The following is a 115,343-nucleotide window of genomic DNA, read 5'->3' as shown; positions in this document are numbered from 1 at the left end:
GCATCAAGGATAAAGCGATAGTCCCCAGCTTTGATTTCTATACAACTGGTGTTGCCTCCATATGCGATATGATCAGGCGATGGGCATGCAATAGACCCACGCACACCCCAAAATTTTACAGCAAACGACATTTTATACTCCGGCTCATTTGGCCTCGGCGATTATTCTTGTTCATTTCATTCTTACAAATTAAACAAGAATGCGATAGTTCAAATATACTCTTAAGCTCTATTAATTTGGCTACCAACATCAAGTTTCAGCTCTTTACTGGCACTTCCTTGGTTTATGGCAATTTCAACAAAGCCTGAGGAGTTATAATACCAAAAGGCTCCTCCCTCTTCTGTGTCGCAGAACACATCAGCATATTTCACCTTTTCATTACCAATAATAAAGCATGTTTCCATGCCGCATTGAGATTGTTTTATGCCCGTCCAACAGTTTCCATAGACATCTATATAAATAACCTTACAATTTTTATGTATATTTTCAAAAATTGTGAGATTATTTCGATCTATAGCCTGTTTTTTAAATTCAATATTTTGAGAAATCATTGCCACAACTGGCGCAAAAAGATCGCGCCCATGAAATGATTTTGACAGCACCTCAGGACGCCATAATATCTCGTAAGACTCAATTTCTTGTGCATTGCTGATGATCTGACTGAATAATCCATTATCCGGCCCGACAAACCAACTCCCATCACATTTAAGACAAATGGCTTTTCTTGTCCCACCAACGCCTGGGTCAACAACACAAAGATAGACATGGCCCTGCCCCATATTTGTCAGCAGACCGGACAAAAGCTGTGCAGATGCTTCTATATTAAAGGCTGGTGCATCAACCATCAGGTCGATGACCTTCTCCTCTGGTGCCACGTTTAAGACCGCCGCCTTCATTTGCCCCAGATATGGCCCCAAAACACCAAAATCAGTAAATGTGAAAATCATACGTTATCTCCGAAATGGCATGATCAACAATTCAATGAGCTTGAGATATTTCGCCTCTCTATACTCATTTAAACCGATCTCCATAGCTTCATGGCCCTTTGAAGGTTGGTCACGGTATGTTTTAAACAAACGATCCCAAAAACTGACGCAAAAGCCATAATTGCTATCTGTCTCACACTTGATTTGGGAATGATGCACACGGTGCATATCCGGTGTGACAAAAACAAGCCTAAGCATCCGATCAAACCCTAAAGGTAGCTTCAGGTTCGCATGATTAAACATGGCCATTGCGTTCAAGGACATCTCAAAGATAATCACAGCTAAAGGATCAATCCCAAATACAACAACCAAGGCTATTTTATATAAAAGTGAAAGAACGATTTCTGCGGGGTGAAAACGCAACCCCGTCGTCACATCAAAATCAAGATCAGTGTGATGCACTTTGTGTAGGCGCCAAAGGATCGGCACTTTATGCATGACCACATGCTGAAAATAGATACAGAGATCGAGAAGGATAATGCCAAGGAAAATTAGATAAGGCCCCTGCCCGGTATTTAACGAAATAAGGCTGCCGCCTTGTTCCTGTACATAATAAGCAACAGCCACAGGTACAAAGGGCAAGAATATACGAACGATTAAACCGCCACAGGCCATCAGGCTCAGGTTTGCAAACCATCTTTGCGTTCGGTTATATTTTCTTTTAAGGCGTGGGAATAAAGCTTCCCCCACAGCAAAAAGTACAAACAGACCCATAAAGACACTTAAACGCAAGATAGCTTCATTTTCCTGAATGAAATCACTCATGCCTGTTTTGCCTTTTTGATCTGCCTAAATTGAATAATGGCTACCCCTGTTAATGTAAGGATGCCACCAGCCATTTTATAGAGCGTAAATTCTTCACCCAAAATAAATACACCGGCCCCCACCCCAATCATGGGGGCAAGCAAGGTAAAGGGCACGACCTGATTAACATCAAGCCTTTTAATAAGACTGTACCATAAATGATAAGCAAGAACGGAAGAGGCCAAGATCGTATAGCTTAACAACAACCAGATATGTATTGGTGCATCTGTAATTGCTTCAATCTGGTTGCTTTCCCACATGTAGGACATCATGAGCAAAACCGGAATGGCAAAAAGGCTCATCCAGCCCATAATGGCAAGGGGTGGGATATCATTGGCTTTTTTAATCAGGATATTTGCCCAAGCCCAGCTAAAGGCACAGGCAATCACGCAAATGATTGAAATAACGGTACCGCCTTGGGGCTCACCTGCTAAAAAGGCTGCCCCGCAAAAAGCAAGCGACATGCCTATACTGCGTTTCCAGCCCAGCTTATCTGCAAAGAAAACAGCCGCGAGGATAGAGCTAAACGGCACACCAAGCTGTAACAACAAGGCTACGGTTGCCGCATCTGCGCCTTGAAAGCCAACAAAGAACAAGCCAAAATGGCCCACACCCAAAACAAGCGCAATGGGTATGGTCTTCTTGATTTGATCAAGACTTAACCTGAAAAAGGGCAGGAGAAGGAGTGCTGTTATAGCAAAACGTATAATCGTTAGCGTCAGGGGTGGAACGGATGTAACTGACACCTTAATAGCAGCAAAGTTGAACCCCCAGATAATCACCACGCATAAGGCCTGTAATGTATCACGGAAGTTCATCTTCATCGCCTTATCTGCACGGTTTTGCAGACTATGGCATAGTTTAAACGCTAGAGTCTAACGAATAACCTGCTGCGCGCACCGTGCGGATAAAGTCTGGTTTGTCATCAATGCTTAAGGCTTTGCGCAAACGCCGGATATGAACATCAACCGTGCGCACTTCCACATGAATGTCGCGTCCCCATACTTTATCAAGCAGTTGCTCGCGCGAAAATACACGGCCTGGGCGTTCCATCAACACACGAAGAAGGCGGTATTCAGTCGGCCCTAAATGGATTGATGTTGTCTCTCGCATGACTTTATGCTCAGACAGATCCATCAGGATATCTTCATAAGTCAGCTTATCGTCTGTCAATGTCGGGCTCGCACGTCTTAAGACAGCCTTGGCGCGCGCCACCAACTCATTGGGAGAAAACGGTTTTACGATATAGTCATCAGCTCCATTATCTAACCCACGGATACGATCGCTTTCTTCACCCCGTGCGGTCAGCATAATGATGGGAAGGGGTTTTGTCTCTTTGCGTTCGCGCAGGCGGCGGCAAACTTCAATCCCGCTTAAGCCCGGAAGCATCCAATCCAGAATAATCAGATCGGGTTCTTCTTCTTCCACCAGCAACATGGCTTCTTCACCATCAGCCACACAAAGGGCGCGAAAGCCTTGTTTTTCGATATTATATCGAACAAGTTCAGCCAACGGCGGTTCATCTTCAACGATTAAAACCAAGGGATCCATGATCGTTTACTCTTCTTCCAGTCCAGTAAAACTTGTCTCATCATCTTTTGGGCGATCATCTTCGGGGTGAACGCCTGTCACCAAGAAATGTACATTTTCTGCAATATTGGTGGCATGGTCGCCTGCACGTTCCACATTTTTGGCAATAAACAGCAAATGGGTACAGGGCGTAATGTTGCGCGGGTCTTCCATCATGTATGTGAGCAATTCACGAAACAGGCTGGTGTGAAGCTGATCAACAACTTCATCTTGTGCCCGAATATCAAGGGCCTTGCGCTCATCACGCTCAAGGTAGGCATCCAGCACATTATGAACCATGGACTGTACCAGTGAGGCCATACGCGCAATGGTATGAACCGCACCAATTGGCGCAGCACTGGAAAGTGTAATGGTACGTTTGGCAATATTTTTGGATAGATCACCAATACGTTCAAGGTCAGACGATGTCTTAAGCGCTGAAATCACCATGCGCAAATCATCTGCCATAGGCTGGCGCAAAGCCAAGATGCGCGTGACTTCGGTGTTAATTTCCATTTCCAACTCGTCAATTTTCAAGTCGTCATGGATGACATTACCTGCCAATGTGGTGTCACGCTTGACCAATGCCTCACTGGCACGGCCTAACAAGGCTTCAGATAACCCGCCCATACGCGCAATGGCGTTATCAAGATGAGTAAGTTCGTTATCGTAGGATTTAACTGTATGATCTGTCGTATTCATAATTTTTTACCCGAAACGGCCTGTGATGTAGCCCTTAGTGCGCTCATCAATGGGTGACGTAAAGATTTGTTCTGTCTCGCCATATTCAACGAGGTTTCCAAGGTGGAAAAATGCGGTATGTTGAGAAACACGTGCGGCTTGTTGCATGGAGTGGGTTACAATCACGATGGTGTATGATCCACGCAGCTCATCAATCAGCTCCTCAATCCTTGCTGTGGCAATAGGATCAAGGGCCGAACATGGCTCATCCATTAGCAAGATTTCAGGATCAACCGCAATGGCGCGTGCAATACATAAACGTTGCTGCTGCCCCCCAGAAAGCCCTGTGCCCGGCTCTAACAGGCGATCTTTGACTTCTTTTAAAAGGCCAACCTTTTCAAGGCTTGTTTCTACGATTTCATCCATCTCTTCTTTAGAAGAGCCAATCCCATGTAAGCGCGGGCCATAAGCCACGTTGTCATAAATGGATTTTGGAAACGGGTTTGGCTTTTGGAAAACCATGCCGATCTTGGCGCGAAGAAGAACCGTATCCACTTGATTAGATAAGATGTTCATATCATCAACCATGATCTCACCCGTGACCGAGCAGGTATCAATGGTGTCATTCATACGGTTAAGACAGCGCAAGAAAGTCGATTTACCACAACCGGATGGCCCGATAAAGGAAGTCACTTTACCTTTAGGCATATCAAGATTGATGCCAAATAAAGCTTCTTTTTGACCATATTTCACACGCACATCACGTGCTGAGATTTTCACATCTTCTGGTGAAAGTTCAACGGAGTTCACACCTTGAGATGTGGTTCCATTACTGGCATTGATCTTATTTTCAATTTCGACAGCATTTTCTTTTGTCATTGGTTTCATAGCTTTCGTTTCCATTTTTACCAACGTCGTTCCAGCTTTTTACGCAGAAGAACGGCTAAAGCATTCATTGTGATGAGGAATGCCAGTAAGACCATAATAGCAGCAGATGTTTTCTCAACAAAGGCTCTCTCTGGGCTATCGGCCCATAGATAGACTTGAACGGGAAGAACGGTCGCTGGATCAAAAGGTGTTCCCGGTACGTCTGCGATAAAGGCAACCATACCAATCATAAGTAAAGGCGCTGTCTCACCAAGGGCTTGCGCCATACCGATGATTGTACCTGTTAAGATACCCGGCAGTGCAAGGGGAAGCTGATGGTGAAAAACAGCCTGCATTTTTGAAGCCCCAACGCCAATGGCAGCTTCCATAATGGACGGCGGGATTGATTTTAGTGCAGCACGTGACGCAATAATAATTGTCGGCAATGTCATCAGGGCTAAAACCACACCCCCTGCAACCGGGGCTGAGCGCGGCATACCAAACACATTCAAGAAAATTGCAAGGCCGAGCAAACCAAACACGATGGAAGGCACTGCTGCTAAATTGTTGATATTGACTTCAACCAGATAGGTGAATTTGTTTTTCGGGGCAAACTCTTCAAGATAGATCGCCGCCATTACACCTAATGGGAAAGACAAGGCCAATGTAACCAGCATGGTCAAGGCAGAACCGACCAAAGCACCGCGTATACCGGCTTGTTCAGGCTCGCGTGAGTCCCCTGCTGCAAAGAAGTTGGTGTTAAAACGCTTTTCAACAGCACCTTCTTTTTCATACACTTCAACCCATGCAATTTCTTTATCTGTAATCGGGCGTGTGCTTTCATCTTGTGTGCGGTCAAACACATCTTTGATCAGCATATCCACTTCATCAGAAGCCATCACCCAGACCGATTGCGTTGTGCCAATCAGACTTGGATTTGCAACAACCATATCACGCAAATTATAGCCTGCACTTGAACTCACAAGCCCATAAAGCTTTCGTTTATCGCGGCGTTTTTTCACTTCAGGGAATTTAGCGCGCAAAGATTGCTTCACCACCCCAGCGTAATTGGCAAACTGAAGTGTTTCAGCCTTGCGCGATCCCTCTGGATCAATGATTGCCTCATCAAGCATGACATCGATCTTCATATAGGTTTGATGAAAACCCGTGTAGCCATTTGAAATAATGCTGGAAAACAGCATCAAAACACACAGGAACGCAAAGGCAAGCGCGCCAATACCCATCATTTTGAAGCGAGTTTCGGCTGCATGGCGTTTTTTCAAACGTCCATGCGCCTTTTGCATAGATACTTTTAACTCAGTCATATTTTTCTCGGTACTTTGCAACAACGCGTAGCGCAATAACATTTAAACATAAGGTTACGCAGAAAAGGACCAGCCCCAATGCAAAGGCCGCCAGTGTTTTAGGACTATCAAACTCTTGGTCCCCCACAAGCAACGTTACCATTTGCACAGTCGCTGTGGTCACCGCATGAAGCGGGTTTGCAGTAAGGTTTGCAGAAAGCCCTGCCGCCATCACCACAATCATGGTTTCCCCAATCGCACGCGAAATCGCCAGCATGATGCCGCCAACAATCCCGGGAAGAGCGGCTGGTAAAACAACCTGTAAAACCGTTTCTGATTTCGTCCCACCAAGGGCGTAAGAACCATCGCGCAAAGACTGCGGCACAGCACGGATCACATCATCAGAAAGAGACGAGACAAAAGGAATAATCATAATGCCCATGACAAGGCCTGCTGCCAAGGCACTTTCAGAAGCAACCTCAAGCCCCCAGCCTTCACCAATATTTCGAATGGTCGGTGCGACCACAAGGGCAGCAAAGAAGCCATAAACAACAGTTGGGATACCGGCAAGGATTTCCAAAACAGGTTTGCCAATGCCACGAATTTTAGGTGAGGCATATTCAGACATATACACAGCTGACATCAAACCAACAGGCACCGCCACACACATGGCGATAAAGGAGATCAACATGGTCCCTGCAAAAATTGGCACCGCACCAAAGGCCCCTTCAGAGGCGACCTGATCTTTGCGCATGGCGATCTGCGGGCTCCATTCCACACCGAACAGGAAGTCGGTCAGAGGAATTTTACCAAAAAAGCGAATAGCTTCAAATAAGAGGGAGGAGACAATTCCGATTGTCGTCAAAATAGCGACAATTGAACTTGCCAGTAATACATAACGAATAACGCGTTCAACCTGATCGCGCGCCTGAAGTTTGGCGCCAACAGATTTTTTACCGATAAGCAAACCGATAATGGCAATAGAGACAAGCGCGATTGCAAGGGCGGTTGAACCAATTTGTTTTAATTCGAGATAATGCTCCGCCGCGACAATAAGCTCAGGTGTTGCTTTTGAAACCCCTGACCCATTGGCAGCAATAAACTTAATATCGCTTAAAATGCGTGCGACCATTGCGCTTGATGTTTCAGGTGTTATTGATGAAACACCGCTGAGCACAACGGAATTGACAATTTGCGGCTCAAAAAGAAGCCAGGCAATACAAATAAATAAGGCAGGTAACCCGCACCACATTCCAACATAATAGCCGTAATGTCTGGGCAGGGAATGTAACTCTCTTATGTTGCCATCTACTGAAGAGACCGCACGAGAACGCCCCATATAATATCCAATTAAGGATAGAATGAGGACCGTTACTGTAAAAATCGTGGCTTGCATATCGCTGCGTTCACAATCCGAATGTAATTAAAAACATGAAAAAACGGCAGCCTTAAAAAAAGCCACCGTTTTTCTCACAAGTCGTCTTTTAGCTACCAGCACCGAGTGCTTTAACGTTAGCTTTGTATTTAGCGCGTTCTTCAACAGGCATTGGGATCAAGCCTTTGTCTGTCAAGTAACCTTCGTCACCCCACGCTTTGTCTGCTGTGAACTCAGCAAGATACTCAAGAATACCCGGTACAGAACCGATGTGAGCATTTTTCACATAGAAGAACAATGGGCGTGAAACAGGGTAAGAACCGTTTGCAATCAACTCAAACTCTGGCAATTTACCATCGATAACTGAGCCTTGAACTGAGTCAGAGTTTTGATCAAGGAAAGAGAAACCAAATACGCCATAGGCTTTAGGGTTTGCGTTCAGCTTTTGAATGATCAGGTTGTCATTTTCGCCGGCATCGATATAGGCGCCGTCTTCACGAACAGAGTGACAAATGGCTTTATATTTCTTTTTGTCTTTTTTGATACCCATTTTCTCATCGCCTTTTTTCATGGCTTTGATCATTGGGAATTTCTTACAACCACCTTCAAGGGCAAGCTCTGCAAATGCATCGCGTGTACCTGATGTTGGTGGTGGGCCAAGCACTTCGATTTTAGTTGCTGGCAGGGAAGAATCGATTTCAGACCATTTCTTATATGGGTTTGGAACCAATTTACCTTCAGCGTTAGGAACGTCTTTAGCAAGAGCTAGGAAGATTTGCTTACGCGTGATCTTAAGCTGATCACCTTTTTTAGAGTTTGCTAGAACGATACCGTCATAACCAACTTTAACTTCAGTGATTTTATCTACGCCGTTTTTCGCACAACGTTCAATCTCAGATGATTTTACAGCGCGAGAAGCATTTGTGATGTCTGGGTGTTCTTCACCAACACCAGCACAGAACAGTTTGAAACCGCCGCCTGAACCAGTTGATTCGATAACGGGTGTTTTAAAGCTTGTGCTTTTACCGAATGTTTCTGCAACAGATGTAGCAAATGGGTAAACTGTAGAAGAACCAACGATACGGATTTGATCGCGTGCTTCAGCAGCACCAGCAGCAACAACAGAAGCAAACGCTGCGATAGCAAAAGTCTTCTTAAATGACATTTGAAACTCTCCAAAAGAATAATTAGCGATACCGCGTTTTGGCGCGGTTAACAGTAAGTGAGGCAAACCTAGTTTTCGTTCACTTCTCTTTTATGACATCAATGTTACACTTTGATGACACTGGCTTATTTTAAGCTTTAAGCGGCAATAAAACTGTAAAACAAGACCCCTCACCTGCTTTACTCTCAATCTGAATACGACCTCTATGACGCATAATAATATGTTTTACAATTGCAAGGCCGAGCCCTGTGCCACCCATTGTGCGTGAGCGCGCTTTATCTATGCGATAAAAACGCTCGGTCAAGCGTGGTAGATGTTCTTCATCAATTCCATCCCCATGGTCACACACAGCAACCTGTACACCCGGTGCGCTTTTGTGAGGGAGTTGCTCTATATAGCGACAATTGATTTCAACAGACGTGCCAACTTTGCTGTATTTAATGGCATTATCAATCAGGTTTTGAAAAACCTGTGTCATTTGATCCTGATCACCAGAAATAATGCAATCACTTGCCTCACAGTTTAAAATGAGCTCCATCTGACGGTTTTCAGCCTTAAGGGATAAGATATCAACGACATTTTTTAACACCGTCGTCATATTGACAGGCTCTTCCGGTGCCACATGCTCTTGAATTTGCACACGTGATAATGACAATAGATCATCAATCAAGCGCGCCATACGATTGGCTTCCTGGATCATAATACCCAGAAAACGCTCTCTGGCTTCTGGATCATCATTTGCTGGACCTTGCAGTGTTTCAATAAAGCCAACCAATGCTGATAAGGGGGAGCGCAATTCATGGCTGACATTGGCAACAAAGTCCGAATGCATTTCTTCTGTGCGTTTTTCACGTGTCGTATCGCGCACAGTAATAGAAACACCTTCGCGCTCACCAATCATTGTAACCCGTAAGGAAAGATGACGCTCAACGGGGGCTGGAAACTTCACCTCCCCATCCCATGTTTCTTTGGTTTTAAAAACATGCTCAACGGCATCTATGACATGGGGTTGGCGAATACATTGCACGATATTGCGCCCAACAAGCATCCGCCCAAACAGGTCCATTGCAGCCTGATTGGCATGTTTAACCACACGCTGACTATCCAGAACCAAAATAGGATCGGCTAGTGAAGCAAGTATGGCATTGGCATCATCGGTTGCTGACACAGTGACTGTTTCAGCAACCCTCTTATGAACAGGCGACTTTTTTTTGCGAAAAAGCACATCAACCTCGTTGAGTGTGTTTTATGAGAATTAAGGTGACGCCCAATATATGTATTTTATATTACACTTTTGTGACAGTACGTTTTATTCGGCAAATTCACGGATGACATGTTCCCAAACAAGGGGTAATTCCCCTCCCGCACATGGTTTAGCATATAGATAGCCCTGCACATGATAACAACCGATTTCTTTGAGATATTGTGACTGCTCAATATTTTCCACCCCTTCAGCAACAATACTCACCCCGAGTTTTTGTGCCATGGAAACAATGGCTGAGACAATGGCAGCATCATCACTATCAAGGGTTAATTCATTAATAAAGGATCGATCGATTTTAAGCGTATCGACAGGGAAACGCTTTAAATAGCTCAAAGAGGAATAGCCTGTGCCAAAATCATCAATTGAGATTTTAAGTCCCATGTCTTTCAGGTTAGACAGAATCTGAATGGCATCTTCAACATCATCCATCATCGTATTTTCCGTCACTTCGACTTCAAGATGTTTGGGGTCAATCTTGTTATCTTCTATGGCTTCACGAATATCAGATAATAAGTTCGGGTCACGAAACTGTTGTGCGGACAGGTTAAAGGCCACACTGCCAAATTCAAAATTCATATCCTGCCACATTCTAATCTGCACGCAGACCTGTTGAAGAATAGAACTTCCCACACGGGCGATTAGGCCATGTTCTTCTGCAATGGGGATGAATTTTGCGGGTGAGACGGGCTTGCCATTTTCATCATTCCAACGGGCTAAGGCCTCAAGACCAATGGGTTTTCCGGTACGAATATCGACTTTAAGCTGGTAATGAGGGTGAATAACATTGCGGTTCAAGGCAATGCGCAGCTTATTTGCCATAGACAATTGTGATTGTGCATGTTCGTTCATGCGCACATCAAAGAATTGATAGTTATTACGCCCTTTTTCCTTGGCATGATACATAGCAACATCAGCATTGCGCAAAAGATCAGTCGTTGTTTCCCCATCCATTGGGTAAAGCGAAATCCCCACACTGGCAGAAACAAAAAGCTCATGGCCTTCAAAGAAATATGGCGCGCCAAGGGACTGAACAATACGCGAGGCAATCAACTCCACCGCATCCACTGAAGCAATATCAGTTAAAATGACAGTAAATTCATCACCAGAAAGGCGGGCAACCGTATCAATTTCGCGAATGCTATAAAGCAGGCGTTTAGAGACTTCTACAAGGAGAAGGTCACCAACACGATGGCCTAGGGAATCATTGATTTGCTTGAAACGATCCAGATCAACAAACAAAATCGCCATATGTTCTTTATCCCGGCGCGAACGTGCCAGTGCCGTTTGCAGCCTGTCTTGGAAAAGAACGCGGTTTGGCAAGCCTGTTAAGTGATCAAAATGGGCGAGCTGTTCAAGCTTATGTTCATCTTCTTTCTTATCGGTAATATCAGAAAAGACCGCCACATAATGGGTCAAACGCCCACTATCATTTTTACAGGCACTGATGGACACCCATTTTGGGTATTCTTCACCGCTTTTGCGTTTATCCCAAATCTCACCGCGCCAGATGCCTTTATTATGTAAATCGCCCCACATGGCTTCATAAAACTCTTGGGAATGGCGACCTGATTTCATGATCCGGGGGTTTTGCCCCATCACATCTTCGCGTGAATAGCCTGTAATATCTGTAAAGGCGGTATTTACATCAATGATATTGCCTTTTTCATCCGTAATCATGATGCCTTCAGCGGTATTTTCAAATACGGTTGAAGAAAGACGCAAGCTACCCTCTGCATGGCGTCTTTGTGTAACATCTTGGCCCTGTGCAATCACCCCAGTAACAGCATTATGCATATCGCGCAAAGGCGTCACGCTCCAAATCACATAACGGGTTGAGCCATAGAGGTTAAATTTAGTTTCAAGTGAGCGCGTAGCTTTACCTCGTAAGGCTTCTTCACAGGCAAGCTTGCCCATTGGGTCATTAAAGCGATCAAAAAAGTCTGTAATATTTTTAAAATCATCCAGATTATCAATATCAAAAAGCGTCTGAATAGCCTTGTTGATAATTGTGATATTACCGTCTTTATCCCATGCCAGAATTGGTGAGTTCGCCGCCTCAACCATATCGGAAATATATTTACCTTTTTCCGACATATCATCGACCATGGTTTCAATAACACGGCCAACTTCATTAAATTCTATGATTGAGCCAGCTTGATAATGAATATCCTCATCACCATCACACACACCTTGTGCATACTCAAGCAAGCCTTTAAGGGAACGATGCACCAGAACACGCAAAACAAACGTAACCAAAAGGGTTAGGATAACCACAAACACGAAACCAATAACAATCGTCTGTTTAAATGTCTCTTTCCAGTTTTCCGCACCTTGTGTGGTGGTAACGCTCAACAGAAAAAGACCTCGGTTCCCCTTTTCAATGCGAATGGGTTTGATATCACCACTAAAGGGAGAATCAAGCGTTGAAAATATCGGGCCGAATTCTTTAAAGCTGGCTTGTGCAACATCTTCAACACCGTCTTCAAGAGACACAGAAGACACAAGCTTTTCGTTATCATAGACAAGAATATGGGCAAAGGCACGACTGGCAGTTCTAACCGCATTGATGAGAGGGAAATTATCTGTGAGGTAGAAACCGCCCTTAAAAATGCGTGTCCCTTGCTGGTTTATGGATTTATCGTATGTGATTTCAAGCTGATAGCTTAAGGCAAGGCCATTACTTGTTTTCTCAATAAACCAGCGATCATTTTTCATCAATATATTGCGCGCATCTACGACAATATCGCCATATTCTTCTACGATTTTTGCATCTTCATTATAAGACTTTTCATAACGGATAACAAAATCAAACAGGGTTTTCTTCAAAGCATTATGAGAAAGAAGATTACCAAATTCATCTTCACGAAAAGAGGCGTGAGTTTCTAGAGTGCGGCGTGCCTCAGTCAAGCGAAAGTTCAGGAACTGCTGTGCAAGTTCATGTGTTCGTGAAATCTGGTCTAACTGTTCAAAATGAAGCGCGTCTTGAGCATTCTTATAGGATGTGGACAGCAGAAAACCACTCACACCAAGAACTGCGCTTAAAAAGAAAAGCAAAACAACCGGAGTAAACCGGAATTTCATGAAACCGCCCCTTTATCCTTATCTTTCTATAAGTTACACTGTGCATCATAAATCACCAAGATACAGTTGGTTGTATTTTTCATTTATTTTACATTTGGGTGACATATTGAGCACAAACAAGAATAATATTCATTTATCCCCGACTGATAACACACTTATTTCTCGCGAAGTCGAGCTGAGAAACCAGATTGAAGAATGCGCTGAGATTGGTGGGCTTGAGTGGAATATTGAAACAGGTGACTTCTGGTGGTCTGAAAACATCAATCATATTTTACAGATCAAAGATCACCCGCCTTTGCCCTCCTTGCAAAGCCTAATCGGTTTTATTCACCCAAGTGATCAGCAAAAAGTCCAGACTCTCTTTGCCCGTGTTGCTGATGAGGGCGGGCATTTTCGTCTGCATACCCATGCATTGACGCGCAATGGTAAAGAAATCCCCATTCTCCTAATGGTGAAATCGAATACGAACTCCCAAAAACTCATCGGTTATATTCAAGATATCAGCGAAGATTTTACCGAACGTGCTTCACTATTAGAAACCTTGGCAAAATATCGTGGGGTCATGTCAGGTGCAGGTGATGCGATTATCCTGCTTTCCCATGAAGGAAATATTATTGAAGGTAACCAAAAAGCAGCTGAACTGCTTGAGGTTACAGAGGAAGAGCTCCCAAACCTTACTGTTGATGATATCCACCTTGAAGAAGACCTTGATATTATGATGGGCCATTATCAGTCCTTCTTATGGGGACAGAATGAAAAGGCGAAAAGTACCATCGTTGGTAAACAAGGCGGGTTAGCAACCGTAGAAATTTCTGGGCGACCTGTCGATATCTCTTCAGAACAAATGCTTGTTGTTATTTTTCATGACATCACATTGCAACAAAAGGCACAAAATGCCCTAAAGCGCAGTGAACAAAGATACCGAAGCCTTGTGGATGAGGCACGTGAAGGCATCCTATTACTTGATTCAGATGGTAAAATCATTGCAACCAACCCGAAGCTCTGTGAAAGTACGGGATTAAAACGCTCTAGCCTTCTGGAAAGTAACTTTCTTGAAGTTACGGACTTTGATATGGAAGTCAGTCCAACTGAGCTACTTAAAGAAACAGGTACGCGCCCATCCATTCACATGGAAGGCAACCTTAAAACCAAAGATGGGAAACTTTTGCCAACCGGTTTTAATGTCGCGCGCTATCAAGAACAAGGCGAAGTTCAGTTTATCGTCACTGCTTATGACCTGACCTCAGTTCGCTCCGGCGAAGAAGATCGACTGGAACTTCAAAAACAGCTTTTTCAAGCGCAAAAGCAAGAGCTCCTTGGTCAGCTTGCGGGAAGCCTTGCGCATGATTTCAACAACCTTCTCTCCCCCATCCTTCTCGTCAGTGAAATGTTGATGGAAGATGCAGAAGATGAATTTTACGAAAAAAACCTTTCTAACATCAATCAGGCAGCGCAGCGTGCACGCCGTCTGGTGCGGCGTATTTTAACCTATACACGCCCTGAAGAAAGTGAACCGACCGAGATTGATATTGCACATGAGCTTAAAGAAACACTTGCCCTGCTGCGTTCATCAATTCCCCAAACCATAATGATTGATGATCAATCAGAAGAAGATGAATTTAAGTGTTTTGCCGATCTGGACCAAATTCATCAAATCATTATGAATATTGGCACCAACGCTGCCCAAGCAATTGGTGAAAAACACGGTACTGTAACGTTTGAGCTCAAGAAAATTCATATTGATGAAAACTCTGAACTGATCAGCCGTTTTGAAATCCCTGAAGGTGACTATGCAACCTTATGCGTAACCGATACGGGGCCGGGCATTCCAGATGAGATTATCAACCAGATTTTTGAGCCCTTTTTTACAACAAAAACACAAACTGATGGTTCGGGCCTTGGCCTATCCGTTGTCCAGCGCCTTGTCGAAATCCATGGGGGTGCGGTTGAAGCAAGACATGCTGAAAATGGCGGTGCCTGTGTGTGTGTCTATTTACCATTACTCTGAGCGGAGATACTCATATGTCAAACCAATATGAAGTCCTCATTGTCGATGATGACGATATGGTAAGAGACTCAATAGCTATGGTGTTAGCGAGAAACCATTGCAACACCGCAACAGCAAGTTCTGCACAAGCAGGTTTAGAATTATGCGATCAAAAGACGTTTGATGTGATCCTAACAGACCTTGTCATGCCTGAGATGGACGGTGTTGAATTTATTACAGCACTCAGAAAAAAAGGGATAGGCACCCCAATTGTCACCCTAACGGGTGGCGTGCGTGTGGGCTCACAAAACCTGTCCGCAGCCGCTATTGAAGCCGGAGCCTCAATAGCGCTTAAAAAACCTGTGAATAAACAGCAGCTTCTTGATGCAATCGAAAAGGCTTTAACTTAACCGCTAAAGCCACTTCTCAATGCCAAGCCAACGGCTTGTGTGCGGCTTGATACGCCGAGTTTGCGAAACACACCTTTCAAATGCGCACGCACAGTTACTTCCTGCAATTCAAGAATGCTTGCAATAACCTTGTTTGAATGACCTTCAACCAGATATTTCAGAACTTCGCGCTCACGCGTTGTGAGCTCTTCAAAGATTTTGCTATCGGTTTCATCTTCAGCCATCTCTTCATCCGTTGAACAGATAACAGATGGAATGAATTTTTCACCATGTAAGACGAGGTTAATCGCATTGATCATGGCCTGACCACCCAAAGTCTTTGGAATGAAGCCTGCCGCACCTTTATCAATGCAAGAAAGTACATCAGCACGACGATAAGCACCCGACATAACAACGACGGGCTGCTCTTCCGCAAGGCTTACGATTTTTTGAACACTGTCCAAACCGGATACACCCGGCATTTTCAAATCCAGTAGAATAAGATCGTACTTGCTACCATTATTCAGAAGGGATTCCGTTTCAGGTAATGTTTCAGCTTCCACAACCTCGATATCTGGCTGTAGCTTATTGAAGATAAGTTTTATACCTTCCCTGAAAAGACCGTGGTCATCTGCCAACAGAAATTTCATTTATTGCATCCCTCTTTTTATAGATACTTGAAGTATCTCATTTTTTTGAACTTAAATCAAAAACTGGTTTTTCAAGTGATGAAAAGTCCATATCTTCGATAAAAGGTATTTCCCCTAGAATACGCACATCACCAAATTGTTCAATGGCATTTTTATTACCTTGGTTTAATGGCCCATTCAAAACAACACCTTTGACGGGTATATCGTACTGCTTCAGAGCATTCAACGTTAATAACGTATGATTGATAGTCCCCAAACCACTGCGGGCTACGATTATTGCCTCACATTCCATCTTTCTAATAAGATCAATCATCATAAAATCATTATTAAGTGGCACAAACACACCACCAGCGCCTTCAATGACTAAACTTGATGTAACTTTAGGTTTTACAATTTTATTAAAGTCAATTTCAACATTGTCGAGTCGGGCTGCTTCATGGGGAGATAACGGCTCTGATAATTCATAAGCACAGGGCAGAATTTTCTCTTTGGGAATGTCACAAATACGTTGCACATCTTCTTTGTCATGAGCTTCATTTGTGCCCGACTGAACAGGTTTCCAATAAAAGGCATCCAGTTGCTTTGTCAGTAATGCAGATACGACAGTCTTTCCGATATCCGTATCCGTACCCGTTACAAAATATGTTGTCATGAATTCCCTGTTTTTTTGATATCACCTATGATGATCTCATAAGTCATTGAACAATCACCTGATGCTTCGAGTGATTTTAACACCTTTCGCATCTCTCCCCCATTCAATGGGCGATAGCCTTTTTGCGGTGCCTGTGCACCAATCGCTTTAAGGGCGCGCAAAAAAGTTAAACCAGTTTCATAATATTGGGTGCGTATTTCATTTTTAAAGGTGTAATCGCAATTAGTTAGTTCTAATTGCTGAATTTTTTCAAGTGCCGGATATAAATGAATGCCTGCTGGCATATCCAGTTTTTCAAGATTATCGCGCCATTGCTGAAAGGTTGATTGCCCCAATGTGGTAAAGACCAACCGACCATTTGGGTTTAATAAACTTACGAGTTTCTGACAACTTGCTTCAAAATCATGAAACCATTGAAACGCAAGGCTACTCACAATCAGATCAAAGCCACCCTCTACATCGGGATTTTCCCCATCCATGACGTAATAGCTTGGCCCCTCCCCATTAAGAGCTTGGCACTGTTGTAACATCTTATCTGATAGATCAGTGATGACCCAATCAGCTTTAGGATATTGCGCCAACATCAACTGGGTTAGAAAACCCGTTCCACATCCGATTTCAAGGCAGCGCGCGGGGTGATTAATCCCAAGCCCGTCAATATAGCTACTGAGGTAATTTGCCGTCCATTTTTGTACAGGCGCCTCACTCTCATAGGTGGAGGAAGCTTTACCAAAAGACCGCGCGATATGTTTTTTATTCACTTACACTCTGTCCAGAAATCGTTGGATATGTTCAGCCAGTGACTTTGTTTCAAACATTGGCAGAAGGTGGTTTCCCTCTTTATACCAGATTACATCCTCACCGAAAGAGGCTCTGGTCAAATTTTCTGGCACGATACGGTCTTTCTGTGCAGCAATTGCCAGAAACGGTGCATCAAAACCTTCTAATTTTTCACGCACGTCACAGCTCTCTAGATACTGTAATCCCTCTAGTAACAACTGCTCATTTGCTGTGTCTCTTAATATTGGCTCAGCATGTCCGCAATTCACCATAAAATCAGTCCAGACCTTTTCAGGCGTTTTTTCAAACTGTCTGATCATGCGGCTTAACATACGCGGGGCCACGCCATTTGCCCAATTCTCATCTGCACAGAACTTGCTAAAGCCATTAATGGCTATCAGCCCTTTGCAAGACTTCACAGTCTCCAACACCCATGCCATGCCCATAGAATGGGTAATATAAACCGCATCAGGATCAAGCATCTCTTCTGGCTGATTAAAAAAGCCGAGATCAACACATGCGGTATCAAAATCGGGAAGTTCTGCGCGCAAACCATCCCAGAAGCTTGCATCAAAGCCCCAGCCATGAACAAAGATAAGCTTCGTCATTGTTTAAAACTCGCGACCACTTGGCACAGGCGTTCAATATCTTCACGACGGTGGATCGCACTTAGGGCCAAACGGATACGGCTTGTCCCCTTAGGCACCGTTGGTGGGCGAATGGCAATGCCCAGGATATTCTCAGCCTCTAGCGCTTTTGCCATGGCGAGTGTCTTTTCTTCATCCCCAATGATCAAAGGAATGATCTGTGTGGAAGAATCCCCCACATCAAAACCACAGCTTACAAAATGATCACGTACATACTGTGCATTCTCCAATAACGTCTCGCGCTCTTTATCCAGTTGAGGAACAAGCTCAAGCGCTGCATCCATAGCCCCAAGCACGGCAGGGGGCAGTGATGTTGAATAAATCAGCCCACTACAACGATTAACCAAAAAGTCTTTAGCTTTTTGTGAACAAACCAGATAAGCCCCAAAGCCACCAAGCGCTTTTGAAAAGGTCCCCATCTTAAAAGCAACATTTTTGCCCGCACACAGGCCATAACCCCTTTGGCCCAACACCCCTGTTGCATGGGCTTCATCCAGATAAAGCTGCGCATTATATTTTTCAGCCAAGGCGATCAGCGCATCAACATCGCTTTGATCCCCATCCATACTGAAAACACTTTCACTAAGGATAAAGCGGTCTCCTTGTTTATTCTCGTGCTTTTTCAACAACTCCTCAAGATGATTGAGATCATTATGGCGGTATCTGATTTGGCGAATGCCAGCAGCCTTTAAGCCATGGTGCATACTGGCATGATTTAACCGGTCGCAAAAAACAAGCGGCTCTGCCCCTAAGACCTCTTTATCCAACAAGGCCGTTAAAATGGCAGAATTGGCCTGAAAGCCTGAATTAAAGATCAAGGCAGCTTCCCCACCCTTTGCTTCAACAAGGCGGGCCTCTACACGCTCATGCAGCTCCATCGTGCCACATACAAGGCGTGAGGCCATAGAACCTGTTCCCCAGCCCTGTGCCCACTCACAGGCGCGTTCAATCAATAAGGGATGTTGTGCCAGCCCCATATAGTTGTTGGATGAAAAGTTGATAATCTCCTCACCCTCAAGGTATGTTCGCCCCTCATGGCTTTTACCCACCACACGCAGGCTGCGGCGCAAGCCTTGCTTTTCAAGGCCAGTGACATAATCGCCGTATATATCGTCTAGATAAGAGCTCATGGCAGAAAATCATTCAGCGCTGCCATAAAATCATGGGGCTTTTCCGCATGAACCCAATGACCAGCATCCGCAATGCTATGGAATTGGACATTGGGGAAAAGATGACGGATCAATTGATGATGGCTTGATTGGATATAATCAGAGCTCGCCCCATCAATAAACAGGGTCTCACCGTCATACTTCGCATCCATTCGAATGGCAGGCACGCCGCCGATGCTATCCATTTCACGGCCCAACGTCTCAAGATTGACCATCCAGCGAAGCCCGTCTTTTGTGCTTTGAAGGTTTCCGAGTAAGAATGCCCGCACAGCCGAGCTTTCAATCACATCTGAAATCAACGGATCAACCTCACTTCGGCGCGATACAGTGCTTAAATCCACAGACTGGAGCTTTTCCACATAAGACTTAAACGCCATACGTGGATATTTAACAGGTGCGATATCTGCAACCACTAAACGCTCCACACGTTCAGGCGATTTTAAGGCCATGGTCATGGCAACCTTGCCCCCCATGGAATGGCCTACGATTGACGCCTTATCCAGACCGCGCTGGTCTAAAAACTCAACAAGGTCTTGAGCCATCTCCACATAAGACATGGTATCTGTCCATGGGCTGGCCCCATGATTGCGCAAATCAACGGTTAAAATACGGTATTTGCGTGCCATTTGTTTTGCTATGGAATTCCAGTTTTTTGCAGCCCCAAACAGACCGTGTAAAATAACAACCGGATGGCCTTCGCCAATATCCTGATATGACAGTTCCATGTGTGAATTTACCTTGTCTCAATCACGTTGTTGTCCTATTAGAACAGATAACACCCTTTCGCCAACCCTTCTTTTAAAAAGGTGACATGCTATGTGTTCAAAGACTGACACACCTGATGATATCGTTGAAGCCCTAAAATACAATAGTGACGGCCTAATCCCTGCGATTTCCCAACAGCATGATACGGGCGAAATCCTCATGATGGCATGGATGAATAAAGAAGCGGTGGCTGAAACCCTTAAAACGGGTCGTGTATGTTACTACTCACGCTCACGCCAAAAACTTTGGCGCAAGGGCGAAAGCTCCGGTCAGCAACAAGAGCTTCTAGATTTTCGCACAGACTGCGATATGGACACCGTGCTTGTTAGCGTTAACCAAACAGGCGTTGCTTGCCACACCGGGCGTCGCAGCTGTTTTTCATGGGCAGCGCGTGAAGGCAAAGTCGAAGTGGTCGAGGACGTTGTTGTCTCCCCTGATGAGCTTTACGGCAAAAAGTAAGCCGATTATAAACGTCTCAAACGTTTTACAGCGGGCTCAATCGTTAAATAAAAGGCACGCTCCTGTGTTTTGCGCGCAAGCCATTCCACAGGGGCCTCATAGCCTTGCCCACGAAACAAGGCGACCCCATAAGGGCTGAAGCTTCGCTCATCCTTGTCTTTGGGCTGCCTAAAGGTCACATCCAGCCCACTATAGGTGATGATCATCTTAAGCGCACCGCTATCTGCGCTAAAGTCCGTCGGTAGTTCCGTACAAAGACGAAAGAGATAATCACGTGATCTTGATTGCGCGATTAAGACACGTACCCAATTGGTAATGTCATTGACCAGAAACTTGCGGCGTAGCTCTTCTTCATCACTATTTAAAACCAGATGCTTATTCAGCTCACTGCGCAAACGGCTTTGGGCGCAGGTAAACTCACATGGCGCAAAGTTTTCATCCTGAGTTTCTGATAAAAAGGTTTCAATGGCGCGAATGGGGCGGCGACGCATCACCACGCCATTGACCGCTGGTTCATGAATGGCGCGCCACTGCATATCATTTTTACAATCAATCACCATTCTTTTTTGAATTTGCCCGTCTTTGCGCGGGCGCAAGTTCTTCATAGAGGCTGGTGAAACAACAGTGGGGCGTAAAGTCATGGTTTTGCCTTTTTAATCTCGCGCATTAAAGAGCGCGCTGGGTGCAACATCTCGCGATATCTATTTTCAACGGGACAATGCGTCCCCGCAATATAAGAGGATAATACATCTGCCAGCAAGGGCGCTGTCTGCATACCGCGCGCGCCCAGCCCACATATAACATACAATCCCTCGACATATTCAGCTGGTGCAAAGTTTTTGGCCCGTGGTCCATGCATAAAGGCGCTATATTCTTTCACATACCAGTCTTTAGAATAAATCGGCCCGACAATAGGGTTATGATCCGGTGTCATGGCCCGCATGGAGGCCCGCCCGCAGATAAATTCAAATTCCATATCAGGGAAGAAGGTTTTCAGCTTCTCCCGGTTCTTCTCATGGCTTACTTCAGTAACCTCAGTGTAACTTTTCTCAAAGAAGTCTTTCCAATGCTCAAACGTCGCCCCGATGATATGTTCCCCCTCAACACAGGGCAGCAAGTATCCCCCACCTGTAAGTGGGTATTTCAGCTTTTCACTTTGCTTGGTCGCTTTTACATAACTCACCTGACCACGGCGCGCACGCATCGCCAGATCGCAATAGTCATTTAGGGCAGCATTTTCCCCTGCTGTCGCCATCACAACGGCGTCCCCTTCAAAGACGATGTCCTCACCGCTTAAAAGCTGCCATTGATCATCCTGCTTTGAAATCTTGGTAATCGTCACCCCGGTGCGAATATCCATCTTGCTGGTAAGCGCCTGACAGAGATTTGACGGTTCAACATAACCAGCATTTGGGAACCACAAACCGCCGCCTTGCATCTCAGTTCCCATCATCTCAGAGGCTTCTTCTTTAGATAAATGACGGATTTCTGAAGAAGGCAAAATGTTCTTTTCCATGACCATTTTATGGCGCAACACATCTGCGCTATCTTTTGCCAGCTCGAAAATGCCGCGCGGTCCTTTCCAGACGTCAATATCCAGATTATCGTAAAATGAAACAGCACTTAAATAGGCCTTGATGTTAAACCCGCGATCTAATGAAACACGCGGTTTAATCAACCCCATACGGTTGCCGGAACCTTCTAGACCTGCCTGATCATTGCGCTCAAAAATCACAACCTCATGACCATCTTGCAGTAATCTGCGTGCGGTTAAAGCACCTGCAATCCCACCACCAATTACGGCTATTTTTTGCTTAACAAATGACTTTAACGGTTTAAAATACCATTTATTTTTCAATTGTTTATTTGATACTTTTAAAGCGCCAATTAAACTTTCTCTTTTACGTCCATAACCGTTGCGCTTGCGCATTTCAAACCCAACCGCCTGAAGGCCGCGCTTTACAAAACCTGCTGCAGTGAAGGTGGAAATGATCGCACCTTCTTTAGACAATCGACCCAATTGTTCAAACACTTCTGCGCGCCACATCTCAGGGTTTTTAGAAGGGGCAAAACCATCCAGATACCAAGCATCAACTTCGCCTTCAACTTGGGCAAACATCTCTGCGGCTTCCCCAAACATGAGGGTTAATTTCACCCTTCCCTCATCTAAAACGATGTGGTGAAAGCCCGCTGCATTGACGGGATAATGCTTTAAAAATTCCTCGCCATATTCATCTAACCCCTCAAATGTTTGATAGGCTTGCGCGAGTTCTTCTTTGCTTAAAGGAAAAGCTTCGACCGAGATATAATGAAGCTGGCAATCCGTTTTTGCCTCCCTCCATTCCTTCCACGTGAGCAAGAAATTAAGCCCGGTGCCAAAGCCCGTTTCACCGACCGTAAAAGCATTTTTACCCTCAAATGCTTCTGGCATACCGCACCCATGTATGAACACATAAAGTGATTCCGCAATGCCATCATCTGCGCTGAAATACACATCGTCAAAACGATCAGATACAGGTGTTTTATTTTCTTTCCAGCTGAGCTGGGGTGAAGCAAGTTCACTCATGGCTATCTCACTCAAAATATGTTGCTTTTCACATCTCAACCCCCATATCCTATGATAGGGGAACGATCTTAGGGGATGCGCCGTATGAACCATTACAGCCCGCCAAAGATAAATCGAAAAACATATGCGTGGTCTGTGCGCGCCTTTTCAACGGTGAAACGTCTGTTAGGCGTGAACATCAAACTACACGCGGATAACAATCAAGTCCAACAAGGGCATATTTTTCTCTTCAATCACTTTGCCCGTTTCGAAACGTTTATTCCTCAATACCTGATTTATCAAGAGCAAAAAGCCTATTGCCGCTCTGTTGCGGCCAGTGAATTCTTTCAAGGTGACGATCGTTTCACAAATTATCTCCATGCGGTTGGGGCTGTGCCCAACGATATGCCCAATCTTTTAAGCTTTCTGGCACGCGATATTTTATGCGGTAAAAAGATCATTATCTTTCCAGAAGGCGGTATGATTAAAGATCGGCGTACCATGTCTTCCTCAGGCGATTTTTCCGTCTTTTCCCCCACCTCTGAAGAAAGGCGCAAACATCACAGTGGTGCTTCACGCCTCGCCCTCGTTTTGGATATTTATAAACGGGTCGTTCTGGAAGCTCATAACAATGATGATATGCACAGCCTCAAGCTCTGGGCAGAGGAGTTGGGCATAGCCAATGTTGAAACCCTTATCGCGCGCTGTCAGGAACCCACGCGCATTGTACCAAGCAACATCACATTTTATCCCATTCGCATCAGTGATAACTTCCTAAAAGATAGTGTGGAGCGTTTTACAGGGGACCTACCCAGAAAATTTTCTGAAGAGCTTCTTATTGAAGGCAACCTTGTTCTGAAACATACCGATATGGATATTCGCATGGGCAAGGCCATTGAAAGTACCTTAATGTGGCCATGGTGGGACCAGCTTATCCTTAAAAAAGCCATTGAGGGTATGTCTGGTCTTAACGACCTATTTGCCATGGGCAGTCAGGCCGATAGCTTTTTAGAGCGCATAGCCGCCCAACGTTTAAGAAACAAGACCGAAGAGCTACGCGACCAAGTCATGCAGGATATGTATTCCCTTGTGACACTTAATCTCTCTCATCTGGCCTCCGCCTTAATCCTCAAGCTCATTGATGATGGGGTAGATGAGCTCACACAATCGACCTTTCTGCATATTCTCTATCTTGCTGCACGCTATATCAGCCATGAAGAGGGTGTTTATCTTCATCGCTCTTTACTCAATGCTGAAACTTATCGTGATTTGCGCGACGGATCGTGCGCCGAAATCCAACAATTCTTTAAATCTGCACAGGCTGCTGATTTAATCGCTATTGAGAATAACAGCCTCAGTTTCTTGCCAAAGCTAAAAGATGAGCATGATTTCCACGATATCCGCATGGAAAACCCCATTTGCGTTTATGCCAATGAATGTACCCCCATTACAGGGGTTGAGCGTGCCATTGAGCGCGCTATGGATAATCACTTAAACATCCCCGGTAAACAATGGGCACAGTATTTTTATGAGGATGAGCTGCATTCTTTTGAACAATCACGCCAGCAATTTACCCATGAAGATTACAGTGAGATCAATGCCCAACAAACCGCGACGAAAGACGCAGCCCCTTTCTACCTCAGCCCCAATGGCGATAAGGAACATAAGGTTGGTGTCTTACTCGTTCATGGCTTCTTGGCGTCACCCGCTGAAATGCGGGGCCTTGGCGAAGAATTAGCCGATGAAGGCTACTCGGTTTATGGCGCACGCCTTGAAGGGCATGGCACTTCACCGTGTGATTTGCGTGAACGTAGCTGGCATGAATGGATGAGCTCGCTTGAACTTGGCTATGAAGTTCTTTCCTCGCGTTGTAAAGAAGTCGTTGTTGTTGGCTTTTCAACGGGTGGTGCCTTGGCTTTGCGCTTTGCCGCAGAACGGCCTAACAAACTTGCGGGGATCTGTGCAGTTTCAACACCCCTTAAGTTTGCAAACCCAAACCTTGTGTTTGTCCCTCTTATTCATCATGCAAATCGTCTTGCAAAATGGCTCGCTGCCCAAGAAGGTGTCTTACCATACATTATCAATGAGTCTGAGCACCCTGATATCAATTACAAACATATCCCCGTGCGCGCCCTTCATGAATTGCGCCAGCTTGTTGATGAAATGGAAAATAACCTGCAACGCATCAATTGCCCTACCCGCCTGATCCAAGGGGATGCAGAAAAAGTGGTCAAACCTGAAAGTGCAGGCTTGATCCGTGATCAAATGGTGGGAACAACGCCTGAAGTCATTATGGTGCCTGCAACACGTCACGGTATTATCACTGAAGATATTGGCGCAACACGCAAACATATCATCGATTTTGTCGATAAGATTGATGCTAAGTAAAAACGCCAGACATTAAAAAAGCCCCCATGAATAACATGAGGGCTTTTTCTTTTCGCTTGCTTACTTACTTAAGGTCCAAAGAAATAGACCCGTAAATAAACACCGACGTAGAATGTCAAAGCAACGCCAGCCAATATCAGGCCGATTTTACCTTTAGAAGGAAGTTTTGGTTTTTCATTCATCACTTCACTCATAATCATTCTGCCGGTTTAGCATCAGTCGGATAACCCGGGTCTGTTGTTGCTGCCATATTGGCCTCACGGTCATCATAACCATAAGGTGTCCATTCTGGCTGAACAGATGGTGGGTTCGGGAAGTTACCCGCTTGTGGGCAGTTTGGCGCATGGGTCCATTCCATAGAACATGACTTCCATGGGTTTTCCGGTGCAACCTTGCCTTTAAAGGCACTGTGAACCCAGTTTAAGATCGTAATCGCCATACCAGTGGCAACCATAAAGGCACCCACTGTTGCGACTTGGTGATACGGTTCAAACTGCGGGAACATTTGGTAATCCCAGTAACGTCGTGGCATGCCTTCTACACCAACGATGAACAACGGAATAAAGGTCACGTGCACACCGATAATGTTGAAGATAAAGCCCGTTGTTGCCCATTTACCATCAGCGTAACGTCCAAACATTTTCGGGAACCAGTAATAAATACCGGCAAACATCGCAAATGCAGAGAACATCGCCATAATAAAGTGGAAGTGAGCGTGAACAAAGGACGTTTCAGACAGGTGAACTGTAATGGCTGTCAAAGCCAGCGGAATACCTGTTAGACCGCCTGAAAGCACCAAGAACAAACAGGAAATTGCATAAAGCATCCCCGTGTTAAAGGTAATCGCCGCGCGATAAAGGGTCCCCCACATGGACATAACCATCAGCCCCACAGGGACCGAGATCAACAGCGTTGTCACCATCTGACCGATACGTAACCAATCTGGCATACCAGATACATACAAGTGGTGGATCCATACGAAACCAGAGATACCAACGATACCCCAGATGCCACCATACACACATGCCTTATAGTTAAAGACACGGTTTTTACACATGGTTGCAAAAATTTCGAACAAGATACCACAAGCCGGTAAGAAGATTACATATACCGCAGGGTGAGAGTAGAACCAGAACAAGTTCTGATACAGCAACACATCGCCACCAGCTTCTGGGTTAAAGAAGCTCGTACCCAAATACTTATCAAACAAAAGCATGGTTACAGCAGAAGCCAATACCGGAATGAAGATCAACTGCAAAACAAAAGCAGCAACCGTTGTCCAAGTAAAGATGTTCAGCTGGTTCCAACCCATGCCCGGCGCGCGCATGTAAATCACCGTCACCAAGAAGTTTACAGCCCCAAGTACGGAACTAAAACCAAGTAAGTGAACGGTAAAGACATAAAAGGCCGTGTTCGTGGTTGTGGTCACAGAATAAGGCGGATAGCCCGTCCACATGACATCTGGTGCATCAGGGATAACAAAGCTCAACAGTGCAAGAATAATCGCACCGTAGAACAACCAGATTGAAAAGGCATTAATCCGCGGGAAGGCCACATCCTGCGCACCGATCATCAGTGGTAGGAAGTAGTTCGCAAAGAACCCTGTGAGCCCCGGGATCAAAAAGGCCAGAACCATGGCAGCACCATGGAAATAAAGCCAAGAGTTATATTCATTAGGGTTATCCGTAATGGTCGGGCCCAAATTGGACTGTTCCAAACGGATCAACAACGCCATAAGGCCCGCGACAACAAATGCTGCCATGGACCCAACGAGATACATGATCCCGATACGCTTATGGTCTGTTGTAAAAAACCACTCTTTAAAAGCTTGTGAAGTCATACTGTTTCCAACCTCCCCTTAGCTTTGTGGGTTCTGTGCTTTAGAATCGGCTTTTGCCTCTTCTTTAAGCTGATTAATAAATTGATCGTATTCAGCTTCTTCAACAACACGAACATTTGTATACATCTCGGCATGTGCCGTCCCACAGTACTCCGTACATGTATGGACGAATTCACCCGTTTCTTTTGGGTTGAACCAGACATACGTCACACGACCCGGCATTACATCCTCTTTCACACGGAATTCAGGAATGTAAAGTGAATGCAACACATCTTCAGATGTCATACGAAGAACAATAGGTTGTCCTTTTTTCACAACAAGTTCTTCAGCAACCAACTCATCACCGTAATCAAATTCCCAATACCATTGATACGCTGTTACGCGAATTTCTTGGGCTTCATCAGGAATACGACGATAGTCATTCCAAAGTGTCCAACCTTTTGCAGATAAGAAGAAATCATCTGCCATGAACAAAGATGCAGGGATCAAAACCCATGCAATTGCAGCAGCTTTGGATAATTTTGGTGCTGTACCAACCTCATCTTCGCTTTTTGCACGGTATTTCCACACCATGTAAATCGCTGCGATACTAAAAATTACACCGATTACGGTGATATCTATGATGATTTCTGTCCATAGATGATCCCAACCGGCAGCAGGGTCACGCTCGTAACCCCCCTCTTCTGCGAACGCAGGTAGGGCCAATAACATTGCACTTAAGGCAATAACGGCTTTCCCGAAATACGTTCTCATAGGCTATCCCTCCTTTTTACGTTGTCTGCGCTTATAGGCCAGAACGGACGTTCCCAACGCACTTACCCCAAGGATAAGTGAACCAAAAGCAACAAACATGGGGATGTTAAAAACATATTTGCCGTCTTTGTAGCTATAGCTATAGCACAGGGAAACGGCATAATTGATGATCTCACTGGGTTTGAAATTCCCTTCATGGGATTCCAAAACCGCCAGCTCAATATCACTGACTTCAATATCGTGGGCGTATAAAACACGGCTCAATCGCATATCTTTTGACAGAACCATATAAACGGTTGGGTGATAAAAAGTGCGATCATAAGAAGACCAGAAAAAACGGTAATCATAATGATCCGTAAATTCTTTAATTCTTTCACGATCAGCGTCACTGGCAACGGCAAATGTCCAGCCGTCTGCCACGTCTTTATCTAATCCAACATGTTTGCGAAACTTATTGAGTGTTTCCAAAGTATCATTCTTATCAAACGATACGGTCACAACGTCAAAATCCTTACCCGGTTTGATCCGCCCTGTATTTTCAAGCTCAAGCAAACGTTCGCCCAGTTCAATATTAACTGAGGAACAAACGCCATCGCAAGTGTAATAGGACATAACCAAAACCAACGGCTTACCCACACGATCTCTAAAAGTGAAGGCATTGCCATCCTGATCTAGAAACGAAAATCCTTTCTTCGGTTTTAAACCGAGGATTTTTGCTTCATTGATCCTCAAGGCTTCAGGATCGATTTCAGACTCCGGCACTTTGAACGTTTGCGCTGCCAAGGCCTCAACTGAGAGACCTAACACAAAAACAAAACCCAGAAATGCTAAAACCATATTTCGCATCATACGCACAGCCCCTGCCTTACCAGAAATAAATCTGTGAAACGACAAAGAACCAAACCACATCCACAAAGTGCCAGTAAACAGACGCACAAGTGATAAATGTCTTGTTTGTCATACCCTTAAAGGCAGGGATCAACACACAGATAAATATCCCAAGTCCACCGATTACGTGACTTGCGTGGAAACCGGTCAGGCTAAAGAAGACTGTACCGAACGCATTCGTGTCCGGGTAGAAATCAACGCTGAATAGGTGATTATATTCATAGAAAGTCATTCCTACGAAAATTACACCCAGTCCAATGGTGATCATCAACCACTTACGGAAACCCGCTTGGTCGTCATGCTCGTATTTTTCTTCCGCAACGTGAATTGTCACAGAAGATGCCACAAGAATGACAGTCATAATTAGCGGTAATGCTACCGGAAAATCCGGTGTACCTTCTGGCGGCCAGGATTCTGAGCCAAGGCGCATCATCCAATAGGTCGCAAAGAAAGATAAGAAAATAAAAATTTCCGATACGATAAAGATCGGAAGTCCGACCCCGGCAACGTCTGCAATCAACGGCTTAACCGTCAAACCTTCGTTAACCCACATTGCAATACCTGCGAGTAACATCGGTGTACCAATCCCAGCAAAAATCGCTGCAAGCAGCGGGTTTTCATACTGGAAATAGGCCGCAAATGTTAGCGGAACCAGAAAGAAGATGCCTGTCACCACCCAGAATGGTGCTTGTGACCACTCCCAATGATGCTCGTGAGCATGTGAACTGTCTGCCGACATTCAGTTCCCCTCCCTCATGTCGTTATTAAAAAAAAATACTAAAAGGCGTATGTCGTCTTATTTATTCGCCACTCACCTAAATTGGCAGGTGAACATCCATTATGACGACGACAAAAAGCCCCCCTAAATACTTCATCGATGCAAAGAAATTGGTCATGGCCGTCTGTTCATCAGACGACTTAATCAGATCAATGTTACATTTCAAAAGGTAGGCCCCAAGGACAACAGCCCCGACACCATAGATATTGCCCAGTTCCCCCAAGAACCATGGCAACAGTGATGACCCGACCAACAAAATACTATTGATCAGGATGTAACGTGCGGTAACCACATTTCCGACAACAACCGGAAGCATGGGCACACCTGCGGCGGCATATTGGTCTTTAAGACGCATCGCAAGTGCCCAGAAATGGGACGGCGTCCAGAAAAACAAAACGATTGCCAATAACATCGGCAAGAGCCACTGATCAGGATTAACAGCCGCAGCCCCTGCCAAAACGGCAAAGCTACCGGCTAAACCACCGATCACAATATTCAGCCAGTTGCGACGCTTAAGCCATATTGTATACACAACACCATAAAAGAAGGCGCCGAGGAACAAATGTGTCGCAACGATTGGGTTAAACACGTACGTTGCGATGCCACAGCCAACAATCAAAAGCGAAGCCGCAACCCATAAAACGAGTTGAGGGCTACCCACTTGACGCTTGGCAAAAGGACGCGAGCTTGTACGTGTCATTAAACGATCGATATCTCGATCATAAAAATGATTAAAAATACTGGAAGAAGCAGACCCCATCATCATTGCAAGAGCAAGCAATAAAAGATGTGTAAGATCAACTTCGCCTTGTTGCGCTGTTGCCAGATATCCGGTCACAGCGGTTAGGGCTATCATTACGCCAATACGAGGTTTGGCGAGCTGAATGTAACCTCCCATAATATTCCCTTTATTTTAACGGGTTATATTAGTTTTTGTAGTTATTACGGGAATGATAGCCTTAAATTAGAATAAGTCCAAAGGAAATCTTCTCATTTGTATCAATTATTTAAGTACAATCAATTTTCCACGCATCTTGTTGTGTTCAATTCCACAATATTGCGTGCAGCCGATGGCATAGACCCCAGCTGTAAGATTATTTAATGAAACAACATATTCGCGCCCCGGTTGGAGAAGAATATCGATTGAGTGACCCGTTGCTTTCTTTTCAAGATGAAATGCATGTTGAATATCCCCAGAAGCTATATGTAGCTTATAATTTTTGCCTTCTTTCAAGGTCAGCTCAGTGGACCATTCCCATTGACGCGCCAGCAGATAGATATCTTCGCCGGACTGGATTTGTGCCTCTATGCGTTTTTCAAATGCGGATAAATCAGTAAGGGGCTGGTCTATAAAACCGATCTGGGTTTGACCAAGACTATCAATTAACTTTCCCCCTAAAAGAAAAGCCACGAGCCCAATCAGGGTGATAAAGATAAAATCAAGTCGTTTCATAGATTTTACCTCCTTTAATAATCCATTTCATGGTCATAATCACAAACAGAACACCACCGATAACCGCAATTAATCCCCCAATCCCCATGAGCCCCATGGAAAGGATTTTTTCTATATTATCAAGACTTTGTGCATCCCCTGCAGTTTTGCGTGGTACACCTTGGCTACCCGCGAGGAACATGCCACTGGCATGCATAATTTGGCCTAAACCATAAAGCCAATATTGGGCTGTAAAGAGCTTACCTTCGCGCACCTGAACGCTGATGAAAGGCAGTATCACACGGTGATAAAAAACCATAAAGGCAAGGTTTATCCCACCAATAACCGCATGGTAATGCGCAGGCACCCGCGTATCAGTCCCATCCAGCATTAAGCCATAAAGCCCACCCAGATTATAGGTAAAGAGTGATAGCCATAAGGCCAAACGGCTAATTTTATCAAGCTCTCGTGAAGCCCGTGAGAGTAGGAAGATAAGCAGAAAAGCAGAAACAATGATGGACGGTAAAGGCAGCCCATATCGCAGCATCTCTGTATAGAAATCCCGATGTGTTTGACTAAGGATATCAAACAAAAAATAAATCGCCGGGGCAGGCAGGCAAAAGATAACAAGCAGGCCAAACACCACATAGACGTATTTACGTGGCATCAGCTCTAAACCAGTAGCGGTTTTAACGATTACCATCCATGCAAGAAACAATAGGGCCGTATTCACAAACTGTAAAACATGCCCCCCACCCCAAAAAAGCTGTTCATTAAAGGTTGGGTCTGGCAAGCCCTCTGGCATATAGAAAAAGGCCAGCCCCATACATAAAACGGCAATAAGATAAATGATCCCAGTGGTTTGAGTGCCTGAAAGCTGGTTCGTCTTTTGCCAAGACAGTGTGAATTGACGCAAAGTCACAAGCACCAAACCAGCCAAGAGTAAAACCAGCCCACCATAATAGATCGGGTGGTTCATCACAGGGATATAGTTGTTAAGCTCAGCAGTGCCCAAATCAAATAAGGCCGGAATGATCAAGCCTAAACAGCCGAGCATGGCAAGGCCAACTGCGCCTTTTCCCCATTGGCTTTCTTGGTCTATCCCGACTTGTTTTGCATAAGACAGGCACATAATCGCGCCCATTGTTGCCAAAAACCAGACAACAAATGAAAACACAACATGTGTCACAAGCCCTTTATGGAAAAAGCTTTTCCACGGCCATGGCAAAATATCTTGAACGCCCGGCGTGCGCGAAAGCACCAAAAGCAGGGCAAAGATACCCGCAATTGCCAGTGCACCAACGGAGATTAACGTCCAGGCTTTACATTCTTGGCGTAAGGTCATGCGCTACCCGTATAAATGTGGAACGCCATGACATAAACAACGATGCCAGAGGCACAGACAAAGGCCCAGATAGGGAATGTAAAACGCGCGACTTTCTTATGGCTGGTATAATCCTGTTTTATCAAGGCACGCCAAACAGCCATGATAATCAAGACCAAAGCGATCGCTGCCATCAAAATATGGGTAAATAAGATGGTGAAATAGACCGTTCTTATCCCCCCCTCACCTTTAAAGGGAACATGACCGATATGGGCATGATAATAAAGATAAGACACTAAAAACACGGATGAGACAGCAAGGGCGGCGATCATCAGTTTTTTGTGACGCTCTTTATCGCCGGATTTAACCGCAATAAAGGCCAAGCAGATGAGAATGAGCGAGACCGCATTCAAAATTGCCTGAAAGTGGGGAAGAATGGGTAAAATTTCCATATTTAAGATCGCACTTCAAAATTTAACCATGTAAAGGCTGTAAAGACCAATAAGCCGCCAGCCTGATGCAACGAGGCCAAGCTGATCGGCACGACCATCAACAATGTCGCAATACCGATAACAGCCTGAAGGCAGACAACTAAGGCACATATTTTCACAATCGGTATCTCTTTATTCTTTAAATAGAAAACAATCGACAATACCAATAACGCAATGGCCAAGACCCGGTGTTGAAACTGAACGGTGGTGATATTTTCAAAATGATTTAAATACCAAGGTCCCTGATCATATAAACCAGTTGGGATAAGCTCCCCATCCATAAGCGGGAATGTATTATAAGTTAAGCCTGCATCAAGCCCTGCAACGAGTGCACCAGCAAAAATAGTCACGTAACTTAAGCCCAAAAGCAGAAGTGACTTTTTTGAGCAAACAAGACCAGAGAGACTCCCCTTGCCCTTATAAAATTTCAAACCCGTCCAGATCAATGCCGCATATAAAACAAAGGCAAAACCAAGATGGGCTGCCAAGCGATACTGGCTGACCTCAGGGATATCCACGAGACCGCTTTTAACCATATACCAGCCCAGAACGCCTTGTGCGCCGCCTAAAACAAACAAGCCACATAAGGGCAAAATCATTTGTTTGGAGACCCAACCGCGCAAAATGAAAAAGACCAGAGGAAGACCAAAGGCAAGGCCAATAATACGCCCCCACAGGCGATGAAGAAATTCTAACCAGAAGATATTTCTGAATTCTTCAAGGCTCATGCCGAAGTTTACTTTTTCATACTGAGGCGATTGTTTATAGAGCTCAAAAACACGTTGCCATTCTTCAAGGCTTAGGGGCGGCAACCAACCTGTCACAGGCTTCCAATCCACCATGGAAAGGCCTGAGCCTGTCAGGCGGGTTAACCCACCTAACACAACCATGAAAAAAACCATCATAGCCACACCAAAGAGCCAGAGCCCAATGATGCGCTCACGTTTTAAACGCATCGTTTCTTGCATAGGTTTAGATTATTCGGCGGGGACGAGGTCGCGATAAGCATGCCAGCTGGCATAGCCCAAAACAGGCATGGCGATAATCAGGCCGATAAAAAATGTGGCAATGGCAAACCAAGAGATGATGCCGATTGTAAAGGCCCAGCTCCACATCACATGACTGTTCTTCATCACAGTCTTGAAACTAAATGCCATGGCTTCAAATGCGCCAGTATCGCGGTCCAAAATCATGGGAACAGAAACAGCTGTGAGCAAAAAAACGATTGAGGCAAAGACGAGACCAACAATAGACCCAACAGCCAAGAATACAAGGCCGTCCGTGCGTGCAAAAATATCAACACCCATATTTTCAAGGGAAAGCGAGGCATCCCCCATCATCAAGGCATAAAGAACAACGGCAACCTGTGTCCAAACCAACATGAAAATGAGCAGGACAAAGGCCATGATCCCAAGTCTGCGCGGACTTTGGCGCCACGCATTACAGGTACTTGCAAAAGTAGGCGTTTGTCCTTTTTCGCGTTGTCTTGAAACTTCGTAAAGACCAAGGGCCAACCATGGGGCAAAGAGCATAAAGCTACCTGATAGAGGCAAGATAAAATAGCTTAATCCCAATGCCTCAAGACCCCAAAACAATCCATAACCGGCAAAAACGAAAATCGCACCATAGGTCAGGCCAACAGCTGGAGCCTGTTTAAAATCAGTCCATCCTTGTTTTAACCATTGTGCTGGCGCTTCAAGATGCACTTTATTTGATTCAATTATTTCGATTGTATCCGGTGTGGTTGCTTCAGACATCGAAAGTCCCTCTAATTCGCAATTATGCCGACTTCTGGCAGATTTTAGAGTTATGCTAACATATAAAAAGAAATAGATGATATGTTTTTTAGTGTTTTGTAATACCAGTTATCAAATAATCCAATTTGACTTTTCCCCCTCACACTCAATAATAGAAAAAATACTTTTCCTATAGGATGTTAAAATGACTGACCAAAGTGAAATGCTGGAAAAACTCAAGCTCTTGCGTGAGCGCTTTACACAGCGTTTAAAGGATACGCATACAGAGATATCTACTTGGTCTGGCAATAGCCACATCACCGCATTGATTGAAATATGTCATAAACTGGCTGGAACAGCGGGCACCTATGGCTATGGCGAGCTTAGTGTCGAGATGAAAACATTGGAATTGCAGTTAATTGATATAAAAGATCAGGACCTGACAGATGAACAGGCCCTCACACTTTATAAAAAAGCCGAAGAAACTATAAAAAACGCCCTTAAGTGATAGCTGTCGCCTTAGACCATAAATCCCTGACTTGCTCAGAAAGGGTCATGGGATCAAACGGTTTTGCAATAACGCCTATAGCACCAAGTGCCAGATAGCCCTTAATATCGTCATCCATCAGTTTGGCCGTCAAAAACGCAATGGGAATCTCTTTAAAATTCGGCAGCTTTCGGATTTCTTTAAAAGTCGTTGGACCATCCATTTCTGGCATCATGGCGTCCAACAACACTAGATCAGGCGCAAAATCATTAATCTGCTGAAGCGCCTTTTGACCACCATCAACAGCTAAAACGTCAAAACCACCTACATTTTCAAGAACAAGCTGTGCGATATCACGAATATCGGGCTCATCTTCAACATAGAGTATTTTTTGCAGTGGTTCTGACATCCGTTTTCAAATCATCGTATTTAGAATCGTAAACCCGTACCAACCTCGATGGATTCAAGCCAATCAAGGAAACGCCCGACATCTTCACCACGATAGATACTACCATGTTGTGGGCACAGCATTTCGATATCAAGTTTGCGCACGCGCTTAATCCACATATCCTTGGCATGCTCAGACGGCATCCAGCGTTGGTGGAAGGTTTTGATTTTTGAAATATTTTTATCAAAATCTTCAACAAACAGCGAATCATCCGGTTTGTTCAACCCTGCCCCAATATCCCCACTAAAGAGGATTTTAGCAACCGGGTCATATACACTGAAATTACCTGAAGAGTGCATATAATGTGCCGGAATAAACTGGATTTCAACATTATCAATTTTCAACGACTGGCCTTCATCCGGAATTGGATTATAGGTAATGCTCTCACAGCCATAATGGCGCAAGAAACCTTCCCAGATCCACGGGGCATGCAAAATCGCATTAGGGAGCGTCTTATCCCACAGACCAAGTGAGGAAATCACATCCGGGTCTTGGTGAGAGGCAAAAAGGTGCGTGATTTGATCAACGGGGAGAAAGTGAACCACTGCAGCCAGCATAGAAGAGAAAAGCTCAATCCCGCCTGGATCCAGCAAAATTGCTTCGCGGCCGGTTTTGATCATAAACTGGTTGGTATCAATGATCTTTTCATTTTTCTCAGGATCACGCCCAAAGACAACCCATTCGTGGAACTGACCTTCGTACAATTTAATTGTTTGCATTATAACAGGACCTTAAATCACTAATTTATCGGACATTAAGAACTTTACGGCATTCCCGAACCGTAGAGCGAATATTTTTTGCAGCACTTTCAAACTTACCCACAATCGCTTCAAAATTGGCGCGATAAACAGTCGAAACCGTTGCTGCTTCAAGCCGTGACGTTGAAGTCACCACATTTGCAGCCAGCATGCGCGATTCAATTTCTTCAAGAAGCTCATGCAGTCGGCGGGTATTTTTCAAAAGATCATGCTGGAATTGCTGTAAGTCTTTTTCAGCTTCTTGAGAAGCAAATTCATAACTATCACTATATAAGGCACCTGCTGACTTGATCTTGGCGCGATTAAAATGATTTACAGCTTCATTACCCCGCAAAGCTGTCAAAGAAGAGCGTGAAATAAGCAAAGCTTCGCGGTTGATATCCTCAACAAGGTTAATGGTATCATTTGCGAGTTCAACCATATAATCTGTAATCGGTTTAAAGGTACGTACATTTTCCCCTGCACGTGCAACAAGTGCTTTCGCATTCATTGCCTCAAGGGAAATATTTTTGGCTTCTTTTAACACGGCACTTAAGCGGGCAGAAACAGCAACTGCTGTTATAAAAAAAGTCGTACGTAATTCAAAATCGGCAGCCATAGAACACCTTATATTTCAGCGAACAGACTTTAAATAAAATCTGACACCAGTTTTTTTCTGACTTGTTTGATGAATTTAAACACGATCAGAAGCCATTAACAACAAGATATGATGGAAAAAAGGCTTATTCAGACTAAAATATGTTGATGTTCATTTTCTGATGATGCAGATTAAGGTTAGTGATACGATGAAGTGTTTTTTTGGCTAGAGGAATTCGATAAATGGATGACTTACTTACTCTTGTGGTGAGTGACAACTCTGATTTCCATAATCAAATTGTTTCCAGCCTTGATGGTGAAACGATCAAGACAAGATTCGTCAATAGTCTTGATGACTGTGAACCTCTTTTGCTCGAAAAAGAAAACAATATTTCCACAATCATCTGTGATATTCCAACAGAGCTTTTTGATTTTGAGCGCAAGCTACGCGTTTTAAAAAGAAAAGACCATGGCAAGTACATCCCTATCATTGGGCTTGTGAATGAAACAAGGGACAAATCAGAAATAGCGCGTCAGTTATTTTTTCATATTCTGCCCCTGCCCCTTCATGAACATATGCTTGCTCATACGATTGAGGCGGGAAAATCAGATTTTCGCAGATATCAATCTCTGCTGGGTGAAGTTAGCTCAAGAACATCAGCCATCGGCCTCATTAAATCAGGTGATTTCACGCTGAAGACTCTGCAACAAGCAGAAGCCTTAACAACAATGCTATCACTTGCATGTCCTGATCCTTCAGCTGTTTCTCTTGGTCTTTCAGAATTGCTCGTTAATGCAATTGAACATGGAAACCTTGAAATTTCATATACAGAAAAATCCCAACTTCTGGAGACAGGAAAATGGGATGATGAAATTACAAAACGCTTAAGCGATGACAAATATAAAAATCGTTTTGTCGAAGTTGTATTTGATCGTCAGGAAGACCATATCGACATCGTCATTCGTGACCATGGAAATGGCTTTGATTGGCATAAGTTTATTGATAGTGACCCAGATAAATTCACCAGTAAACATGGCCGCGGCATTGCTATTGCTATTGCCATGGGCTTTAACAAGCTCTCCTATAATGAAAAGGGTAATCAAGTTACTGCGACGATTACCCTTTAATTCAATTAAATTTATCTATCGAAAATTCTATTCGCTCTTGGGGCGGATAAAGCAGACTGTTGTCAAATCATCAGGAATTGGTGGTACTGAGACTTTCAAAAACTCTGTCAGCAGTTTTGGCAAAATCTGATCATAGCCTTCAACAGCATACTTTTTCGTACGCAGCATTAAGCCCTCTTCTTCCCACATTTTTCCTTCAATGTCCGGTGATTCGATCAACGCATCAGAATAGACAAAGACAAAACTATCTTCAGGGAAATCAATGACCTGATTATCATATTGATAATCACCAACAATCCCAACAGGCAAACCTGCCGTATCAATGAAGTGAATGCCCGGCACATCACCATTAGTTCCAACCAGAACAGGCGGTGCAGCGGCAGAGGCATACGTTAGTGTATTTTCTTTTTCATCAATGACAGCCCAGAACAATGTTGCAAATTGTTCTACGGACAAAACTTTTGCCAAATGGGCATTTACCACCTGCAAACATGCTTTTGGGTCACCCCAATCGAGACCGCTCTCGTTGATCAATGTATGCAAACGGAAGGTATTTAAGGCAGAAACAACCCCATGGCCGGAAAAATCAATAATAAAGAAACCAAGGCGATTTTCATCAATTTGCTGCATGCCCCACAAATCGCCACCGAGCTCAGACGAAGCTTTCCAATGGTTCTGAACTTGCAGCTGCATATTATTGTGGACAGCCTCAATCATTTCATCTGTTGGCAGCAGACTTTCCTGAATGATACGTGCGGAATGAAGCTCCTGCTCCATTCGAGCCTGATAGGCTTTTTCTTTTCTTTGCAGCACCACGTTTTGCAATTGCAGTTTAACACGTGCAACGAGCTCATAAACGTTAATAGGTTTAGAAATCAGGTCATTTGCCCCGACCTCAAAAACTTCTGCGCGTTCCTGCGTGGCTTCCATACCTGTTTGGATCAGAATAGAAAGCTGGGAATGTGTTTCACTTTTACAAATACGGCGACAAACCTCAAACCCATCTGTCCCTGGCATAACAATATCAAGGATCAAAAGGTCCGGGTTCAGGTCATCAAGCATCTGCAGTGCAATGTCGCCACTTTCAGCAACATGAATGTTTGTATAACCAGCTTTCATCAGACATGTCTGAATCAGCGTACGCAATACCGCAACATCATCGACAATCAGGATTTTGCAATCCGCTATCTCTGAAAATTTTACGGCTTCATCCATATTCTTTACTTCCTTCCCGTTTGGGTAATTTTTAACACAGATTAATATGTCTATTCAATTAGCAAGCGCATTTTTTTTCATAAATGACTGTAATTATGCCTAAAACAACTCAATATCGTCTGAAGACTCGGCATGTTCTACCTGTAGGTCACCGCCTGAGGCCTGTTCGTCGTAGATATCTTCACCATCATCAAATAAAGTATGTTTTACAAAACGCTCTCGCATTTCGCCAAGGTGGAAACCCGATATCATATTTTCAATCCAGGCTTTATCCGGCTCGATAACAAAATCTTTCCCCAATGAGGGAGAAGATGTTTTTTCCATCTCAACCAACATTTCGACAATGACATTAAGTGTTGCACTAATATGGGAAAGTCGTTGGCTTGTTCGGTCCTGAAATTGCATGCGCATCACAATGTCAGCAATCCCTTTTGAAAGTTCAGAAGAGTCTGCTTGTGATTTGGTCAGAACCTCTTCAATACCATTGCTCTGCTTAACTACATATTCAATCAGGTCTTTAAACTGTTCTTTAATCTGAACTTTATGAACGACATCAATTGAAGCAACCTCTTTTATCGCTTGTTTCACCTTATCCAGATCACTGCACACATTATTTAGAACACTTGTGTCTATAGCTTGACCATTTTCCTGTTTTGCAAATTCAGCCTTTAAAGTACCATCAACACCTTCAAGAACATCAGAAAGGCTTTCTGCGCCTTCTGAGAGGTCAATGATCTTGTTCAAACTTGTATTAAGGTTATCATCAAGCGCGTTAAGGACTGTCGTTAGGGGGACAATCTTACCATCAAATTTTATTGTCGTTGCTTCTTTGGCAAAGACATTAATTTGTTCAGACTGATTTCCTGCAACAAAAGCCAAATTCATGAAACGATCACTGAGCTTTTCAACACTGGTTTCAACCAATTCAGAGGCTGTTTCAACTTCTTTGGCAAGTGCTGTTAAGCCATGACGCTGGGCTGCTGATAAGCGTAACCAGTGTTCCAATGCTTCTTCATAATTATTATGTTCAGAATTACTCACTGGCTTCCCCATTACTATCGCATAATGAAATTAATTCATCTGCAATTTTCTTAATATCAACCTGCTTATGAACAGCGCCACGTTCAAAAGCTGCCTTTGGCATTCCATAAACAACACAGGATGCTTCATCCTGACCAACGTTATAAGCACCAGCCTGTTTTAACTTCAACATGGATTCTGCGCCATCACGGCCCATACCGCTCAACATCACACCAATCGTTTCAGTTGGGCTGACATGGCAAACCGAGTCAAACAAGACATCAACCGATGGGATGTGACCACTAACCGGATTGCCATCAACCAAGCGACAAACTAACTCACCTTTACTGCGCGCAACGCGTAAATGCTTATCACCAGGTGCGAGATAAACATGCCCCGCTTTCGCAACCATATAGTCTTCAGCCTCATGGACATCCATTGCACAAAGCTTATCTAAACGTTTTGCAAAGGTTGTTGTAAATTGTTTAGGCATATGCTGAACGATGAAAATCGGTGGCATATTACTTGGTAAGCGCGATAAAACAGTTCTTATCGCTTCTACCCCACCTGTTGAGGCACCAAAAACAACGATATTCTTATCTCCACCACTGTTAACAAGTGGGGCGACTTTATTTTGGGCAGCATGGTCACTATCAATTTCCTCAAGGGGACGAATGCGCGCACCAGCAGCAGCCTTAACCTTATCAGTAATTTCCTTGGCTTTATCTTCAAGGTTGCGCTGAACATCTTGTTGTGGTTTGGCAACAAAATCAACTGCACCAATTTCCAAGGCCTGTAGCGTGATATTAGCCCCATTTTGGGTCAAAGTCGAAATCATCACCACGGGCATTGGGCGTAATGTCATGATTTTACGCAGAAAATCAATGCCATTCATTTTTGGCATTTCAATATCAAGCGTAACCACATCCGGGTTCAAACGCTTAATCATCTCACGCGCTTTTAACGCGTCAGGTGCTGCCCCAACCACTTCAATTGCAGGATCGTTGCTCAAGATACTCGTCAACATCTGACGGATCAGGGCACTATCGTCCACAATCAAAACTTTAATCTTCTGCGCCATATTATTATTATTACCTTCTCACTAGAACAGTTCGATAGAACCTTCGATCTCGCTCTTCTCGATTTTAGATTTGAAGACTTGTTCTTCTGCCACAACCACTTCGTTATCATGCTTGTCTAACAGCTTCATTTTGACCTTACCCGTCGCTGGGAAATAAACAATTCGACGACCTTGTTCACCCCCCAAATGCTGTGCAGAAACCGCCATATGTTCAATACGTAAGTATGTTTCAACAAATTCGATATTCTTTGTACCGATTAGGGTGGAGGCTGTAATTACGTTTGCCCCACCAAAAAGCTTAATTTCAAGACGGTTTCGCGCACCGCCCATGCGTAAAACATCATTGATCAGCACTTCCATTGCGTAGTTACCATAACGCATAGAAGCACTCACCCCACCCCAGTTACCAGAATCACTTTCTGGCAGCATAAAGTGGTTAATACCACCAACACCCAACTCGGTATCGCGCACACATGCGGCAATGCACGAACCCAATGTGGTGACAATCATTTCTTCTTTATTGGTTGTGACATAATGCGCGCCCGGAGCAACCTTAACCGCAAAATGCTTGAAGCTAGGGTCCCAATATCGTCTGGGTGCCTGTTGGCCTGAGGGGCCATCCATTGAGTATAATGAGCTATCAGCCATATAAACGTTCCCCTACCGCGTCAATTCACACGCTGATAGACAGTGCGACCATAAAGATCGAGACGCCCATCAGTATCAAGAATTGTTTCTGAGTGACCTATAAATAACCATCCCCCGGGTCTTAATAGATCTGCGAATTTACGTGTAATTTCCATTTTTGTTTTATTATCAAAATAGATCATGACATTACGGCAGAAAATCGCATCAAAAGGCCCTTTCACAGGCCATTTACCAATGAGATTTAACTGTTTGAAAGAAATATAGCGTCGTAATCTATTTGATATTTGATATGTTTCAGGTTGGCCTTCACCCTCCCTGAAATATCGTAAATATTCTTCATCGAGACTCTCTACGGAGTTCTTTTTGTAATGACCATTGCGACCGAAATCTAACATATTTGTATCAAGGTCAGTCGCCAATATCTTTGCATCAATATCTTTAGCGTTATGTTGCTTAAGGGCCTTATCCAACACCATTGAAATACTATAGGGCTCTTCACCAGAAGAACAACCCGCAGACCACACGCGAATGCGTTTTTGCCGACCTGCTTTGATATTATGAATAGCTTCTGGGAAAACCTGATTTTCTAAATGTTCGAAATGGTGATTTTCGCGGAAAAACTTTGTCAGGTTCGTTGTAATTGCATTGATAAGATAACCAATTTCCTGATCACCCTTAGAGCCTGCAAGGTAATGCAAATAGTCTGAAAATGACTGGATATTAAGGGCACGAAGACGTCTGGCCAAACGGCTATAGACCATATTCTTCTTATGCTCTTTCATGATAATGCCGGTCCGCATGTGAATAAGGTCAGATAAAGTGGCAAAGTCACTATCAGAAAAAGGGAACTCACGTGATTGCTCACGCGGTTTCATGACAAAACGAACTTTTGGTTTTGCATTTGTCACAGTGTCCCCTTTCGATTTTTTCACCAACTTTATCTTCTTATCAATCATTGAAAAGAACCCTTAAAACTCTTCCCAATCAGCATCTGCCTTTACATCTGCCCCTGCACGTGGAGCATCATTTGAAACAGATCCTGAATCTTCTGGAGCGTAATCATCAAAATCGTCTTCAAAATCATCTACATCTGTTTCAATACTGCTTTGTGGTATTTGTGCAATTGCTTGTGGCTGTGGCGCCTCAATTGCAGAAACTGGCGTTGCAATATTGATTTTATCTTTCCCGATATCGAAATAAGACATCAGCTGCATCATTTTTTCAGACTGTTCTTCAAGTGAACGCGCACTTGCAGAACTTTCTTCAACCAATGCCGCATTTTGCTGGGTCATTTCATCCATCTGGGTAATCGCAGCATTGATTTCACCAACGCCAGAAGCCTGTTCTTGGCTGGCTGCCGCAATCTCAGATACGATATCAGCAACACGTTTAATGCTGTCTACGATATTTTCAAGCGATCCACCTGTTTCACCAACAAGTTTCACACCTTCGCGGACCTGCTGATTACTATCAAGAATGAGGCTCTTGATATCTTTGGCAGCTTCACTACTACGTTGAGCAAGCGTTCTCACCTCAGAGGCAACAACCGCAAAGCCTTTACCAGCATCACCAGCCCGCGCAGCTTCAACAGCTGCGTTCAAGGCCAACAAGTTGGTTTGGAAAGCAATTTCATCAATCACCCCGATAATATCCGAGACCTTCTGCGAGGATCCTTCAATTGAAGACATGGCTTCAACGGCTTGTTCAACAACAGAGCCGCCTTCTTCAGCCACATCGCGTGCCTTAATGGCAAGCACATTGGCTTGTTGAGCGTTATCTGCATTTTGCTTAACCGTTGTTGACATCTGCTCCATAGAAGCCGCTGTCTCTTCAAGGCTGGAAGCTTGCGTCTCTGTGCGTTGAGAAAGATCAATTGAGCCTGAAGAAATTTCTTTCGAAGCACTTGTGATCTCATTAGAGGAAACCAGAATATCACCTACGATACCTTTTAGGCGTGTAGAGGTCTGATTTGTATCCTGTTTCAAGGTCTCGTAAGTACCTGAGTAATCTTTCGTGATCTGATATTGCAAATCACCTTTTGCAAGTGATGAAAGCGACTCCGCGATTTCACCAAATACATCACTAACCGTATCATTCAAGGCATTGATGCTTTGACCAAGGGCTTCCATAAAGCCTTCTTTGCCATCAAGTGAAATACTCTGTGTAAAGTCACCATTCACAACGGCGCGCACCACATTATCAACTTCTTCTTGAACATGCAGTTCAGCAGTGATGTCTTTCCACTCAACCACACTACCCAGACGCTTACCTTCTTGGTCTTTAACCGGCGCAGCCGTTAAATCAAAGGTACGTTGCCCCATGACCATGCGTGTTTTATGGATATTCTCAAGCTTCGCCAGCAAATCTGCCTGATGTTGTGGGTTCTTGTGATAAATATCAATAGATTGGCCCAAAACATTATGCGCATCAAAATGTGGAAGACGTTGTTTAATATCATTTTCGGCAACATCAAACATATGTTGAACCGCAGGGTTCATATAAACGACTTTGCGATCTGAATCTGCAACCATGATACAGGTTGTTGCATTATCCAATGCGGCACGAATGCGGTAATTTTCTTCAGCAACAGCTTTCTCAGCCTCTTGACGAGACAAGAGGTCCGTAAGGTCGTTCCATTCAACAACACTGCCCAAACGATTACCTTCATCATCCGTAACTGGGGCAGCTGTCAAATCAAAACTACGCACACCCAACGTCAAACGAGTTGTGTGTGTTCCTGATAATTTAGCAAGGACATCCGCCTGATGTTGTGGGTTCTTATGATAGATATCAATATTTTGTCCCAAAACGTTATTGGCATCGAAATGCGGCAATGCTTCTTTAATATCAGCTTCTGCAACACGCAGCATTTCTTCAACCGCCGGGTTCATATAGACGATTTCACGATCTGTATTGGCAACCATAATACAGGTTGTTGCATTATCTAATGCGGCACGAATGCTCTTATTTTCAACACTTAAAGAATAAATCTGATTAAGTGAACGTGCCATCTCACCAAGCTCGTCACCACGTTCTTGCATTTGGACAGATTTTACACGACCAGCAGCGAGTTCATTTACGAGGTCAGTTAGTGCTGAAATTGGTTGAGCAATACTGCGGCCCAAGAAGATGCCAACAACAACCACACCGACGATAATAACGATAAGAATAAGCAGGACTGTGTTTCTGATGTCATCAATAAAGGCAAAAGCTTCTTCTTCCTCCTGCATGACAACAACTGCGTATTTCGCTCCTTTAAAATCAAATGGTGCATAACCTACAAAATGAGGGTGTGCCGCTTCATCTTCGCCCCAATCAGCTAGGTCAGCGACCATCAAACCGGATTTACCTTCAAGGGCTTTGCGAACATATGCCCCATCAACAGGACGTTTTAAGACTGTCGGTTTATCAATAATAGGAGATTGGTTGCGTGCAAGGCGGTCTTCACCAACAAGGATGACCTCACCTGTTGCGCCCAAATTCGTTTCTTTGGCAATCAAGGCATTGATGCGATCAATCGGCATTTGGAAAATCAAAACACCTTTTGTTTCACCATCAACGACAATCGGCTGACCGATAAAGCTCGCAGGTGCATCATTACTTGGCTTATAGGGCTTAAAGTCATAGAAAGTTTGTTCACCTTCACCCAACTTCAAAGCAGAACGAAACGTATTGGCAAGATCAGTGTTTTTCCACTGGCCTGAATTCAAGTTTGTAGCGTAATCAAGCTCTTTAAAGACAGAATAAACAAGGTTACCTTTTGTATCGATCATAAAGATATCGTAATAACCACGTTGTTCCAGAAACTTGCGATACCAAGGGTGATAGGCCTTATGGACCTGCCCATAGGCAGATTTATCACCATCAGCAATATTGAGTTTGTGTTTTTCACCCATCGGATAAGCGTTTTCAGTAATGAAAAGGCGTTTAAGCTCAGCTTTTGGGTCACCGTCATACATATTCCATGCACGAGAGAAAGAAAGCTGTGCTTTTTTCGTCATCGGTGCATCGGCAACAATGCTCAGGTCATCGGAAATGGTTTTGAAATAATCCGTTAATTCAGCAGCTCTTTGTTTTGTCAGAGTTTCAAAGTTGCCTTTTAAATTCTCTTCCTCAACATTTTCAAACTGAATAATCGCAAAAAAGGCAATCAACAAAGCACTGACAGCCGCAGAAGCGGTAATAAACAGTGGAATTTTTCGCGATAATTGCCAAAAGGATTTATTTTGGGTCATTTCTTCACTCATTTTATTTATCCCCTACTGCAGCTTCGCCTAATGCGATTCCGGTTTCAATTGCTTGTGGGTTGAAAAGCAGGTCAACATCAAGCAACGCGACCATTCGTGTTTTAACGGTAACCAGACCGCTGAGATATTCATCGTCAATATTACGATCCATTTTAGGAACTTCTTGAATATCACCTTGTGAAATACTGATAATATCTGAAACAGTATCCACCAAAATACCAACCATACGGTTTTGAACCTGAACAATGACAACCACATGCATTTTGGTCGCCTCAGTTAGGCCCATACCAAAACGACATCGCAAATCAAAAATAGGCACGATCAAACCACGTAAGTTCAACACACCACGCATGAATTCAGGTGTATTTGGAAGATGCGTTGTCTCTGTCCAGGCTTTGATCTCACGAACAGCCATAATGTCGACGCCGTATTCTTCCTCACCAATGGTAAAGGTAATGAATTGGTTCACTTCCTCACCCGCATTTTGAAGCTCACCATTTTCATGTACACTGGGCATGAGGTTATTGTCAGTCGATGCCATGTGTTTACTCTCCAGTCAAAAGGACCTGCTGTTTCAGGTTACCAAATTTGCGACGCTTCTCTGCGCCATGTTCCATTTCTGCTAATCCATCAACATCCAAAATTAAAGCGACCTTGCCATTACCCATAATGGTTGCTGCTGAAATCCCAGAAATTGGATCATAATTATCTTCTAAGCTTTTGATGACGACTTGTTGTTGCCCCAACAGTTCGTCAACCATAATGCCTACATTACCGTAACGTTCTGTTTCAACAATCACGACCAAGGCTTCCGCCGGGTCCGTAACGGCATCTTTGACATTAAAGAGGCGATACAGGTTCACAATACGAATATATTCACCACGAACAGAAGCAAGCACACCGCCATTTACAAGAACTTTTAACTCTTCCTCAACAGGATGGATGCTTTCAATAATCGCGGTGAGTGGAATGATATATTTCTCAGTACCGCATTTAACAATCATGCCATCAAGAACAGCGAGGGTCAGCGGCAATGACATGGAAAAACGCGTACCTTCACCCGGTGTTGAATAAACAGAGATCCGCCCGCCAAGATTGACGATATTACGGCGCACCACATCCATACCAACACCACGGCCCGAAACATCACTGATCTCATCAGCCGTGGAAAAACCAGGGGCAAAGATCAGGTTATCAATTTCTTCATCATCAAGGTCGTGATCTTCTTCAATGACACCTTTTTCAATGGCTTTGGCAACCACACGCTCGCGGTTGATACCGCGTCCGTCATCACTGATATCAATCTGGATACGTCCACTGCGGTGTTCTGCACTTAAATGAATTGTTGCACGTTCTTTTTTACCGCTTTCCTGCCTTTGTTCTTTCGTCTCAATCCCATGATCAACCGAATTTCGGATCATGTGCGTAAGCGGGTCCATCAACTGTTCAATAACCGTTTTATCAACTTCGGTCATTTCACCAGAGGTAATCAGGTCAATTTTCTTATTTAGTTTTGTTGAAAGTTCACGCACCAGTCGTGGCATTCTGGCAAAAACAGATTTCACAGGCTGCATGCGAATAGCCATAACGCTTTCTTGCAACTCACGCGTATGCGCACTGAGGTCTTCAAAGCCCTGTGACATCACCTGACCAGCATTATTTGCAAGGTCTTCTGATTGTTGCTTAAGCATGGCCTGTGTAATGACAAGCTCCCCCACCATATTGACAAGCTTATCAACACGATCAAGTTCAACACGGATAGATGATACTTTTTGTGCAGCTGGTGCTGAACCGCCAGCCCCGCTATTGGGTTTGGCTTTCTTCTCAGTAAGCTCTTTCTTTGTCGGCTTGGGCACAGGTGGTGGTGCAATCTGTGCAGGAGCAGGTTCTTCTTTAACAGGTTTTGGTGTCGGCTGTTCGGCCTTTACCTCAGTCTTTTGAACAGGTTCTTCAACAGCTGCAGTCGCTTTAGGGGCTGTGTCTTGAGAAATTTCGCTCTTGGAAATTTCTTTGATCTCTAATTTACAGTCATCAACAACAAATTCGAAAACTTCGTGAATGTCATCAAGGGATTTATCTGTACGTAACTCAAAAACCCAGCTTAAATATGCCACATCAGGCGAAATATTAACTAGTTTTGGCAGGCGTGAAATATCAACTTTTGCTCTACATTCACCCAAGGTTCCAAGTTCACGCGCCAATAATAATGGCTCATTGGCAAACTGGAGAAGATGGGCTTCTGGAATAAAGCAAATACTGTAAAGCGGAAGCGTCGTATCAGTTGGCTGTTCTGCCTGAACTGGTTCTGCTACTTCATCATCGTCATCAAAAAGGCCCCAGCCCTGTTCTTCATCACTGAGCGGCTCATTTATTTCAACTTTGCCCGTTGCTGTGGAACCAATATCATCAAGAAATAACCCCCACCCCTGTTCATCTTCTTCTTCAGACGTCTTGTTATAATCGTCTGAGGGAACTGAAGTAGAAGCCTGCGCAGTTTCCCCCGATTTTGACGGGATCGGCTTACCATTGGTATAGGCTTCAAGGTCGTCAGCGACAGCTTTCCAGATTGAGGCTTCAACCTCTTCATCGTCCTGTGCCATCTGTACAAGTCGGGCCAGAACGTCATTTGCAGAGATCAAGCACTCTGCCATTTCTTCAGTTAGTTCAAGCTTACCTTCACGTAGCTTGTCTAACATCGTCTCAAAGATATGTGAAAAACTTACAAGGTCAGTAAAATTAAAGGCGCCCGCGCCCCCTTTGATAGAGTGCACGCACCGAAAAATCGCATGTAATGTTTCAACATCGACATCGGATAATTCTGCTTGCAAAACACCAAGGTACTCTTCTGCGGCTGACAGAAGATCCTGACATTCTTCAAAATATGTCGCTTTAAACTGACTTAGGTCAAAATCTTGAGGCACTGTTCACGTACCTTTCTCAACGATAGATTATGGGCAAACTTTAGAAACAACTTGAAGAAGCTTGTCTGGGCTGAAAGGTTTAACAATCCACCCTGTCGCGCCCGCAGCACGACCTTCGTTCTTCTTCGAGCTATCAGATTCAGTCGTCAAAACCAATATTGGTGTCGACTTATGAACATCATTGGCACGTAGGTTTTTGATCAGTGTAATGCCGTCCATACGTGGCATATTCACATCCGTGATGATTAAATCAACACGATCATTTCCCAATTTAGCCAATGCATCTTCACCGTCACCGGCTTCAATAACATCATGCCCTGCGTTTCTTAATGTGAAACCCACCATATCACGCATGGTTTTGGAATCATCGACAGCTAAAACACGCAATCCCATTAATTTTTACTCCAATTATCTAGATATTCAGATAAGCCCAAATCACGCATCCCACGTTCAAATCCTGAGCTGGTATTCTTTATTGAAAATTTTCCACCGTTGGCTTCAACATCAATTGATGCAGCCAACATAACCTGGACACAAGGTGTAGAAATACGTTCAACACCCTCGCTATCGATTGTTACATCTTTTGAGAGCGTGGTGCATTCTCTAAATGACATCAGAAGTTCTTCTGCTACCGACATATCAAGTATCGGTATAAGGCTAAGCCCCGCAACCCCGTTTTCAACCTTTATGCTAAAGGTATCACTCATTTAAATTCTTCCTCGACCCGTATAGACACATGTCATATTTTTACAAAATTCTAAAACTATCACTGTGACCAAATTGTTATTAACAAACATGCTAACAGCCTATTTAGAAAAATAAAATAGTTTCTAAGCTGTAACCGCCACTGCAATAAAATTCATAACATCAATAGAAGCATTTTTTTCAGACAAGAGATGTACGCCTTGCAAGTTTTCGCTTAAAGCGGCACGACGATCTGGACATATAAGCGCGATCTTCACTTTTGACATTTGGCGCATTGAGTCAAGGCTACGCACGAGTTCCGCCCCATCCATTTCCTCGAGTTCTTGTGAAACAACTATAATTTCCGGTTTCTTTTGTATTGCTGTTTTATAACCCTTAAATGCAGAAATCGTCGATAAAACAGAAAAGCCATTTTCTTCAAATGAAGGAGCTATTTCAGCGATAAGCTCGACATTATTACCAATAATGAGAACTTGAGCTGACGAATCTTTCACAGAATCTGGTTTGCTTGTATCTTTCTGAGGGAGGTTGCCTAACCAGTAATCCACTTTGGACGTATCTTGCGCTTCATCACTTTCAATTAAGTCCGAAAGACGATCCACATATTTGTAGGCATCATCAACTTGTTCAGAACTAAGATGAGTTGAATTCTCAAGATAATCTTCAAATCTGTGGCACAGTTGTGTCACAAGCGGCATCTGGAATGTCCCGCCCATGCCCTTGAGACTATGAATTTCACGGTGAAACTCTTCATATACAGCACTATCCATCTGACTATCCATTTGGAAGTCAGTGTCATTCATTGCTGCGATGAGTTCGAGTATTTCATTAAGGCGAGTAAGTTTTTCATGCGCTGTCTCTATGAACTTTTCGTTCATTTGCGCAAGGATTTCGCTCATATCAGGGATTTTTTCCATGATTTACTCTAATACCTTCCGTGTTAAAATATACTTCATTTAGATAATGAACATTTTTTTTAAGATTACAACTCAACAATACCATTTTCAATGGCATATTTTACAAGACCTGCAGAAGTCTTGACGCTTAATTTTCGTTTTATGTTGCGTCTGTGTGTCTCTACGGTTCTCACACTAATATCTAATTCTCGCGCTACGTGTTTATTACTATTACCTTCTGCCAGTAACTGCAAAATTGTTTTTTCACGATCCGTTAATGGCACTTGTTTATTTGTGCCTTCATTAACCAGTATGTCAGTCACGCCAGAACTGTAATAGGTTTTTCCTTCATACACAGCCTTGATCGCACTGATCATTTCATTTGATGAAACATCTTTAAGAATATAGCCCTTAGCCCCAGCCTTTAAGACACGGGTGATATATTCACGACTGTCATGCATGGTGAGCATCAATAGACGAATATCAGGAAGCTCAGCAGAAAATTTTTCAGCCGCTTCAATGCCGTTCATTACTGGCATATTGATATCCATTAAAACGATATCTGGTTTATGCTCACCGGCAAGATGCAAAGCTTCTTCCCCATTGCTCGCTTCAGCTATCACATCAATATGACCATCATCTTCAAGGCGTGAGCGAATACCGTCTAAGACCAAAGGGTGGTCATCCACCAAGAGTACACGTATTTTTTGACTATTATTATCCATTATCCACCTGTAACAGCACCTTGAGTGGTAGTTTTGATTCTACGACCGTTCCTTTTTCGGGGGAAGACCAGACGGTCAACTCCCCACCATGGAATTCTATACGTTCCTGCATGTTTCGCAAGCCAATCCCTTGAAAGGCATTTTTTCGCCCCTCCATTCTCAGCACATCAAAACCCACACCATCATCTGATATGATCATCCTGATCCCGTCAACACGTTTTACCAACTCTATCTTCACCTGTGACGCCCCAGAATGGCGTTCAATATTGGTCAAGGCTTCCTGTGCAATGCGAAATAAAGTTGTTTTGATATCTGGGCCAAGTTGCTTTGTGAACGGATGTTTTTTAAAAGTCGCTTCAATACCTGTGCGCTCTCCAAATTCATGGCTCATGGCATCAAGCGCTGCTGAAAGCCCGATATCATCAAGAACGCTGGGTCTAAGGTCCCTTGAAATGCGTCTAACCTCACCAATGGCTTCACGCAAGCCCTTTGCCCCTTTTTCCATGGGTTTTATCGCATCGCTTGAACCGGCATGAATTTTATCAATGGCAAGTTCAATAGAATATTTAACAGAGACTAAAATCTGACTGATACCGTCATGAAGCTCTCTGGAAACACGTCCACGTTCTTCTTCCTGAAATTCAACAATACGCTGGGTGAGCTCTTTAAGTTTTGTATCGGCAAGCTTTCGCTCATTGGCATTGATGACAAGACCTGAGGTAAAAACCCCTGCCAAAGCCATCACCGCAATCCAGAAAATCAAAAAGAAAGTGCGTTCAATCCGGTCCTTGATCTCTTTTTTGCGCGCTTCAATCTGGTTATAGATATCATCCAGATAAATCCCCGTGCCAATCATCCAATCCCATTTTTCCAGCATAACAGCGTAACTAAGCTTTTCCGCCACTTCGTCTGAGGAGGGTTTTTCCCAAAGGTAGCGATAATACCCCCCGCCCTTTCGCGCCCGTTCCGTCAGTTCTTTAATCACAAGGCGGCCTTTGCTGTCTTGAAGGCCCCACCAGTTTAACCCGACAATCTCCGGCTGACCTGGATGGACAAGGCCTGTGCCATCACCTGCATAAACAAAAAAGTATCCATCCTTACCGTAAGTCAGATCATTAAGGATCGCTTTGACTTTTTCTTTTGCCACCTCGTCATCATCACCTGCATTTTGATAAACATGGTCCACAGCCGTTAAGGCCATATGCATATAATGTTTTAACTCATCTGTTTTGGCAGAGATCACATTTGTTTCAACACGTTGTAACTGTTCATCAATCAAATCATCTGATTGAAAGAACAGGATAAAGATGATCGCACTAACCGCAAAAAATAACGGGAGAACAGCAAGTAAGAGGATTTTTAGGCGCAGCATTGGCAATCTCACACATTGAAACTACGCAATCATAACATGATAGAGGAAAATGCCTACTACGCAGAAATAGGTAGTATATCTACGTATTCATTGCGATTTCCAATATCTAATTAATTCGTTAGGTTATTTTCAGGTTGTTAAAAACGACAGCTTACTTGATAGCACTCCTTTTCCCCCGAACTGCGCACCCAATGTGGTATCAAGTCTGTCAAACATGTTTTACGACAACGTTCCCAAACGAAGGCTTCTTGCTTCCCTGGCAAGAAGCCTTTTTCTTGTGCCAAAGAACGGGTATAAATGTTTTTAGAATCAAGGGAGTTCAAAATGTTCAAACAAAAAGAGCCTGTCTCGCATTATATCAATGTGGAGGGTTATGAAATCCATGTCACCGAGTGGGGTGTTGATAACCCCTCCAGCATCCTCATGTGGCATGGGCTTGCCCGAACGGGGCGTGATTTTGATCACCTGGCTGAACTACTCTCTAAACGCTATCGTGTTTTATGCCCAGATACCCTTGGGCGCGGGCTTTCCCAATGGGGCCAAAACCCTAAAGAAGAATATTGTTTCGACTTCTATGAAAAGATCGCACTGAAAGTCTGTGAAATCTTCGGCTTCTATCATTTTGACTATATCGGCACCTCCATGGGTGGGGCTTTGGGCATGCGCTTGGCAGGTGGACCTTTGCGCGATAACATCAACCGCCTTGTCATCAACGATATCGCCCCACAATTAGCTGAGGCCGCCGTTGATCGTATCCTAACCTACGCTGGCTCCCCGCCCTCTTTTGAAACGATCGGACAATTAGAAGACTATCTTCAAACTGTGTATGAGCCATATGGTTATCTTACTGATGAGCAATGGCGCTTGATGGTGGAAACGTCTTATCGACGCATGGATAACGGTCAAATTACTCTGCATTATGACCCCAAAATGGTGACGCAATTTACAGCTCACCCTAATGATTATGACCTGTGGGAAACTTATGAGAAGATAAAAGCGGAAACGCTTGTTTTAAGGGGGGCTGAGTCTGACCTTCTGCTGACTGAATGGGCGCAACACATGACAGAAGTCGGCCCCAAAGCGCACCTGATTGAAATACCGGGATGCGGTCATGCCCCAGCCCTTAACAAAACACAGCAAACCCATATTATCGAAAAGTTTTTGGAGAATGACTAATGTCTGGTGATGACCATATCAAAAAGCTCCTTCAAGAGGGATTAGGCAAATTCAACATGGAAGACCAGCTTGATAAAAAAACTGACCCGCGCACCCAAGCCCCCGATGAAGTGCCAAGCTTTGATGAGCTCGGTTATGACTATGAAACCAATCCGGTTTTGAAAAAACGTGTGGAAGAAGAGATCAAAGAGCTCAAGAAAAAAGACGGTATTGAGTGATTTTTTGGACACTGGCCAGCTTGTCATGCTGGCATAGGCCTGCAACCAGATTTACTCAGAAACCACCTTTTGCGTTTGCACACCAAGCCCCTGAATGCCCAAGCTCATTTCATCACCCGCTTTTAAATAGACTTGCGGATTTTGCCCCATGCCAACACCGGGTGGCGTGCCCGTAGAAATCACATCACCGGGCTGTAAAGACATAAAGCGCGAGAGATAGCTCACCAAGTGTTTCACCCCAAACACCATGGTCTCTGTTGTGCCTTCCTGAAAACGTTTACCATTAACTTCCAGCCACATAGATAAGTTTTGCGGGTCAGCAATTTCATCTTTGGTGACCAGCCACGGGCCGATAGGGGCAAAAGTATCGCAAGACTTGCCCTTCACCCACTGTCCGGTATTTTCCAGCTGATAGGCCCTTTCAGAAACATCATTTAAGATGCAATAGCCCGCCACATAATCAAGGGCGTCTTCTTCGCTGACATATTTTGCTTCTTTACCAATGACAAAAGCGAGCTCACATTCCCAGTCTGTTTTTTCTGAGCCGCGCGGTAAAAGCACATCATCATTTGGCCCATTGATCGCACTTGTTGCTTTGGTAAAAAGTACAGGTTCACTTGGCACGTCCATCCCCGCCTCTGCGGCATGGTCTGAATAATTAAGTCCGATACAGAGGATTTTACCAATATTGCCAACACAAGGGCCAAAGCGTACATCGCCTACTTCTGGCAAGCTGTTCACATCAATCTTGGCCAGTTTCGCCAACATCTCATCAGATAAGGCATTTCCATCAATATCATAGATATGGTCTTCAAGGCTGCGAATGCGGTGTTGATCATCAAGGATGCCGGGTTTTTCATCACCTTTTTCGCCAAAACGAACAAGTTTCATAATTGTTTCCCTTCCCTATTCTTTACTTGTGGGGCCAAGCACATTATATAAGCCGCCATGAGCACAGATATTCCAAAGATTGGCATTGTCAGCCTTGGTTGCCCAAAGGCACTGGTTGATTCCGAACGTATCCTGACACGCCTTCGTGCAGAAGGCTATGAAATTTCGCCGACCTATGATGGCGCGGATGCGGTGATTGTTAACACCTGCGGCTTTATTGATAGTGCCAAACAGGAATCTTTTGACGCCATTGGCGAAGCGCTTAATGAAAATGGTAAAGTGATTGTCACGGGCTGTCTTGGTGTGGATGAAGAAGGCATTCGTGAAATCCACCCCGGTGTGCTTGCCGTAAGCGGTCCTCACCAATATGAAAGCGTGATGCAGGCCGTGCACGAAGCCTCCCCCCCGCTGCATAACCCGCATATGGACCTTATTCCGGCAGAAGGCATTAAGCTCACGCCACGCCATTTTGCCTATCTTAAAATATCTGAAGGCTGTAACCAGTCCTGCACTTTCTGCATTATCCCCTCCATGCGCGGCAAGTTACGCTCGCGCCCTGCTGGTGAAGTGCTTAAAGAAGCAGAAAACCTCGCTTTAAGTGGGGTGAAAGAGCTTTTGCTGGTTTCCCAAGATACAGGGGCCTATGGCTCTGACCTTAAATATGAAGAAAGCGATTTTTACGGCAAAGCGGTTCGCACCAAAATGTATGACCTGCTTGATGCCCTTGGCAGTATGAAGGTCTGGACGCGTCTTCATTATGTATACCCCTACCCTCATGTGGATGATGTCATCCCCTTGATGGCTGAAGGTAAAGTACTGCCCTATCTGGATATCCCCTTCCAACATGCCTCGCCTAAGGTTCTTAAGCTCATGAAGCGACCGGGCAACCAGATGGAGCTGTTAGAACGCATCAATAAATGGCGCGAGATTTGCCCAGAAATCACCATTCGCTCCACCTTTGTTGTGGGCTTCCCCGGTGAGACGGAAGAAGATTTTGAATATCTGCTTGATTGGCTGGGAAAAGCCCGTCTGGACCGTGTGGGCTGCTTTAAGTACGAAAATGTTGACGGTGCCGCCGCCAATGATCTGCCTGATCATGTGGATGAAGAGGTTAAGGAACAACGCTGGAACCGCCTAATGGAGTTCCAACGCCAGATTTCTGATGAGATCATGCAAGAAAAAGTCGGCAAAACCTTTGAAGTGTTGATTGACGAGGTGGATGAAGACGGCGCAGTTGGGCGCACCAAAGGCGATGCCCCAGAAATTGACGGTGAAGTCTTTATTGATGGTGATGGCTCAACCGAGCTTGAAGTCGGTGATGTTGTGAACATTAAAATTCACGCGGCTGAAGATTATGACCTTTGGGGAACCTTGGCATAATGACAGCCATTGACTTCACCAAGTCATAGGCGTACAAGGCGCGCACCTCCATTCATTTTTACATATAAGAAAGTGCACCGCCATGGAAGTGTCCACAAGGTACCCACATGTTATTATCATCCGTCTTGCACCGGAAATGATGTTAAAAGCGCCTGCAACGCGCAAGAAGTTCCAAAAAGCCCTGCGTTCTAATATGCAGGAAGGTCTGGAGCGTGCAGGCATTGAGTTTGACATCATCGGTCATGAAGGCCGCATGCAGGTTCATACCTCTGATCAGGAAAAAGCCCTTGATGTTATTTCACGCACCTTTGGTGTGGCGAGCTATTCCCCCATTGATAAAATCATCGATGGCGGGCTTGAAGCCCATAAAGAGGCCGCGGTTGAGCTTTATAAAGAGCTTGTAACCGATAAAACCTACGCCGTGCGTATCAAACGTCTGGGCAACAAAAAGAAATTCACTTCTGTTGAGATGGAACGCCACATCGGTGGCTGTTTGCGACCCTTTGCCAAAAAGGTTGATCTGGATAATCCCGAAGTCATGATCAAGGCCGATGTTGCGGGTGATCTGGCGTATTTCTATACCCAAAAAATCGCTGGGCCCGGTGGCTTCCCCATTGGCATTCAAGGTAATGCCATCACGCTTATTTCCGGTGGTTTTGATTCTGTTGTGGCGGCTTGGTACCTGATGAAACGCGGTGCCATGAACGACTTTGTATTTTGCAACCTCGCAGGTGGCGCTTATGAGCGCATGGTGGTTGAAATCACCAAAGTACTGTGTGATCGTTGGGCCACAGGCACGCGACCAAAACTTTATTGCATTGATTTTGAACCTGTTATTAATGACCTTCGCGCCAATACGGCCCCTGAATGGTGGCAGGTTATTCTCAAACGCCAGATGTATCGCGCAGGCTGTGAAATTGCCAAACGTATTGGCGCTGATGCGCTTGTCACAGGCGAAGCCTTGGGTCAGGTCTCTTCACAGACATTATCCAACCTCAACACCATTGATGAAGTTTCCGACATTCCGGTTTTGCGCCCCTTGATTGGTTTTGATAAAGAACAGATCATTAAAGATGCGCGCATGATTGGCACGGATAAACTGTCTGAGAAAATCCCTGAATATTGCGCGCTTAATAAACGCCGCCCTGCGGTTAAGTCTGGTCGCAACACTATTGCGAAACAAGAAACAAAAATGGATTTCTCTGTGCTTACCGATATGGTTGAGGGCTGTAAAATCTATGACATGTTTGATGTAACTGACGAAGATATCGCCCAGCACAGCGTGTTTATTGAAGAAATCCCCGAAAAAGCCATCATCATCGATTGCCAACCAGAAAGCCTCTATGACGATTGGCATGTGGCGGGTGCAAAAAATTACACCGCTGGTAAATTGATGAACAGCTTGCGCGAGCTTAAAAAGACCCAGCCTTACGTGCTTTATTGCCCCTTTGGCACACAATCAGCCGTACTTGCTGAGCGTATGCAAAAAGCAGGTTACGAGGCCTATTCCTATAAAGGCGGGATCAAACAGCTTAAACGCATGTTCCCAAACGGGGCTGAGCTCGACGAGGAATAAACTTTATTTCCTTTATCCGTGCATGAATAAAATAAATAAAGGGCTGCAAGCTTATAACTTGCAGCCCTTTTTCATGTTTTAACCAAGTGGTATATCATGATTAACGATACGAATGTCCGTATCTTCAACCGTTGTATAACCGTCCATCTCAGCGACTTTTTGAATACCGCCAGCCGCCGTACCGTTGGTATCAATATAGAGTTCTGAGTTATTGTTCTCATCACCTTGCATAAAGATCACACTTGCTGTGCCATCTGTACCAAATGTACCAGCATCAACGGCGGCATCATCTGTTCCAACGAGCCCTGTTTCAAAACGAACTTCTGAAGGATCCATTGAGCTTAGAAGGTTACTAAAGCCACCAGAACCCATGCCAAGCATTGATGCATCAAAGACAAACTCATCACCATTGGAGATACCGCCTTCAAAATCGAGAATGGTATCAGTAAACCCAGTAATTTCTGAGGTTGAGTTATAGATAAACATGTCATCACCAGAACCACCGGCAAGAACATCATCGCCTTCTCCACCAATCAGTTCATCATCATCGCTACCACCGACAAGATAATCATCGCCATTTGCACCTGAAATCGTATCGGCACCGCCATCACCAACAATGGTGTTGTTGGCAAAATCACCTTGGATTTCATCGGCGTAGTTTGTACCGATCACATTCTCGATTTCATCAAGACTATCGTTATCGTGATCCAAACTGATGTATTGGGCTGAAACAACGTTCAAATCAAGGCTAATCCCTTCTGTTGCATCATGACCATATTCGATCCAGTCACTTCCAGTACCCCCGACGAAATCATCATTACCGGAACCAGCAACAATCGTATCATCACCACTACCGGCATTGACCGTATCAAGACCATCACTTGTAAAGATCGTATCATTGCCATCGCCTGCATTGATCACATCATCACCGTCACGACCCGCTAAGATATTATCATTGGCATCGCCTGTTAGCGTATCGTCATTATCGGTCCCATAGACATTTTCAATACCGGTTACATAATCAGTTTCGCCAGATAAGTTGATGGTGCCTGCTGATAAATCAGCATTAAGGCTATTGCCCCCTGCATATGGAATATAGCTGATTGTATCCAAGCCATCGCCGCCAACAAGTGTGTCATCACCCGTATCATAAATGAATACCTGCTCACCCATACCGCCAACAATGTAATCATCACCTTCCGTACCTGTAAGGGTCAGGCCATCGGCTTGTGAACCATCATTATTGAAGCGTTGGCTATATACGCCTGTACCTGTGGCATCTTCACCCGTCCACGTCACGACAAAGCCGTCTGGTGTTGCATCAACACGTGGGCTCACCTGATCACCCGCTACTTCCTGATTAACCAAGAAGGCATCGGTTTGTGGTGTACCTGTTGCATCAAAGATGCGACCAACAATCGCGCCTTGATCGCTATCTTGTGCGGTTGACTGCCAGATTGCAACGAAGTTTCCGTCGCTCAGTGCTGTAGTACTAACACGTGTTTCTGGATAGAGGTCCCATTGATTAAGTGCAAATGGAGCAACAACAATAGACCCTGCTGGGCTGTAGATTGTTGCAACCGCATCAGCAAGGCCATCACTCGTTACATCCTCAGACCAAACAGCAAGGATATTACCATTTTCAAGAACCGTTAGGTCGCGCGAGAAGGCATCTTGCGGTGAATCTGGATTAGTTGTCAGCCATAACCAAGAGGTTTGAGTGCCAGATGCATCATAGATAGCTAATCTGACATGGGCATTTGTTGTATCATTTTGCTGGAACAGAACCGCCCAACCGCCATTGTCCAAGCCCACGACTTCAGGGCCTTCATTTACAAGACCTGTCACAGCAATATCTTGATGTGTTGCTGTTTCATCTGCACCATAACGTGCCGACTTGATATTATTACCATCTGCATAAGTGACAATGAAGCCCCCACCAGACAGCGCTGCAACACTTGCATTATCCTGCTCACCAGCAGCATCATTTACGGTAAATGTATTGCCGTTGTTATAAGCCGTATTGGCTGTTCCATCAGCATTTAACACCCGTGCATACACACCTGTGGACCCTGCGGAACCAAGCGTCCAAGTAATGACAAACCCGCCATCATCAAGGCCAGTAATGCGCGGTGTACCGTTAATGCCTGTGCCCGGGAACTGGCTGAAGTTTATTTCAGCAGAACCATTGCCCTCTTCGTCAAAGACGCGGTAATAAACCACATCCTGACTGCTTGCATCCTGACTTTCATAAGTAACAACATAGCCACCATACTTAAGCGCAGCAACATCTGCCACACGCTCATCATATGCTGTTTCCTGATTGACAAGAACATCGCTGCCCAGTGTCACACCGATTGTTGTTTGCTCTACCTGAATACCATCGGCATTAAAGGCGATTTGCTCAATCCCCACCAGTGTATCAAGCCCTTCAGAAGAGCTAGAGGAATTGTATCCTGCCTCAACCTGGACAACACCACCGATTTGACTGATGACATATTCGCTAGATTTACCCGCATATTGGGCCATATCAGCACCGTCACTACCCACAAGCACATCATCCCCGCCGTTACCCGTAAAGGCGTCAGAACCAGCATAACCAAACATATTATCCTGAGTATCACCACCATACAGGTCGTTATCAGCACCATCACCTAGTACCAAATTGATACTTGGTGCAGAACCATCACCGATCAAACTAAAATCAGAACCCGTCAAGGTCTTGATACCGGACAGTTTAACCATAAAGTCTGAGTATTTATCATCACCACTAAGCACCTTAGTGATTACATAGGTATCAGTGCCATCGTTAAATGTGACCAATTTACCCCAGCCAACTATTGAGCCATTGAGGATAAAGTCGACCATATCACTAAGTGAACCCGCACTTGATAGGTCACCAAGATCACCATGGAAGCTCAGATGCCCTGCATTATCCATGTAAAGGATGTCACTGCCTGGCGTGAAGTCGGTAATAGTATCAACCTCACCTGATAACGTGCTGTCATCTGAAGATGAGTAATAGAAAAAATCAGCCCCAGAACCACCTGTCATCATGTCGGCACCGCCGCCACCTGTCAGGAAGTTGCCATCAGCGTTACCAATCAAGATATCGCTATAGTTCGTACCCTTGGCACGTTCCACACCGATCAAGGTATCCACACCAGCATCAGCAGAGATGGTCTGCGCGGTTGAAACCGACAGATCAACAGAAACACCCGATGTTGTATTCAAATATGAGTAATCGATCTCATCTTTGGTGCCACCAGCGCCATCGAAATAGTCATCACCACCCATGTCACGGAAACGATCGCGCCCGTCACCACCGTTAAAGGTATCGTTAAACTCTGTAGCTTTAATGCGATGAACGTCTGTAAGAGTATCTGTATCGCCAAAGCCATCCACAACCGTGTAAGAAACAGTTGAGGCTGTAAAGCTTGTTTGCGTCACCGTAATGCCTTGGGTCGCGCCATAGGCACTGTCACGGGAGTAATCGATTTCAAGGAAATTACTGCCATTACCAATAAAGACGTCATTACCTCCAAGACCTTGGAATTGCTCAAAGCTAAGTGAGCTATCACCCGCTGTAAAGCTATCTGCATTCATTGTACCGCGAATGGCATCGATATTATTGATACTATCGGTATTCCCCCATGAATCGATCACGGTATTAAGCGACATATTGGCTGTAATGCCGTTTCCTTGTGTCGCACCAGCCTGCTCATCATAGTTATAAGCAACATAGTCATGACCATCGCCACCATGGAATGTATCAGCCCCATCAAAACCAAGGAAGAAGTTGCTTGACCCATTACCAGTAATCACATCGTCATACATGGAACCCGAAACATCTTCAATATTGACCAATGTATCTAGGCCAGCACCACCTGTTACTGAACCTGTGGCGAGATTAACATTCACAAGGGCCGTTGCATCAAAGTAGCTGACCATGTCATCGCCAGAGCCACCATCGATATAATCATTATCCTCATTACCGCGGATCCAGTCATCGCCTGCCCCACCGTAAATAGAATCATCTCCAGTGCCACCATAAAGACTGTCATCGCCATCATGACCGTAAATGGTATCTCCCATTTCCATGCCATAAATCACATCATCTGAAGACGAACCATTTAGCGTATCCACACCTGCAGTCCCGTTAAGTGGGGCTGAGGAGTCATATTCAAGAGTAAGTGCAGATGTGTCCTGATTGTTTGACGCATCTTCAACAACTACGGAGAGATCAACCTTGCCTTCAAAACTTGATGTCGGTGTAAAGGTGAAGGTGCCGTCTGAATAGCTCAGCGTCCCACCTGTAACATTCAAGCCATTACTCTCAATCTGAGCCAATGTCATACCATTGATAGAATGTACATCCGTAGCATTCTTATCATTGGTAAACAGAGACGATTTGGTAAAGACAATCGGTTGATCAACCGCACTGAGGTAATAATCAGCTAAAGCATCAACATTCAGGTTAGAACCCGCATAGAAATCAGAGTATTCTAGTGGGTCTGTAAAGTTCGCAAGGACGATAAATAGACCCGAATTATCCGAACTATCCTGCTTCACATACACATAGGTGTTTGTGTTATCGCTAAACCAAAGCAGCTGCCCCGGATCAATTTTACTATCGCCTTCAATCAGGCCAATAGTGGTGGATATATCCGTTGTATAGCCCTCATACTCCCCAAAGACATTCATGGTTTGGCTACCAGATAGTGAAATTTTATCTGTACCTTGCACAAAGTCGGTAATTGTATCGTAATTGGTCGTATTACTATCACTTGAGCCAAAGAACTCAAAGGTATCGGTGTCTGCGCCACCTGTTAGGGTATCTGCACCTGTGCCACCTTCAATATTATCAGCACCTGCGCCACCGGAAATCACGTCATCGCCGCCATGGCCCCACAGATAGTTGGCAGAGCCATCGCCTGTAATAACATCATTATGGAAACTACCCGTCACATTTGCCACGTTCGTAACCGTAAAGCCGGCAGCATTTTGATGCGTACCCGTACCAGCGCCTAAATCAACCGTTATGCTTGCTGATTGGCCGACAAAGGAGATTTCATCACCATCAATCGCATTACCACCATTGATGCTAGACACGCCTGCCTGAACGATAAACATATCATAGCCCGCCCCCCCATCAAGGTTCTGGCCTGATTTACCGATATAAAAATCTTCATTATCCGTGCCAGTACTGCCATCAACGATAAACAAACCATATGAATAATTTTCGGGCTGAAGATGAACATAACTATTTGAGACTATATAGACTGAGCTTTGCGTACCATCTTTAATCGTTAGCTCATAACTTTCTTCATAGGTTGCCGCATCTTCCAGCGTGGTTGTGTAAATGTCAGTTCCATCACTGATTGTCACCACAAAGTCATTACCAGAATAAGCCCCATCAATAATGGTAAAGCCAGATAGTCCTTCCTCAGTATCTAGAAGCAAGGTTGTAACATTATCGATTGGATTATTTTCCCAATCAACACCACCTTCATTACCTTGGGTATGCTGGATCACATCATGACCAATTGACATATGAACCGTATCGAAACCATACCCCGTATAAATGGTGTCATTACCTTCCAACCCGACGAAATGCTCACCAATAGTCTGCCCAACCGTTATGTTAGCAATCCCTGAAAGGCTATCATCACCGGTAATATCGCCATTGACCTGAATTGTCATCTGGTTCCCGGAAACAGCCGTTACGCTACCATAACCATCAGCTTCTGAAGAAATATTCAAAACAGTGAGGCTATCACCGACAGAGAAGCCATCAAATGTATTGGCATCGACCGCTGTAATGACAATTTCATTGCTTGCGGCTGTGAGTGTAAGGTCAAACAGATTTCCAGCAGCAGATGTCACTTCAACAGCAGATGTTGTCAGGTTATCCGTACCAGCCATATCAACGATATAATGGATTGGGTAATCCCCCGCAAAGATATGATCTTTATTGGGGAGCTGTTGGGAAGCCTCAAAGTAAACTTTTGTATCATCATAAGAGACACTACCTGAAGCACCCGTCCCATTCACATAGATAAAGTCTTTTGCCCCGGCCTCTGAAGTCGTCACCCTATAAAGGGTGTCTGCATCAAGTGTTAAGGCAAAGAAGGCCGTTTCATTCGTGACCGTGATCTCTTCATAAGCAACACCATGCATACCATTGAATTTGATATTATCAGTACTATCAAAATTCAAGATGGTATCGGGTGCAGTTGATGGAGAGTCAGAAGCAGAAGTATAAACGATCCAATCGATATCGTTATCAACGCTACCCGTATCCAGTACATCTGCGCCAGCACCCCCATTCAAGGTATCATCACCAGTGCCACCTGATAGATAATCACTCTCATCACCGCCATTGATCGTATCATTACCATCAAGACCAAGGATCGTATCGCTACCTGTGGTTCCTGAAATGCTCTCATCAATATCACTACCCATGATGAGATTATTTCCACTGTCAACAATTTGGCTACCATCATAGGTCGAACCATCTGGATTAAAGCGTTTGTGGACAATATCACTATTGCCACTTTCCTGTGTTTCCCAGGTTACAACAAAACCACCATCCTGCATGGCAGCAACGTTTGGACGCTGCTGAGCTGCGGAAACAAGCTCGTTAATCAGGATCTCACCGCCAATGGCAACGCCTGCCTCTGTATAGAGCTGACCCCAAATGCCACGTTGTGAGGCAGAAGAAGCATCATCGTTTTGGCCTTCCCAAATGATAATGAAATTACCATTGTTAAGTGTTGCAACCTGCGGCAGGAATTGCGTGCCTGTTTCGTATGTATTAACCGCAAACTGGGCAACTTGCTCCACACCATGGCTATTAACGATCTTGGCATAAACACCATAGCCGTTAGAATCATTGCCATACCATGTGACAACCATATTGCCATTCTGCAAGGCCGAAATGGACGGATAATCTTCAAGCTGTGTTGAGTTACTGATAACAAAATCAGACCCCCAAGTGCCTGTATCAGGGTCATAACGGCGACCATAAACGCCTCTTACGGAACCAGCATCTGAATCTCTCCAGACGACCATGATGCTTCCATCTGTTGCAACAGCAACATCTTGATGGTGTTGATGTTGTGTGTAGCTGCCTGTGTTTACAACCGTTTCAGAAACAACAACATCTGAATTCACATCATAGGTTTTAAAGAAGACATCGGAATAATCCGTATTTGCCACACCACTAAGTTCAAGACGATATGTAATGGCAAAGCCGCCGTTATCCAGCGCGCTGACTTCCGGCTCACCCGGATAGTTGATCGTAGCTTCATTCACCTGAGTTTCATCTGTGTGAAGTGTGCCGTCAATATTATAGCGTTTGAAGAATGTTCCGGCAGAACCACCAGAACCATTGCCCCATGCGACAACATAGCCGCCATCAGCCAAGCCTGCGACACTTGGTTCATAATGGAAATCGCCTGTTGTCGTATTAACAATCGTTTCAGAGCCAAATGTTGAACCATCAGCATTATAACGTTGTGAGCGAATGTTATAGGAGCTACCCGGTGAGGTATCGCGCCATACAACAACCCAGCCGCCATCTGTTAAGGAAGCAACATGTGAATAATCTTGCCCACTTGTTAAAACAGTATTGACGATTTCCTCATTCAATGGGTTCACGTTGATCGTCAACTGACCCGTTGAACTCCCACCGCTGCCATCACTCAGGCTGTAACTAAGTGTATCGTTACCTGTGAAGTTAGTATTTGGCGTATAAGTCCAAGTGTCATTACCGTTATCAACGATATTACCATTTGAAGCTCCAAAGATGCCTGTTACATCAAGTGTATCTCCATCTTGGTCCGTATCGTTAGTAACAAGATCAGCAAGCGTAATGGTAATCTCATTATTCTCAAAGGCAGAGAGTTGATCATCAACCGCAACAGGACGGTCATTATTCTCAGTGACCGTTACTGAAATTGAGAATGGTGTTGAGTAGTTATCATTACTATCCACCGCAACAACTTGGAAACTGTCAGACCCCACAAAATTGACATCTGGGTGATAGACATATGTGCCATCAGGCTGAATATCAACGTCACCGTTAGAGGCTTGCAGATGAAGCTCCAGCGTTACGCCAGTATCCAGCGTTCCGACATTAGGGTCAGAGAAGCTGATAATACCATGATGGCCTTCATCTTCTTGAACATTAATAGATGTGCCCTGTTGAAGGACCACAGGAAGTGGCGGCACAAACTCAGCACCACTTGGCAAGGTGATATCTGCATTATTTGCAGTCGTATCAGTAATAACCGTACCAGTTGGGTCATCAATCATACGCCAGTAGCCCAGCAGGTTCGCCTCTGTACCATCAAGGCCGCCTTCGCGTGCTTTTTCAATATCGGTTTGGGTCATAGCTGTATTCCACAACTGAACCTCCCCGATATGGGCATTGACGTTATTACCAAGCACCGCACTATGCGTGCCTGTCAGATCAAAGTTACCTTGAACGGTTGTGACATTGTCATAGCCTGTATAGACCGTCAGTTCAGAGCCGTCATAAGTAAGCGAGATATTTTCCCACTCGCCAATATCGTACCCATTGGAAATTGTGGTGGAGAAAGCACCGTTATTAACACTAACGACCAATTCCTCATTGGCATTAAGCGTAACAACAAGCGCACCAGCACCAAGGTTTAACAATTCCTGACCGGATGCAGCATCCACAGTCAACCAGATTGAGGCTGAGAACTCCCCTGCACTAATGGTCTGATCACCCAATGCAATAGAGGCCGTCCCATCAAGGCTGAGAGCCTGATGCGGATAATCATTCAGATTTGGTGTTGGGCTAGACCATGTTGGCGTGCCTGTGATTGTCAGGTCACCAAATGAGGAAGAATAATTGCTGTTGGAAACAGTGCTACCAGCGCCATCGTCAAAATTCCAGTAGCCCATTACATTATTACTGGAGCCATTCCAAACCCCATTATTATAGACATTTGTGAAGTCAGTTACTGTTAACTCACCAGAGAAAATTGCAAAATCTGCCAAGTCTCCGACAAATGAATTCGCGCCGCTATAGTCTTCACCAAATGTCAGTGTTGCAGTTGGGTTAAAGGATGTAATTGCACCATCGTGCAGTTTTGTGATGGATCCTGCAGGTACGACTGAACCATCAATGTAAATCTGGATACCATTTGTGACATCAAAGGAATAGCCAACATTATGCCAACTTCCGTCGAGCATATCATAACCATTAACCTTGTAATGTTTATAGATACCACCCTCACCAACAATCTCAAGAACGAGATTGCCACCAACAGGTTCGGTTGAGAAGTTGATTTTGTGACCTTCTGCACTATTTGCTGAGAAGAAAGTACTTGATGTTGTTGATTTCATCCAACCTGATAGAGAGTGCGTGCCAAAGCTGGATGTACTAGAACTAACTGCAACATCATCCCCGCTAAAGGACAGACTATCAAAGCTTCTGATATGATTATTGTTATCAGAGAGGTCTTCAACATATTCCTTATCGTCATGTCCAGCCGAAGCGAAGTTCCAGTATCCTTCAAGCGTGATATCCGTTGCGGGAATTGGCTGTTTGCTCATATAGGTCTGAATTTCAGTTTCTGTGCGAATGTCAGACCAAATACGCGCTTCAGTCATCTCACCGCTAAAGAAATTCAGCGGGTTCACTGGGTCAACCGCCCCAACAATCAGCTCAGCATTACCGCCACCACTTGGTGCTTGTGACTGTGGATCAAATGTATTGAATGGTGAGCTTGAGCTCACATCGTCAATTTCACCTGAAACTGCGGAGACCTCAGTCCCGTTTTTATAAAGTTTGACGACACCGTTATCAGTATCACGCACCAGCGCAATATGTGCCCATTCATCAACAGTTAAATTCGCATCAAAGGTGATGATGACATTTTTACCCGCATCATATTCGTGTGAATAAATGATATCACCTGTTGTGGCTTCGATCTCAACCAGATAAAGCCCATTGTCTGCACTTAGCTCAGAGCTCGTATCGCCCATCATACCAAGAACAGCCTGAATGCTATCTAAATTGTCCGGTTTGATCCATGTTTCAACCGTCAGATCAGCATCAATCGCAAGTGTTGCATCGGCCCCGCGACCCACATTGACATAATCATCCACACCATCAAACACGACGGAGGCCATTTCAGCCACCACACCCTCAACAGTTGGTGGAGCGTTATATTCAACCATGCCTGTCAGGCTTGAAAGCTCAGGCGGTGTTGTCACCCCTTCAAGCTTGATCAAAGTGCCATCATAGTTGCCACCGCGTACATAGATATAACCATCTGTGTTTGAAATGGTGAAGAAGGCCGTGCGGCTCGCATAATCACTATCAAGATTAATTGCAGAAATTGCCGTATCAATATCTGGGTAGTTACCAAAGCTTTCTGCCAAGTACCCTGTACCTGTCATAGAGCTAAAGGAAATCGTATCGCCCTCAGCTGCATTAAAGTCCTTGATGGTATCCCAGACCTGATCGTTTGTGGTGTTGTAATAACTATCTGTAGCACTTTCATAGGCAAAGATATCGCCACCTTCACCACCGCTAAGAACATCAGCCCCCATCTGACCAACAAGGGTATCGGCACCACCTGTGCTTCCTGCCAATGGGTTTTGGATCATAAAGACATCGTAGTTATTGTCCGCATCACCAGAGACCAGGTTATTTGAGCTTGAACTAAAGATAATGGTTTGCCCATCACCACTTAAGGATTGAGCAACAGACGTACCGCTTGTGCTGGCTTGACCATCTTGATCAATATTAACACGGGTAATCGCGCCTGTTTGAAGGTCTTTAATAAAGGCATCTTGTACGTTATTGGTGTCATTATCAACAAGGTCCGTTGCATCTGATGAAAATAAGACATAACGCCCATCATCAGAAATATCCGTTATGAACGAATAGGTTGTTGCATCACTTGAGGCAGTGCCATTTGCATCTGCACTCACCAATGTCGTCGTATCATTTACAGTATCACGTACATAAAGCTGTTTACCGCTCACACCGTTGATGACATTTGCACTGTTTGTCCCAAAGACAATAAAGCGCCCATCATCTGACATGGAGATATTGCTGAAGGAAGCGCCTGTAAGAGGCTGTGTATCATACCCAAGGCTGACAACCTCAACCGCTTTCGTGCTTACATTCTTGAGATAGAGATAATATTCAGTATTAGACAGGCCAGAAATCAATGGCTGGCTTGCCCCACCACCTGCAATATGGGAAAAAGCAACCAGATTGCCATCTGCAGAAACCGCAAATGTATGGTTGGCTGAGCCAGCGCTGACAACACCGCTTGCATCACTTGCAATCTTGGTCAATGTACCTGTACTGAGGTCTTTGTGATAAATACCCGCAGCTGTACCATCATGATCAGGGAAGCTATTATCTGATGCAATAAAGATTGCAGAGGAACCATCGGTCGAAAGCTCAGCATAATCAACATTAATACCTGTTGTCTTAGCGCCTGCCGTAGATGAGTTCACAATATGGATTTCGCCCGTTTGCATGTCTTTGACAAACAAATCTTTGAACCCATCATTATCTTCCGCACTATTTAGGACAGCTGAATGACTATTAAACAGGACATAGCGTCCATCATTTGAAACCCCAAAGACACTTTGACCGGAACTGATCGTTCCATCAAGAGCTGTAGAGGCATACTGGATTTCACCCGTTTCAAGGTTTTTGACATAAACCCGCTCGGCTGAACCTAGGTTTGATCCATCCACAAGTGAATAAGCAGAACTTGTTGCATAGACAGCATAGCTACCATTTGAAGAAATGGCAGCTTGGCCTTGTGTCGTGCCATCTGAGTTATTCCCATCCGGCGTGACTGTCAGCAATGTTGGTGCGATGTAGTCATCACCATAAATCGTGTCATCACCACTGCCACCTTCAAGCGTATCACCGCCGCCTTTACCAACGAGAATATCGTTGCCATCATCAGCACGGAAACGGTTATCACTATCATTACCGATTATTGTATCGTCGTTTTTACTACCACGTACACGCTGAACGTTTTTCAGTGTATCTGTATCGCCATAGGTATCGGTCGCGGTTTCTTTAGACAGGTCAAGTTTGATACCGGATGAACCATTCTCTTCGCTATAAAGGATTTCATCTGTTGATGTACCACCATCAAAATAATCATCACCTTCCATACCCATGAAGCGGTCATAGCCTGAACCACCAATAAAGGTATCGTCAAAGCCCGTACCGCGGATACGGTCGATATTATTCAAAGTATCGGTATCACCAAAGCCATCTGTAACCGTATAAACCGTTGAGTCCGTATTGGCTGTGGCATTGATACCGTTAAAGCCACCAAACCAGATGTCTTTCTCATAAGAGACTTCATCATAGTTGATATAGCTGTTTAGGCCATTAAAGGTATCATCACCTGCCAAACCATAGAACTTGTTAAATGAAGTCGTACTTCCCGTATCATAACCTGTGAACACATCCACATACATGGAACCACGAACATATTCAAAGTTGGAGATCGTATCTGTATTACCCCAACCGTCTGTGGCTGTGCCTGTGTTGAAATTAACCGTTACACCCGCCGGGTCTTTTGAATAGGACAGCTCATCATATGAGCCTGCCCCACCATCAAGAACATCAGCACCGTCCATACCGGCGATACGTTCATAATGAGAACCATCAGAACCCGTGATCGTATCGGCATTATCTGAGCCGCGAACACGTTCAATGGAGCTAAAGGTATCGGTATTGCCATAGGTATCAACAACCGATGTACCATCAAGGTCAATGGTAATGCCTAAACCGCCTGTTTCCACATCAAAACGGATCTCATCACTACCACGTGCCCCGCTTGTCGTATCTTCCCAACCTGTATAGGTATCGGCCCCATCCATACCGGCAAAGGCATTATAATCCCCACCACCGATATAAACATCGTCGTAAGCCGTACCCTTGACCATATCGATGTCATAGAAATAATCATAACCAACACCGCCCATAATCGTGCCATCGGCAAAGTCTACGGTTATACCCGGTGCGTAATTATAGCCTTCATAAGACAGTACATCGTAATCAAGTTCAGATTGAGCAGGAATAACGCTTGAGCTTGCCTGTGGTGGCGTTTCGTAATATTCGTCACCATAAATACGCTGGCCACCTGCTTCCCCACCTTGTTGGTTGATTTTGATAACATCGTTACCGCCGCCACCAATCAAGGTATTGTTTTCAGAAGCTGCAATGAGAACATCATCGCCATACTCACCCATCAGGGTATCAGCACCATAGCCATTTGTGACCAAGGTATCCGCCCCGTCATAACCAAGGATCGTATCGCCATAACTTGTACCCGTAACTGCACCAGATGGCGCATAATCAACAGCAAACGGAATGTTTTTGGTCACCGCGGTTGCCGTACCATCATCCATTGTCACCGTCAGCGTACCTGCTGATGCAGGTGTCGCATCCGCAACATATGCAAGGTTCTCGCCCAACAGGTATGTATTAATGTCACTTGGTGTACCGGTGATGGTTAGGGTACCCGTCCCCTTGCCCGTCACACTCGCTGTTGTGAATGTATTATCCGTATAAGTCAGGCTGCCATCTGTTACAGAGATTGTAACACTCAGCGTATCACTGTCTTGATCGACAATATCCAAACCAAACACAAGGTTTGTGTCTTCGCTAGTGAAGTAGAACTGGTCTTCAATAATACCGCCGCTGCGCTCAGGTGCAACAACACGCCAAGAGCTTTCACCACCATCTTCAAGGATAGTTGCATGTTGGCTGCCATCTGCTGTGGCTTCATCAAAGACAAAGCTGCCTTCATTTTCATTAAAGCGATAGAGACGCGCCAGACCTGTCTCATCCCCCACAAGGGTTGATTTTTGGTTGGTTTGAATTTCACTTAGTGTTCTAGCATCATCCCAGATACGGACTTCATCAAAATACGCATCGATAGCATGACCAATTGTTAGATCACCCGTTGCTGGGGTCGGATCAGCTGTTGCATCGATCTGCGCTGTAGGATCAACGAGATTGACAGATTGACCATTATAGAAGGCGCTCCAGTCGCTGCCATCATAGCTGACAGCCACCTGTGTCCATTCATAACTGACAAGAGGCTCATCAAGATACATTGCACCTTGGCCTTCAATGACCAATGCAACACGGTTCACCCCATCAATCTGCATTAACGCAAGGGTGATACCGTTAGAGCCAAGCGTACCATTTGACAGCAACATCTCACCAGCAGGAGCAGAGCCCATGTAACGGAATGTAACCTCAACAGCCATTGCATTTGCACTTGGTGTAAACACATCCGCTGAAACTTCACGATCAAACATGTAAAGCGATGACGTAGTGTTTGACGCCTCTGGCGCATCATTAAGATCATTAATGCTCAGATTGATGGTTTTCGTATATGCCAAACCATCTGGGTCTGTCACGACCACATCAACGCTGTCACTCCCATATGTCGTGCCATTAAGTGGGTTTTCATGATCAAGACTGACACCATCCTTCAGGCTGAGCTGATCACCAATAATATCAAAACGCTCATCATTTGTCGTAAACGTCAGCTCTTCTTGGGTATTATCAGGATCAACACCTGTGAGACTCCCCACAAGTGCGCCTGCATCATTCTCGTTCAGGCTAACTTGCTCAAGCGTAATATTGGTTGGTGGACCTGCGATTGGTTGAACGATTGTGCCTTGGGTCGTGTTGAAACCATCGCTTACGTCAAAGGTGATCTCAATCTGACCATCAAAACCTGATACAGGTGTTAGATGCCACACACCACCGGTTTGGTCTTCCAATGTATGGCTACCAACGACCTGAACATTCGTAATGGTCAGGCTTGCACCTTCTTCATCGGAAATTGCAGTAAGCAGGTCAGCTTGGGTAATAACAATATTGGCTGTATCTTTGGCGACTGCTGTTAATGTATGGCCTGCATCAACAGGGGCATCGTTAACAGCCAGAATTTCAAAGCCATAGCTTGCTTCAACAGGTTCTGTTTTCCCGTCATCAAGCGTGTAGCTAAATTTATCGGAACCGGAAATCGTTGCATTTGGCACATAAAGAACGTTACCCCCCACAACCGTATCATTCACAACAACGGCTGCACCTTGGACTGGTTCATCATTAACATCAAATGTCATGTGATAGAGCGTGCCATTTTCAGGCAAGTCCGTCACAACGGCGATTAGCGTATCCCCATCGGCATCATAACCATCAAGGGCGAAGACTTTTGGCTTATCTTCAACAACAGCAACAAGACGCTGGCCTTGAATAATATCTGCATTGGCTTCCTGCCACGTGACATAGAACTGATTATCCTCAGTCGCAGTGACTTCCATATATTCAGTGGCGCCATCTTGATTGGAATTAATCTTGAAGGCAGACCCGGCCAACTCACCCTTTTCGGTGATATATTGGCCCATCATTTCCCAACCCACTGATGGATAATTTTCCTGCCAAACCGCCAGCATAGTGCCATCTTTGGCAACCGCAATTTCAGGTGTTGTGATCTGGTTTGTCGATGGAGTCAGATTAATCGGGTCTGGGAACATATTGGCATAACCAGAAGCCGCATTGCCAACCATCTGGAATTCAACATCATAACTTCCAGATTGGAATACCGCAGCAAACCCGCCGTCAACTGTAGAAACGATCTCAGGTCGGCTACCCGCAACCCCATCAGCTGAATCTGTAATTACAAATGGCTGATCATTTGGTGAAGCCAATGGTGCGAGATTAGCATCAAAAACTTGCGCTTTAATTTCGTCATCAGTCAGCGTTGCCTGATACACAACCGCAATATTGCCATCTGACAGTTCTGTTACAACGCCGTAAAAGACACCCAGAGCCCCTGAGTCAACCTCTACCTGACCAACAGAGACACCTGGTGAACTCTCGTAATCCGTTCCATCTGCCTTATAGCGGCGCACAAACATGTCATAATCAGATGTCCCTGGGTTATGCATTGAATGCACAACTACAAAGCCACCATCAGATGTTGGCGAAAGTGTGCCCACATATTGGCTGCCACCAGCTGTATAGCTGACTGTGTCAATGATTGAGCCATCGTCAGGGTTAATAATGCGCGCATTATACCCCCCACCGAAGTTATAATTCACAACGATATTGCCGTTGTTCAGGGCGATGAGTTCTGGCTGGGCAACAGCAGAGGCCTCATTAACAAGAACCATTTCGTTAGTAAGGGCATTGCCTGCATGGTCATAACGCTGACCAACAATATCACCATCAGCAGTTTTCCAGATGGTGAAGGTCTCACCACCTTCAAGCCCAACGACTTTTGGTTCAACCCAGATATTGTCTACAGATGCCAAGTTGTCATTAACGATTTCTGTCGCGCTAACAAACGTTTCAGATTCAGGGTCAAAGACATAATGCTCAGAAGAGGCATCGTAAGAATTCGTGCTATTAATGAAATGCTCTGCTGAGGCAAGATAGAACTGACCATCAATTTCATAATGTTCGAAATCCCAAAGACGTGTGCCTGTTGTGAATGTCTGGAACTCAGTAAAGGTCGAATTGGTTGTATCCCACTGATAGATTACTGCCGTTCCGCCTTCGGTTGACAGAACAGCATAATCCTCACCACCCATAACAAAGTGATGCCAGTTAAGAGCTGAAGGAACAGCCGTAAAGGTTTGAGCGTTTGTGATATCAAACTCATCATTGGCAGCGTCCCACTTCGCAATGCCCGAAACTCCCAAGTAATCTGCATAGGCCAAGTAGGTATCACTACCAATGGTGAAAACTTCAGCATTAGATATTGAATTACCAGCATAGCTCTGGATGGTTGAGAAAGTGCTCGCTTGTGGGTCCCACTCCATAATTCGGTTTGTACCTGAAACCGATGTAATAGACAGGTAACTTTTCGCACCGATGCTAAAGGTTTCAACATCACCTACACTGAAGCTACCAAGGCTTTGATGTGGCGTGACGCTAAACGCAGACCCATCCCATTTGTAGACGAAGGAATCACCCGTTTCATTACCGATAATGATGTAATGTTCCAGGCTCCCGTTATTATCAACAGAGAAATGTTCCCCTGAACGAGTGCCACTTGCTGGGAATTCATCACCAGTTGCAACAAACAGTTCTGTTGTCGGGTTCCATTTATATAACTCAGACGTATAGGCTGCGTCATAGTTCACCATCAAAACATAGGTATCGCCATCGATTTCAAAAACCTCTGAACCCGCTGATTGGTGTGTCGCAATGGCTTGATGTGGGGCTGCGCTATTCCAGCTTACCCCATCCCATTTATAGATATGTGAATTGATATGCGTGTTCGGCGTACCAGCTGTACCAGTCGCACCTTGGGCATAGATCAGGTATTTTTCACCATCAATTTCAAAGTAAGTGACTTCACGCGGGCCAGAAACTGCAAATTCAAGCGCCTCCCCACCAAACGTATTTCCATCATCAAACGCAATCGGCGCATCGTTGATATCAGTAAATGTAAAGGCCGTTTGGGAATTGTAGGTATCACTTCCAGATGTTGCCGTGAATGCAAGATTAACCGTACCGATGAAATTAGGGTATGGGGTGAAGGTGAACTCAGTACCATCAAAACTCAAATTACCATTTGCCAGATCCAGACCACCAGACATAGCTTGAATAGCTGCAGGTGTGTAACTCGCAATGCTATCAAGGCTCCATTCGTCCCCATCAGGGTCACCCGATACGCCCTTAAGGTCCTCATAATCAAAGACCACAGCGGTATCTTCAACATTTGTATCTGTGTAATCAACCGGGTCAGGAATATCTTTTACAGCCAAAACATTAAATGCATATGTCGCTGTAGAAGTCTCTAAGCCATCACTGAGACTATAGCTAAAGTCATCAGTACCAGCGAAATCAGCATCAGGTACAAACATAACCAAGTGATTGTCTGTCACTGTGCCCGCGGCTGTAATTTCAGTGCCAACAACAATATCGCCATTGCCATCATGAACAGGCTCACCATTGGCATCAACAGAAACATTAAACAGCTTACCGTTGATTGGCAGGTCAGTAAGCGTCGCTGTTAATGTTGCATTATCAGGATCATAACCATCCAGGGCAAATATCTTCGGTGTATCTTCAATAGCAGCCACAAGACGCTGCGCCTTGATTGCACCATCATTACCATCTTGCCATGTGATCATAAACTGATTGTCTTCAGTTGGTTCAATGCTCGGTGCAGATTGTGTGCCTGTAGAAGCTATATTGACATTGATTTTTGAACCCGCAAGTTCACCATGCTCAGTGACATATTGTGCATAAATATCAGTACCTTCAGCCCATGTGACAAGAATAGTACCATCTTTTGTGCTCGCAAGCTGGATATCCGTTGCAGACTGAGCCGTAAATTCTAACGGGACAGCTGTCTTCGGACTAAACCCATTATCCAGATCGTTGTAAATCATGACACGAATTGCAGCTGTATCATATTGATAAGCGACGGCAAAACCACCATCCTGCGTTGCAATCAGGTCAGAGTATGCATGGTTCTTGCTGCCGTCAGTCGGCATATAGATAATTGGTGTATTTGCAGGCGTCGTTGTATCCAACGTCATATCTGCATTGATGATCTGAACAACCGTTTCTTTCGGCTGGGCAGTTGAATCATGATACAGAACAGCAATCTGACTTTGACCTGCAACAGCCCCGTCCGTCAATTCAACGATTGAAGGATACAGATTGCTCCCAGAATTGAAAGTCGTGTTTGGAAGTGTTACTTCAGACACGGATTGCCCGCTGGCATCAAACTTGTGAATTTGAATGGGGTAGCTCGTGTTATGGACAACATAACTTACGATAAACCCGCCATCTGATAGTGCTGTAAGTTCAGCACCATGCGGATTTCCAACTGAAGATACAGCAACTGGCGTTGAAACAGAGTTATTAGACGTATCAATGACTACTGATTGGAACTTGTTCGTCGTTGTATCAATATAACTAACCGCGATATTGTCATTAGCCAATTTGGTAATGCTGTGAGCAGATTCACCTGATGCAGTTGCAGCAACTGCAAATTTTGTCCCAACGGGCGATCCGTCAAGGGTGAACCTTTGTGCATATAAATCATTTGCATTTGTGTTTTCAACCCAAAGCGTAATGTAGGTACCATCCCCCATCATCACAACTTCCGGGGCCGTCATTATGTTCGTTGCGTGGTCTGCAAGAACAGTATCAGGATCACCAATTGTCTTAAGCGTTGGTTCTTGTGCATCATTAAGCGCTGCACCGCCGAGTACCGCATCACCGTTTGCACTCACCAAATCCGCTGTCGTGCCGTTTACAGTACTATCAAGTGGCAGATAGGTAATCAGGCCAGCTTCAGTACCCGTAAGCTCTTTACCAAATTCAGTTGGACTAATCGCACTATCCCAAACACGAACATCGGATATCTCACCTTTAAAGTACTGCGCCGCACCATTGTTATAATAACCAACATCAAGTGCATTTGTCGTGGCAACAGGTGTTCCACTAAAGGTGCTTGACCCAACGATAGTCCCATCAACATACATAACAACCGAATTACCGTCGAAGGTAACCACGACATGATAATCCGTGTTGTCGCTTAAAATTCCGCCGTTAAGACTAACACCATAACTGGAACCATTCCCCATAAGGAGGTTCAAATTACCATTCGTCTGGATTTGCAGGTTTAATTCAGCCGTCGCATTATTCGAACCGCGCTTACTAATAATCGATTTATAGGCCCCGTCTGCTGCAATTGCCGTAGTGAAATCCACATCAATGGTAAATGCATCACTGACCTGCGATGTCACACCCGTTCTGATATAATCACTTCCGTCAAAGGTCATTACGTTATGGGACAGCCCAGAGCCCAATGCGCTCGGTGCATCATTTACAGGTGTATAGGTCAGATTAATGCTGGCATCACCAAGTGATCTACCATCATAAATCTCAAATGGAATACTGACATTACCGTCAAAATCTGGGTTCGGCGTGAAGGTATAATCGCCTTCCCCACCATAAGAAAGCACACCGCCTTCAAGCGTAACAGGGTTACCTGAACTTACGCCGGCAACATCATAGATTGAGAAATTATCCCCATCGTATTCCGTAACCTGATCCAGCAAATCTTGAGACGTAAAGTAGATGGCACTATCTTCAAGCTGGGTAATTTCAAGATCAGCCACATCAGGGGCATCATTTACCCCCTCAAGCTCAATCGTGTAATCCCCTGTGGATTGCAACTCACCGTCTGTTACCGTTACCGTCAGGATGTCTTTACCAAAGTAATGAGCATCAGGTGTATAGGTCCATGTGCCATCAGTATTGTCAGTTAATGTGCCATTTGCCGCTGCAACGCTGACAAACGATACCGTATCACCTGCATCCACATCATAGAAGTTGGACAGCATATAAGCTTCACTAAGGACAAAAGGCGTATCTTCTGTGGCATTAATCACGCCCTGTTCATAAGGAACAGGTGTTGCAACACCAAGTGTATCGAGCGTCGTGGTTTCAATATGACCTGAGCTATCAGACCACGAAACAACAAACTGACCCAGACCATTTTCAGATACAGACACGTCACCTTGTGAGCCCGTCGTATCGTTATGAACACGAAATTCAATACCAACAGCCGTACCATCAGCTGAATAACGTTGACCATAGACGCCAAATTGACCCGCAGTATCGCCACTGTCTTGAACAAGCGATGACCAAACAGCGACAAAACCACCATCAGGTAAACCTACAACATCAGGGAAGGACTGGTTATCGGCTGTATAGCTATTGAGCTGGAGATCACCTGTGACAGGCGTGCCATCTGTCTCAAAGATGCGCGCAGCCGCACTCCATGGGCCACTGCCATCCAGTGTTTCATCTGACCATGCCACAACAACGTTGCCATTGCTCAGCTCAGTAACCTGCGTATAGGCCTGGTTTCCACCCGCTGAAGTGCTTGCTTGCGTTTCACTTAAGACACTGCCGCCATTTTTATCAAAGATGGCAAAATATGGATCGTTTGTACCGTTATGGTTTGTTGTCCAGCTAACCGCAAAGTTACCACCACTAAGTGCTGTTACGCTCGGCCAGCTTTGGTTGCTACTTTGTGTCCCAACGGCAAAGTCTGCAACGACCTCATTACCATCGATATCCACAATCTTCGCATAAGCATCAACCGCACTGTTTTCCTGCCAGACAACAGCAAAGAGTTCAGCACTCCCCGTGCCGACTTCACCTAATGACTCAATCCCGATGCGAACCTGATCATTGCTGTTTGTTGTGGTCGCATTGTAAATAGTCCCCAAAACAGGCGTTGGCGCGGGATCAACGGAACGCATAAAGACGTCAAAGTCACCATCGCTTGCTTCGTTCCACGCAACAACATAACCACCACCGGCTTTTGCCGTGATATCGGGTTGAGAGCTATCTTGACCACTTGACGTAATCTGGAAGGCATCGGTCTGAAGTTCATTACCATGGACGTCATACATACGCCCAAAGACTTCTTCATACCCATTTACATCCGCAGACCAAACAACCATATAGCCGCCATCTTCACCATGGACGACTTCAGCGCCATATGGGGTTGTTTGGGCAGTATCACTGGCTTGAACATCCCCAGCTGGACCACCCACATTGATTGAAACAGGTGTCGTTACACCATTCGTAGTGAAGGTCCGCGTTTCAGCGTTAATATTATCTTCGTTCCATGAGACAATGAAACGACCATCAGAATATGTGTCAATATTCGGCTGGTATTGATTACCCGCAGCAACTTCATTGACCTTGAATTCATCCCCAACTGCAGTTCCGCTATTATCAAAGCGTTGACCATAAATACCGTATGTTGAACTGTCTTGTCCGCCTGACTGCCAAACAACAATAAAACCACCCGCATCAAGAGAAGCCATTGTTGGGTTATTTTGACTATCAGCTGTATGAGTATTTACGAGGAATGCATCTTTTAGGACGGAGCCATCATTATTATAAACTTTGGCATATGTGCCCGAGGCGCTGCCATCCAATGTATCATCCTGCCATGAAATGACATAACTTCCATCTGAAAGCACTGTTACATCTGAATTATACTGCGCACCACCACTTAGTGTAGACGCGTTTGTCTCAGCAATAAGTGTATTGCCGTCCTTATCAAATTTCGCATAGTAAACTTCATAACGACTATCCTGCCAAGCATGCCATGCTGCAACAAAAGACCCATCAGCAAAGGCAGCCACAGAAGGCGCATTTTGAGAACTAGCCATCGTTGTATTCATCGCGAAGAGGTCAACCACAACAGTACCATCTTCTGAGATAATCGTTGCCATTGACTCAGATTCTGCCGCATTGGGAACCAAGGCAGATTGTTCCTGCATCACGATAATAAGTTCATCTTTATTATCGCCGTTAATATCACCAATATTAACAATATCAGGTGCTGCTTGCACACCTGCGTCATTCGACACACCCGCAAGGTTTTTACTAATCATCATGTCGGTACCCAACACGACCTGCGTATTATCATTCGGGTCAATAGAGACCTTGCGTGCCTTCACATCATGATCAGTTGAACCTGAATAATCATACCAAGTAACAAAATAATCACCATCACTGAGTATAACACCTTCGGGCGCACGTTTTTCACGGGGGTCAGTAACCGTACTGACCATAAATTCATCACCAATTGGGTTACCCAATTCATCATAACGACGACCATAAATATGGTGAGTACCAGTCTGTGATGAACGCCAGAAGACGGCATATTCCTGATGGGCTTCATTCACGACAACAGAGGTTTGATAAACACTACTGTTACCAGAACCCGTAACGGTTACCTCATGACTATTTAATGCTTTCTCTTGCTCGCTAAAGCGTGGGGCATCATTGAGCCCACTGTATGACAGGTCAATTGTTCCGCCAACAGGGTCAGAAAGACCATCCGTTGCTGTAAAGGAAATTGATAGATCGCCTGCAAATTCAGCTTCAGGAGTAAAGGTAAATGTATTCGTTCCAGAGTTATAGGCTAAGACACCATCACTCAGTGTCTGGTCAGTACTATTAAGGGTTTCAAGTGTGACACCTGCAACGGTTTCAATGCTCAGCTTATCTTCATCAACATCACTAGTCTGATCAAGCAAGTCAGCAAGTGTGAAGGTGATAATTTGGTCTTCATCTGCATTAATGACCAACGGCACTGTTACAGGCGCATCATTGATCGACATGATATCAAAGCTGATGGACTGTGCCACAGGTGGGTTCACACCATCACTGACTGTATAGGCAAAACTACCACTGCTATCATCATCTTGGTTTGGAACGAAGATAACCAGACCTTTATCATTCGTCACAACCGTACCAACAGAGGTGATTTCATCCCCTTTTGTTGAACCATCAATTGTTTGATAGAATGTTCCATTGCTTGACAAAGCTGTCATGGTAACGGTGAGATCATCACCATCTGCATCGGTCCCGCCCAGCAGGAAGTTGCGTTCAATATCCTCACCCACATACTGGCTTTCGAACATGAACTTTTCAGCCATCACATGGCCTGTATGTTGATCTGTCCATGTGACCATAAAGCCACCATCAACTGTCGGGCTCACATGAGGTTGGACTTGGTCACCAAAATCAACATCATTGATTTCTAGGACACCCATGGCAGGATTTAAGTTTGGATCATAATAACGTGTCCAGATATCACGCCCGTCAAACCCATTAGCAGCCCATGTTAAGAAGATACTGCCATCTTCACCAACGGCGAGATCAAGGCTGCTGCCCGTTGTATCGCTTGTTACAACAATCTGTTGACCATCACGGAGCTGGTAGGCGCTATTATCATCAGGGTTTGGTTCATAAACATTCAGACGGATTTCACCTGTTGGGTAACCATGCTGATAAGCCACGGCAAAACCGCCATCAGGTGTGGCTTCAACTTGGTAATAAAGCTCCCAGGCTGATTCTGAAGCATTGCTGAGATGTTCTTGAGAAACCTCAAAGGCAGAACCGATTGGTGTACCGTCTTGTCCAAAAATGCGTGCCCATGTGTCTTGGTCTGTTGAGCCTGCATTTGTTTCTGTCCAAACCGCAACAACACGTCCATCAGAAAGCGTTGCCAGTTGCGCATCATCTTCATCATTGGTCGGTGCGCTGGCAATGATAAATTGGTCCGTATTACCCGTGATCGTATTGGTTTGTGGCACGCCATTGGCATCAAACAAGCGACCAAATACGCCCCAGCCACTACCATCAACCCCATTTGGATCAGAGTGCGCGGTCATAAACCCGCCATTATCCAGCGCAGTAATTTGAACCTTGGTCTGATAACCTGCTGTCGTTGAAGGAACAATGATCGGGCTATTATTCACAATAGAGCCATTGCTTGGATCAAAGATTTGAACCTGCATGGAATAATCCGCAGGCGAAGTAACCACAATCTCTTCGTAAGAGATTGCAACATTGCCATTGTTCAGAACAGTTGCATCAATTTGATATTGGGTTAGATCACCACCAGCAACAACATATGCCTGATCAATCGGCTGACCATGCACGTTTACACGTTGTACCATGACATCTTTAAGCTCACTACCGCCACGGTCTTGAACCCACATCATCAACGTTGTGCCGTCATCCAGCAAGACAGATTTCAGCTCGCTTTGATCTTCTGTGCTTTCATGCAGGACATAGCCCAAGACCCATTGGTTATAAGCAATCGGCACATCATTAACGGCGCTTACCGTTACATTCACCGTTTGTAGTGAATAATCACCATTCGGGTCTTCGATTTTCACAGTGAAGCTGTCAGAACCTGAATATTCATTATAAGGCTTGTAGGTAAAGGCCCCGCTGGCATCGAGCACAAGCTCACCATGTTCTGCCCCGGTTGTGACAGAAACCGTGGTGACTTCACCATCAATATCATTGGTCACAACGCGCCCTTCAAAGACACCATCTTCAAGAACGGTTAGCGCAGCATTTGTGTTAAGCGTGCCTTCACTTGGAACAGGTGTGTCTGTACCGTATGTCTCGAAAATACGGTGCTCGACATGGTCAGAGTCATCTTCCCAAGAAACAACAAAACGACCATCAGCAAGTGTGCGGATCATGGGGCGGCTTTGGCTACCCTCAGTATCCTTACTGATAATAAATTCAACACCAAGCTTTGTGCCGTCACTACTAAAGCGCTGTGCAAAAATGCCGCTTCCAGAGCCATCATTGTCGCCAAGGTCTTTCCAGACGACAACAAATGACCCATCTTTCATGGCTGCGATTTCAGCATTTTCCTGAATATCGTAATAATGTGTATTGCCAAGGATTGGAGTGGAAACCACATTACCGTCTTGGTCAATAACACCTACACGGATACCGCGCTCATGCGCATCTGCGCCATCTTCACTCCATGCAACGGCGATATTACCATCGGCAAGGACTTCCATACTTGGTCGTTTCTGATCGGCAGAAACAGCATCAATGGCATAAGGGGCGACAACTGGTGTTGATAGATCATCATAAGCAAAGCTGACATATTCAGTTGACCAATAGCCACCTTGGAAAGCCTGCTGAATAATGGCGACCTCACCACCGCCAAGATGTTCAACATTACTAACAAAACTTGCCGTACCCCCAGAGACATATGGGATCTGTTGCTGGGCTGTAACTTCCGTATTGTCGGCATCAATAATTTTAATGAAAGACTCACCGCTATAGTGATCTGTCCAGACAAGGGCAAAATCTTCCGTATTATCGTTATTCACATCACCGATACTAAGGATACTCAGACCACGCGGGCTACCATAATCATCAACCGTAATACCAAGTGCGGTTTTTGTATCGACATAGGCTTCCCCACTGTTGACACGAACCTCAGCCATATAGCCGGTTAACGTTCCGTCATCATCCTCAAACCAGACAGCCTGATATTTACCGTTTTCTTTTGCACCGACATTAAAGGAATAAATATCGCTATCTTCTTGAACCGCAAAAATGGCACCGAGCTTAGCTTCATTGTTCCCATAAAGCTGACCGTATAAATTCCCCTCTGCCGTCCAGAAATGTGCAAATGAGCCATCATCATGGGCAACAGTCGCGCGCATTTCTACAGAGGCATAATCAGGTGAAACAACAACATCATCAGCAGAGGATGAAATACCTGTAAAGGTCGGCACATCATTTACGCCAGCCAAATTAATCTGGAAATCACCAACAGATGTCGTGGTCCCATCAGAAACCGTAATTTGCATGGCAACCTTGCCAAAGGCATTTGGCTCTGGTGTATATGTCCATACACCGGATGTGGCATTATATGACGCTGTGCCCGTTGCAACAGAAACATCTGTGATAGAGAGGCTATCACCTTCAATATCAACAAAAGCGCCAAGAATATCAGCGTCACTAAAGGTCATTTGTTGATCTTCAACGCCCGATAGCTTGATGACAGGAACAGGGGTGTCCGTACCATTCGTTGTAAAGAGGCGTGTTTCAACTGTTGAGCTGCTTGTGGCATGGTTTGCCCAGGAGACAAGAACCGTTCCATCATCAAAAGCTTCAACCTGCGGTGTGTTTTGATTATCCACACCATCTGCATTGACTTGGAACTGAGAACCTACCTTGTTACCAACTGTATCGTAACGTTGGCCCTGAATAGAGTCCCCACTGCCATCAAGTGCATTTGTGTCACGCCAGATAACAAGGAAACCACCATCACTCAAGGCTGTTACTTCAGGCGCATCCTGATAACCCGTTGTTGCTGAATTAATCAAGAAATCCGATTTGACAATATCACCGCTTACAGGGTCAACCATTGAGCCATAAACGCCATGAAGGCTACCATCTGATGCAGAGTCATCGCGCCAGACGAAAACAATTTTGCCATTTTCAAGCTGCGTCATATCCGGCACATATTGTGCGGGCGTATCGTTTGTGCTCATCGGCTTATAGCTGATGGGGGCATAGACTTCTGTCAGGTTATTTGTCGTACTATCATAATCATAAAGAGCGAAATAGTTATCGCCGTTTGTATTATCCGACCAAGCAAACATCACCTGCTCGCTATCAAGAAGCATGATATCACTTGGGTGTTCGTTTAATGTACCCTGCCCGATTGTAATCTTGGAGCCAAGCTGGTGGCCCTCTTCGGTGATTACTTGGGCATAAATAACTTCACCAACGTTTGTATCACTCCACATCTGGACATATTTGTCCTCACTTAGATGCGTGATGCCGGGGTTGCGTTGTGGGCCACTGCCCCCATCAATAACAAATTCTGGCTCTCTCAGGTCTGCACCAAACTCATCCACACCGATCTTTTTAGTATGGATGTTATAGTCGCCATCAATGACCTTTTCCCACGTAACCATATAGCCACCATCAGGCGTGGTCGTGGCATAACTGGTCCAGAAAGCGTAATCAATTTGATCGGATGCATCTTGTGTGATCTGGAATTCATCACCGATTTGATTGCCGGACTTATCAAACAACTGTCCGTACATATCCATATTTGTATCGCCGACTTTTTTTGCCGACCAGAAAATGGCATATGACCCATCAGGCTGTTTTACGATTTCTTGATACTGAACATCATTAAAGTTATTCGCCGTTGGGATGGTTTCATCACCCACAGCTGTTGGTGCATTAGACCCATTGATATAGACGCCGTTGCCATTAACCAGATCAAGCGCACCGTCGTTATTTAGATCACCGCCTTCAATGCGATAATGACCAGAACCAACATAGGAAGTCAGGCTTTGTGTAGTGAAGTTTTCGCTACCATCATTGATAAAGGCCTGCACCCCATAATAATCAGAATTAACGATATCAATATCGCCATCACCATCTATATCGCCAATGGTGGAGAAGTTATCTGAATTATCCTGAAGGGTCCCAACATCAATGGAACTTGTGAAATTACCCGCGCCATCATTGAGATAAAGCACGTTATAGTCATAACGGTTGGTGATAAACAGATCGAGCCAGCCATCTTGGTTGATATCTTCAAGGTGCACGTCCGTACTGGCCGCATATGCGCCACCACTGCCTGCATTATCGGCTTGCGAAATATTTATAGCACCGTCAAAGCCTGTGGCATTGGCATAGAATAATTGCGCTGTCTGACCAGCCGTACCACCGCCCCAAGACCCTTGGACGATATCGTCACGACCATCTTTATCAATATCACCAGAGGCAATGGAAACAGCAGACATATTGCCAAGGGTATAATCGGTCTCAAGTGTTAACGTACCGGCATTGTTCCAATAAACCCGTGCACCAGAAGTATTATGCATTGAAGCAACGTCATTATCGCCATCACCGTCAAAATCCCCAATGGTGAGATCGCTCGTCGTCCACCATGACAGGGACTGCACTGTATTGCTCGTTGTTGCAAAAGTGAAAGTTTCATTGCCATTGGCATCAACACCAGAGACACCTTGATAGACATTAGGAATAACAGGTGAACCTTCACCGCCTTGGGTATAGTTCAAAACAATATCTAGATTATCGTCCCCAAATAAATCACCTAATTGGAAGCGACCATAAATGCCATAGCCACTATCAGTCAGTGCAACCTGTTCATTACCCAGATTACCAGCACCATCGTTAAGACGAACTTTTACATCCCCATCAGAAACATAGATGAGATCATTCCAGCCATCTTGGTTGAGGTCGGCAATTTTATGGTCATCTTCATGAGTCGCGCTGAGATCAATTACTTCTTTATAGAACTCAGGTGTAGCTGAGGCTGATCTAAAGGTCGGAGCATCATTGACATCGGCATAATTCAGATTGAAATTACCACTCACACCATCTCTACCGGATGCACCTGTAAAGGCAATAGATTGCACATTGGCAAATTCAGCCGTTGGCACGAATGTGAAAGTTTCAATATAGCTATCGTAATATAACGTACCGTTTGCGAGCGCTTTACCTGTTGTAAGTGCTGTACTCGTTAAGGCTTCCCCGGCAACCGTAGAAATGGTCACATGGTCATTATCCACATCTGTAACCTGCCCAATCAAGTCATCCAACGTAAAGTTAACAACCTGATCTTCAACCGCGGCGACTTGTAATGGAGTCACAACAGGGGCGTCATTCACCGGATCAAGCTCAATTACAAAATCACCCGTTGAAGATAACGTGCCATCACTGACTGTGACCTGCATTTTGACCTTACCAAAGTCATTGGCAACAGGCGTATAAGTCCATGTATCATTGCCATTATAGGTGATCGTGCCTTCTGTGACCGTGACATCACTTGCCGGGTTAGCAATATCAATTGTGCTACCTGTATCCACATCTTTAAAGAAGCCAACCAACTGTGCCTTACTAATGGTAAAGGCATAATCTTCTGAAGATTCAATGATCTGAAGGGCAACAGGTGTCTCCACCCCATTGGTGGTAAAGGTGCGTTTTACAATGGAGGTCGCATCAGATTGCGCGCCCGTGTCATTTGCCCAAACAAAAGTCACAGTCCCATCATCATGTGCAATCACATCAGGGCGATATTGATTGCCTGTCGTATCACTTGCAACGGTGAATGGTTCACCAACAGAAACACCTGCACTATCAAAGCGCTCAGCCCAGGTCTCAAAACCACCTGAATCAATTGCCCAAGTGAGGATAAAGCCGCCATCTGGCAAGGTCGCAATATTGTCATATGAATCTGAATTTGCAGGCAAGCTGTCTTTCAGCGTTACTTCGCTTGTGACAACGCTATAGTCAAACGGATCAATGACCATGCCATGCAATTCACGCGTAGAACCGCCATCATCCACATGCCCCCATGTGATCAAGAGATGACCGTTTTCTAGAATATCAACAGAGTTACCAGACTGTGCATCTGCGGCAACAGAGCCTAAGGTCACCGCATCAATTGAATCAACCCATTCGCTGGCAATCTGATCATAATATTTAACCTGAAGCTGGCTATTGCCTGAAGCGTCATCAACCAATAAGGCAAACTCACCAAAGCCCAAGGCCGTCATAGACTTGATGGTTGAACCTGATGCTACCGTATAATCAGCGCCACTGATCACAGTCCCCGTCTCATCAATGATACGGATCGTTGTATTATCAAAAGTCAGCCCATAGGTATCATCGCCCAAATCCTTGATCGTCGGGCTATCCTCAGCCCCTGCATCATTGGTTATGCGCAGATCAATAATACCATCCATTTCTGGATGACCATCCACGACAGGAATTTTCTTGGCATAAACATCCACTTCGCTACTTGAACCGATAGCAGACATCCATGTGAGCATATAACCGCCATCACTTGTGGTGGTCACAAAGTCCCCGCCTGCACGTAATGTTTCTGTGAGGATATCGTCTTTATCCGATGTTACAAGGAACTCATCACTGGTTGGGTTACCATCGCTATCATAGAGCTTACCATAAACATCCGTATTGGTTTTGGCTGCGTCTTGTGCATACCAGAAGACACCATATGAGCCATCACTTTGCACAACGGTTGTCACATTACCGATGGAGGTTTGAACCAGATGAGAAACGCTTTCATCATGACCAATAAACAGATTAGCAAGATCAAGATTGTTTGTTGAACCATCTACAAAACTTGGTGCACTGTTAATTGTTGGTGTTGTATTGCCCGTATTATCTTCCACTGCTGTTGCAGTACCAGATATGGCATCATTCAATTTCCAGTTAGAAACGAGGCCTGAAGCATCGCTATCAACATAACCGTCTTTTGTTTCAATAATCTGTTCTTGTGTGCGTGCTGTATTCCATACACGCATATCTGCCAAATGACCTGCCGTAAACAGGTTACCCGCAAAGCCAACATTCAAGGCAGAAACACTACCACCCGTGGCTGATTGCGTTTCAGGGCTATAACTAAGTGGCGTACCAATTTCCACACCATTGACATAAAGCGACCAAGTGCCCGCTGTGTCATCACGAACAGCTGCCATATGGGTCCATGTATCAGCTGTTACAACACCAGTCGTGGTTAACGTTTCAACATTCGTCCCTGCACCGGTTTCATGCCCATATTCTACAGCACCATTTGTTTGAACATTCAGGTAATAAAGGATATTAGCATCTTCAGTTTCGCCTGCCCCGACAAAGCTGAAGAGGGTGTGAACCGAACTTGAAGCGAGGTCAAGATTGACCCAGCCTTCAAGGGTTAAATCACCCGTAATAGCGAGGTTATCATTGACCCCGCGCCCAGCAACAATACCATCATCAACACCATCAAACAGCAGTGAAGCCGTTTGCTCATTAAACGGTGTAAATTCTGGTGCGTCATTTACACCTGTGTAAGTCAGGCTAAAGTTCCCGCCAATGGCGTCTGAGCCAGATGTCCCGCTAAAGGCAATCTGCTGAGTGCCATCAAATTCTGCATTCGGTGTGAAAGTAAAGGTCTTGCTGGCACTATCATAACCAAGCACACCGTCTGTGAGTGACTTATCCGCACTATCAAGTGAGGAAAGCGTTTCACCCATCACCGTATCAATGGTGACCGTATCAAAATCAGGGTCATCAACCTGTGCAATAATATCATCCAGCGTGAAGGTAATCACATCACCTTCATCGGCGCTCAGGTTCATGAAGGTTACTTCTGGTTCATCATTTACCGCAGAGAATGCAATCTGGAAGTCACCCGTTGTGGTTGTTGCCCCATCACTGACCGTGACACTCATGGATTTCTTACCAAAGAAATCTAAAGGCGGTGTATATGACCACACACCAGCAGTTGCTGAAATAACCACTCCATCAATCATTAACTCAGTGATTGAAAGTGAATTCCCCTCAATGTCATTGAAGAATTCTAACAGATAGCTTTCTTCAATATTTAGCGTTGTATCTTCTTGGTGATAGATTTCCTGTACAGGAATAGGCGTCTCTGTGCCATCAATTGTGAAGCTGCGCTGTTCAATATGGTACGTACTATCTTGGTCCTGCCAAGAAACAACAAACTTACCCTCACCCACATTGACAATCTGCGGTGCGTTTTGAACACCTGTTGTACCTGCATTTACAACAAATTCGCTGCCAATCGGGTTGCCCTGTTCATCAAGACGCTGCCCCAAAATGCCATAACCGTTACCATCATCCGGGCTCTGCCAGACAATGACCATACCACCATCATCCATGGCGGCTATTGATGGGACTTCTTGTGCGCCTGCTGTTGTTGTATTGACATGAATATTGGACTTGGCAACCGTACCATCACTATTAAGAAGTGTAAGATGAATGCTGAAATCACTCTCGCCCTGGTCTGTCCCCAGATTAGGCCATGTAATCGCAATTTTCCCATCACTCAACACCGTGGCTTCTGAAAAGCTTGAGTTAGTTGTACCTGTTGGACTTAAAGTCTGATCCGCAACAACTGCTGTTGAGGAGTCATAGTCGTAAATAGAGTATTTAGTGGTCCACTTACCAGATACCGAGTCTGTATAAGTTACCAAGAAACGACCTGAACCAAGATGCAACATATCACTCTGGTTTTGCCACGTACCAACTTGTGGAATTTCAAACTCAGCCGTTACCTCAGCGCCCGTTTCATCAACAACCTTGATATAAGTCCCATCATTAGAAGATGAACGAGCATCCATCCACGCAATGGCAAACTCTTCTTTATCATCACCTTGAACATCCCCAAGCGAGATAATAGATGGACGTTGTTGTGCACCTGTGGTTCCGGTATTAACTACGAAACTATCACCAAGGGAGGCATCAACCGCAGAAACAGTGACTTTTTTGGCATAAATTTCAGTTTCATCCGTGCCCGGTGCACTCCAGACAACCATATAGCCACCATCTTCCGTGACCGTTACATTTGGATAGCGCGCATCAGTTTGAGCTGTATCATTAACTGTAAATTCAGTCCCAAACTTGTTGCCACTTTCATCAAACAACTGACCCATCACTTGGAATGTGCTCGCTGATGTAGCCTTCATCCAGAACATGCCGTAAGACCCGTCTGGTTGGGACACCATGTCAATAGCATCAATACGATCAACGGCATGTGTTCCACTGGATGTAGAAACAAGCTCATCCCATGCATTTGAGTTCAGGTCACTTCCACTGGCCCCTTGGATAGTCCCATCCCAATTATTGGCTGTTTGGTCAGTCGCTGTGCCATCATCAAAGTTATAATGCCAGCGAATTTCGCTATCTTGTGAAGTCGTATTGCCTTGATAGGCATTGGCAATATCTGCCTCGCTTAGGCGCGCATCCCATACTTTAATATCATCAATGGCCCCATCCAAGGCAAAGTATGGCGTTTCAATAGAATCAAACATACCGATGCGGGGGTCAATTGTATAAGTATTATAAGTCGGTTCCAGATGCGGAACGGTTGGAATGCTAAATCCACTGCCCGTTTCTGTTTTATCCAGCTCACCATTAATATAAAGACTTGCGCCTGTACTATCAAAGGTAACGGCAACATGTGTCCATTCCCCTTGTGCAACTGATGTATCAGAAATAATCTGCGTGCCACCATTACCAAATACAAGCTTACCCGCTGGTACCGTATAGCCTTTTCCAGCTTCATACGTCCCCACACCAAAGAAACCACTGGAAGAGTGGAAATCTACTGGCATGGTCATAATGGCACTACCGCTGCCATTCGTGCCATCGCCAACATCATTCAAATAAACCCAAGTGGCGAAGGAACCTTCAGGCATTGTATTGATCTGATCATTACCCATCTGGATGTAATCATCAACGCCATCAAACATCATGACCTTCTGACTGCGACCTACAAACGTTGGTGCATCATTTACATCTGTTACCGTCTGGCGTGCAAAGTTGGTATCTAGCGAGAATGGTACTGTCGTGTCATTAAGGTCATAGCCTGTGATATCAACACTATCACCTGCTGCAAGCGGATTGCTTTGCCCATCAACACCTGTGCCATCCCAAAGGCGGAAAGTAAATTCTGGGTCTGTGCCGTTATATTCAGGATCACTTGGTGCAAAGCGAACGCGGGCATCTTCATTTAAGAGAAGCGCACTATCTTCACCAACGTTTGAGCCTACGATTTCAGTCCAGTTAACGCCCTCATCAAGGGAATATTCCCATGTACCATAGGTCTCATCCACACTGGTAATCGCCATGCCCAATGTATCACCATCAGGATCATCTGTTGCTGAAGAACCAACAATCAGGTCTTTAACAGTTGTACCCGCAGAATATGGGTCACCTTCTAAAATGGCTGTTAAATCCGTATAGACCGCTTTTGTGGCAAAGACAGGCTGATCGTTTGTCAGGGTCAGGCTGAGTGTTGAGGTGATTTTTGCAGATGTTCCACCAAGATCATCGCTCAGCGTCATAGAAATAAGACGGTCATCCGTATTGGGTGCATCAACCGTTGTCTTATAAGTAACTGAGGAAATCGCCGATTGGAAATCACTAAGTGAGGCTGGCCCTGTCAGGCTCAGCACCCCAGTTGTGGCATTATAAGAGGCTGTAACCGTGCTTGGCATTGAATATTCAAGCAAGTCACCTGTTTGGAAATTCTCAATGGTGATGGTCGCTGATTGCAGCGCTTGGGCTGTATCATCTTCAACCAAATCAACATTTTCAAAGACAGTGCTCGCAGCCCCACCCTCTGTATGTGAAACAGAAAGAGACGTTGCAGGAGAGCCTGAAATTTCAAATTCTGGTACATCGTTTGTACCTGTGACCGTGATGGTAATATTACCCGGCGCTGAAGGGGCCGTGCCATCAGTGACTTTATATTGGAAAGTCACCGTGGTTGTTTCACCCTCTGGCAAATAATCAAACGCACCTGCTGCTGGGGTAAAGTTGATTAACGCATCACCTGATGTATTCCATGTGGCTGTACCAAGGGTTTTGCCTGTGGAATCACCATTTGAATCAAGTTCATACACAGTGACAGAACCATCGGTTTCAGCCGTTGCGCCATTACCATCGCCAATAACGCTATGGATGGAAATCGCATCCAGATCAACATCCGTATCATTAAGAAGAACACTTACATCAACAGAAGATACTTCATCAACGATGGAGCTAAAGTCATTGACCGCAACCGGTGCATCATTTAACGGATCAATGGTTAGGGTGACGTTGGCAGACGCGATCTTTTTCGTCCCACCAGAAACCGCATTACCATCCTTATCCAAGTTACCATTGGAAATAGTATAACTAAATGTATCGGACCCGCTGTAATCCTCATCCGGTGTATAGCGTACCAGCCATGGCTTGTTTGCATCATATCCCGTGTCACCAACCTGAAGAATGACAACCGTACCATGGGCAGGGTCACTAACCTGTTCTAAGAAAATATCACCGCTATCAGCACGTCCGTCAGCCAAGCCACCATTTTGGGCAAACAGGTCAATAATGATGGATGTATCTTCATCAATGCCTGTGATTTCATCATCATAAGCTTTTGGCGTGGCTTCTGCGGCTGCTTGTGCATCAGCCAAGGCTTTTTCCGCATCCGCTTTTTCACGGATTTGGTTATATTGTTCCTGAACCGCCTGAATATCCCCAAAGAGCCCTTCAATAATGGATCGTTGGGCTTCCAAGATGGTTGTCTTGGTTTCGATATTGGCCGCTTGGTCCTTGGCGATTTGGGCTTGCGCCTTCGCATCGGTTGAATTCGCATTTACCGTTTCTGAGGCATTTTGCGCCAGTTTCAAATGACCCGTCGTACCATCAAAAATCGCATTATAATTGGTATCAACATCGCTCTTTGCTGCTTCTAACTGAACGACAAGGTCGCTTGCATCATTATCTACCGTCTCAATCAGGTCATTTACATCGTCAATAACATCTTGGCTATACCCACTTGAGCCATTGGTGACCCAATCAGCCATTGTGTTTTTGATAGAAGTCGCAAGCGCACTTGCCAGATCATAAAGACCCGTTGAAGTGCTATCGGAAATATCATCTTCAACAGATTGTGCACGTTGCGCCGTTTCTTGGGCCGATGCGTAAGCTTGATCTGTTTCAGAATCAATCGCTGCAATGGCTTGTGCGCGCGCTTGTGCGGCATCAATTCTTGCCTCGATAAAGTCGTTAATTGCACTAACAGATGCATCCGCTTGATCATAAGCCGCTTGGGCTTCAGCCACACTTTGAATGGCCTCATCACGCAAGTTGCTAATTTCAGTAAAGGCATCTTGGGCGGTATCGCGTTGCGCAATTGCCACCGCATTCGCATTTGCCCCTGCATTGGTTACTGCCGTTTGTGCATTCGTAAGTGCTGTTTGCGCCAAGCCATAGGCCGTATTCAACTCTGCCAGTTCTGCTTGGGCCGTTGCTAAATGCCCTTGCTCTGTCGTTGTATTATAAATGGCATCGCGCGCCGCAACAGCTAAGGCATATTCATTTGCCAATTGCGTGGCTGGGTCCGCATTTGGATTATTATCCATATCAGTCACAGCCGCATCAACTTGATCAGCTGCGGCCTGACCTTGTGTTACGGCTGCTGTGGTTGACGTCTTGATACTATCAAGGTCAGATTGCGCACCATCAACAGAGGCCCCATCCCCATCAATTTGGGTCTGAACCGTTTTTGCATAACCCGCAACTTCTTCAGAAACATCAAAGATCGCGCGGTTGCTTGTGGCACTTGTTGTTTGCTCTAAGACCACCGTTGCAGCAGCGTCCGCATCAGTTTCGGCTTCTTGTGCGTTTTTACGGCTCCTATCAGCTGCGCTATTTTCATCCAACAGCGTCTTGGCATTCGTTTCTGCATCTTTGCGATATTCAGAAAGAGAATCACCATTTGTATAGGCCGTTTGCGCCTTAGTTACCGCGCTTTGAATCGCTGTATAAGCCGCATCGGCCTTATTAGCACTGACAACTGCGTCTTCCCAAGCTTTCTTGGCTTTGGCAATTTCTGAGGTCAGGTTGGAGGCGGTTGCATTATTGGTATCTTCACCCAAAGCACGTTGGGCTGAGCTATAGGCTTGTTCAACAGACTCTTTGGCTTCGAGGTCCGTAAATGGCCCTGCACCAAACACAATGGTTGATGCGCTATTCGTAATAAGTGCCTTAGAAGCATTTAGGTCCGCAACTGCATTATCATAGGCAATCTTGGCAGCATCGGCATCGCTACGTGCATCTGTTGCAACATTTGCTACACTATCGCGCGCTGCAATGGTGGCGTCATAATCGGCCTGACGGGCAGCTTCTGCGGCAGCTTGGGCAGCAGCTTCGGCTTGAGCCGATTGAATTTGCTTAATGCCACCAGAACTGGCGGCGGCTTCTGCGGCTTCTTGTGCAGCTGTTTTCGCATTGGTGTTGGCATCACTTGCGGGTTGCAATTCAGCCAAGGCAGCTTCTGATGTGGTTGCCGCATTCAAATCTGCCTGATTGCCTTTTAAGGTTTGCAGGTTTGTCGCTGCTGATTGTGCATTTTCAATCGCCGTTTTCGCATGACCTGCGGCATCAAGGGCAAGGTCTGCAGCACTGGCTGCAAATGAGCCACTTGTCAGGTCAGCAATGAAATCATTGATATTTGTAACGCTTGATGTAAGTGAGGCAACCACACCCTCAAGATCAGCATTTGAGCCATGGGCTAGAAGGTCTGTAATATTTTGATCTGTCGGGTCCGTTGCATCTTGTGACCAGTTATTTACCGCTGTGCGCAAATCATCTGCATCACTTAAGGCTGTGACCAATGTTTGCAAGGCTGTTGTGAGCTTTGTCCCCAAAGCCGCATCACCAGAAACGGTGACCACGTTACTATTATCAACTGAGGCCCCATCCACAAGGGAGATCACCCCATCCAAAGCATCCTTTGTTGCCTTAATCGCATCATAAGCGGCATCAACAGCTTTTTCAGTTGCGCCTTCAGTACGTTCAACAGCGGCGGGGAATTCGTCTTTAATGTCTTGTACGACACCTGCTGTGATGAAGTCTGCTTCACGTTTTACATCCAAGATAGATTCAAGGGCTTGTGCGGCCTCACCTACTTTAGAGACTAATTTTTCATAGACACTATCAATTTGCGAAGATTGCTTTTCAGCCAATTCGATATTGGAAAGTACCGATTGATACTTACTTACAGAGTCAACATGAACAACATGTGTCCCGCCTGTACCTACATTCACCCAATCAAGGGAACTGTCGGGCAAATCAGCGATTTCACCAATGTTTGAACCATCACCCGGCAGGGCTGATTTTAAAACATAGAACTTCTCAATCGCCGGATCATTACTGTCATTAACCGTATCAAGCGCAGTCGTTGCATTGTTTTTCGCAGTCAAAGCAGAAGCCAAGGCCGTTTGTGCCGCAGCATATGCCGTTTGCGCAGAAGTTACATTTGCATCAGTAATATTTGCAACAGTGACTGATGTAAGCTGGTTTAAGGTCACCAACTGTGCATCAATCACATCGGTTGAATCGGTTGAAGATGTGGCACTATCCAATGTGGCATTTGACGCTGTCATCACATCAAGCGCGTCATCAACCGTGCTTTCTGCCTGCAAGTCAGCCGCCAGACGACCCAATGTTTCAGTCGCAGCAGCAGAAGCCGCTTTGGCGACCAAGTCAGCAACCTGTTGAGCTGCAGCAACAGCAGCGCTCAAGGCCGCACTTGCTTCACCTTCGGCAACCGTTACCTCACTGGTAGCAGCCGTGGCAGCTTCATTCGCCGTTGTATAAGCGTTTGAAGCATTTGTTGTCGCCGCTTTTGAGGCTTTTAGGGCGTTCACCCAAATGCGCAATACCGCTTCACGTGTCGCACCACTTAAATCAAGGGCATCAAGTTGATTTGCCGTTAAGGTCGCAAGGTCGGCCGGAACTGCCACACCTTCACTTGTCATCTCATTTGACAAACGCTCAACCGCCGCCGATTCAGAATCTTTTTGTGACTCCCATGAGGCTTTTGCCGCTGCAGCATCAACTTGCAGCTTCACCGCACCGGGCTTACCATTACCACCAAATTTAGCTTCATTTACCGCAGCGATTGCCAGCTCAGCATTTGCATTTGCAATAGCGACAAGACCTGTTGAGGCATCAGAAACCGCATCAACATCTGCTTTTGTTGAAACCACATCTGCACTTGCCGTACCTGCGCGCCATGCATTGGCAGCATCGGCTGAATTACTGGCTGTTTGTTTTGCAGTAAGTGCAGTTGCTAAATGACCTTGCGCATCGGTTGAGGCACTTGATGCACGCGAGGCCGCAGCCAGAGCTTCTGACCCATGGCCCGCAGCCTCAGTTGCTGCAGAGGCCGCAGCAGATTCAGCTTCTTGTGCGGCTTGAGACGCTAATTCATATTGCGCATCAGCAACGGTTTGGTTTGCACGTACCGCTGCTGCTTGTGCAGCTTCGGCATAACTTTGGGCAAGGGCAGCTTTTGTTGTCGCCAGATCAGCAAGCTCACCTGTCTTCTTAATGGCAGAAGCCGTTTCTTGAGCTTGGCGCTCAGCCTCTGCATCAATTGCTTCTTGAGCTTCTTTTGCTGCTTTGGCCGCTGCTTCTTCAGCTGCTTTTTGCGCGGCTTCAGAAAATTCTTTCGCATCTAACTTAGCACCAATTAAATCTTTTGCCGACGTTGATTTAGAAAGAGCATAAGATGTGTTTTGCGCGGCGTTTTCAGCTTGAGATGCTGCAATACGCGCATCCCCGGTGTCCGCAGAAGCGGTGGAAAGTTGCACGGCAAAGTCGGAATAACCATTTGCCGCCAGCTTTAAATCAGCAAGTAAGCTTTCTGCGCTATCAGCTGCTGTATCTGCATTAGTTGCCGCTGTTTGTGCTTTTGTGTTTTCGGCATCAATCAAAGCCTGATTGTTTGAAACCGTCGTAACACTTGCTTGTGTTAAGTTCGCATCATCTGGCTGCAAGCTTTCCAATGGTTTAATAACAGCCAAGTAATCATCTGTTTCCAGCTTAGCCAGTTCAGCCGTTGCTTCGTTAGTTGCTGCTGTTTGTGCCAAAGTATCGATTTGACTGACAAGCGCATCAACAACAAGCCCGGATAACTCAATGACTTTATCTTCGGCTTGTTGCACCAATGTTTGTGCCTGAACTGCAGCAGCCTCAGCATCTTCGGCAATTTTAGTTGCTTCTTTTGCTTTTGTTGTTGGGCGAATGGAATTACTCAATGTCTTGGCAGACGTTGCCTGCGCACGGATTTGAGTAATTAATCCATTAATTTCTGTTTGAAGGCCCGTTGCCTCGCCATTTACATCGGTTTTTGCCGCCTGTGTCATGGCATTGGAAAGTTTTGTCTCCAGCACTGTGGCTTTATTATCCGCATTCACCGCATCTTCAACCGCACTTTTTGCACGATTAGTCGCTGCTGTTTTCTGCTCACCTTCAACGGCTGTTACCGCTGTATCAACAGCGCTTTGAGCGGTTGAGATATCACCGTTGGTTTCACGCGCCACAGCCAATTCATTGTATTTCTGAGCAGCCGTTAACAGCTTTTCAATGGAGCCATCTTTTGTGAAATTAACTGAGCCCCCTGCAAAGTTGTCATAGCTCTCGCCACTGGCTTGGCGCAGGGAAAGAACGATATCAAAAGTCGATTCAATAGAATCATAACGTTCTTGCCAATCACTTGGCGTTGCCTTGGCAAGGGCATAATAATCAGCATGGTTTGTGGCAAGGTCATCATTGGCTGGATTAAGCTTTGCGGCTTTACCTAACGCATAAACTGCATTTTCCAATGCTGTATCTGCTGCTGTTTTTGCTGTTTGCACCGCCGCAACAGCCGCAGCTGTAATGGTTGAGTCGGCAGCCCCATCAAGAGAGGCCGCATAAGCTGCATCCACAGCTGTTTCAGCATCGGCAACGGCTGATAATGCATCACTTAAAGCACTTGAGACCAGATCTTCCTGTAAGGAAAGTTCAAGTTCAGCCTTGGCTTCAGCAACCGCTTTACCAACTTCAAAATATGATTCGTAATAAGAAAGTTTTTGCTGAGCCTCAGAATAAGCATTTGATTTATCGAGGAAATCACCAAGCTTACCTGAATCATTACTATCATTAGGATCACCCAGCAACGTTTGGCGGGCTGTTTCTTCTGCACCTAAAGCATTATTATATGCTGTCTCTTTGGACGTATAGTCACCTTCAATATTATCGCGCGCCGTCTTTGAGGCATCAAAGGCAGCTTCCCAAACATCCGTAAGTTCTTTCGCAACCTTATCAATTGTATCTGAGGTTTGCGCTGCTGTTTTTACGGCCTGTGCATTATCGGCTAAATCCGTATTTTGCGGGTAATCATCAGCAATACCTTGAATGGCATTAGTCAATTCAGTCTTTGCTGTGGCAGTGGCTGCAATACCTTCATTAATTTCTTTAACCGCCGCACTCAAGGCTGCTGTTGGTGTTGTGCTATCATTAACAACAGCTGTCAGCTCATCATCAAAAGCTTCCTTCAAGGCAGTTTTTGCTGTTGCAAGTGATCCTCTGATGGCTGTCAGGGCCGTATCAAAACTATTTAAGTAAGCAAGTGATGTTGTTTCGCTTGCATTGGTCAATTCTGTTTTTGCCGTATCAACAAGGGTTTCAAGCTCAATCAAATAATCGATAAAGTCCTGGAAGTCCTGAATATCCTGATCTTTTTCAGCATCTGTTTGTTCCTGCGCCCCATCAAAAAGGCCAGAGCCATCAACACTGCCTTGCAAGGTTGTCATTTCAGTGGTGGCTTGAGCCAGTTTTGTTTTAGCCGCTGCTAAGTCAGAGCCGATAGAACCACTCAGGCTCGTTTCAACCAATTCAAATGTTTCATTTAACGCATCAAGTGATACAGCCGCCGTATCAATGAAAGTCTCATTGGCTGTTTCAAGTTCTTCTGTGGCGTAAGATTTCACACTTTCCAAAGCCACATTGATGCGGTCTGTTAAAACGCCGTAAGTCGCTTTCACAGTGACAAAATCGATCAAAGGCTGGAGAACTGCGGCTGATTTATCCTGTAAATCAGTTACCGCAGAAGATAAATCTGTCTTGGCTGTATTGTAGGCAGTTGCCCGTGTTGGAACCGCATTGGTCCAAGTTGTCAGATTTGTCTGTGCATCACCATCAATGTAATCAAGATATGCATCATCACTTTCTGCAGACCCTTTGGCAGAACTAATATCATTAAGCAGTTCACGGAAAATATCTTCATTTTCTGAACGCGATTTGACCAGCGAGTCAGCAACACGTGAATCAGCTAAGTCTTGGAAATCAGAATAATATTTAGAAATTGCCCCATTACGTAGATCTTTTAACGTATCGGTCAGGCTTGATGCGCTTTCAAAGATAGGTGATGCGGTGTTCTTAACCGTTGTCACATCATCTGATGCAAGGGCACTAAAGGCACTGTTGCTGATTGTATTGGCAGAAGTCACAACGGTTGTGACCGATGTCAGCACAGATTCAAAGCTTGTTAATTTTGAACCATCAGATGACTGAACATTATTTACGGCCGTAACAACATCAGCGAGTTCACTATTTACGGAAGTCAAAAGATCGGATGTGGCAGTAACATCAAATGTTGCACCTGATGCCGTAAGTTGTGCGTTAATCAGCTCATCATCACGCGTGGCGATATAAAGCTCGGCAGCGGCATCCAGCGTCAAACCGTGATAGTCTTCTTTACCGGTGGTTAAAGTGCCCCGCCATGTATTGAGGTTTGCTTCATTAGCAAGCAAATCCGTAACCAGCTCTTTCGTGGCTTCATTTACCGCATCAATAGTTTGTTTAAGGATATTTGCTGTTTCCTGAATGGCAGCCGCTGCGGCCTTAATTTCATCAGCAATGGCCTCAAGTTCTTCACCTGTAAGCCCCTCACCCGTTGCCGCATAAGAAATGCCTGCCAGTTCTTTAATTCCATTTGCTGCTGTTGATACAGCAGTAGCTGCCCCAAAAGAGTCAAAACCTGCATACAAAACATCTTTTACGGAATCAACGGTAATGCTTGAGGTATTAAACTGTTTGGAAAGTGTATCAACAGAGGCTGTTTTGACAGTTCCATCGTCATTTTTATTCTGAATACCGTTAAAATCATTTCTAAGTTCTGTAACGGTCGTTTCCGCATTAAGCGCCGTATCAGAGGCCGCTTTTGCCGCCGCTTCAGCTTCTTGCAATGCAGTTTCTGCTGCAGCATATTCGTTAAACTCTGCAACGGCTTCCTCAACCGCCTTTTTAACCGCTTGTTGGATAAGTTCTTCTGTTTCAGCAAAAAAGGCAGCGACATCTAATTGTGTTTGCGCTGCGACCTCAGCAAAGTTATTCAGGAAATCAGCAGCGTCGAACTGGTTCACATCTGTGGTGTTGAGCTCGACTTCTGGATCATTTTGCGCATCAAGTTTTTCTTGTGCTTCTTGGGCAGCAGATGAGATTGAAGCTGCCAGCACACCGGCTGATGCCATCACGACAAGGGCGTTTCCGCCCAAGGCGACGATTTGGTCCACCGTCCCGATGACGACGTCACTCACGCCAGCAGCTGTTGCCGTCACCATGCCGTTTTCAACGTTGATGGTGATGGTTTCCCCACTTGAGGAGGTTACGGAAATTTCACCGACCGTACCGTCAGCTTCCCCAACAAGGGCAGCACCCAGCTGACCATTGGTCATGCTCAAAACACCACCAGTACCGCGAATACCAATGGTCGCAACCGGTGTGGTAATCTGCATGGCATCGGGATTAACCTTGGCAACCGCTCCAGACACAAAGCTCATGGCGCCAGACAGGATCGTCATGCCGATGGCACCATTTTGGTCGCCCGGATCATAGACCATCTCATCCAAGATCATGCGGCCATCTTCACCAAGCGCGAACGTGGTTTCATCGGCAAAGACAATACCGACAGCGCCACCAGCACCTGTGATCAGCTCATCACCTTGAAAAACGGCATCTCCAACAGCGAGAGTTTCGCGGGTACCGTCAGCGCGCAGCACTTCAACGACACCTTCTGCGGTTTCAACAGAACCGATGGGTTCTGCCAAGGCTGGGTCTGCGGCTTGGGCAACTTGGTTAGGCGCAATAGGGCCTGCAAGTTTGCTCACAATATGGGCGGGCAAGTCCACATTGTTGGCAAATGTCAAAACAGGTGATTGCGGGGCTGCAAAATAATTTGTGACAAGCACAGTCTCACCACTTGATGAGGTGAGTTGCAAGTCAGGACCTTGTCGATCAAACTGAACAGTTGCAATATTGACTGCATCTGGAAGCACAACTTTCGCGTCTACTGCATCCAATACGAAATCGGCAGTACGAGTATCCCCGGACTGTCCGTTACCACGATCAAAATAATTCATTCAGCTTGCCCGCCTACTAGTGTTAACCCATGCCCTCAAGAAAGCATAATAATGGTATTTTTAATTGAGCAAATTATAGCAAATTTGAGCCTAAAACCCAAACTTCTGCACACATAAAGATAATCAAAACCACCTAGATGTTCCCGCACTTTGCACAAACATCCAACCCCACACATAACGCATTGTTTTTAAAAGAATTTTATAATTTGCACAGCCCAAATGTATTATTAGGAAGAAATTAACCATTCAGAAACAGGAACCAATGAACCATTATCTTTCCATTTCCTGCGAATCTTTGAGCGTAAAAGATTCGCAGGAAACGACCTTCACAGAATTAAATTACATGTAATAAAATAAGAAAGTTACTGATAAATAACTTACTTTTTTGCCCCTATACGCAATTGTACGGATCAGTGTTTTTATCAAAATAGAGTGCAACCGTGGGTGTAAATCAGCACGCAACAATACTGACTGCGAGACCACCTTTAGAGGTTTCTTTATACTTGCTTCTCATATCAAGACCCGTCTGCCTCATGGTCTCAATCACCTTATCTAAAGAGACAAGATGCGTTCCATCCCCCCTTAGGGCCAAGCGTGAGGCATTTATCGCTTTCATTGCCCCCATTGTATTGCGCTCAATACAGGGGATTTGCACCAAGCCACCAACCGGGTCACAAGTCAGGCCAAGATTATGCTCCATACCAATTTCTGCAGCATTTTCAACCTGTTCGTTACTTCCTCCAAGTGCTGCTGTTAGCCCACCAGCAGCCATGGAACACGCCACACCGACCTCGCCCTGACAGCCCACTTCAGCCCCTGAAATCGATGCCCTTTTTTTGTATAAAACACCGATTGCGGCAGCGGTAAGAAGAAAACACCTCATGCCCTCTTCACTCGCATTTGGCGCAAACCGCTCATAATAACGCAATACAGCAGGCATCACACCTGCGGCCCCATTTGTCGGTGCTGTCACCACACGCCCGCCAGCAGCGTTTTCTTCACTTACAGCCAAAGCATAAAGATTGACCCAATCCATAACGGTCAAGGGGTCTTTTAAGCCTGCTTCAGGTTGCTCCGTCAATTCACAATAAAGTTCATTTGCACGGCGCTGTACATTAAAGGCACCGGGAAGCTTGCCTGTTTGCTGACATCCTCGATCAATACAGTCACTCATGGCATTACGCACACGTTTGAGAAAGTCATATGTCTCATCATCACTGCGCCATGAATGCTCGTTTGCCATCATGATTTCTGCGATTGATAGGTTTTCAGCCTTGCCAATTTCCAACAATTCTTCAGCTGAGGTAAAAGGATATTTCAAGGTAACATCTGGCCCACTATATTCAGCCTGATTATGCTCACTTTTACAGACGATAAAGCCGCCACCAACTGAGAAATACTCCTGTTGGTGCAGTAAATCCCCCTTCGAATTAAAGGCAGCGATTTGCATGGCATTTGGATGTTCAGGCTTTACGATTTCATAATTGAAAAGCAGATCATCGCGCTCAACAAATTTAATTACGTGAAGATCACCGAGAACAAGCTCGCTATTCTCTCTAATGCGATCGAGAGTCACATTAATATTATCGGGGTCCACACTGCGTGGCCTTTGCCCGCTTAAGCCCAGCAAAACGGCATTATCAGTCGCATGACCTTTACCAGTTAAGGCAAGTGACCCATAGAGGTTGATTTTTAATGAGGAGACTTGATCAATAGTTTTCTGATTAATCAGATCTTGGCAGAAGAGATAACCAGCCCTCATCGGCCCAACAGTATGCGAACTGGAAGGACCTATCCCGATTGTAAATAAGTCGACAACACTTAAGTTTGTTTCAATTTGCTTTTTATCGACTTGGGTCAATCCCTACCCTTTCACTTACATTTCCTCAGAACCATTAAGCTTATCTGCATTTTTTCTAACTCTCGCCATGAGGGAGAGCAGCTGGTCTTTTTCCCCTGCATCAAAGCCCTCTAAAAGCTGACTTTCTAAGTCCTGAACCTTTGCCACAAGCTCATCAAATACATAGTAACCGTTGCGCGTTAATTGAAGGGCAACTTTACGACGATCGCCTTCATCAACTTTTCGCTCCAGATATCCTTTCTGGGTTAACCCGGAAATAGCTCGGCTAACCTTGACTTTATCAATACTTGAGCGTGTGACAATTTCTCCGGCTGAAAGCGGATCATCACTATTTCCCAAAACAGCCATAGCGCGCCATTCTGAAACGGTCAGGTCATATTCTTTTTCGTAAATTGTGGAGACTGAACGGCTGACAGCGCGGTAATAAATACGCACCAGATAAGGAAAAAATGTTTCCAGTTTAAAATTCTCTGCTGGTTTATCTCTTCTCATAGCCCTGTATTTCCACCGCTTTATTTAGTTTCATTCATAACTATCTAAGAACATGGCAGAGTAAATCGCAAGTTTTTTTCTTTCTTTCCTTTTTTTTTGCTTGATTAGTTACACATGAAACAATTATAGTTTCAAATGTAACTTATTAAAAGCCGCTACAGGGAGCAGTTAAATGACAATTCAAAAAATCCATCATGTTGCGTATCGCTGCAAAGATGCGAAAGAAACAGTTGAATGGTATCAAAAATACCTCGATATGGATTTCGTCCTTGCCATTGCTGAAAATGAGGTTCCCTCCACAAAGGAACCGGACCCCTACATGCATATTTTTATGGATGCGGGTAGCGGCAACATCCTTGCCTTTTTCGAGCTACCAAACTCGCCTGAAATGGGCCGCGATGAAAACACACCGAAATGGTGCCAACACATCGCCTTCCAAGTTGGTTCTGTTGAAGAATTAATGGAAGCCAAAGGTAAGTTGGAAGCAGACGGCATTGAAGTTGTCGGCCCAACAGACCATACAATCTTCCAGTCCATCTATTTCTATGACCCAAGCGGTCACCGCCTTGAATTAGCCGCAAACACAGGCACACCAGACATGAGCAAAAAACTGGATGATGTGAAGTGGGACATGCTTGATGAATGGTCAAAAACCAAGCGCGCACCTGAACATGCCAAATGGATGCATGAAAAAGAATTCAACGATTAAGGGTTTATGTGGGAAGAGATTAGAGACATGTTAAATACATACGAATATCCTGAATTTGAATATGTTCAGTCAGAAGAACAAAAAACAGGCACCATTAAACGCCACAAGGCCGTTGTTATTGGTGCAGGCCCCGTTGGCCTGACCACAGCGCTTGATTTTGCCAAGCAAGGCATCCCCGTTGTAGTCCTTGATGACAGCAACACCGTTTCCATCGGTTCACGCGCTGTTTGCTATGCCAAACGTCCCCTTGAAATCTGGGACCGTCTTGGCGTTGGCGAGCGCATGATTGATAAGTCTGTTGAATGGAAAGTCGGCAAAGTCTTTCGTGATGAAGAACTGGTCTATCAGTTCGACCTCCTGCCAGAAGACGACCATAAAATCCCTGCCTTCATCAATCTTCAGCAATATTATCTTGAAGAATATATGATTGATGAATGTAAAAAACAGTATGGTGATCTGATTGATTTTCGTTGGAAATCAAAGACCATCAGCATCAAAAACAACGATGACCATGTGGCCATGCAAGTCGAAACACCAGACGGTGTTTATAAAGTCGAAGCTGATTATGTGGTGGCTTGTGATGGTGCAAGTTCCGATACACGTAAAATGCTCGGCCTTGATTTTGAAGGCCAATTCTTCCAAGACCGTTTCCTCATCGCTGATGTGGTCATGAAAGCGGATTTCCCGGCAGAACGCTGGTTCTGGTTTAATCCCCCCTTTCACCGCAACCAATCTGTTTTGCTCCATATGCAATCTGATGATGTGTGGCGCATTGACTTCCAGCTGGGGTGGGATTGCGACCCAGAAGAAGAGAAAAAGCCGGAAAATGTTATTCCCCGCCTCAAAGCCATGTTGGGTGAAGATGTGGAATTTGAGTTGGAATGGGTCTCTGTTTATCAATTTGCCTGTCGTCAACTGCAAGACTTCAAATGTGGTCGTGTCTTTATTGCAGGCGATGCTGCACACCAAGTCTCACCTTTTGGTGCACGCGGTGCCAACACCGGCGTTCAAGACATTGATAACCTCACATGGAAGCTTAAAATGGTCATGGAGGGCAAAGCGCCTGAAAAACTGTTGCAAAGCTACAGTGAAGAACGTGTTTTTGCCGCAGCCGATAACCTACTGAACTCCACCCGTTCAACAGACTTCATCACGCCTAAAAGCAATATCTCACGCGCCTTTCGCGATGCTGTGCTTGATCTAGCAACTGATTATGAGTTTGCCCGCCCCTTGGTCAATTCTGGTCGTCTGTCCATGCCAACGCCTTATGTAAACAGTTCCCTTAACACAGCAGATGAAGATACATTTGCAAGTAAGCTGACACCGGGCACGAATTGCGCAGATGCACCAGCCAATGACGGCTGGTTCCTCAACGAAATTGATGACTCGCGTTTTAAGGTTCTTGTTTTTGAAACAGACCCGGGTGTTAAATCCGTTGTCGTCAATGGTATTAAGGCTGATGTTATTATTGTGGGCAAAGACATGCAAGACACCAAAGGCCTGCTGGCAGAGCGTTATGATGGCAAAGCGGGCACAACCTACCTGATCCGTCCAGACCAACATGTGGCAGCACGCTGGCGCAGCTTTAATGATAACAAGATTTCTAAAGCAATCATGCGTGCCACGGCACAAGATTAAAAGGAGGCTTCTCAAATGGCATTAAACACAAAAGCAAATATCGAACGTCCTGATGATTTTTATCAGGAGCTCATAGACCTCCATCGCGACCTGTCTGATGAACAAAGCCGTGATCTCAATGCAAAACTCATTCTCATCCTTGCCAACCATATCGGCGACATGGATGTTTTAAGCGAAGCCATGAGCGCTGCAAAGAAAGGGATTGAGGCCTAATTTTAGAGCTGCGTCATCTTCAAAAAACCCAAGATGACGCCGTTCTTAAAAAAAATATCAAAAAAGTGAATTTCGCCCTTGCCAAGCACATAAAGTTTAGGCTAATAACCTGCCAACACAAACTGTGGACGGCTGGCTGAGTGGTCGAAAGCGGCGGTCTTGAAAACCGTTGTACCGAGAGGTACCTGGGGTTCGAATCCCTAGCCGTCCGCCATTAAAAACCCTGCGATTAATTTCGTGGGGTTTTTTATTTAGTTTCAAAGGGTTATGGGTAAATTTGAAGGTGAGAGCATTTCGCTGGATGACGCTAAAACCACCTACCTTTACCACCTACTTTTACATCGCGAAAAAAAATAGATGAGCAGACCAGAACAATTAAGCTCTGATCCACCCACCTATTAAGTCGCAAACTCTTTTGGAGAAATAGAGTTAGTCTTTAAAATAACTTGGCGGTTTCTTGAGGTTCACCTCTCGCCAGACAACGTTATCATTACCTTTGGCGTTGCGGTCTTGATTAAAACCTATATCAACGCGCTTTGTTGTACCTGTTTGACCAGAGCCATTACGGGCAGCTTCAAAGAATTTGTTTGCCGTCATCTCATCAGAGAAGGTTGATTTGTTGCCGTTCACGTCAATGAACCAGACTGACCCGTAAGGTGTACGGTTAAGCTCCGTCTGTCCGAGCTTTAGTGTTTCAACTTCTTTCATAAAGTATCCAATCGTGTGCTTGTGTGTCTTCGTTTGTAGGAAGGTAGCCAAACTGTCTTGATCTACCGGGCTGTACCTTCATCAAACAGGAAGGAAAGCGTTTAACATTATGGTTCTTTGGATCGTCTGCTGCAGCTGCCATGGTTGGCGTTGAGTCTGCAAACTTCCATTTCATGGTGGGGCCGTATTCTTTACCGCGATTAAAGGCATACTTATCTTCCACAAACTTGCGTATATGTGCTGGCTTGCGTCGGATGAAGTCTCTGTTCCATGAAGCACGGGCAGCATGACCACCCTGCTCTACATGTTCTATCGCAGTTTCATAATCGAATAGGTCATTGACATGCATCGACCACCTTCCAATCATCGCTCATAAGATCATACTGCGATGGGATCCAGAAGCGTGAAGCCGTGTATGTGGCCATCATTTCCTGCTGATAGATTGTATTTTCATCAATAAATAGCTTCATTGTTTCAGACCAACCAGCTCGGGAGACCTCTTCACCCTTTAGAAGCAAAGGTAAGATTTTATCAAAGGTCATGCTTAACGGCTCCCTACCTTGATGATCCCAGCGCGAACGGCTGTCTTCCAATTGGTTTCGCCTTTAGGGTGACGGATGATAATATCTTTACCCTTCTTATAAGCTTCGACACCTTCACCAAAATCAGCATTCAGGATCATGTCCGGGTTGGCTGTATCAAGGTTTGAAACATACTTGGTGGCAATCTCTTGGTAACCATGGGTGTTACGTTGCGTTGCCTGTTGCATCATCGCCTTCTTCATTAATTCTGGCTCATTCTCATGTGCCCAGTTAATGACGTCTTGGCTGTCCATGCCTGTTGCTTGTTCAATGGTCGCATGGGCTTGGGCTTCAAATGCTGCTGTGATTGTTGCAGCTTGATCCCGGGCAGCTTCTGGCTCCATGCTCATAGATGATGCAATACGACCCATGGCGGTTTCGTTGATTTCACCAGCATTATTGGCAAAGGTTGAGATGAAACTTAAAACATCACCTTGGTTAGCACCTTGTGCAATCTCAGTAATTGAAGCTTCGATATCATCACCAAGGGATTCTTGTTGCAATTCTAAGGACTCCTGAGTCCCTTCTGGCTTCTCTTGGCTAGGCTGATTGCTAGTGACACGGTAAGAGCCGTCTGGGAGTCCCTCAACGAGTCCTGCAGCGATCATATCTTTGATACGACCCTCACTGCCTTTGAGATTAATGATATCGTTCTCAGTGATAGACGCACCAGTGCGAGGGAAACCACTCGGTGTCCGTGCTTGGGTAATGACATCTGTTGATACTGCAACTTCACCTGATAACTGGGCTTCACCGCCTTGGTGGTTATCACGGTAGAATTGGTCGCCATCGACACCAACGGTGCCACCAGACGAACCTGTTTTAATCATGAGTGATTCATGCATTGTTTAATTTCCTTTTATGGGGAGTTCTATAGTTAGATAAGAGGCGGCAAGGCAGACGCGCCATTAACCATGGAAACGGTCCTTACGGTTAGCCAACATCATGGTCATGTCAGCGTCTTACCTTGCCTAACCCGACTTCGCGCTGCCGGGAATCAGGTTGTTAATTAATTATAGTTTCTGGCCAGTGCCCATTACTGAGATCAGGTATTTGGTGCTGGCTGGGATTGTATGGTGTTTTACGTGTGGTCTTACGTGCTGGCTTGTGCCCGTATCCGTTGTCTTTAAGGAATGAGACAATCACTCGCATATCCTTTGCTTTGATCGGATCATCGCTGCTGACCATATCAAGGAAGATATTCGTCAACATGCTGTGAAGTTCAGCCAGTGTTGTTTCAGGGGCTGGGCCTGTATGCTCTTGTGTCATCGGCTCACCCTGTTAAACGCCTCACGCTCCTGTTGTTGAATGATTTCCCAAGGAACTTGGTTGTCCATTCGTTGCTGGAGGTTTTCGTTTAGTGCATCTAGGGCACGGGCGACCAAAGCAGACATACTTGGTTTCTTACCGAGTAAGTCCGTATAGAGGGTGTTAGGTCTTCGGATCAGGTCATGAGACTTTGCAGGCAACCGAAAAGAATGCTGCTTCAAGTCACACCCGTTCGGGATGGTGAAAGATGCCATATGATCATGCCTTTAATGTGGGATTGTATTTCGAAAAAAACTAAGCAGTGCCCCCATCACTGAAGACACTGCTCAATTCTTAACTGTAGAAGTTCCTGTAATAGGAAAGTGAAGTTACCCCTTCATACTGACCAATCACCGCTAATAAGAAACCTTACCTGTCTGACATGGTAAGTCTTTATCGCTATGGTCTGTGTGTATGAATGTTGTGATCTATGTTACTGAGGGGTGAAGGTACGTATGTCTTCAATAATTTCCTACAAGCTTTAATCACCTTATATCAACACAACCCTTCTCTTAGCTCTATAGCTAGGTAGGTATGGTCTACGTTACACTTAACGAACACCATAGTTAACATAAGGCAATTGTTACTTAGACGAGATAATCGAGAGGTTAACGTTACAGTAAACAATAATAACACAGGGGGGCACCTATCTTAAGTGGGCACTAATCTTAAGTCATTGAAATAAAAGGAGAAATTACCATCGAAACCTGAAGCCAAGATCGTCAATCACTTCTCTGTGTAACCCACTGAAATATAAAGACTTTTTATCAACCTTCTTGTGTGACAGTTCCGTCGTCGTTGGTGTGGTTCCGCTTCATCACACGTAACAACCATGGTGCAGGATCAAAGGTGATCTCTCGTGACCCAACGTGTGAGATACGTGCGTCAACAAACCAGCCAGAGGCACATTGAACACTGCCTTTCTCAACAAAGGCCTGCCCGATACCCGGCACACGGATAAAGAAGCTGTGAGTAAATGATCCGTCAAATTCAAAGTTGCCAATCTTAATAAACATTTTGTAGAGCGTCCTTTTGTTTTTTTATGTTGGTGTAGTTCCTCAGTGGACGGACGGGATCATGAGTCCACGAGTCGTTAAAATCAAGAACTCTTTACTGTTGATCTTTGGTGACGACTGGTGTATTAAGTAACTGTTTTTATTAATGATTTCCACCAGTGGAAGTGAGCGATCAGTAAGCACTTGCACCGATATATGAGAGACAGACAGGAACATTAAAAAGGTCAGCAATATTGACCCTTTTACTTCTTAAGTGGGCACTATTAAGCCGTGAGGATACGGTGAATAGACATACGACTCACCCCCATCTCCTTAGCAATCGCAGACGGTCCCATTCCTTGTTCCTTAAGAGCAAAGACACGTTCACGTTCAATTGACTTCTTACGTCCTTTATAGATACCCTTTTGTTTGGCCTTAGCGATCCCTTCACGTTGACGCTCTTTGATCATTGATCTTTCGAACTGGGCAACGGCCCCTATGATCTGCAGCTGAAGTTCTTGGAAAGGGTTCTCTTCTCCTGTGAACGTTAAGTTCTCTTTGTGAAACTTTACAGACACGCCCTGTCCAGTAAGGACTTTCAACAGCCCCAGAAGGTCTTCAAGGTTACGAGCCAAGCGATCAATAGAATGAACGTGTATCTCATCACCTTCACGGACATATTCAAGCATACGCTCTAAAGCTGGGCGGTTAGTGCTGCCCCCACTGCATTCGTCTGTGAATGTCTTCTTAAAGCTTAAGCCTGTGTCGGTCAGCTGTCTGTCTGTGTTCTGATCTGCACTTGATACCCGGATATAAGCAACCTGTGGCATGGTCCTGTCCTTGCTATGTGTAACAATAAGGTCTAGTTCCTATACGATTAGTGTAACTTATTGCGTATGTCAATCCATATGTTACGTTATGGATGTAACACCATGAGGTAACACTGGAGTGTACCTATAAGTGACATCCTAGTTCTGGGCGGATAAATGTTTCTTTTGAGCAGGGGCAAGCAATAAGGCTTAAAGGCTCACACTCACAGCACCAGCCCACCCCCACCGGGGGGAAAGCCGCACTCGGTGGATACGTTATACCCACTCAGATTTTTGTTACTAAAAACAAGGGCCTGTTCGATAAGCTTCAGGTCTTGTTGTTCAATCTTATTGGCTTGATCCGCTGCCAACTGGAGTGCCTCCGCAAAGGATGTCGGTACGGCTGGAACCTGAGACTTCAGTTCCTGTTCCATTTCGTTGAAGCGTTGGATGTACTTGACTTGGAACTGGGTGGCCTTCTCGCCTGTCCATTTCATTACCAAGAATGTGAACCCATCACGGGTCAGGTTGTAGGTTGGGACATACTTTGTGCCGAAGCCTACATCAACAGCGATGCGTTCACGTTGGAACCATTGTCCTGAGATTTCAGGAGAAAGAGATTTCATACGACTGTGTATGTCAGCCATTACATTGTCGTGGCGTTTGCCGAAGAAGTTCGCAACATCTTTAGAGTTAGCGAACACGGTGCCGTCTTGCACGGAGACGATGGGAGTAAGTGCATTGTTTGTCATGAGTAAAGCCTTCCATGTAGGGCAATAAGAAAAAGAATAGAGGCCAAGATCGACCTCCATTCTTAAGGGGTAAAAGCCCTAGCAGATTTCTTCAGCTTTAATGACACCAAGTTCTTCAACCTTGTCATACAACATAGATTTCAGGAGTTCGACTTCCATGTCTAACTCTTTCATTCGTTCCTGAACTATCTTGCGGTACCTTCTGTTGTTTTGGATTTGAGATTTAAGTTCATCACGTTCTTCAATGAGATTGAGAACAATGTCTTCTTCTTGAGAAACGCTGTTAACTAAGTTCGAGATTGTTTCATTTGCTTTCTCGAGTTCTGCAGCTAGTTGAGCTTTAGTCATTGACTTGGTCATATTCTGTATTCCTTTTTAGATATCGAATTGCTATTGCCACAGAACGAAACTTCGCGTGTGGTCAGTAGTGTGTTTTGTTGTGTTAAAAGACAAGTATGTTCAGAAGCATGGAATCGGTTCTACATACTGGAGTGGGCACTAATTGATAATGACCTGTTGTTTCTTATGTGTATGGCTAGGTTCGGATGTACTTTGTACCGAAGCCCACATCGACAGCGATGCGCTTGAGCTTGAACCATTGTCCCAAGATTTCGGGTCATCTTAAAAATTGTAATAAAGGTGGGGTGTGGTACAAATCTGTACCTGTCGAATGTGTCCCATGTGGGCACTGTGCTTTGGCTTCAAGTTGACGCTGCGGGAAAATAAGATTGGAATAGACACGATAGAATACGTATCTATCTAAGATTAAATAACCCTTTAATTACAGACCAGTAGATATTGCAACAGGGGTAGATAAAGCCAGATACCCCACTGCGCGTGGATCTGTTCGCTTATGCATTCCAACCCTTGTAGGTGATTTTCTCCATAGCTTCGATCAGTTCCTGCAGCAGGCTGTTATCAGCATATAGACCATACGTCATTGTAGGAATATCGTGCCCCACAATATCAGCTGCTTTGTCTTCATCAATCCCAGCATGTCTGAACTTACTAATCACCGTCTTACGGATCGAATGGAATACATGACACCTGTTAAAACCCATCTCGGTCTTAATGCGTCCGAAGCGTTTCCCTATAGCGTTACTTCGGTCACCATATTTGTTCTCAGAAAGGCCGCTAAGTACGTACCCATCCTTGGAATCTTTAACCAACCGTTTGATGGTAGGTTTCAGTTGAGAGTGAATAGGGATCTCACGCCAACCAGATGCAGTCTTAGCGTCAACGATTTCGAATGACTTCTCTTTGACCTTATCCACTTGCAAGGAACAAAGTTCTTCGATACGTGCCCCGGTCCACATACCCATGATAATTAGGTCAGCCAGTGAGCCGTCGCCTTTCTCTTTAGCCTTGGCAAGGAGGGACAAGACCTCCTCTTCGCTAAATGATTTCCGTTCATTGGCCTTCGCCTTGGATACCTTACTGGCCAGCCCAAGGTTGCTCAATGGCGTGTAGTCCTCGCTCACCACTTCGATGGCGATCAAATATTTCCAGTAATCACGACAAGCGGAAAGAATACTCTTCACTGTCTTCAGGGAAAGGCCTTCTTCCTGCATCAGTGTATCAGCCCAGCGTCTGACGTTCTTCTTGGTGACCTTGTCGATGGTCGTAAACTTTTCAGCAAACCGTCTGACCGCTGACGCCTTCATGTCTTTTGTCTTCTCGGTATTGGTTAGGGCTGCTTTCCATTCATCAATGTAGTCGGTGGTTGCTACCGCGTTGCCTGTAGCTTGCTGATAGAAGTCATTCCCAGTTCCGTCATTCTCCTGATCCATCTCCTTTGCTTTTTCCTGTAGGTGATCAAGGATCAGGTCATAGTCAGATTGGTAAACGTCATCCCCTTGTTCGTCTGTGTGGCCACTGTTTGTTTCAGCAGTCGACAGAGATTCGCGCCAGAACTTATGGTCACGCTCAAGTGGGCCTTGGTTGCCGTTACGTGCAGCTTCAATCTCACACTTCCACTTCGCCACTAGGGGCAATACTCTGCGCTGGGCTTCTGAGGTATCGCGTGTCTTAAGGGTTTCCTTGAAACGCCTTTTACCGAAATGATTATGCAGTGCCTTGGGAATCTCCAGTACCGCATAGTAACCTTGCTTCTGCTTAACGACATATCTAGCCATGACTTCCTCTTAAACCACCTACAATTACCACCTACCTTTAGATGGTTAATCATAAGAAATCAAGGCTTTTTAGGCATTGTAGAGCGAATGTCATCTAGTCCCTAGCCGTCCGCCATTAAAAACCCTGCGATTAATTTCGTGGGGTTTTTTATTGCCCTGATTATGAAGCTCATTTATGGAGAGCCAAGGATAACGCTCAGTGTTTCTTTTTTTGGATAAGACAACGAGCTTCAGCCATCCTACGAATAGATAAGTCAGCCATTTTTTTCGTTATTTTATAAACTCTTCGTTGCTTTTTCTACCTGAACTCACTAATTTCAACTTAAGTACTCCTGTCGTACAAAAGCATTAAGACAATTAAAAAACAGGATTGAAGGACGATTTTTAGAATGGGTGTTTTCGACTACTCTTTACTTAAGGTGCTTGTGATTGAAGATCAGGCCTTTGTAAGACAGATGATTAGCCATTATCTAAAAAACCTTGGCTGCACCATGATTATGGAAGCGCCAGACGGGTACGCTGGCCTTAAACAAGTGGTAGAAAACCAACCAAACTTCATCATATGTGATATCAATATGGAAGGTATGGATGGTTTTGGTTTCTTGGAAAAGCTTAAAGAGCTTGATGGGAAAGCCTCTGATATACCCGTCGTTTTTCTCACCAGCGACGGTACAATCGATAGCGTTAAAAAAGCAGCTGACCT

General features: G+C 45.0%; 75 protein-coding genes and 1 tRNA gene (2 of these 76 cut by a window edge). 15 read left to right on the top strand and 61 right to left on the bottom strand.

The genetic code is table 11. The features are described 5' to 3' along the window. The 12 genes from MTBPR1_RS00710 to MTBPR1_RS00655 form a co-directional block, all read right to left on the bottom strand. Positions 1-131, bottom strand: the 5' portion of a protein-coding gene (locus tag MTBPR1_RS00710) for an MBL fold metallo-hydrolase (RefSeq protein WP_069185634.1). The gene continues 691 nt to the left of window position 1, outside the view; the window shows 131 of its 822 coding nt (coding positions 1-131); the start codon lies at positions 129-131; its stop codon lies beyond the left edge, outside the window. Between the two features lie 90 nt (positions 132-221). After that, a complete protein-coding gene (locus tag MTBPR1_RS00705; RefSeq protein WP_069185633.1) occupies positions 222-947 on the bottom strand; it encodes an SAM hydrolase/SAM-dependent halogenase family protein in 726 nt (241 codons plus the stop codon). Positions 948-950: 3 nt separating this feature from the next. Further along, positions 951-1,751, bottom strand: a complete 801-nt coding sequence (locus MTBPR1_RS00700) for a sterol desaturase family protein (RefSeq protein WP_069185632.1) — start codon at positions 1,749-1,751, stop codon at positions 951-953. Further along, the gene (locus tag MTBPR1_RS00695) at positions 1,748-2,608 is read right to left on the bottom strand and encodes a DMT family transporter (RefSeq protein WP_069185631.1); all 861 of its coding nucleotides are present in this window, start codon (positions 2,606-2,608) and stop codon (positions 1,748-1,750) included. Before MTBPR1_RS00695 ends, MTBPR1_RS00700 begins: the two co-directional genes overlap by 4 nt. Positions 2,609-2,651: 43 nt before the next feature. Then, entirely contained in the window at positions 2,652-3,341 is a 690-nt protein-coding gene (phoB, locus tag MTBPR1_RS00690) for a phosphate regulon transcriptional regulator PhoB (protein WP_069185630.1), read from the bottom strand. A gap of 6 nt (positions 3,342-3,347) precedes the next feature. Beyond that, complete coding sequence (gene phoU / locus MTBPR1_RS00685) at positions 3,348-4,061, bottom strand: phosphate signaling complex protein PhoU (RefSeq protein WP_069185629.1); 714 nt, start codon at positions 4,059-4,061, stop codon at positions 3,348-3,350. Between the two features lie 6 nt (positions 4,062-4,067). Then, positions 4,068-4,919 carry a phosphate ABC transporter ATP-binding protein PstB gene (gene pstB / locus MTBPR1_RS00680; RefSeq protein ID WP_205631199.1) on the bottom strand — a complete coding sequence of 284 codons (852 nt, stop codon included), beginning with the start codon at positions 4,917-4,919 and terminating at the stop codon, positions 4,068-4,070. A gap of 26 nt (positions 4,920-4,945) precedes the next feature. Then, positions 4,946-6,232, bottom strand: coding sequence for a phosphate ABC transporter permease PstA (pstA, locus tag MTBPR1_RS00675; protein WP_240492834.1), 1,287 nt, complete (start codon positions 6,230-6,232; stop codon positions 4,946-4,948). Next, positions 6,225-7,607, bottom strand: a complete 1,383-nt coding sequence (gene pstC, locus MTBPR1_RS00670) for a phosphate ABC transporter permease subunit PstC (protein ID WP_069185627.1) — start codon at positions 7,605-7,607, stop codon at positions 6,225-6,227. Before pstC ends, pstA begins: the two co-directional genes overlap by 8 nt. 88 nt (positions 7,608-7,695) lie before the next feature. Then, positions 7,696-8,751 carry a PstS family phosphate ABC transporter substrate-binding protein gene (locus MTBPR1_RS00665; RefSeq protein WP_069185626.1) on the bottom strand — a complete coding sequence of 352 codons (1,056 nt, stop codon included), beginning with the start codon at positions 8,749-8,751 and terminating at the stop codon, positions 7,696-7,698. 130 nt (positions 8,752-8,881) lie between these two features. Then, positions 8,882-9,976, bottom strand: a complete 1,095-nt coding sequence (locus MTBPR1_RS00660) for an ATP-binding protein (protein ID WP_069185625.1) — start codon at positions 9,974-9,976, stop codon at positions 8,882-8,884. 84 nt (positions 9,977-10,060) lie between these two features. Continuing rightward, positions 10,061-13,096, bottom strand: coding sequence for a sensor domain-containing protein (locus tag MTBPR1_RS00655; protein ID WP_069185624.1), 3,036 nt, complete (start codon positions 13,094-13,096; stop codon positions 10,061-10,063). Positions 13,097-13,202: 106 nt separating this feature from the next. On the opposite strand from MTBPR1_RS00655, the gene MTBPR1_RS00650 reads away from it, so the two are divergent. After that, complete coding sequence (locus MTBPR1_RS00650) at positions 13,203-15,104, top strand: PAS domain-containing sensor histidine kinase (RefSeq protein ID WP_069185623.1); 1,902 nt, start codon at positions 13,203-13,205, stop codon at positions 15,102-15,104. Positions 15,105-15,118: 14 nt separating this feature from the next. Then, on the top strand, positions 15,119-15,493 hold the full coding sequence (locus tag MTBPR1_RS00645; protein WP_083222806.1) for a response regulator: 375 nt from the start codon (positions 15,119-15,121) through the stop codon (positions 15,491-15,493). Here the strand turns inward: MTBPR1_RS00645 and MTBPR1_RS00640 are convergent. From MTBPR1_RS00640 to MTBPR1_RS00615, 6 genes are read right to left on the bottom strand one after another with little or no spacing between them, the layout of a single operon-like run. Further along, positions 15,490-16,122 carry a response regulator gene (locus MTBPR1_RS00640; RefSeq protein WP_069185621.1) on the bottom strand — a complete coding sequence of 211 codons (633 nt, stop codon included), beginning with the start codon at positions 16,120-16,122 and terminating at the stop codon, positions 15,490-15,492. The genes MTBPR1_RS00645 and MTBPR1_RS00640 overlap by 4 nt on opposite strands. 37 nt (positions 16,123-16,159) lie before the next feature. Then, entirely contained in the window at positions 16,160-16,774 is a 615-nt protein-coding gene (bioD, locus tag MTBPR1_RS00635; protein ID WP_069185620.1) for a dethiobiotin synthase, read from the bottom strand. After that, the gene (locus tag MTBPR1_RS00630; protein WP_069185619.1) at positions 16,771-17,535 is read right to left on the bottom strand and encodes a methyltransferase domain-containing protein; all 765 of its coding nucleotides are present in this window, start codon (positions 17,533-17,535) and stop codon (positions 16,771-16,773) included. The genes bioD and MTBPR1_RS00630 overlap by 4 nt, the downstream gene beginning before the upstream one ends. Then, entirely contained in the window at positions 17,536-18,162 is a 627-nt protein-coding gene (locus tag MTBPR1_RS00625; RefSeq protein WP_069185618.1) for an alpha/beta fold hydrolase, read from the bottom strand. It abuts the gene before it with no gap. Next, positions 18,159-19,331 (bottom strand): 8-amino-7-oxononanoate synthase, encoded by a 1,173-nt coding sequence (gene bioF, locus MTBPR1_RS00620; protein ID WP_069185617.1) that lies wholly within the window; start codon positions 19,329-19,331, stop codon positions 18,159-18,161. Before bioF ends, MTBPR1_RS00625 begins: the two co-directional genes overlap by 4 nt. Continuing rightward, positions 19,328-20,095, bottom strand: coding sequence for an alpha/beta fold hydrolase (locus MTBPR1_RS00615; protein ID WP_069185616.1), 768 nt, complete (start codon positions 20,093-20,095; stop codon positions 19,328-19,330). The genes bioF and MTBPR1_RS00615 overlap by 4 nt, the downstream gene beginning before the upstream one ends. Positions 20,096-20,186: 91 nt before the next feature. Here MTBPR1_RS00615 and hisI point away from each other — a divergent pair, with 91 nt between their 5' ends. Continuing rightward, positions 20,187-20,594 carry a phosphoribosyl-AMP cyclohydrolase gene (gene hisI / locus MTBPR1_RS00610; RefSeq protein ID WP_069185615.1) on the top strand — a complete coding sequence of 136 codons (408 nt, stop codon included), beginning with the start codon at positions 20,187-20,189 and terminating at the stop codon, positions 20,592-20,594. A gap of 5 nt (positions 20,595-20,599) precedes the next feature. Here hisI and MTBPR1_RS00605 read toward each other — a convergent pair whose 3' ends face one another. Both MTBPR1_RS00605 and mnmC read right to left on the bottom strand, forming a co-directional pair. Next, positions 20,600-21,235, bottom strand: coding sequence for a DUF1826 domain-containing protein (locus MTBPR1_RS00605; protein ID WP_069185614.1), 636 nt, complete (start codon positions 21,233-21,235; stop codon positions 20,600-20,602). Further along, positions 21,232-23,160 (bottom strand): bifunctional tRNA (5-methylaminomethyl-2-thiouridine)(34)-methyltransferase MnmC2/FAD-dependent 5-carboxymethylaminomethyl-2-thiouridine(34) oxidoreductase MnmC1, encoded by a 1,929-nt coding sequence (mnmC, locus tag MTBPR1_RS00600; RefSeq protein WP_069185613.1) that lies wholly within the window; start codon positions 23,158-23,160, stop codon positions 21,232-21,234. Before mnmC ends, MTBPR1_RS00605 begins: the two co-directional genes overlap by 4 nt. Before the next feature lie 84 nt (positions 23,161-23,244). Between mnmC and MTBPR1_RS00595 the strand changes: the two genes are divergently transcribed. After that, complete coding sequence (locus MTBPR1_RS00595) at positions 23,245-25,527, top strand: alpha/beta fold hydrolase (RefSeq protein ID WP_069185612.1); 2,283 nt, start codon at positions 23,245-23,247, stop codon at positions 25,525-25,527. A gap of 68 nt (positions 25,528-25,595) precedes the next feature. Here MTBPR1_RS00595 and MTBPR1_RS18340 read toward each other — a convergent pair whose 3' ends face one another. The 11 genes from MTBPR1_RS18340 to MTBPR1_RS00545 all read right to left on the bottom strand — a co-directional run bounded on the left by MTBPR1_RS18340 (position 25,596) and on the right by MTBPR1_RS00545 (position 34,790). After that, the gene (locus tag MTBPR1_RS18340) at positions 25,596-25,721 is read right to left on the bottom strand and encodes a hypothetical protein (RefSeq protein ID WP_276204522.1); all 126 of its coding nucleotides are present in this window, start codon (positions 25,719-25,721) and stop codon (positions 25,596-25,598) included. Between the two features lie 2 nt (positions 25,722-25,723). After that, positions 25,724-27,367 carry a cytochrome c oxidase subunit I gene (locus tag MTBPR1_RS00590; protein WP_069185611.1) on the bottom strand — a complete coding sequence of 548 codons (1,644 nt, stop codon included), beginning with the start codon at positions 27,365-27,367 and terminating at the stop codon, positions 25,724-25,726. An 18-nt stretch (positions 27,368-27,385) separates the two neighbouring features. Next, positions 27,386-28,120 (bottom strand): cytochrome c oxidase subunit II, encoded by a 735-nt coding sequence (gene coxB / locus MTBPR1_RS00585; protein ID WP_069185610.1) that lies wholly within the window; start codon positions 28,118-28,120, stop codon positions 27,386-27,388. A 3-nt stretch (positions 28,121-28,123) separates the two neighbouring features. After that, a complete protein-coding gene (locus MTBPR1_RS00580) occupies positions 28,124-28,969 on the bottom strand; it encodes an SCO family protein (RefSeq protein WP_069185609.1) in 846 nt (281 codons plus the stop codon). A gap of 16 nt (positions 28,970-28,985) precedes the next feature. Then, positions 28,986-29,747: a cytochrome c oxidase subunit 3 gene (locus MTBPR1_RS00575; protein WP_069185608.1), complete on the bottom strand. Its 762-nt coding sequence runs from the start codon at positions 29,745-29,747 to the stop codon at positions 28,986-28,988. Positions 29,748-29,823: 76 nt separating this feature from the next. After that, entirely contained in the window at positions 29,824-30,684 is an 861-nt protein-coding gene (gene cyoE, locus MTBPR1_RS00570) for a heme o synthase (RefSeq protein ID WP_069185607.1), read from the bottom strand. A 105-nt stretch (positions 30,685-30,789) separates the two neighbouring features. Then, a complete protein-coding gene (locus tag MTBPR1_RS00565) occupies positions 30,790-31,239 on the bottom strand; it encodes a cupredoxin domain-containing protein (protein WP_069185606.1) in 450 nt (149 codons plus the stop codon). Next, positions 31,226-32,563, bottom strand: coding sequence for a cbb3-type cytochrome c oxidase subunit I (locus MTBPR1_RS00560; RefSeq protein ID WP_069185605.1), 1,338 nt, complete (start codon positions 32,561-32,563; stop codon positions 31,226-31,228). The genes MTBPR1_RS00565 and MTBPR1_RS00560 overlap by 14 nt, the downstream gene beginning before the upstream one ends. Continuing rightward, entirely contained in the window at positions 32,560-32,994 is a 435-nt protein-coding gene (locus MTBPR1_RS00555) for a DUF420 domain-containing protein (protein WP_069185604.1), read from the bottom strand. The genes MTBPR1_RS00560 and MTBPR1_RS00555 overlap by 4 nt, the downstream gene beginning before the upstream one ends. 2 nt (positions 32,995-32,996) lie before the next feature. After that, positions 32,997-33,989: a COX15/CtaA family protein gene (locus tag MTBPR1_RS00550; RefSeq protein ID WP_205631195.1), complete on the bottom strand. Its 993-nt coding sequence runs from the start codon at positions 33,987-33,989 to the stop codon at positions 32,997-32,999. 21 nt (positions 33,990-34,010) lie between these two features. Further along, the gene (locus MTBPR1_RS00545; protein WP_069185602.1) at positions 34,011-34,790 is read right to left on the bottom strand and encodes a DUF2189 domain-containing protein; all 780 of its coding nucleotides are present in this window, start codon (positions 34,788-34,790) and stop codon (positions 34,011-34,013) included. A 184-nt stretch (positions 34,791-34,974) separates the two neighbouring features. Here MTBPR1_RS00545 and MTBPR1_RS00540 point away from each other — a divergent pair, with 184 nt between their 5' ends. After that, positions 34,975-35,277 (top strand): Hpt domain-containing protein, encoded by a 303-nt coding sequence (locus tag MTBPR1_RS00540; protein WP_069185601.1) that lies wholly within the window; start codon positions 34,975-34,977, stop codon positions 35,275-35,277. Here the strand turns inward: MTBPR1_RS00540 and MTBPR1_RS00535 are convergent. Genes MTBPR1_RS00535 through MTBPR1_RS00525 form a run of 3 tightly spaced genes read right to left on the bottom strand, consistent with a single transcriptional unit; the run spans position 35,270 to position 37,060 of the window. Further along, complete coding sequence (locus MTBPR1_RS00535) at positions 35,270-35,665, bottom strand: response regulator (protein WP_069185600.1); 396 nt, start codon at positions 35,663-35,665, stop codon at positions 35,270-35,272. The genes MTBPR1_RS00540 and MTBPR1_RS00535 overlap by 8 nt on opposite strands. Positions 35,666-35,685: 20 nt before the next feature. Continuing rightward, positions 35,686-36,423, bottom strand: coding sequence for an oxygen-binding di-iron domain-containing protein (locus tag MTBPR1_RS00530; protein WP_069185599.1), 738 nt, complete (start codon positions 36,421-36,423; stop codon positions 35,686-35,688). A 25-nt stretch (positions 36,424-36,448) separates the two neighbouring features. Next, entirely contained in the window at positions 36,449-37,060 is a 612-nt protein-coding gene (locus MTBPR1_RS00525) for a hypothetical protein (RefSeq protein WP_069185598.1), read from the bottom strand. Between the two features lie 221 nt (positions 37,061-37,281). Here MTBPR1_RS00525 and MTBPR1_RS00520 point away from each other — a divergent pair, with 221 nt between their 5' ends. Next, positions 37,282-38,166 (top strand): ATP-binding protein, encoded by an 885-nt coding sequence (locus MTBPR1_RS00520; RefSeq protein ID WP_069185597.1) that lies wholly within the window; start codon positions 37,282-37,284, stop codon positions 38,164-38,166. Between the two features lie 27 nt (positions 38,167-38,193). Here the strand turns inward: MTBPR1_RS00520 and MTBPR1_RS00515 are convergent, their stop codons facing one another. The 13 genes from MTBPR1_RS00515 to MTBPR1_RS00455 all read right to left on the bottom strand — a co-directional run bounded on the left by MTBPR1_RS00515 (position 38,194) and on the right by MTBPR1_RS00455 (position 52,996). Then, positions 38,194-39,381, bottom strand: a complete 1,188-nt coding sequence (locus MTBPR1_RS00515; protein ID WP_069185596.1) for a SpoIIE family protein phosphatase — start codon at positions 39,379-39,381, stop codon at positions 38,194-38,196. Positions 39,382-39,480: 99 nt separating this feature from the next. After that, positions 39,481-40,422, bottom strand: coding sequence for a hypothetical protein (locus MTBPR1_RS00510; RefSeq protein ID WP_069185595.1), 942 nt, complete (start codon positions 40,420-40,422; stop codon positions 39,481-39,483). Further along, the gene (locus MTBPR1_RS00505; protein WP_069185594.1) at positions 40,415-41,482 is read right to left on the bottom strand and encodes a protein-glutamate methylesterase/protein-glutamine glutaminase; all 1,068 of its coding nucleotides are present in this window, start codon (positions 41,480-41,482) and stop codon (positions 40,415-40,417) included. Before MTBPR1_RS00505 ends, MTBPR1_RS00510 begins: the two co-directional genes overlap by 8 nt. Before the next feature lie 21 nt (positions 41,483-41,503). After that, the gene (cheD, locus tag MTBPR1_RS00500) at positions 41,504-42,130 is read right to left on the bottom strand and encodes a chemoreceptor glutamine deamidase CheD (protein WP_205631194.1); all 627 of its coding nucleotides are present in this window, start codon (positions 42,128-42,130) and stop codon (positions 41,504-41,506) included. A 20-nt stretch (positions 42,131-42,150) separates the two neighbouring features. Continuing rightward, complete coding sequence (locus MTBPR1_RS00495) at positions 42,151-43,038, bottom strand: CheR family methyltransferase (protein ID WP_205631193.1); 888 nt, start codon at positions 43,036-43,038, stop codon at positions 42,151-42,153. Between the two features lie 60 nt (positions 43,039-43,098). Next, complete coding sequence (locus MTBPR1_RS00490) at positions 43,099-46,377, bottom strand: methyl-accepting chemotaxis protein (protein ID WP_069185593.1); 3,279 nt, start codon at positions 46,375-46,377, stop codon at positions 43,099-43,101. A 1-nt stretch (position 46,378) separates the two neighbouring features. Then, on the bottom strand, positions 46,379-46,918 hold the full coding sequence (locus tag MTBPR1_RS00485) for a chemotaxis protein CheW (protein ID WP_069185592.1): 540 nt from the start codon (positions 46,916-46,918) through the stop codon (positions 46,379-46,381). A gap of 4 nt (positions 46,919-46,922) precedes the next feature. Next, entirely contained in the window at positions 46,923-49,298 is a 2,376-nt protein-coding gene (locus MTBPR1_RS00480) for a chemotaxis protein CheA (protein ID WP_069185591.1), read from the bottom strand. A gap of 27 nt (positions 49,299-49,325) precedes the next feature. Further along, positions 49,326-49,691, bottom strand: coding sequence for a response regulator (locus MTBPR1_RS00475; protein ID WP_069185590.1), 366 nt, complete (start codon positions 49,689-49,691; stop codon positions 49,326-49,328). Then, positions 49,691-50,005 (bottom strand): STAS domain-containing protein, encoded by a 315-nt coding sequence (locus MTBPR1_RS00470; RefSeq protein ID WP_069185589.1) that lies wholly within the window; start codon positions 50,003-50,005, stop codon positions 49,691-49,693. The genes MTBPR1_RS00475 and MTBPR1_RS00470 overlap by 1 nt, the downstream gene beginning before the upstream one ends. 123 nt (positions 50,006-50,128) lie before the next feature. Beyond that, entirely contained in the window at positions 50,129-50,920 is a 792-nt protein-coding gene (locus MTBPR1_RS00465; RefSeq protein WP_069185588.1) for an Hpt domain-containing protein, read from the bottom strand. 65 nt (positions 50,921-50,985) lie between these two features. Then, positions 50,986-51,624: a response regulator transcription factor gene (locus tag MTBPR1_RS00460; RefSeq protein WP_069185587.1), complete on the bottom strand. Its 639-nt coding sequence runs from the start codon at positions 51,622-51,624 to the stop codon at positions 50,986-50,988. Beyond that, the gene (locus MTBPR1_RS00455) at positions 51,617-52,996 is read right to left on the bottom strand and encodes a cache domain-containing protein (protein WP_069185586.1); all 1,380 of its coding nucleotides are present in this window, start codon (positions 52,994-52,996) and stop codon (positions 51,617-51,619) included. Before MTBPR1_RS00455 ends, MTBPR1_RS00460 begins: the two co-directional genes overlap by 8 nt. A gap of 324 nt (positions 52,997-53,320) precedes the next feature. Between MTBPR1_RS00455 and MTBPR1_RS00450 the strand changes: the two genes are divergently transcribed. Next, positions 53,321-54,172, top strand: coding sequence for an alpha/beta fold hydrolase (locus MTBPR1_RS00450; protein WP_069185585.1), 852 nt, complete (start codon positions 53,321-53,323; stop codon positions 54,170-54,172). Beyond that, a complete protein-coding gene (locus MTBPR1_RS00445) occupies positions 54,172-54,390 on the top strand; it encodes a hypothetical protein (RefSeq protein WP_069185584.1) in 219 nt (72 codons plus the stop codon). The genes MTBPR1_RS00450 and MTBPR1_RS00445 overlap by 1 nt, the downstream gene beginning before the upstream one ends. Before the next feature lie 51 nt (positions 54,391-54,441). Here MTBPR1_RS00445 and MTBPR1_RS00440 read toward each other — a convergent pair whose 3' ends face one another. After that, positions 54,442-55,281, bottom strand: coding sequence for a fumarylacetoacetate hydrolase family protein (locus tag MTBPR1_RS00440; RefSeq protein ID WP_069185583.1), 840 nt, complete (start codon positions 55,279-55,281; stop codon positions 54,442-54,444). A 57-nt stretch (positions 55,282-55,338) separates the two neighbouring features. Between MTBPR1_RS00440 and rimO the strand changes: the two genes are divergently transcribed. Together rimO and thiI are read left to right on the top strand one after the other, a co-directional pair. Further along, entirely contained in the window at positions 55,339-56,661 is a 1,323-nt protein-coding gene (gene rimO / locus MTBPR1_RS00435; RefSeq protein WP_069185582.1) for a 30S ribosomal protein S12 methylthiotransferase RimO, read from the top strand. Between the two features lie 82 nt (positions 56,662-56,743). Continuing rightward, positions 56,744-58,237 carry a tRNA uracil 4-sulfurtransferase ThiI gene (gene thiI, locus MTBPR1_RS00430; RefSeq protein ID WP_069185581.1) on the top strand — a complete coding sequence of 498 codons (1,494 nt, stop codon included), beginning with the start codon at positions 56,744-56,746 and terminating at the stop codon, positions 58,235-58,237. A 78-nt stretch (positions 58,238-58,315) separates the two neighbouring features. Here the strand turns inward: thiI and MTBPR1_RS17915 are convergent, their stop codons facing one another. From MTBPR1_RS17915 to MTBPR1_RS00415, 3 genes are all read right to left on the bottom strand, one after another. Beyond that, positions 58,316-102,439 carry a tandem-95 repeat protein gene (locus MTBPR1_RS17915; protein ID WP_069185580.1) on the bottom strand — a complete coding sequence of 14,708 codons (44,124 nt, stop codon included), beginning with the start codon at positions 102,437-102,439 and terminating at the stop codon, positions 58,316-58,318. Between the two features lie 451 nt (positions 102,440-102,890). Beyond that, on the bottom strand, positions 102,891-104,300 hold the full coding sequence (locus tag MTBPR1_RS00420) for an L-serine ammonia-lyase (protein WP_083222804.1): 1,410 nt from the start codon (positions 104,298-104,300) through the stop codon (positions 102,891-102,893). Between the two features lie 15 nt (positions 104,301-104,315). Further along, positions 104,316-104,792, bottom strand: coding sequence for a MarR family winged helix-turn-helix transcriptional regulator (locus tag MTBPR1_RS00415; protein WP_069185579.1), 477 nt, complete (start codon positions 104,790-104,792; stop codon positions 104,316-104,318). Positions 104,793-104,964: 172 nt separating this feature from the next. Here MTBPR1_RS00415 and MTBPR1_RS00410 point away from each other — a divergent pair, with 172 nt between their 5' ends. From MTBPR1_RS00410 to MTBPR1_RS00395, 4 genes are all read left to right on the top strand, one after another. Further along, positions 104,965-105,501 carry a VOC family protein gene (locus MTBPR1_RS00410; protein ID WP_069185578.1) on the top strand — a complete coding sequence of 179 codons (537 nt, stop codon included), beginning with the start codon at positions 104,965-104,967 and terminating at the stop codon, positions 105,499-105,501. 27 nt (positions 105,502-105,528) lie between these two features. After that, complete coding sequence (locus MTBPR1_RS00405) at positions 105,529-107,139, top strand: FAD-dependent oxidoreductase (RefSeq protein WP_069185577.1); 1,611 nt, start codon at positions 105,529-105,531, stop codon at positions 107,137-107,139. 15 nt (positions 107,140-107,154) lie between these two features. Next, positions 107,155-107,352 carry a DUF2783 domain-containing protein gene (locus MTBPR1_RS00400; protein ID WP_069185576.1) on the top strand — a complete coding sequence of 66 codons (198 nt, stop codon included), beginning with the start codon at positions 107,155-107,157 and terminating at the stop codon, positions 107,350-107,352. A gap of 126 nt (positions 107,353-107,478) precedes the next feature. Next, positions 107,479-107,566, top strand: a tRNA-Ser gene (locus MTBPR1_RS00395). A gap of 215 nt (positions 107,567-107,781) precedes the next feature. Here MTBPR1_RS00395 and MTBPR1_RS00390 read toward each other — a convergent pair. The 10 genes from MTBPR1_RS00390 to MTBPR1_RS00340 all read right to left on the bottom strand — a co-directional run bounded on the left by MTBPR1_RS00390 (position 107,782) and on the right by MTBPR1_RS00340 (position 114,640). Then, positions 107,782-108,060, bottom strand: a complete 279-nt coding sequence (locus MTBPR1_RS00390) for a hypothetical protein (protein ID WP_069185575.1) — start codon at positions 108,058-108,060, stop codon at positions 107,782-107,784. After that, complete coding sequence (locus MTBPR1_RS00385) at positions 108,047-108,409, bottom strand: Thoeris anti-defense Tad2 family protein (protein WP_069185574.1); 363 nt, start codon at positions 108,407-108,409, stop codon at positions 108,047-108,049. The genes MTBPR1_RS00390 and MTBPR1_RS00385 overlap by 14 nt, the downstream gene beginning before the upstream one ends. Continuing rightward, positions 108,396-108,602 carry a Thoeris anti-defense Tad2 family protein gene (locus MTBPR1_RS00380; RefSeq protein WP_069185573.1) on the bottom strand — a complete coding sequence of 69 codons (207 nt, stop codon included), beginning with the start codon at positions 108,600-108,602 and terminating at the stop codon, positions 108,396-108,398. Before MTBPR1_RS00380 ends, MTBPR1_RS00385 begins: the two co-directional genes overlap by 14 nt. Before the next feature lie 2 nt (positions 108,603-108,604). Continuing rightward, positions 108,605-109,486 carry a hypothetical protein gene (locus MTBPR1_RS00375; protein ID WP_069185572.1) on the bottom strand — a complete coding sequence of 294 codons (882 nt, stop codon included), beginning with the start codon at positions 109,484-109,486 and terminating at the stop codon, positions 108,605-108,607. A gap of 160 nt (positions 109,487-109,646) precedes the next feature. Next, positions 109,647-109,910 carry a hypothetical protein gene (locus MTBPR1_RS00370; protein WP_069185571.1) on the bottom strand — a complete coding sequence of 88 codons (264 nt, stop codon included), beginning with the start codon at positions 109,908-109,910 and terminating at the stop codon, positions 109,647-109,649. Positions 109,911-110,716: 806 nt separating this feature from the next. Next, complete coding sequence (locus MTBPR1_RS00360; RefSeq protein WP_069185569.1) at positions 110,717-110,965, bottom strand: hypothetical protein; 249 nt, start codon at positions 110,963-110,965, stop codon at positions 110,717-110,719. A gap of 263 nt (positions 110,966-111,228) precedes the next feature. After that, entirely contained in the window at positions 111,229-111,774 is a 546-nt protein-coding gene (locus tag MTBPR1_RS00355; protein ID WP_069185568.1) for a recombinase family protein, read from the bottom strand. A 203-nt stretch (positions 111,775-111,977) separates the two neighbouring features. After that, positions 111,978-112,505, bottom strand: a complete 528-nt coding sequence (locus tag MTBPR1_RS00350) for a Rha family transcriptional regulator (protein ID WP_165602584.1) — start codon at positions 112,503-112,505, stop codon at positions 111,978-111,980. 78 nt (positions 112,506-112,583) lie between these two features. Continuing rightward, positions 112,584-112,865, bottom strand: coding sequence for a hypothetical protein (locus MTBPR1_RS00345; protein WP_069185566.1), 282 nt, complete (start codon positions 112,863-112,865; stop codon positions 112,584-112,586). A gap of 491 nt (positions 112,866-113,356) precedes the next feature. Then, a complete protein-coding gene (locus tag MTBPR1_RS00340; protein ID WP_069185565.1) occupies positions 113,357-114,640 on the bottom strand; it encodes a DUF6538 domain-containing protein in 1,284 nt (427 codons plus the stop codon). Between the two features lie 389 nt (positions 114,641-115,029). Here MTBPR1_RS00340 and MTBPR1_RS00335 point away from each other — a divergent pair, with 389 nt between their 5' ends. Further along, positions 115,030-115,343: the 5' portion of a response regulator gene (locus MTBPR1_RS00335; RefSeq protein ID WP_069185564.1), read on the top strand. Its footprint extends 91 nt past the window's final position; only the first 314 of its 405 coding nucleotides appear in the window; its start codon is at positions 115,030-115,032; its stop codon lies beyond the right edge, outside the window.

Source organism: Candidatus Terasakiella magnetica (assembly GCF_900093605.1).
GTDB classification, from domain to species: Bacteria; Pseudomonadota; Alphaproteobacteria; order Rhodospirillales; family Terasakiellaceae; genus Terasakiella; species Terasakiella magnetica.
Note: the sequence above shows the minus strand (reverse complement) of the source record. Positions and strands in the feature narration are given on the sequence as shown.

What these genes read in the sequence shown, in the direction of transcription:
- MTBPR1_RS00705 (WP_069185633.1), bottom strand. Translation starts at nt 947, where the DNA reads ATGATTTTCACATTTACTGATTTTGGTGTTTTGGGGCCATATCTGGGG.
- MTBPR1_RS00615 (WP_069185616.1), bottom strand. Translation starts at nt 20,095, where the DNA reads ATGGAACTGTCATATCAGGATATTGGCGAAGGCCATCCGGTTGTTATT.
- phoB (WP_069185630.1), bottom strand. Translation starts at nt 3,341, where the DNA reads ATGGATCCCTTGGTTTTAATCGTTGAAGATGAACCGCCGTTGGCTGAA.
- MTBPR1_RS00455 (WP_069185586.1), bottom strand. Translation starts at nt 52,996, where the DNA reads ATGCTGCGCCTAAAAATCCTCTTACTTGCTGTTCTCCCGTTATTTTTT.
- MTBPR1_RS17915 (WP_069185580.1), bottom strand. Translation starts at nt 102,439, where the DNA reads ATGAATTATTTTGATCGTGGTAACGGACAGTCCGGGGATACTCGTACT.
- MTBPR1_RS00605 (WP_069185614.1), bottom strand. Translation starts at nt 21,235, where the DNA reads ATGACTTTACGCCCCACTGTTGTTTCACCAGCCTCTATGAAGAACTTG.
- MTBPR1_RS00375 (WP_069185572.1), bottom strand. Translation starts at nt 109,486, where the DNA reads ATGCATGAATCACTCATGATTAAAACAGGTTCGTCTGGTGGCACCGTT.
- MTBPR1_RS00515 (WP_069185596.1), bottom strand. Translation starts at nt 39,381, where the DNA reads ATGGATGAAGCCGTAAAATTTTCAGAGATAGCGGATTGCAAAATCCTG.
- MTBPR1_RS00555 (WP_069185604.1), bottom strand. Translation starts at nt 32,994, where the DNA reads ATGGAAATTTTACCCATTCTTCCCCACTTTCAGGCAATTTTGAATGCG.
- MTBPR1_RS00340 (WP_069185565.1), bottom strand. Translation starts at nt 114,640, where the DNA reads ATGGCTAGATATGTCGTTAAGCAGAAGCAAGGTTACTATGCGGTACTG.
- MTBPR1_RS00405 (WP_069185577.1), top strand. Translation starts at nt 105,529, where the DNA reads ATGTTAAATACATACGAATATCCTGAATTTGAATATGTTCAGTCAGAA.
- thiI (WP_069185581.1), top strand. Translation starts at nt 56,744, where the DNA reads ATGGAAGTGTCCACAAGGTACCCACATGTTATTATCATCCGTCTTGCA.
- MTBPR1_RS00490 (WP_069185593.1), bottom strand. Translation starts at nt 46,377, where the DNA reads ATGAGTGAAGAAATGACCCAAAATAAATCCTTTTGGCAATTATCGCGA.
- MTBPR1_RS00380 (WP_069185573.1), bottom strand. Translation starts at nt 108,602, where the DNA reads ATGACCTTTGATAAAATCTTACCTTTGCTTCTAAAGGGTGAAGAGGTC.
- MTBPR1_RS00350 (WP_165602584.1), bottom strand. Translation starts at nt 112,505, where the DNA reads ATGACAAACAATGCACTTACTCCCATCGTCTCCGTGCAAGACGGCACC.
- MTBPR1_RS00655 (WP_069185624.1), bottom strand. Translation starts at nt 13,096, where the DNA reads ATGAAATTCCGGTTTACTCCGGTTGTTTTGCTTTTCTTTTTAAGCGCA.
- MTBPR1_RS00695 (WP_069185631.1), bottom strand. Translation starts at nt 2,608, where the DNA reads ATGAACTTCCGTGATACATTACAGGCCTTATGCGTGGTGATTATCTGG.
- MTBPR1_RS18340 (WP_276204522.1), bottom strand. Translation starts at nt 25,721, where the DNA reads ATGAGTGAAGTGATGAATGAAAAACCAAAACTTCCTTCTAAAGGTAAA.
- MTBPR1_RS00545 (WP_069185602.1), bottom strand. Translation starts at nt 34,790, where the DNA reads ATGTCTGAAGCAACCACACCGGATACAATCGAAATAATTGAATCAAAT.
- MTBPR1_RS00560 (WP_069185605.1), bottom strand. Translation starts at nt 32,563, where the DNA reads ATGACCTTACGCCAAGAATGTAAAGCCTGGACGTTAATCTCCGTTGGT.
- MTBPR1_RS00345 (WP_069185566.1), bottom strand. Translation starts at nt 112,865, where the DNA reads ATGACCAAGTCAATGACTAAAGCTCAACTAGCTGCAGAACTCGAGAAA.
- MTBPR1_RS00520 (WP_069185597.1), top strand. Translation starts at nt 37,282, where the DNA reads ATGGATGACTTACTTACTCTTGTGGTGAGTGACAACTCTGATTTCCAT.
- MTBPR1_RS00385 (WP_069185574.1), bottom strand. Translation starts at nt 108,409, where the DNA reads ATGCATGTCAATGACCTATTCGATTATGAAACTGCGATAGAACATGTA.
- rimO (WP_069185582.1), top strand. Translation starts at nt 55,339, where the DNA reads ATGAGCACAGATATTCCAAAGATTGGCATTGTCAGCCTTGGTTGCCCA.
- MTBPR1_RS00445 (WP_069185584.1), top strand. Translation starts at nt 54,172, where the DNA reads ATGTCTGGTGATGACCATATCAAAAAGCTCCTTCAAGAGGGATTAGGC.
- MTBPR1_RS00355 (WP_069185568.1), bottom strand. Translation starts at nt 111,774, where the DNA reads ATGCCACAGGTTGCTTATATCCGGGTATCAAGTGCAGATCAGAACACA.
- MTBPR1_RS00410 (WP_069185578.1), top strand. Translation starts at nt 104,965, where the DNA reads ATGACAATTCAAAAAATCCATCATGTTGCGTATCGCTGCAAAGATGCG.
- mnmC (WP_069185613.1), bottom strand. Translation starts at nt 23,160, where the DNA reads ATGAGTGAACTTGCTTCACCCCAGCTCAGCTGGAAAGAAAATAAAACA.
- MTBPR1_RS00580 (WP_069185609.1), bottom strand. Translation starts at nt 28,969, where the DNA reads ATGATGCGAAATATGGTTTTAGCATTTCTGGGTTTTGTTTTTGTGTTA.
- MTBPR1_RS00665 (WP_069185626.1), bottom strand. Translation starts at nt 8,751, where the DNA reads ATGTCATTTAAGAAGACTTTTGCTATCGCAGCGTTTGCTTCTGTTGTT.
- MTBPR1_RS00440 (WP_069185583.1), bottom strand. Translation starts at nt 55,281, where the DNA reads ATGAAACTTGTTCGTTTTGGCGAAAAAGGTGATGAAAAACCCGGCATC.
- MTBPR1_RS00595 (WP_069185612.1), top strand. Translation starts at nt 23,245, where the DNA reads ATGAACCATTACAGCCCGCCAAAGATAAATCGAAAAACATATGCGTGG.
- MTBPR1_RS00460 (WP_069185587.1), bottom strand. Translation starts at nt 51,624, where the DNA reads ATGGATAATAATAGTCAAAAAATACGTGTACTCTTGGTGGATGACCAC.
- MTBPR1_RS00360 (WP_069185569.1), bottom strand. Translation starts at nt 110,965, where the DNA reads ATGTTTATTAAGATTGGCAACTTTGAATTTGACGGATCATTTACTCAC.
- MTBPR1_RS00645 (WP_083222806.1), top strand. Translation starts at nt 15,119, where the DNA reads ATGTCAAACCAATATGAAGTCCTCATTGTCGATGATGACGATATGGTA.
- coxB (WP_069185610.1), bottom strand. Translation starts at nt 28,120, where the DNA reads ATGAGAACGTATTTCGGGAAAGCCGTTATTGCCTTAAGTGCAATGTTA.
- MTBPR1_RS00700 (WP_069185632.1), bottom strand. Translation starts at nt 1,751, where the DNA reads ATGAGTGATTTCATTCAGGAAAATGAAGCTATCTTGCGTTTAAGTGTC.
- MTBPR1_RS00485 (WP_069185592.1), bottom strand. Translation starts at nt 46,918, where the DNA reads ATGGCATCGACTGACAATAACCTCATGCCCAGTGTACATGAAAATGGT.
- bioD (WP_069185620.1), bottom strand. Translation starts at nt 16,774, where the DNA reads ATGACAACATATTTTGTAACGGGTACGGATACGGATATCGGAAAGACT.
- MTBPR1_RS00625 (WP_069185618.1), bottom strand. Translation starts at nt 18,162, where the DNA reads ATGACGAAGCTTATCTTTGTTCATGGCTGGGGCTTTGATGCAAGCTTC.
- cyoE (WP_069185607.1), bottom strand. Translation starts at nt 30,684, where the DNA reads ATGGGAGGTTACATTCAGCTCGCCAAACCTCGTATTGGCGTAATGATA.
- pstC (WP_069185627.1), bottom strand. Translation starts at nt 7,607, where the DNA reads ATGCAAGCCACGATTTTTACAGTAACGGTCCTCATTCTATCCTTAATT.
- phoU (WP_069185629.1), bottom strand. Translation starts at nt 4,061, where the DNA reads ATGAATACGACAGATCATACAGTTAAATCCTACGATAACGAACTTACT.
- pstA (WP_240492834.1), bottom strand. Translation starts at nt 6,232, where the DNA reads ATGACTGAGTTAAAAGTATCTATGCAAAAGGCGCATGGACGTTTGAAA.
- MTBPR1_RS00505 (WP_069185594.1), bottom strand. Translation starts at nt 41,482, where the DNA reads ATGGCGCAGAAGATTAAAGTTTTGATTGTGGACGATAGTGCCCTGATC.
- MTBPR1_RS00565 (WP_069185606.1), bottom strand. Translation starts at nt 31,239, where the DNA reads ATGAAACGACTTGATTTTATCTTTATCACCCTGATTGGGCTCGTGGCT.
- pstB (WP_205631199.1), bottom strand. Translation starts at nt 4,919, where the DNA reads ATGACAAAAGAAAATGCTGTCGAAATTGAAAATAAGATCAATGCCAGT.
- MTBPR1_RS00415 (WP_069185579.1), bottom strand. Translation starts at nt 104,792, where the DNA reads ATGAGAAGAGATAAACCAGCAGAGAATTTTAAACTGGAAACATTTTTT.
- MTBPR1_RS00575 (WP_069185608.1), bottom strand. Translation starts at nt 29,747, where the DNA reads ATGTCGGCAGACAGTTCACATGCTCACGAGCATCATTGGGAGTGGTCA.
- MTBPR1_RS00400 (WP_069185576.1), top strand. Translation starts at nt 107,155, where the DNA reads ATGGCATTAAACACAAAAGCAAATATCGAACGTCCTGATGATTTTTAT.
- MTBPR1_RS00465 (WP_069185588.1), bottom strand. Translation starts at nt 50,920, where the DNA reads ATGGAAAAAATCCCTGATATGAGCGAAATCCTTGCGCAAATGAACGAA.
- MTBPR1_RS00475 (WP_069185590.1), bottom strand. Translation starts at nt 49,691, where the DNA reads ATGGGATTGCGTGTTTTAGCTGTCGATGATTCCAAAACCATGCGTGAT.
- MTBPR1_RS00370 (WP_069185571.1), bottom strand. Translation starts at nt 109,910, where the DNA reads ATGACACAAGAGCATACAGGCCCAGCCCCTGAAACAACACTGGCTGAA.
- MTBPR1_RS00450 (WP_069185585.1), top strand. Translation starts at nt 53,321, where the DNA reads ATGTTCAAACAAAAAGAGCCTGTCTCGCATTATATCAATGTGGAGGGT.
- MTBPR1_RS00550 (WP_205631195.1), bottom strand. Translation starts at nt 33,989, where the DNA reads ATGCGTTTAAAACGTGAGCGCATCATTGGGCTCTGGCTCTTTGGTGTG.
- bioF (WP_069185617.1), bottom strand. Translation starts at nt 19,331, where the DNA reads ATGAGCTCTTATCTAGACGATATATACGGCGATTATGTCACTGGCCTT.
- MTBPR1_RS00540 (WP_069185601.1), top strand. Translation starts at nt 34,975, where the DNA reads ATGACTGACCAAAGTGAAATGCTGGAAAAACTCAAGCTCTTGCGTGAG.
- MTBPR1_RS00590 (WP_069185611.1), bottom strand. Translation starts at nt 27,367, where the DNA reads ATGACTTCACAAGCTTTTAAAGAGTGGTTTTTTACAACAGACCATAAG.
- MTBPR1_RS00525 (WP_069185598.1), bottom strand. Translation starts at nt 37,060, where the DNA reads ATGGCTGCCGATTTTGAATTACGTACGACTTTTTTTATAACAGCAGTT.
- MTBPR1_RS00640 (WP_069185621.1), bottom strand. Translation starts at nt 16,122, where the DNA reads ATGAAATTTCTGTTGGCAGATGACCACGGTCTTTTCAGGGAAGGTATA.
- MTBPR1_RS00470 (WP_069185589.1), bottom strand. Translation starts at nt 50,005, where the DNA reads ATGAGTGATACCTTTAGCATAAAGGTTGAAAACGGGGTTGCGGGGCTT.
- MTBPR1_RS00390 (WP_069185575.1), bottom strand. Translation starts at nt 108,060, where the DNA reads ATGAAAGAAGTTGAAACACTAAAGCTCGGACAGACGGAGCTTAACCGT.
- MTBPR1_RS00535 (WP_069185600.1), bottom strand. Translation starts at nt 35,665, where the DNA reads ATGTCAGAACCACTGCAAAAAATACTCTATGTTGAAGATGAGCCCGAT.
- cheD (WP_205631194.1), bottom strand. Translation starts at nt 42,130, where the DNA reads ATGGCTGATAGCTCATTATACTCAATGGATGGCCCCTCAGGCCAACAG.
- MTBPR1_RS00530 (WP_069185599.1), bottom strand. Translation starts at nt 36,423, where the DNA reads ATGCAAACAATTAAATTGTACGAAGGTCAGTTCCACGAATGGGTTGTC.
- hisI (WP_069185615.1), top strand. Translation starts at nt 20,187, where the DNA reads ATGTGTTCAAAGACTGACACACCTGATGATATCGTTGAAGCCCTAAAA.